The organism is Streptomyces sp. E11-3 (assembly GCF_046540415.1).
GTDB lineage: Bacteria > Actinomycetota > Actinomycetes > Streptomycetales > Streptomycetaceae > Streptomyces.
Map to the genome: position 1 here is coordinate 991802 of NZ_JAZGRL010000002.1, position 96717 is coordinate 1088518.

Consider the following 96717-nt stretch of genomic DNA (forward strand, 5'->3'; position numbering starts at 1 on the left):
CCCCGAAGGCTCAGGCCCCCGCGGACGCACCGCACCGGGCCCCCGGCCCAGTGAGCGACGGGAACGGCGGGGCTGGGCGGAGTCTTCGGACGGCATCACGATCCAGAGGGCGGCGTACCAGGACAAGGCGGGCGTACGCGCAGATTACCGCCCCGCCCCACCGCCGTGGGGACCCGCGTCAGCGCCCCCGCAGCCGCCGTACGAGAATGCTGGCCTCGCCTCGCGACTCGAGGTCCGCGAGCACCACCGCGACCGCCTCGCGGACGATCCGCCCGCGGTCCACCGCGAGCCCGTGCTCGCCGCGCAGCACCAGGCGCGCGTGCTCGAGGTCCATCAGCTCCTCGGCGGAGACGTAGACCGTGATCTTCTCGTCGTGGCGCTCGCGCCCACTGGGGCGGCGCCCCTGCGCCCGCCCACGGCGCCGCGCGGGCCCGTCGGCGGTCCTGCCCGACGCCTGCCCCGCGGAGGCCGCCTCCTGCGCCTGACGGCGCTTGGTGCGCCCCTCGGCGTCCACGCCCTCGGCGCCCCGGCTGCGATGGTCGCCGGACTCCGCGTCCGCGGTGGCGTGCTCGGCGCTCTCGCCGCCGCCCGACGACGCGCCGTCGGCCTCAGCCGCGGCCGCGCCGTCGCTCTCGCCCGCCGGAGCCGGAACGCGCGCCTCACCGTTGGCCGGTCGCCTGGGGGACGACGAGGTGAGCGCCATTCCCCCGGTGGTACGGAACAGTTCGTCGGCCCCCGGCAGACTCACTCGGCGTGACACCGGGCGAGCACCTCCCTGGCGAGCTGACGGTAGGCGGCGGCACCGACGGAGTTGGAGGCGTACGTGGTGATCGGCTCACCGGCGACCGTGGTCTCCGGGAAGCGGACCGTACGCCCGATCACCGTGTGGTAGACGTGGTCGTCGAAGGCCTCGACCACCCGGGCCAGCACCTCGCGGCTGTGCACCGTGCGCGAGTCGTACATCGTGGCCAGGATGCCGTCGAGCTCCAGCTCGGGGTTGAGCCGCTCCTGGACCTTCTCGATGGTCTCGGTGAGCAGCGCCACACCGCGCAGCGCGAAGAACTCGCACTCCAGCGGCACGATCACCTTGTGCGCGGCGGTCAGCGCGTTCACGGTCAGCAGACCGAGCGACGGCTGGCAGTCGATCACGATGTAGTCGTAGTCCGCCATCAGCGGCTTGAGCGCCCGCTGCAGCGTGGACTCGCGCGCGACCTCGCTCACCAACTGCACCTCGGCGGCCGAGAGGTCGATGTTGCTCGGCAGCAGGTCCATGTTGGGTACGGCCGTCTTCAGGAGCACCTCGTCCGCCGCCATGCCCCGCTCCATGAGCAGGTTGTAGACGGTGAGGTCGAGCTCCATCGGGTTGACCCCGAGGCCGACCGAGAGCGCGCCCTGGGGGTCGAAGTCGACCAGCAGCACGCGGCGCCCGTACTCGGCGAGCGCGGCACCCAGGTTGATGGTGGACGTCGTCTTGCCGACGCCGCCCTTCTGGTTGCACATCGCGATGATCTTCGCGGGGCCGTGGTCGGTCAGCGGCCCGGGGATCGGGAAGTACGGCAGCGGGCGCCCGGTCGGGCCGATCCGCTCCCGGCGCTGGCGGGCAGCGTCCGGGGCGAGGGTGGCCGCGTACTCGGGGTCGGGTTCGTACTCGGCGTCGGGGTCGTAGAAGTGCCCCTCGGGCAGTTCTTCGTAGTCAGCGAATTGGGTGGTGTTCTCGCCACTCCGGTCGCCGGCCATGGCGTTCACTTGATGGCCATCCATGCTCTGGTGGGCTGAAAGCGTCGGCTGCGCGCGCTGGGCGCGCTGCGTGTTCTGACGGTCGGCGAAGGTGCGGACAGCGACGGAGCCGACAGCCTCGAGCCCCTCGGGGCCCGATCCCTGCGCAGGCATTCCTGGTTGACCACCCCCGGGAGTAAATGTCGACTCATTCACAAGTCGTCTTACCTCCTTGGTGACCAGGAAACTTCTAGATAGGTCAGCGTGGCACCATGCCGACGGTTGGCGACTCTATGGCGTGTCACCGGTCCGCAGCAACACAATCCGCCGGACCGGGCCCGATGTGTCGGCAACCGAACACCCCTCTGTCAAGGGTGCGCAGCCACCTCTCACCAGGTTTCACCGGGGCGCGAATCGGTTAAAGGGTTACGTTCGGCGCGAGTTGATCGAGTCTCACAAAGTGACCTGATACACACCCGGCCGGACCTTGACGGGCAAGGTCCGGCCGGGTGCGCGAGATTGACGCTCGGGGTTGACGCGAGCCGCGAAATCAGCCGAGCAGCGTGCTCAGTTCGACGTTCCGCAGGCCGTGCGCCTCGGCGACGGGGCCGTAAACGACCTGGCTGTCATGGGTGTTGAGACCCAGCGCCAGCGCCGGGTCACGGCGCAGCGCCTCGACCCAGCCGCGGTTGGCCAGCTCGACGATGTACGGCAGCGTCGCGTTGGTCAGCGCGTAGGTCGAGGTGTTGGGCACCGCGCCGGGCATGTTGGCGACGCAGTAGAACACCGAGTCGTGGACCTTGAAGGTCGGCTCCGCGTGGGTGGTCGGACGCGAGTCCTCGAAGCAGCCGCCCTGGTCGATCGCGATGTCGACAAGGACACTTCCGGGCTTCATCTTGGCGACGAGCTCGTTGGTGACCAGCTTCGGCGCCTTGGCACCCGGGATCAGCACGGCGCCGATGACGAGGTCGGCCTCGACGACGGCCTTCTCCAGCTCGTAGGCGTTGGAGACGATCGTCTGCACCTGGGTGCCGAAGATCTTGTCCGCCTCGCGCAGCTTGTTGATGTCCCGGTCGAGCAGCGTGACGTGGAAGCCCATGCCGACGGCGATCTGGGTGGCGCTCCAGCCGGAGACGCCGCCGCCGATGACCACGGCCTTGCCGGCCGCCGTGCCGGGCACACCGCCGGGCAGCACGCCGCGGCCGCCGTTGAAGCGCATCAGGTGGTACGCGCCGACCTGCGGGGCGAGCCGGCCGGCCACCTCGGACATCGGGGCGAGCAGCGGCAGCGCGCGGTTCGCGGTCTCGACGGTCTCGTACGCGATGGCGGTGGTGCCGGACTCCAGGAGCGCGTCCGTGCACTCGCGGGACGCGGCCAGGTGCAGGTAGGTGAAGAGCGTCTGGTCCTTGCGGAGGCGGTGGTACTCCTCGGCGATCGGCTCCTTGACCTTCAGCAGCAGGTCGGCGGTGGCCCAGACCTCGTCGGCGGTGGGCAGGATCTGCGCGCCCGCGGCCACGAACTCCTCATCCGTGATCGAGGAGCCGACGCCTGCGTTCTGCTCGATGACGACCTGGTGGCCGTGGCGGACGAGCTCATGCACTCCGGCGGGGGTGATCGCCACCCGGAACTCGTTGTTCTTGACCTCGCGGGGGATGCCGACCTTCATCGTCGATCACGGTCCTTGACTCAGGGATGTTACGGGGCAACAGCAGACTTTCCCGGATGCATGGGGGCGCAACGGGAGGCACCACGGAAGTACGCGGCGGAGCCAGTCTAATGAAGGATTTTGAGCTGTCTAGCCTTTCAAAGCATCAATCTCTTGAAGGTGCGCCACGGATTTCGCAGGTGGAGGGTCCGGCTTCATCCCCGGGAAGCTCTCTTCCCAGCATGCGCTCGGCGGTACCGCGGTGCAGCCCGGCGGCCGCCGGGTCGCCGAGCCGGTCCAGGGTGTCGGCCAGTCTGAGCTGCAGCGCGGCCAGCAGCCGTACGTCGCGGGCCTGACGGGCCCACTCCACCGCCTCCCGGCAGGTGTGCAGCGACTCCTCGGGGCGGCCCGCGTACTCCTGGACCCGGGCCAGCTCGCTCAACGCCCGTGCGTGGGACGGGACATCGCCCGCCTTGCGGTATCCGGCGACGGCGGAGCGCCAGTTGCGCAGCGCCTCGCCGTAGCGGCCCGCATAGGTGTGCGCGGCCGCGATCCGTCCGTACAGCCGGGCCGCGTCCAGACGCTCGCCGCGCGCCAGCCGCGCACCGAGCGCCCGCCCGAACCAGTCGGCGGCCCGCTGCCAGTCCCCCAGCTCCTGGTAGGCACCGCCGACGGATTCCATCGCCCGGCCCGTCGCGTACGGGTCGTTCGCCGTGCGGGCCACGTCCAGCGCCTCCCGGTAGCGGGCCAGCGCCTGCTGGGTACGCCCGGTGGCGGCGTCCAGGTCGGCGAGGTTCAGCAGCGCGGCGGCCTGTTCGCGCCGCAGGTCGCGCCGGGTCGCCACATCCAGGACCAGCTGGTGGATGCCGTACAGCTCGGGGGCCGCGGCCTCGGTGCCGCGGTGCGCGACCAGGGCCCTGGTCAGCGCGGCCATCAGCCGCCTGGCCAGGGTGTCCAGCTCGCCCTCGGCCACCGCGAGCCGGGCCGACGCGAGCAGCGCGGGCTGGCGGCCGCTGAGCCACTGCGCGGCCGCCGTGGTGTTCGCGAAGCGCAGCGAGCGGGGCAGCCCGGCGAGCCGCTTGCGGGCCGCTGAACCCTCCGGCTCGGTGACGGCCCGGCAGGACTGCAGCAGCCGCACCGTCCGCTCCAGCATCCGGGCCCGCGCCAGCTGCAGTTCGGCCGGCCGGTCCGCCGCCTCGGTCAGCGTGCGCAGCATCGGCAGCAGGCAGCCGGGCACCTCGTACTGCGGCAGCTCCGGGTCCGCGCCGCCGTGTCGCCCAGGGCGGGGCGCGTCGAGGGAGTGCAGCAGTCCGAGCGCGGCGAAGTCGTCCAGGGTGCCTCGGGCGGCGGACACCGAGCACCCGGCCAGCGCGGACGCGGTGTGCGGATCGGCGATCCCGGCGGGTGCCAGCGCGAGCAGTCGCAGTATGCGCGCGGCGGGCCGCGGCAGGCTCTCGTATACGAAGCGGAAGATCCGCTCCAGGGAGCCCCTGGCGCCGGCCGTGTCGTCCGGCAGGTCGTGCAGCTGCTTGGCCAGCTCGGCGACCGACGCCTTCGGCCGGGCCGCCAGCCAGCCCCCGGCCAGGACCAGCGCGGCGGGCCGGTGTGCGCACTGTTCGGCCAGGTCTTCGGCGGCCCGGGGGTCGCAGGTGATGCGCACCGAGCCCGCGAAGCCGCTGAGCAGTGCGCGGGCCGACGCGGCGTCCAGGCCGCCGAGTGTGCACGGCCGTACGTCGGGGATGCCGGTCAGCGGACCCTCGGCGGTGGCCACCACCAGGCAGTCCGAGGCATCCGGCAGCAGCGGGTCGACCTGCTCGGCGTCGACGGCGCCGTCGAGCAGCAGCAGGACCCGGCGTACGGACAGGGTGCCGCGCAGCTCGTCGGTGAGGTCCTCGTCGGTGGCGCCCGGGGTGACGGGAATGTCCAGCGCGTCCAGGAGTTCCCTGGCGGTGCGCTCGGTGGGGACCCGCGCGCCACCAGGGTCGGTGAGCCGGGCGCGCAACACCCCGTCCGGATAGCCGCCTTCGACCTGGCGCGCGAGTTCCTCGGCCAGCGCGGTGCGTCCCGAGCCCGGCCGTCCGGCGATGAGCAGGACCCGCGCGCGTGGCTGCTTACGGCCGGTGAGGGTGTCGAGGCCGGTGCGCGCGATATCGGCGCGCAGCTCCTTCAACTCCCGCTCCCGCCCGAAGAATCCGGAGCTCCCGGGGCGGGGCTCAGCTCCCGGTACGGGACCCTCCGGTACGGGCGAAGCCGTGTGGGTGTCCAACGCCTGATCCGTCACGGGCCACGCTCCCGTCCACCTGCGCACCGAGCCCGCCGCGGGTGCGGTCGGGGGGATTCCGAGCGTAGTTCACTCTCTGCGACGGACCGGGTGGAGCGCGGCGGACACATCCCCCGATCGGATCAAGGGATGGTCATACCGGGAGCTGTCCGAACAACCCGTCAGGCCTCGAAAGGCCGGGCAGGCCAGGGCGCGTCAGCCGGGCGCAGCGCGTCCAGACCGTCGCCCTGCTCCGCCGCGACCAGCGACAGCGCGCCCACGACCAGGCAGTTGTTGTGGAGTTCACCGGCCAGCACCCCGCGCACCAGCTCCTTCAGCGGCACCCGCGCGAGCTCCATGTCGGACTCCTCCTCGCTGACGTCGAAGCGCTCACCGTCGGCCTCCGACAGGTCGCGGGCGAGGAAGACGCGTACCGCCTCGTCACAGCCGCCGGGCGTGGTGAAGACATCGGTGAGCACCCGCCAGTCCTCGGCCTTGACGTGCGCCTCCTCGTACAGCTCGCGCTGGGCCGCGTGCAGCGGGTTCTCGCCGGGCACGTCGAGCAGCCCGGCCGGGATCTCCCACAGCTTGTGCCGCACCGGGTGCCGGTACTGCTTGAGTACCAGGACCCGGCCGAGGTCGTCGAGGGCCAGGACGGCCACCGATCCGGGGTGGACCTGGTAGTCACGGCGGGCGACCGTGCCGTCGGGCATGACCACGTCGTCGGTGCGGACGCTGGTCTTGTTCCCGACGAAGGGCGTGTCACTGGCCGTGACCTGCCACTGTTCGGCGGTGTCCCTGAGCGTCATGAAGAACGTCCTCCCACGTGCGCGTGCGTATGCCACAGACAGCAGAAACCGGGGTACGAGGCCACAAATGGCCCGTACCCCGGCAACCGTATCTCGCTTGTCAGACTAGCTCTCGGCTAGCTCTTGGCGCCCTGCTGGCGCTCCACCGCGGCCTTCACCAGGCCGGCGAAGAGCGGGTGCGGGCGGGTCGGCCGGGAGCGCAGCTCCGGGTGCGCCTGGGTGGCGACCAGGTAGGGGTGCACCTCGCGCGGGTACTCGACGTACTCGACGAGCTTGTTGTCCGGGGAGGTGCCGGAGAAGACCAGGCCCGCCTTCTTCTCGAGCTCCGCGCGGTAGGTGTTGTTGACCTCGTAGCGGTGGCGGTGGCGCTCCTCGACGTACTCCTTGCCGTCGTAGACCTCACGGACGATGGAGCCCTCGGCGAGCTTCGCCGGGTACATGCCCAGCCGCATGGTGCCGCCCATGTCGCCCTCGCCGGCGACGATGTCGAGCTGCTCGGCCATGGTGGAGATCACCGGGTGCGCGGTGGCCGCGTCGAACTCGGTGGAGTTGGCGTCCGGGATGTCCGCGAGGTTACGGGCCGCCTCGACGACGATGCACTGCAGGCCCAGGCAGAGCCCGAGCAGCGGGATCTTGTTCTCGCGGGCGTAGGTGATCGCGCCGACCTTGCCGTTCACCCCGCGGTCGCCGAAGCCGCCGGGGATGCAGACGGCGTCCACGTCACCGAGCTGTCGGGCGGCGCCCGCCGGGGTCTTGCAGTCGTCCGATGTCACCCACTTGACCTTGACCCGCGCCTTGTTGGCGAAGCCGCCCGCGCGCAGCGCCTCGGTGACCGAGAGGTAGGCGTCGGGCAGGTCGATGTACTTGCCGACCAGGGCGATGGTGACCTCGTGGTTCGGGTTGTGCACCCGGTCCAGGAGGTCGTCCCACTGGGACCAGTTCACATCGCGGAACGGCAGGTCCAGCTTGCGGACGACGTACGCGTCCAGGCCCTCGGTGTGCAGCACCTTGGGGATGTCGTAGATCGACTTGGCGTCGATCGCGGCGACCACCGCGGCCTCGTCGACGTCGCACATCAGCGAGATCTTGCGCTTGATGGAGGTCGGCACCTCGCGGTCGGCGCGCAGCACGATGGCGTCCGGCTGGATACCGATGTTCCGCAGCGCGGCCACGCTGTGCTGGGTGGGCTTGGTCTTCAGCTCACCGGAGGGGCCGATGTAGGGGAGCAGCGAGATGTGCACCACGAAGACGTTGTCGCGGCCGACCTCGTGGCGGACCTGGCGGACGGTCTCCAGGAACGGCAGCGACTCGATGTCGCCGACGGTGCCGCCGACCTCGGTGATGACGACGTCCACGTCGTCGGTGGCCATGCGCCGGATGCGGTGCTTGATCTCGTTGGTGATGTGCGGGATGACCTGCACGGTGTCACCGAGGTACTCGCCGCGCCGCTCCTTGGCGATGACCTGCGAGTAGACCTGGCCGGTGGTGACGTTGGCCGAGCCGTCCAGGTCGACGTCGAGGAAGCGCTCGTAGTGGCCGATGTCCAGGTCGGTCTCGGCGCCGTCGTTGGTGACGAACACCTCACCGTGCTGGAACGGGTTCATGGTGCCGGGGTCGACGTTCAGGTACGGGTCGAGCTTCTGCATCGTGACCCGCAGGCCCCGCGCCTTGAGCAGCGCACCCAGACTGGAGGCGGTCAGGCCCTTGCCGAGGGAGGAGGCGACACCCCCGGTGACGAAGATGTGCTTGGTCGTCGTGGCTTTGGGCGGCATGGCCAAGAGGGGGCTCCCGTGGTCGCGAGGTGGTGGTGCGTACCGGCGTCCGGCCCGGAATTCGGGGGGTTGCCGTCGCTGCGGTTCGGGGGTCTTCACCCACCGGTCCACGGGCTACCAGGGTATCAGCGACCGGAGGGGCCCGCTCCCAGCCACCACCGCACGCGTCCGCGCGGCACCATCCCCCACTTCGGATACGGCGCGTGCGCGGCCGATTACCCATGGCGCATGACTCACCGGGCGCCCACCCGTTCGGCGGATATGTATTGTCGCGACCCTCGCGCAGATCATTAGGGTGCGTCGTATCCTGCTCGGACACTCGCTGCCGAGCCAGGCCGGCCCACGGCATCATCCCCGCCCAAACCGGATCACCCAAGCTCGTCAACGACCCTTGACTGCAACGCAAGCGCCCCGCGGGGCGGACGTGGCCGTTCGACTGGAGATGCACGTGGCCGGGCGCATCGAGGACTACGCACTCATCGGCGATATGCAGACCGCCGCCTTGGTCTGCAGGGACGGCACGGTCGACTGGCTGTGCCTGCCCCGCTTCGACTCACACGCCGTGTTCGCCGGACTGCTCGGCACCGAGGAACACGGCTTCTGGCGGCTGGGCCCCGCCCACTCCGCGGAGGCCGGACCTCCGCCCGCCGACCGCCGCACCTATCGCGGCGACTCCCTTGTACTGGAATCGGAATGGGACACTCCGCGTGGCACGGTCCGGGTGACCGACTTCATGCCGCCGCGCGACGGCGCTCCCCAGCTGATCCGGATCGTGGAGGGCGTCAGCGGACGGGTGCCGATGCGCTCCGCGCTCCGTATGCGCTTCAGTTACGGGCGGATCGTCCCCTGGGTGCACAAGGTCGACGGACGTACGGTCGCCGTCGCCGGCCCGGACTCGGTGTGGCTTGACACCCCTGCCGAGACCTACGGCAAGGACCTCACGACGTACTCCGACTTCACCGTCGCACCCGGCGACCGGTTCGCGTTCACCATCAGCTGGCAGCCCTCGCACCGCGAACCGCCCGCGCTGCCCGAACCCGAGGCGTCACTGGAGGCGACCGAGGACTTCTGGCGCGAGTGGGTCGAGCAGTGCACGTACCACGGCCCGTACCGGGAAGCAGTGGTCCGCTCCCTGATCACCCTCAAGGCGCTCACCTACGCGCCGACCGGCGGGATCGTGGCCGCGCCGACCACCTCGCTGCCGGAGGAGATCGGCGGCGTACGCAACTGGGACTACCGCTTCACCTGGCTCAGGGACGCGGCGATCACCCTCTCCTCACTGCTGCGCACCGGCTACCGCGAAGAGGCCCGCGCCTGGCGCGAGTGGCTGCTGCGAGCGGTCGCGGGCGACCCGGAGAACCTGCAGATCATGTACGGCATCGCGGGTGAACGGGAGTTGGGCGAGACCGATCTGGACTGGCTGCCCGGATACGAGGGCTCGACGCCGGTCCGCGCGGGCAACGGCGCCGCGCACCAACTCCAGCTCGACGTGTACGGCGAGGTCACCGAGGCGCTGCACCTGGCCCATATGACCGGCCTGTCGCGCAACGACTACGCCTCGCTGCTCCAGCTCAAGCTGATCCGCTATCTCGAAACCCACTGGGACCAGCCGGACGAGGGCATCTGGGAGGTGCGCGGACCGCGTCGGCACTTCGTGCACTCCAAGGTGATGGCCTGGGTCGCCGTCGACCGCACGATCAGGCTGATCGAGTCGGGCGACGCCGACGGGCCGATCGAGAAGTGGCGTGAACTGCGCGACGACATCCACCGCGATGTGTGCGAGAAGGGCTACGACCCGGAGCGCAACACCTTCACCCAGTCCTACGGCTCCCGGGAGCTGGACGCGTCCCTGCTGGTCATCCCGCAGGTGGGCTTTCTGCCGCCGGACGACAAGCGGGTGGTCGGCACGATCGAGGCGATCCAGCGGGAGCTGTCCACGTCCGACGGGTTCGTCCTGCGCTACCCGACGTCCGGCGATGACGCGGGCGTCGACGGTCTCGAAGGCGACGAGGGCGCGTTCCTGGCCTGCTCCTTCTGGCTCGCGGACGACCTGGCGATGATCGGGCGCGTCGACGAGGCGCGCGAGCTCTTCGAGCGGCTGCTCTCGCTCCGCAACGACCTCGGGCTGCTCGCCGAGGAGTGGGACTCGCGGCTCCAGCGCCAGGTGGGGAACTTCCCGCAGGCGTTCAGCCACGTCCCGCTGATCGACACGGCGCTGCGGCTGACGGCTTCGGGGGCGTACGGGGGCTGAGCGCGCTCGGGCATGCTCGGGGAGCCCGGGGATACTCCGGGAGCCCGGGGATACTCCGGGAGCTCGGGGATGCTCCGGGAACGGGTGTACGGGTACCGTCCCGCCCATGGACATGCAGGGCGGTATCACCGTGCAGCGGGCGCTGGAGCTGCCGGGGCTGCGCAGCGGCCTTCCGGAGGTCGTCGCGGGGGCCGACCGGTTGCAGCGCACCGTGCGCTGGGTGCACGCGGGCGAGGCACCGAACATCGCGTCCCTCCTCAAGGGCGGCGAACTGCTGCTCAGCACCGGTATCGGCCTCGGCACCCGGCCCGCCGAGCAGCGTGCCTTCGTGACGAAGCTGGCCGAGCGCCGGATCGCCGCGCTGGTCGTCGAGCTGGGCACGCGGTTCTCGCAGCTGCCCGCCGCGATCGTGGAGACCGCGCGCAGCACGGGGCTGCCGCTGGTGCAGCTGCACCGCGAGGTGCCCTTCGTAACGGTCACCGAAGAGGTGCACACCGAGATCGTCAACGGCCACTACGCCCTGCTGCAGCAGGCCGAGGAGGTGCACCGGCGGTGCACCCAGGTGCTGCTCGGCGGAGGCGGCGTGCCGCAGGTGCTCGGCACGCTCGCGGACTTCGGCGGCAACCCGGTGTTCCTGGAGACCGCCGACGGACAGCTCCTCTACGCGGCCGGGCCGACCGGTTCGCCGGCCGCCGCCGAAGCCTCCGCGGGCGCGGCCACGGGTGAGGTCGACCCGCTTCAGGTCTGGGAGGGGCTGCGCGGCAAGCGGCCGGAGCGCGGCGACGGACCACCGGCGGGGGCGGTCGTGGTCGATGTGCCCGGTGGCGGTCCGGGGACCGGGTCCGTGCGTGCCCGCCTGGTCCAGCTCCCGGTGGCGGCGCCGCTGCACGCGGTGCACCGCATCGCGGCCGAGCGGGCCGCGGGCATCCTGGCGGTCGTGCTGATGCAGGCCCGCCAGGAGGAGGAGCTGGCGGCGCGCGGCCGCGGGGACTTCCTGACCGATCTCGCAGAAGGCCGCTGCACCGCGGACGACGCCCCGGCGCAGGCCAGGGTGCTGGGCTTCAAGCCGGGTGAGGGGCCGCTGCTGCCCGTGGTGATGCGGCTCCCGGACGGCAGGGACGGCCTGGCGCCCGGTGGCGGCTGGGCGGTACTGGCCCGCGCGGTCACCGAGGAACTGGCGTCGGTGGGGGTGCCCGTGCTGGTGGGGGTGCGTCCGGTGGAGGGACGGGTGCCGCTGCTGCTCGGTCTGCGCTCGGAGTCCGAGCGCACCGCGGTCGCCGACCGGGTCGCTGCGGCGCTGCGGGCCGGTGTCGAGCGCGCGGGCATGCAACGGCCCGGGGCGCGGGCGCCGGTCGTGGTGGCCGGGGGTGTCGCGGGCGGCTGGGCGGCGGCGGCCGCGGGGCTGCGGCACGCGGCCGAGACGGCGGCCGCGGCGCAGGGGCTCCCGGACCGGCCCTGGTACGACGCGCGGCGCCTGGACACCGATCTGCTGCTCTGGCGGCTACGTGAGCACCCGGATCTGGCGGCGTTCGTGGAGCGGGCGATCGGTCCTCTGCGCGCCCACGACCGCAGGTCGAAGACTCCACTGCTGCCCACGCTCGAGACCTATCTCGCCCATGCGGGCCGCAAGGCGGAGACGGCCCGCGAACTCCATCTGAACCGGCAGACGCTGTACAACCGGCTGGCACGGATCGCGGAACTACTCGGCACGGACCTGGACGATCCACAGACGGTACTCGCGCTGAGCCTGGCGCTTCGGGCTCGTCGGCATACGCCCTGAGGGGGCTTGGTCCGGTGTGCGTGGGGTTGCGTTTGCTGGTCGGTGCGCTGTGATGGGGGCACGCTCGGTGTGGGTGCGGCCGCGCTAGCTGGTCGGCGCGCCCTGATCGGGGCACGCTCAGTGCGCGTACGGCTGTGCCAGCTCGTCGTACACGCTCAGGATCTGGGCTACCGTCTCGTCCTCGGTCGGCCAACTCGCCGCCTGGGCCAGGCCCTTGGTCTTGAGTCGTTCCCTGCGCTCCGGGTCCGCGAGCAGCTCGGCCACCGTGGTGGCGAGCGCCGCCGCGTCTCCGTACGGGACCAGTTCGGCGGCGTCCCCCACCAGTTCGGGCACCCCGCCGACCGCGGTCGCGACCAGCGGGACACCCGCGTGCAACGCCTCGTGGGCGAGCACCGAGCGGGATTCCCAGCGGCTGGGGAGCAGCGCGATATCGGCCGCGGCGAGCAGTTCCGGGATGTCGTCGCGGCGGCCGAGCAGCCGCACCGGCAGGTCTTCGGCGTCGATACGGCGCTGCAGCGCGGCCCGTTCGGGCCCCTCGCCCGCGACGACCAGCAGCGGCACCGGGTCCAGTCGCCGCCACGCGTGCGTGGCGTCCAGCAGCGTGCCGTAGCCGCGGTGCCGGTCGAGCGAGCCGACGGCCATGAGCAGCGGGCGGTCGACGGCGCCCAGTTCGGCCCTGGCCTTGTGGCACAGCCGGTCGGGGTCGTCGGACCCTGGGGTGAGCGTGTGGGAGGGCGGGGGGAAGGCGATCGGCGCGAGCCGTGCGTCGCGGGCGCCGCGGCTGCGGGCCCGGTCGACGAGCTCCGACGACGTGCCGAGAACGACGGCCGCGGCGCGGGCTACCCGCCGTTCGAGCAGCCTCAGGACCGGGGCCCTGGCGCCCTCCGCGTGGCCGCGCGAGTGCCAGGTGACGACCAGCGGGGTGCGTCGGCCCGCGGGCCGGGTGCCGCGGCCGGCGAGGGCCAGCGAGGCGCGGACCGCGGCGTGCAGTCCGTGCGCGTGGACCAGGTCCGCGTCAGCGCAGGCGGCGCGCAGCGCGGCGACGGACATGGGGTCGCCGCGGCGCGGTACGGGCACGAACACCGCGCCTGCGCCGGTGAAATCGTAGAGCGGGTCGAGGTCCGCGGGCGCGCAGACGGTGGCCCGTACGCCGCGTGCGACGAGGCCCGCGGCGAGCGAGCGGACGTGGGCGGTGCTGCCCGCGCTGCCACCGCCCAGCACCTGCACGGTGCACAGCTGCGACTGCGGCTGGCCTTGCGGTGAGTGGCTGCTCACGTGGCCGGGGCTCCTGAGTCTACGGTTCTCGGGCGGTTGTCGGGCGGTTGTCGGGGCGGTTGTCGGGGCGGTCCGGGCGGGTACCCGAGGCGCACCGCCAAGGATGCCAGCCCGCACGGACGTTCCGGCACCGCTGATGGGTCGATCTGGTGAGGGAACGCCTCTGACGCCCTTCCGGATCACCCACACGGGTGATCGCACAACAGTCCACCCACCAGCCAACCACGGTGGGGTGTCACCCCGTGGCGGTGCTGCGCCCTACCCGTTGTGGGCAATGCCCTACCCGTTGTGGGCAATCGTTCCGCAGGGAGGAACGGGTGGGCACAACCCCTCGCCACGGGTGCACCGTTTCACCAAGCCCGAAGGGCAACACCCTCCCCCCGCCACGGGGCACCGTTGAACCAAGCCCGAGGGCAACACCCTCACCCCCGACACCCCGCACCGTAAACGCAAGACCCGAGACGCACCCTCACCCCGACACGGGGAACCGGGGCGGCGCCCCGACCCGGCCAGCCGGGTCGCCGTACGCCGCGGCGGCCACCACACCCGCGGCGTGAACGGCAAGCCCCACCCGCCCATTACCCGCGGCGATCGCCACCCCCAGGCCCGCCCCAAGCGCATGCGCCCCGGCGTCGCCCAGCATCGTGCGCTCGCCGAGGTCGTCCGTGAGCACCGCCGCGGCCGCGCCCATGGATGCCGCCGCGAGCGCCCCGCNCCAGGTCGTCGGCGAGCTCGCCGAGCAGTCCGACCGGCACCGACCGGCCGCCGAGGTGCGCACGGGAGCGCCCTTCGGCGGAGACCGTGCGGCTGATCAGCAGCGCCCCGTCGTCGAGTTCGGCGCCCGCCTCCTCGGCGCGCAGCACGGCCGAGGCGCCGGCGGGCACCGAGATCCGCCCCTCCACCACCGCCGACTTGGCGCCGATCCGCACCAGGGCGGGGTCCGCGCGCCCGCCGAGCAGCAGCCCGAGGCTGGTGACCACCATCGTCTTGCCCGCACCGGTCTCGCCGGTCACGGCGGTGAAACCCGGTGACAGCTCGACGACCGCGTCGTCGATGACTCCGAGCGACCGTATCCGCATCTCCTCCAACACGGACACGACCTTACGAGGTCGGCGCCCCGCATGGCGACGGGCCCCGCCCTGCTCGTGCGAAGACGCAGGTGATGAGGGGATATGGCGGACGAACTGTCACTCGCGGGAGTGGGGTTTTCCCCAGTAATGATCATGAAGGCCGCCCCATGGCGGTGTTCCGTGGCGCCGGAGCACCCTGATGATCATGGGAACCAGGCTTACCAAGGTGGCGCTTCGCGCCCATCGACCGGCGTTCGTCGGCACGGCGGTCGCCGCGCTCTTCTCCGCAACGGTGGTGAGCGCCTCGACCATGATTCTGGTATCCACCGGTACGGGTGGGGTGTCCGCGGCGGCTCGCAGGCAGCTCACCGAGAATGGCGTGGGCGGCATGGCGGTCGTGTTGCTGATCGGGTCCATCTATATGTCGATTTTCGTGGTCGCGTCGACGATGGGCACGGCCGTGGCCCAGCAACATCGCGAACTCGCCCTGGTGCGCGCGATCGGGGCGCGGCCCCGGCAGCTGCGCCGCGCCGTGGCGATCCAGGCGCTGGCCGCCGCCGTCCCGGCCGCGCTGGTCGGCTTCGGCCTCGGCGCGCTGCTCGCGCGGTTCTGGTTCGACGGGCTGGTGGAGCACGGCCTGGCCCCGGCGGAGGTCTCCTTCCGCTTCAGCTGGCTGGCGCTGCCGGTGTGCCTCGCGGTGGCCGTCGTGACCTCGACGCTGGCCGCCGTGCTGTCCGCCCTGCGCTTCTCGCTGCTGCGTCCCGCGCATGCCCTGCACGAGGCCGCCGCCGGACGGGGCGGGCTCGGCCCGGTACGGGCGCCGCTGGGGCTGATCGTGGTGGCCGGGGCCTGCGCGCTGTCGGTTCTGCTGTCCCGGCAGGACGCGGAGGAGGCGGGCCAGGGCGCGTTCCTCGTGCTCATCCTGTTCTGTGTGGGTACGGGGCTGCTCGGGCCGCGGATCATCGGGCCCGCCGCCTGGCTTCTGTCGTCCCTGGTGGGGCGGTTCGGCAGCAGCGCGCGGCTCGCGATGCTCAATGTGCGGTCCCAGCCGAGGCGTTTCGCGGCCGCGGTCGTACCGCTTGTCCTGGTCGTCGGCTTCGGCCTCACGAAGATCGCCCTGCGCACCACGGCCGAGCGTCATACGGGCTCCGCGGGCGCGACGGGCGAGGTCTGGCTGGACTACGCGGGCACCGCGCTCTACGCGGGGTTCGCCGCGATCGCCGCGGCGAACACCCTCGCCATGATCTCCCTCGAACGCGGCCGCGATGTCGCACTGCTCCGCATCGTCGGCACACACCGCCGCCAGGTACGGGCCATGGCCGCCTGGGAAGCGACGCTCGTCGCCCTCACCGCGCTGCTCCTGGGCGGGGCGATCGCACTCGGCACCCTGGCACCGATCCTCGACTCGGCGTTCGGCTCCCCGGTTCCGTACATCCCGTGGACCCTGCTCGCCGGGATCGGCAGCGGCACACTGCTGCTGGCGCTGCTGGCCACCGGCCTGCCGGTGCTGGCCGTACTGCGCCGCCGCGCGATCCGCGTCCTGCAGGCCGCCTAACGAGTCCGCAAGCCTGTCGGCCGGACAGGCCTAGTGTGGCGCACCCCGCCACCCCGACACCGGCAGTGCGAACTTGGCCACCAGCCGGTCGGTGAACGACGCGTGGTGCAGTCGGGCCAGCCGGACCGGGACCTCGCCTCGGCGCACCTCCACCCGCGCCCCAGCGGGCAGTTCGACCGTCCGCCTGCCGTCGCACCACAGCACACCGTGCGGCGTGTGCGGCTGCACCTCGACGGCGAGCACCGAGGTCGGCGAGGTCACCAGCGGCTTGGCGAACAGTGCGTGCGCGCTGATCGGCACCATGAGCAGCGCCTCCACCTCCGGCCAGACCACCGGACCGCCCGCCGAGAAGGCGTACGCCGTCGAGCCGGTCGGCGTCGCACACACGATGCCGTCGCAGCCGAAGCCGGAGACCGGCCTGCCGTCGATCTCCAGGACCACCTCCAGCATCCGCTCCGGGGACACCTTCTGCACGGCGGCCTCGTTCAGCGCCCAGTTCGTGTGCACCACGCTGCCGTTGTCGCGTACGAGCACGTCGAGCGTCATCCGCTCCTCGACCTCGTACGCGCGCGTGACGACCCGGTCCACGACCTTGTCGAGGTCGTCGCGTTCGGCCTCGGCGAGGAAGCCCACCCGGCCGAGGTTGACGCCCAGCATCGGCACCCCGGATGCGCGCGCGAACTCCGCGCCGCGCAGCAGCGTGCCGTCCCCGCCGAGCACCACGATCAGCTCGCAGCCGTCGAGCACCTCGGGCGTCGCGTCCGGCACCTGCTCGACCGTGGGCGGCAGCGGCAGATCACAGGCCTCCGCCTCGAGTACCCGTACCCCCAGGCCGCTGTGCAGCAGCCCCTGGACGACGAGTTCGGCGCTGCGGATGGCGGCCGGCCGGCCGGTGTGCGCGAGCAGAAAAACCGTACGCGCCTGGTCTCGGTCGGTCGTCAAGTCGGTCGTCAACTCGGTCCCTCCGCCACTGCGCGGTCAGCGTCAGCCGGGTCGAGTGCGGGTGCCCCGGCCCTGAGCCACAGAAAGTACTCGACGTTGCCGGACGGCCCCGGCAGCGGGCTGGCGGTGACGGCCTGCGTCCCGAAGCCCAGGTCCCAGGCCTGGCGCGCCACCGTCCGTACGGCATCGGCGCGCAGCGCGGCGCTGCGCACCACACCGCCGCTGCCGAGCCGCTCCCTGCCGACCTCGAACTGCGGCTTGACCATCAGCACCAGGTCGGCGCCGGGTGCCGCACAGCGCACCAGGGCGGGCAGCACCAGGCCCAACGGAATGAACGACAGGTCACCCACCACCAGATCCACCGGTTGGTCGTCGATTGCTTCGAGCGTCAACTCTCGTACGTTGGTACGGTCCTTGACGGTGACCCGTTCATCGCTCTGCAGCGACCAGGCGAGTTGCCCGTAGCCGACGTCCACGGCCACCACATGGGCCGCCCCGGCGCGCAGCAGCACATCGGTGAAGCCCCCGGTCGAGGCGCCCGCGTCCAACGCGCGCCGCCCCTCGACCTTCAGCCCCTGCGGGACGAACGCGGCGAACGCACCGGCGAGTTTGTGCCCGCCGCGTGAGACGTAGTCGGGGTCGTCCGCGTCCTTGGCGACCACGATGGCGGCGCCGGTCTCCACCTGGGTGGCGGACTTGGTCGCGGCGAGGCCGCCGACGGTCACCCGCCCTGCGGCGATCAGCTGTCCGGCATGCTCGCGCGACCGCGCCAGCTTGCGGCGGACCAGCTCGGCGTCGAGGCGGCGGCGTGCCACTCCTGCCACGTTCGGTTCAGCTCCTGTTGTCGTACGGGCGTGTAGGGGCGGGTGTGGGAGGACCCTGGCGTGCGTCCAGCGCGGTCAGCGCGTCGCGCAGCCCCCGGTGTACATCCTCGTACACCTCGATGTGCCCGTCCGTGGCGAGGTGGTCGGTATCCCCGAGTCGCGCTATCCGCGCGTCGACCTCGGCGTGGCCGGTCGCGGTGCGTGGTACGCCGAGGGGCCGGGGCTCGGCCGGATCGTACGTCTGTGCGGCCGGCGGCTCCCCCTCGAGCTCCGGCGTCGTGTCGCTCATGCCCCGACGCTACCGCGAAGAGCTGGGGTACCGTCGATCGCGATGGCGACGATGGAGGAGTGCCGCACCGCACTCGACACACTTTCGGACAACATGAAGCGGGCGAACGACGACGTGCGCGGCGCCGTCGCGCAGGACCGCTCGCTCAGCTGCCGTATCACCGACCTCGACACCACCTTCGAAGGCCGCCTCAAGGATGGCCGGATCGAGGTGACCGACACCCACCGCGGCCCGCCGCGTGGCAGGGCGCAGATCCGGCTCGCCATGACCAGCGACGACCTGGTCTCGATGGTCGGCGGCGAGCTGCACTTCGCGAAGGCCTGGGCGTCGGGCCGGGTCCACCTTGAGGCCGGGTTCCGCGATCTGCTGCGGCTCAGGACACTGCTGTAGGACCGCCGGGGCGCGGCTTACGGCATCGCGTCGGCCGGCTGCGCCGCCCGCGCCTTCCTGGCCGCCGGCACCACCAGCGGCGTCCCGGTCTCCGGGTCGTCGATGATCTGACACGGCAGCCCGAAGACCCGTTCCACCAGCTCCGCCGTGACGATCTCGGACGGCGGGCCCTGGGCGATCACCTCGCCGTCGCGCAGTGCGATGAGATGGGTCGCGTAGCGCGCCGCGTGGTTGAGGTCGTGCAGTACGGCGACGAGCGTGCGGCCCTGCTCCTCGTGCAGCTCGGCGCAGAGGTCGAGGACGTCGATCTGGTGCTGGATGTCCAGGAACGTGGTCGGCTCGTCGAGGAGCAGCAGCGGCGTCTGCTGCGCCAGGGCCATCGCGATCCAGACGCGCTGCCGCTGGCCGCCGGAGAGTTCGTCGACATAGCGATCAGCGAGGTCGGCGACTCCGGTCGCGGCCATCGACTCGTCGACGATCCGCTCGTCGTCGCTGGACCACTGCCGCAGCAGTCCCTGGTGCGGATAGCGTCCGCGGGCCACCAGGTCGCCGACGGTGATCCCGTCCGGGGCGATGGACGACTGGGGCAGCAGTCCCAGCGTTCTGGCCACCTTCTTGGCGGGAATCGCGTGGATGGTCTGCCCGTCGAGCAGGACTCGGCCCTGGGTGGGCTTGAGCATCCGCGAAAGGGCCCTCAGCAGCGTCGACTTGCCGCAGGCGTTGGGGCCGACGATCACCGTGAAGGAGTTGTCGGGGATCTCGACCGAGAGCTGCTCGGCGATGATCCTCTGGTCGTAGCCGAGGGTGACGTCGTCGGCGACCAGCCGGTTCTGCCCCTGCTGCCCGTTCATCGAGTTCGGCCCGTTCACGCCCGTACGCTCCTGCTTCTGAGGGGTCTTCATACCCGGGGTCTTCATATCCGTCCCGCCTTGCGTTCGGTGACCAGCAGCCACAGCAGATACACGCCACCGAGCAGGCCGGTCAGCACGCCGACGGGCAGCGTGTCCGCGCCGAACAGCCGCTGCGCGGCCAGGTCGGCGGTGACCAGCAACGTTCCGCCCAGGAGCGCCGCGGGGAGCAGGTTGGGGCCTGGCGAGCGGGTGAGCCGCCGGGCGAGCTGCGGCGCGGTGAGCGCCACGAAGGAGACGGGCCCCGCGGCGGCCGTCGCGGCGGCGGTGAGCAGCACGGCGGCCGCCATGAGGAGGAGACGGGTGCGCTCGACCGGTACGCCCAGCGCGTACGCGACGTCGTCGCCCATCTCCAGCATCCGCAGCGCACGCGCGCGGGAGAGCACCAGCGGTACGAGTACGGCGCACAACCAGAGCAGCGGCCACACCTGCTCCCAGTCCCGGCCGTTCAGCGAGCCGGTCAGCCAGACCACGGCACGGGCCGCGTCGACGATGTGGGCCTTGGTGAGCAGATAGCCGTTGAGCGCGGTGAGGACGGCGGCCGCGCCGATACCGACGAGCACCAGCCGATAGCCGTGCACCCCCTGCCGCCAGGCGAGCGCGTAGATCACCGCACCGGTCAGCAGGCCCCCGGCGATCGAGCCCAGCGCGACGTCCCTGGCACTGCCCTGGAAGAGGACGATCACGGTGAGCGCGCCGACCGCCGAGCCCTGCCCGAAGCCGATGATGTCGGGACTGCCCAGCGGATTGCGGGAGATGGACTGGAAGATCGCGCCGGACAGCCCGAGCGCGGCGCCCACCAGCAGTCCCACCAGGACCCGCGGTAGCCGCAGGTCGTTGATGATGAACTGGTGCGCGGGCTCGCCGTTGCCGAGGAGGGTGCGGATGACGTCGGCGGCGGGGATCTCGAAGTCACCGGTGCCGATCAGCACGACGCTCGCGGCGAGCACGGCGGCGCAGAGCAGCCCCCCGACGACGAGCGCCCGCGGGTCGAACCGGACGGACAGGCCCGCCCGGGTGCGTAGGGGCTTCACAGCTGAGCCAGCCTCCGGCGTCGTACGAGGTAGATGAAGAGCGGCCCGCCGATCAGCGCCGTGACGATGCCGACCTGGAGTTCGGACGGCCGGGCGACCACCCGCGCGATGACGTCGGCGCCGAGCAGCAGCACCGGGGACAGCACGGCCGCGTACGGCAGAATCCAGCGCTGGTCGGGCCCGGTGAAGGAGCGGACGACATGCGGCACCATCAGCCCGACGAAGGCGATCGGGCCGCAGGCCGCGGTGGCCGCACCGCACAGCAGCGTCGCCGCGGCCATGGACAGCGCGCGCGTACGGTTCAGCCCGGCGCCCAGCGCCCGTGCGGTGTCGTCGCCCAGCGCCATCGCGTTGAGCGGCCGGGCCAGGCTGAGGGCGAGGAGGGTGCCAAAGGTGAGGAACGGCAGCACCTGCCAGATGGTGTCCATGGAGGCGGAGGCCAGTGAACCGACCGTCCAGAAGCGCATCTTGTCCAGCGCCGCGTTGTCCAGCAGCTGAACGGCGTTGATGTAGCCGATCAGCGCGGCGGTGGCGGCCGTACCCGCCAGCGCGAGCCGCACCGGTGTGGCGCTGCGGACGCCGCCGAGCACGTACACCAGGACGGAGACGGCCGCGGCGCCCGCGAAGGCGAACCACACATAGCCGGTCACCGAGGTGACCCCGAAGAAGCTGATGCCGGAGACCACTGCGGCCGCGGCACCCGCGTTGATGCCGAGCAGCCCCGGGTCGGCGAGGGGGTTGCGGGTGAGCGCCTGGAGCACGGCACCGGACAGTCCGAGCGCGGAGCCGACGAGCAGCCCCAGCAGGGTGCGTGGGACCCGGAGGTCGCGGATGACGACGTCGTTGTCCGTCCCGGTGTGCTGGAACAGCGCGTGCCAGACGTCGCCCAGCGGTATCTGCTTGGCGCCGACCGCGATGCTTGCCACGACCACCACAAGCAGCACCCCGACGGACGCGAGGAGCCCGGCGGCGCAGAGCGTGGAGGGTCGCCAGGACGGCGAGGGGGACGAGGGGGGCGCTGCTGTGCGCTCTTGGGGAGGACTCTCGACCAACACGCGATTAGGTTAGCCTACCCATACTTGAACGCTTGACCGCAGTTGTCCCGAAGCGCCCTGACGTCTACAGCCCCAGCCTGGCCAGCGCCTTCCCCGGGTCCAGCGTGCAGACCCCGGCCCCGGCCCAGGTCCACGCCGCCGCGCACAGCGCTCGCAGCCCGTCCATGACCGCGCCATCCCCGTCGAGCGCGAGCGCGTCCTCACGTACGGACGCGGTCCACCCACCGCAGTCGAACCCGTCCCCCGCCGCCGACACCGACACCGGGGGCTGCCCGGTCAGCATCCCGCGCAGATCCGCGTCGACATAGGTCGGCCGGTGCTCGGGCCGCGCGGCCAGCAGCTGCGCCGCGTCCGTCACCCCGGTCAGCACGAGCAGCGAGTCGACACCTCCGTTGAAGGCCCCTTCGATGTCCGTGTCCAGCCGGTCCCCGACCACCAGCGGACGCTCGGCCCCGGTCCGCAGAATCGTCTCCCGGTGCATCGGCGGCAACGGCTTGCCCGCCACCTGCGGCTCAGCGCCGGTCGCGATCCGCACGACCTCGACCGCCGCGCCGTTGCCCGGCGCGATACCCCGCGCACTGGGGATCGTCAGATCGGTGTTGGACGCGAACCACGGCACCCCGCGCGCGATCGCGAAACAGGCCTCGGCGAACCGGCCCCACGCCAGATCGGGCCCGCCATACCCCTGCACCACCGCGACCAGGTCGTCCTCCGCGGACTCCACCGGCACCAGACCGCGCTCGCGCAGCGCGACCCGCAGCCCCTCGCCGCCGATCACCAGCACCCGCGAACCAGCCGGCACCTGCTCGGAGATCAACCGGGCCACGGCCTGCGCGGAGTTGATGACCTCCGCCGCCTCGGTCGGCACGCCCAGCTCGGTGATGTGCGCTGCCACGACCTCGGGCGGCCGCAGCGCGTTGTTCGTGACATACGCGAGATGCATGCCGCCCGCACGCGCCACCAGCAGCGAGTCCACGGCGTGCGCGATCGCCTCACCGCCCGCGTACACCACCCCGTCCAGGTCGAGCAGCGCGGTGTCATAGACCTCGCTCAGCGACCGCTCACTGGCTGCCGGAGTGGTCCTGACGATTTGGCTCATTATGTACAGCTCCTCGCTCGACGCGTTCCCCCCCGATCATCTCGTACTCCTGTGCCCACATACGATGCAGCTATGAACTCCACAGGTCCGGCAGTCGAAGGTCTGCACCTGATCCCGTTCCGCGGACTGCGCTACGTCCCCGAACGGGTCAGCAGCCTGGCCGCCGTGACCTCACCGCCGTACGACGTCGTGGTGCGCCCGGACGGGCTGCACCACCTCGAGTCGGCGGACCCGTACAACATCGTCCGGCTGATCCTCCCGCAGGCGGACACCGCGGCGGCCCGCCACCAGCAGGCCTCGAACACGCTGCACCGCTGGCTGTCCGAGGGCGTACTCGCCCCCGACCAGGAGCCCGCGCTCTACGTCTACGAGCAGCGCAAGGGCGACCTGCTCCAGCGCGGGGTCATCGGAGCGCTCAAGCTCTCCGGCACCGAGGAAGGCGTCGTCCTCCCGCACGAGGGCGTAATGCCGCACATCGTCGAGGACCGCGCGAACCTGATGCGCGCCACCGCCGCCAACCTGGAACCCCTGCTGCTGTCCTACCGCGGCAACGGCAACTCCATGGGCAGCACCGCCGTCGTCGAACGCACCGTGCTGCGGACACCCCTGCTCTCCACCACCACCGAGGACGGCTACGGCCACCGCCTCTGGTCGGTCACGGACCCCGCCGAGCTGGCCGAAGTCCAAGCCGACCTCTCCCGGCAGCAGGCCCTGATCGCGGACGGCCACCACCGCTGGGCCACCTATCTGCGCCTGCGCGCCGAGCACACGCCGCCGACGCCGTGGGACTTCGGCCTGGTGCTCCTGGTGGACACCGCGCGCTACCCGCTCCAGGTCCGTGGCATCCACCGCCTGCTGCACCGCCTCCCGGTCGCCGAGGCACTTTCGGCCGTTTCGGACTCCTTCCGGGTACGCCGCGTCGAGGGCACGCTCCCCCAGGCCCTGGACGCACTCGGCGAGGCCGCGGCCGAGTCCAACGCCTTCCTCCTGGCCGGCGACGGCGCGTTCCACCTCATCGACCGCCCGTCCCCCGCCCTGCTCGCCCGTACGGTCCCGGACGACCGGCCCGAGGCCTGGCGCACCCTGGACGCGACGGTCCTGCACGCGACGCTCCTGGACCACCTCTGGAAGATCCCGGACAGCCCCGAGCACATCGGCTACATCCACGACGCCGCGGCCACCGTCGCCAAGGCTGAGAGCGACGGCGGCACGGCGGTCCTGATGCACCCGGTGCCCGAGGACGTCGTACGCGACCTGGCCCGCCAAGGGGTCACGATGCCGCGCAAGTCCACGTCCTTCGGCCCGAAGCCGGCCTCGGGCCTGGTACTGCGCAGCCTGACCCACTGACGCTAACCACTAACCACTGACCCACGGGATCAGACACAAGTAGGGGCGGGACCGCATCGGTCCCGCCCCTACTCATGCTCATGCACTACTCATCGGAGCCGTCAGGCTTTGTCGACGTCCTGACCGTCATCATCCAGGTCGCCCCGATCAGCCTCATCGGCCTGATCGACCTCCGGAGCGGTGGACTCATCGTCCGCCGTCTCCGCCTCCGCTTCCTCGTCGAAGGCGTCGACGAACTCCACCCCATCCAGCTCCGCCAGACGGTCGGAGGCGTCCGTGCTGCCGTCCTTGTCGGCCTCGACGGCCTTGGCGAACCACTCGCGCGCCTCGTCCTCACGCTCAGCGGCCAACAGCGCGTCGGCGTAGGCGTAGCGCAGCCGCGCGGTCCACGGCTGTACGGAGTTGGACGCGAGCTCGGGGCTCTGCAGCGTCACGATCGCGGCGTCCAGCTGCCCCATGTCCCGCCGGGCGCCGGCCGCGACGAGCCGCATCTCGACCTGCCCCGCCTTGTCCAGCTTCTGCACCTCGGGCGCACCGGCCATGTCGAGGGTCTTCTCGGGCCGACCGAGCCCGCGCTCGCAGTCCGCCATCACGGGCCACAGCTCGACGGACCCGGTCATCCGGCGCGCGGCACGGAACTCGGCGAGCGCCTCGGAGTACTTCTGCGTGGCGTACGCGGCGAAGCCCGCGGCCTCGCGTACGGCGGCAACCCGCGAGGCGAGCCGCAGCGCGACCTTCGCGTAGCCGTAAGCCAGCTCGGGGTCCTCGTCGATGGACTTGGCGACCATCACCAGGTTCTTCGCGACATCCTCGGCAAGGCCCTTGGGCAGGCTCTGCAGCTCCTGCCGTACGTCCTTGTCGATCTCCTCGCCCGTGACGTCCTCCGGGATCGGCAGCCGCTTGATGGGCTCACGCTCCCGCTCGTCCCGACGCGGTCCGCGGTCGCGGTCATCACGCCCACGGAAGCCACCACCGGGGCGACCCCGGCTGTCATCCCTACGCGGCCCACGGCCCCGGTCGTCGCGGCGGAACCCGCCCCCACGCCGATCGTCGTCCCGTCCACGGAAGCCACCACGGTCGTCACGCGGCCCATCACGCCGGTCATCACGGCGATCGTCGCGCCGGTCATCGCGCCGGTCGTCGCGGCGGAAGCCACCGCGGTCGTCCCGGCGGTCGTCGCGCCGGAAGCCACCGCCACGCTCACCGTCACGACGGTCATCACGCCCACGGAACCCACCACGATCGTCACGCGGCGCATCACGGCGGTCATCCCGACGGAACCCACCACGGTCATCACGCGGCGCGTCACGCCGGTCATCGCGGNGGGTGGGGGTGCCAGTGAGCACAGTAAGAGGGGTGTCGGGGCCGGCGCAGAGGTCGGTGCCGTCGAGGGTGCGGCCCACGTCCAGGGCGGTGGCCAGGCGGGCCGGCCCTTTGGCCAGTTCTTTGTCGTTACGGGCTGATTGTCGACGTTCCCAGGCCAGCTCGGCGCCGACGGGGATCTCCCCCGCGTTAGCCCGGCACCATCGGCAAGGCGACGACAAGCAGGAGACAGGCCGTGCGAGCGATCATCTACGCCAGGTTCAGCCCCACCCCGAGGGGCGAGGAGTCCAAGGGCGGGAACCTGGCACAGCAGGTCGAGTTGAGTCAGGCGCTGTGCGACCGGAACGGCTGGTCAGTCGTAGCCGTGATCGTCGAGAAGGACACGTCAGCTTCGACCAAGCGGGGAGCCAAGCGAAGCGACGAGTGGGAGCGCGTCAAGGCTCTGGTGGAGGACGGCAAGGCAGACGCCATCGTGTCTCGCCACTACGACCGCACGTACCGCACCCCCTGGGATCTTGAGGACCTGGTGGACCTGGCCGAGGCGACCGGCGTCACGCTGGCCGCCGCACAGGCTCAGGGAGTGCTCGACCTGTCCACCCCGTCCGGCTGGCTCGCTGCTCGCATCGGTGCTGTGGTGGCTCGCCAAGGACTGGAACGCCCGTGAACTGCTCTCACCGCACGGCAAGGAGTGGCGCAGTTCGAACCTTCGGGTGTCCTCTCGAAGCTGCGGAACGCGGGAACCCAGACGTTGCTCGCAGTGGGTCGAGAAGCCGGACGGGCAGCGCGTGCGGCTGACCGAGGAGACCGGCGCGGGCACCTGGGCGGCGATCGTCTCCGAGGGCATGTTCCGGGCCCTGGTCCACTACCTGAGCGACCCCAAGCGCAACACGGGCGGCGGCGGTAAGCACAAGGCCCTGTTTCGCTGTAGGGGACATCGACGCGTCGACGTCGAGTGCATGAGCCACACCGGCCTGAGCGACCATCGCGGCTTCCGGCGGATCTGTACGTCGTTCGCCATGGTGGTGCGGGCCAAACCGGACAGGCCCCCGGCGCACTGAGGGACGGCGAGCAACACAGACCAGATGTGTGCTGGAAGGGGCGTCGTTGTCCCGTGCCATGGAACCTTGACTGTGCGTCATCGACGTTCGAGTGGCGCGAATCACCGACGATCACGGACGTCGCGCCAGGAAGACGAACTCCCTTCCTGGGCGGTCGGGCGCGTCGCGAACGTCATCCACCACGTATCCCTGCGCGGCCAGATCCCGCTCGACTTCCTCCCGCTCACGGAAACGCAGGGTCGAATCCGACGTCAGCACCTGTCCATCCGCTGCGAACCCGTAGGTCCAGCGGAACGTCACCAGGGGCCAGCTCACCTCGATCAGCTGGACCCAACTCTCGACGGAGCCGACACCGGGGATCTCCGTCACACGGTAGGAGTTCTCGCGGGTCCACTCCTCCCAGGCGCGTCTGGCCGGATCGCGCGTCTCGAAGACCAGATGCCCGCCAGGCCGCAGCGCCTCGTAGGCTCCCAGTAGCGTCATCTGCCACGTCTGCGGATCAGCGATGGCCTGGGCAACGTTCGCTGTCATCGTCGCGAGGTCAACCCGCAGCGGCGGGAGGTCTGTCGCGTCACCGCAGATCCAGCGCACTCGCTCACTGCTCGGTTTGGCCCGGGCGACATCGATGGACGCCAGCCCGGGATCCACACCGACGACCTCGATCCCGCGGTCAGCCAGGAGAAGTGCGAACACCCCTGTGCCGCAGCCGATGTCCAGCACTCGGCGTGCCTCGAACTCTTCTCCGATCCGGAGGTAGGCATCGAGATCGCTGCGGTCAGGGTCGAGCGGATCGTAGATCGCGGCGAGCCGTGGATGCGCGAAGCAGTCGTCAGCCATGCGGTCGAACGTAAGCAGCGGTGGGTCCGAACAGCTACCGAGTTTCGCCGACGGTTCTCCCACGGCACCAGCGCCCGGTAGAGAGCGGCGGCGAAGGGGTGGGGTATGCCCCCTGACCGGTGCTTGCCGACCGCCGGGTCATAGCAGCCAAGATCCCGCCACGGTTTCAGGGTCCGTCTGTCCTGCCCGCAGACCGCCACGGCGAGAGCGTATGCGACTCACACCGGCGAGCCGTGAGCAGGGCGCACAGCGGCTCAGGCCCCGGCGGACGGCTTGGCTCTCGGGCTGAGTCGGTACGCGGAGACCGTTGGATCGCCGGCGAGGTAGAACCGGTGTTGCCAGTCGTGGGCTTTACTCACGCCCACCCGAGGGCCAACCCGGATGAGCGCAGCGGGTACCGGCTCGCCCTCGGACAGCACGACCGAGGCGCCCGTCAGCAGGTCTGTGCCGTTGTGCTCGGCCGTGATGCCGAGCGCCTGGCAGAAGTTGCCCGGACCCCGAGCGAGGCGTGGGCTCTCGACCCTCTCCCCTCGCCGCTTGCGTGCCAGGTCTTCCCCCTCGATGACCCTGCCTGCCCGGATGAGGACAGCCGAGGCGATGCCGGCCACCCCGGTGACGACGTTGGCGCACCAGTGGAGACCGTGGGACCGGTAGACGTACAGGTGTCCTGCGGGTCCGAACATGACGGCGTTACGGGGTGTCCGGCCTCGGTAGGCATGGGAGGCTGGGTCAGCCGTACCGGAGTACGCCTCGGTCTCCGTGATGGTGATGCTCACGGTTCCCTCGGGTGTCTTGCAGGTGAGGACGCTCCCGAGCAGCCTGGGGGCGACCGTTTCAGCGGGATGGGCGAGGAGGTCAACGTTCACGCCGACCGCCTTGACATGCCGTGGGTGAAGTAGACGTACGCGTGCCCCGGTGGACCGAACATGACACCGTTGTGGGCGGTTCTGCCGCGATACGCGTGCCATCCAGGGTCGGATGGACCAGCCCGGGTGAGGGCGTACGGTCGGGGGCCGCGATCATGGGATACGAGCCTAGTTCAACTGACGGGCGTGGCATGGGAGGAGTGACAGATACATGGCGTTCAAGAAGCTGCTTGCGAGCCTGGGAGCCGGGGGTGCCTCGGTCGAGACGGTGCTGACCGAGGTCAACGTCGTACCGGGTGGGGTCGTTCAGGGTGAGGTACGGGTTCAGGGCGGATCCGTCGATCAGGAGATCCAGTCGCTGTCGGTCGGACTGCAGGCGCGGGTCGAGGTCGAGCGCGACGGGGAGGAGTTCAAGCAGGACGTCGAGTTCACCAAGCTCCAGCTGGGCGGGGCCTTCGCGCTGCAGGCGAACGCGGTGCACTCCGTGCCGTTCGGTCTGGAGATCCCCTGGGAGACGCCGATCACGAACTTCTCCAACGTGCACCTGCCGGGGATGAACATCGGTGTGACCACCGAGCTGGCGATCGCCCGGGCCATCGACTCGGGGGACCTGGACCCGGTCAACGTCCACCCGCTGCCCGCGCAGCAGGCGATCCTGGAGGCCTTCGCGCAGCTGGGCTTCCGCTTCAAGAGCGCGGACATGGAGCGGGGGCACATCCGGGGGACGCGGCAGCAGCTGCCGTTCTACCAGGAGATCGAGTTCATCGCGCCGTCGCAGTACCGCGGTCTGAACCAGGTGGAGTTGACGTTCGTCGCGGACAGCAACGCGATGGACGTCGTGCTGGAGATGGACAAGAAGCCGGGGCTGTTCACCGAGGGCAGCGACTCGTTCCGGACCTTCCAGGTCGGGCTGCACGACTTCCAGGGGACCGACTGGGCGGCGTATCTGAACCAGTGGCTCTCGGAGGTCGGCGGCAAGCGGAACTGGTTCTAGGGTCGGTGCCGTCGGCATGACCGCCGCGCCTGACCGCCGTACCTGACCGTCGTACACGACCGCCGTAATGGAGGATCTGACGTGACTGACAAGAGGCCGCCGCTGCCCCATGACTTCCTACCCCCGGTGCCGTCGTTCACGGTGCTGAGTGAGGATGTCGCGCCGGGTGACGTGCTGGGTGACGCGCAGGTGCTGTCCGGTGGGAATGTCTCGCCGCAGCTGCGCTGGGAGGGGTTCCCCGCGGAGACCAAGAGCTTCGCGGTGACCTGCTTCGACCCGGACGCTCCTACCGGGAGCGGATTCTGGCACTGGGTGCTGTTCGACCTTCCGGCTTCGGTCACCGAGCTCCCGGCGGGGGCTGGTAGCGGGAAGTTCGAGGGGCTGCCGCCGGGTGCGGTGCACGCGCGTAACGACTACGGGACCAACGAGTTCGGGGGTGCGGCGCCGCCTCCCGGTGACGGCCCGCATCGCTATGTCTTCACCGTGTACGCGGTGGACCAGGCCAAGCTCGGTCCCGACGCGGACACCTCGCCCGCCGCCGTGGGGTTCAATCTGCGGTTCCACACGCTGGCGCGCGCGCAGCTGGTCGGTGAGTACACGGCTCCTGCCGGTAGCTGACCGTTCAGCCGCTGTTTGCCCGCCCCTGGTCATGGAAGTGATCAGGGGCGGGCATTTTTATTGCGTTGTCCACGACGGCGCACCCGGCCAGAGTTGATCCCAGTCCGCCGTGGGGTGGGCAGGTGCGCACGGGAGGGTGGGCGAAAATGCGGGACACGCTGGTGCTCAACGCGAGCTTCGAGCCGTTGTCGACGGTGACGCTGCGGCGTGCCGTGGTCCTGGTGATGCAGGACAAGGCCGTCGTCGAGCAGGCCCACCCCGAGCTGCGGATGCGGGCGGCCGCGGTGGAGCTTCCGGTGCCGCGGGTGATCAGGTTGTGCCGGTTCGTGCGGGTGCCGTTTCGAAGACAGGCGCCGTGGACGCGGCGCGGTGTGCTCGTACGGGACGGGCACCGGTGCGCGTACTGCGGTCGGCGGGCCACGACCGTGGACCACGTGGTGCCGCGTTCGCAGGGCGGTGCGGACTCGTGGTTGAACACGGTGGCCTCGTGTGCGGTGGACAATCACCGCAAAGCGGACCGGACGCCGGAGCAGGCGGGGATGCCGCTGCTCTTCCAGCCGTTCGTCCCGACGCCGGGTGACGCGATGCTGCTTCAGCTCGCGGCGGGTGACCGGTCGGCGTTGCCGGACTGGCTGCCGCAGCCTGCCGCCGCGTAGCCCCGGGTCCGTATGACGCCTTGAAGCCCGCCTTCTCGGAGAGGGCGGGCTTCGTCGTGTGTGGGGTCGGTGGCGTACGGCTCAGTCGAGCGGCGGTTGCTCGCGGCGCTCGACGGCGCTCTTGGCCGAGCCGCCCGAACCACCTGAATTGCCGCCCATCGGGCCGAAGTTGCCGAGCGCGCCGCCGAGGCCCTTGAGGGCGTCGCCGATCTCGCTGGGCACGATCCAGAGCTTGTTGGCGTCGCCTTCGGCGATCTTCGGGAGCATCTGGAGGTACTGGTAGGAGAGGAGCTTCTGGTCCGGGTCGCCGGCGTGGATGGACTCGAAGACCGTACGGATGGCCTGGGCTTCGCCCTCGGCGCGGAGGGCGGCGGCCTTGGCCTCACCTTCGGCGCGCAGGATCGCGGACTGCTTCTCACCTTCGGCGCGCAGGATCTCCGACTGGCGGACACCCTCGGCCTGGAGGATCGCGGCGCGCTTGTCACGGTCGGCGCGCATCTGCTTCTCCATCGAGTCCTGGATGGAGGTCGGCGGCTCGATCGCCTTGAGCTCAACGCGGTTGACGCGGATGCCCCACTTGCCGGTGGCCTCGTCCAGGACTCCGCGCAGGGCGGCGTTGATCTCCTCGCGCGATGTCAGGGTTCGCTCGAGGTCCATGCCACCGATGATGTTGCGCAGGGTGGTGACGGTGAGCTGCTCGATGGCCTGGATGTAGCTGGCGACCTCGTAGGTCGCGGCGCGGGCCTCGGTGACCTGGTAGTAGATGACGGTGTCGATGTTGACCACCAGGTTGTCCTGGGTGATCACCGGCTGCGGCGGGAAGGGGACGACCTGTTCCCGGAGGTCGACGCGGTTGCGGACCGTGTCGATGAACGGGACGACGATGTTCAGGCCGGCGTTGAGGGTGCGTGTGTAGCGGCCGAAGCGCTCGACGATGGCGGCGCTGGCCTGGGGGATCACCTGGACCGTCTTGATCAGGGCGATGAAGACCAACACCACCAGGATGATGAGGACGATGATGATCGGTTGCATCGCGCTCCCCGTGCCCTTCGAGCTCTAGAAGATCTTGATGGTCGAGTCTGTCAGACCGCTGCGTGGTGCGTGGGGGAATCAGTTCACTTTGTCGATCACATGACGACCGCGGTGGCACCGTCGATGTCGATGACGTCCACGCGCTGGCCCACTTCGAAGCTCTGGCCGCTGTCGAGCGGGCGCGCCGACCAGACTTCACCGGCGAGCTTGACCAGCCCGCCGTCGCCGTCGATGCGCTCCAGGACGACTGCCTGTTTCCCCTTCAGCGCGTCTACTCCGGTGGGGAGTTGGGGGCTGTGGGTGCGGTGCCGGGCGGCGATCGGACGGACGACGGCGATCAACGCGACTGAGACGGCGGCGAAGACGACGACCTGGAGGACGATTCCGCCGCCGAGACCGGCGGTCACCGCGGCGGCGACAGCGCCGACGGCGAGCATGCCGAACTCCGGCATCGCCGTCAGGACAAGCGGAATTCCCAGTCCGACGGCCACGACCAGCCACCACACCCATGTGTCGATGTCCACGCACTCATGGTAGGGGCGCACGCTGCCCCGGGACAGTGGCGCGATCAGGGCAGTGTCCCGAACTGATCGCTGTCCCGGGTGGCTGCCTGTCAGCCGATCGGCAGCCCCTGGGCGGTCCAGCGCTCGCCGTTCTGCTCGACGACCAGCGGGAGGCCGAAGCAGCGGGAGAGGTTGCGGGCGGTGAGCTCCAGCTCGATCGGTCCCGCGGCGAGGATCTTGCCCTGACGGATCATCAGGACGTGGGTGAAGCCGGGGGCGATCTCCTCGACGTGGTGGGTGACCATCACCATCGAGGGGGCGATCGGGTCGCGGGCGAGGCGGCCCAGGCGGCGTACGAGGTCCTCGCGGCCGCCGAGGTCGAGGCCCGCCGCGGGCTCGTCGAGGAGGAGCAGCTCGGGGTCGGTCATCAGCGCGCGGGCGATCATGGTGCGCTTGCGCTCGCCCTCGGAGAGGGTGCCGAACTTGCGGTCCAGGTAGTCGGACATGCCGAGGCGGTCCAGGAAGGCGCGGGCGCGTTCCTCGTCGACGGCCTCGTAGTCCTCGTGCCAGGTGGCGGTCATGCCGTACGCGGCGGTGAGGACCGTCTCCAGGACGGTCTGGCGCTTGGGTAGCTTGTCGGCCAGGGCGATACCGGCCATGCCGATTCGCGGGCGCAGTTCGAAGACGTCGACCTTGCCGAGGGTCTCGCCGAGGATGGTGGCGGTTCCCTTGCTCGGGAAGAGGTAGCTGGAGGCGACGTTGAGCAGCGTCGTCTTGCCCGCGCCGTTCGGGCCGAGGATGACCCAGCGTTCCCCCTCCTTGACCGACCAGGAGACCTGGTCCACCAGAGCCCGGCCCTCGCGGACCACGGATACGTCCACCAGCTCCAGAACATCGCTCATGAGCGCGTTGTCTCCCATTGCAGTCTCGGATCTCGCGTGCGTCTGTGGACGCCGCCCCCAAGGAAAACCTACGCCACTGGCCGGGCGGTCCCACCGGCAGTCCTGTCCTTAGGCTGGTGTCCATGCTCACGGAACCACGATCGGGCCGATTGGCCTCTTGGGGAAATGCCCTTATTGCGGGACTTGTGTCGCCGGATGACGCGGTGTTGGCCATCGTCGGCGATGACGCGGTCCACCGGGTGGACGGCCTGCCGGGCGAGTCGGGCCTGGTCGGCCTGTCGCTGGCGCTGGGGCGGCTGCGCGCCCTGGGGGCGAGAGGACTGCGGGTCGCGCTGCCCGCGCCGGGCCATCCGCTGGGGCTGAGCGGCCCGCCGGAGTTCAACGCGCGGGCGCTGGACGCCGAGGAGGCGGTGGTCTGCCACGGGGCCGCGCTCGGGCTCGTACCCGAGGTGTACGAGGCCGGTCCCGAGGGTGATGTGCATGTGGAGGTGGTCTGGCACTGCCTGCCGGTACGGGAGGCGCCACCGGCCGACGTGCCGTCGCTGGGTGAGGCCGAGCGGGAGCTCGCGGAGGCGATGCGGGAAGCGACCGAGGTGCTCGCGCGGCTGGATGTGGCGGGCTCGGGGCCGGTCACCGATGCGGCGGTCGACGCGTACCGGGCGCGTGCCGAGGCGGGGCGCGAGGTGCTGGCTCCCGGGTATCCGCCGCGTGCGGTACGGGTGTTGGAGCTGGCGCAGCGGATGGGGCTGCTGATCTCGGTGGCGTACGAGAACGGGCACGGCGGTGCGGTGAGCGCCTCGGAGATGGCGGCGCGGGCGCAGGCGCTGCGTCCGGTGGAGCGGACCGCGCGCCGGGCGCAGGTGGCGGCGTACAACGCGTATGTGGAGGAGCGGGAGCGCGGGGTGCGCTGAGAGCCTGTCTTTGAACCCCGTCGTCCGCGCGGGGCGCGGGCGCAGCGGCGTTCGGTGCGTGCTGCCGGCGTGCGGCGAGAGTGCGTGCCGGGCGTCGGAGCGCAGGCGGGGGTTCAAAGACAGGCTCTGAGCCCGTTGATGGCTCGCGGGGGCGTCGGTGCGCGGGGCTTGGGCCCTTGGGTGCGTACGCGGCCGGCCCCCCGGAGTGTGTCCGAGGGGCCGGTCGTCACTGATCGAGGGGAAGGCGATCAGACGTTCTGGCAGTAGTTCCCGAAAGCGGGGTTCAGCAGGCCGACGACGTTGACCGTGTTGCCGCAGGCGTTCACCGGCACGTGGACCGGGACCTGCACCAGGTTGCCGGACGCGACACCCGGGGACTTCACGGCCTTGCCGTGCGCCTGCGCTCCGTCGGTGGCGGAGGCCACACCGGCGCCAGCGGCGAGCAGGCCGCCCGCGACCATCGTGATGGCAGTGGCCTTCTTCAGGTTCTTCACTTCTGGACCCTCCTTGCGATCGCCGCGGCCAGCCGCCGCAGCATGCATGGAGAACGCCGGGGAGCCGTTCACGTTGCGCCATCCGGGGGACATCTACACGACAGTATGAATCTCTGCCCGGAAGGTGACGCTCCGCTCCATCCGGTGAGGGTGTGCGCCGGAGCGCGGATCAGCCGGTCACACCGTGTCGTACGGCCCAGAGCGCGGCCTGGGTGCGGTCGGCGAGGTCCAGTTTCATCAGGATGTTGGAGACGTGCGTCTTGACGGTCTTCTCGGAGAGCACCAGGGCGCGGGCGATCTCCCGGTTGGACCGGCCGTCGGCGATCAGGCCGAGCACCTCGCGCTCCCGCTCGGTCAGCGAGCCGCCCCGGCCCTGGGGGTTGTGGTTCTCCTCCTGGGAGAGCAGCGCGCCCGCCACCTCGGGCTGCAGCAGGATGTGCCCGGCGTGTACGGAGCGGATGGCGCCGGCCAGCGCGTCCGGGTCGACGTCCTTGTAGACGTATCCGGCGGCGCCGGCCCGTAGCGCGGGGACGACGGTGCGCTGCTCGGTGAAGCTGGTGACGATCAGGATCTTGGCGGGGTTGGCCAGCTCACGCAGTTTGCGCAGCGCCTCGACGCCGTCCATGCCGGGCATCTTGACGTCCATCAGGACGACGTCGGGGTGCAGCTCCTCGGCGCGGGCGACGCCCTCGGCGCCGTCCGACGCCTCCCCCACGACCTCGATGTCGTCCTGGATCTCCAGGAACGTGCGCAGGCCGCGGCGGACCACCTGGTGGTCGTCGACCAGCAGGACCCGGATACCGGACTTCGCGGCGGACACGGTCTCAGCCACCGGGGACCTCCATCTCGATTGCGGTGCCCTTGCCGGGCTCCGATTGCACGGTCAGCCGGCCGCCGACGCCGCTCGTACGGTCCCGCATCGAGACCAGGCCGAGGTGGCGGCCCGCGCGGCGGACCGTCTGGGGTTCGAAGCCGCTGCCGTCGTCGGTGACGCGCAGTACGGCGCCCGGGCCGCGCCGTTCCAGTACGACGCAGACCCGCTCGGCGCCGGAGTGGCGCAGCGCGTTGTGCAGCGCTTCCTGGGCGACGCGCAGCATGGCCTCCTCCTGGGCAGCGGGCAGGGCGCGCAGGCCGGCGCAGTCGAAGGTGACCGCGGCGGCGTGCGCGCGGTCGAGCACCTGGACGTGCGTACGCAAGGTGGCCACCAGGCCGTCCTCGTCCAGGGCGGCGGGGCGCAGCTCGACGACGGCGGCGCGCAGCTCGTCGGCGGCCTCCGCGGCGAGTGCGGCCACCTGCTGGAGTTCGCCCTTGGCCCGGCCGGGGTCGCGGTCGACCAGGGCGGCCGCGGCCTGGGCGGTCAGCCGGAGCGAGAAGAGCTTCTGGCTGACGGCGTCGTGCAGCTCGTGGGCCAGGCGTGAGCGTTCCTCGGCGATGGTCAGCTCGCGGCTGCGCTCGTAGAGGCGGGCGTTGGTGAGGGCGATCGCCGCGTGCTGGGCGAGGATGCCCAGCAGGTCCTCGTCCTGTTCGGTGAAGCCGCAGCCGCCCTCCGGCCTGGGGCACTTCTTGTTGGCGAGGAAGAGCGCGCCGATGGTCTCGTCGCCGTCGCGGATCGGCAGCCCGAGGAAGTCGGACATATCGGGGTGCGCGGAGGGCCAGCCCTCGAAGCGCGGGTCGTCGCGTACGTCGGCCAGGCGCTCCGGGGCGTCCTTGTGCAGCATCGCCGCGAGGATGCCGTGCTGGCGGGGCAGCGGGCCGATGGCCTTCCACTGCTCGTCGCTGACACCGTCGACCACGAACTGGGCGAAACCCCCGTGGTCGTCGGGCACGCCGAGCGCCGCGTACTCGGCGTCGAGGAGCTCCCGGGCCGAGACGACGATCGTCTTGAGTACGTCGCGGACTTCCAGGTGCCTGCTCATGGCCAGCAGGGCGGAGCTCACGGCGGTGAGGCCGGTCGGGGGGCCGTCGGTCATGGCCTCACCGTACCGGCGCGTGTGGCGGGGCCGTATCGGACCTTCGGCGGCCGGGGTCTAGGCCTCGGGGCGTAGGTCTGAAGTTCCCTCACTGTATGAATTGCGCCGGCAACTGATGGTGAGACTGTTACGTGTTCGATGTGAGCCCGCGCATAGGACACACATCACGTACGAACGTCCCTAGTTGATCCCTTAGGGGGTCTTGAGCAGGGTGGAGGGGGGTTTGGGTGGTTCTTTATGTCCCCCTGATCCACTAAGCGGGATCGTACGTCACACCTTTGCCACGGATTTTTGCGGCCGCTAAGAATGGCCACCGTCGCTCGGCGCCGCGGTTCACCACCGCGGCGTTTTTCTGGCCCCTGTCTGCCCGGACGAGAGCGTCTCCGCTATTCGAAGAGGTCTGTTTCGTCATGTCCAAGCGCAGCATCCCTGGTCATAAGTCGCTGACCAAGAGCCAGAAGTTCTCGGTCGCCGGTGTCGCCGCGCTCGGTGCCGCCGCCCTCGCGTTCTCCTTCACGCCGGGCAGCGCCGAGGCGGAGCAGGTCGCCACCTCCGAGGTCGCCGGCGCGCCCGTGGCGTGGACCGCTGCCGAGAAGGCTCAGGCCGCCGTGACCAAGCAGCAGGCTGCCGCCGACAAGCTGGCCACGGTCGCCGTGGACGCCGCGAAGCAGAAGGCCGAGCAGGAAGCCAAGGCCAAGGCCGAGCAGGCGGCCAAGGAGAAGGCTGCCAAGGAGAAGGCCGAGCGCGAGGCCAAGGCGAAGGCCGAGGCCGAGGCGAAGGCCAAGGCGGAGCGCGAGAAGAAGGAGGCGGCCAGCCGTGCCGCCGAGCGCAAGCCGGTCTACGCCAACAACCTCGACGGCTGGATTCGCCAGTCGCTGGCCATCATGAAGTCCAAGGGCATCCCCGGTAGCTACGACGGCATCCACCGCAACGTGATCCGCGAGTCGGGCGGCAACCCGAGGGCCATCAACGACTGGGACATCAACGCCCAGAACGGTACGCCGTCCATCGGCCTGCTCCAGGTGATCCAGCCGACGTTCAACGCGTACCACGTCGCGGGAACCCCGCACGACCTGTACAACCCGGTCTCCAACATCGTCGCCGCCTGCAACTACGCGGCCGACCGGTACGGCTCGATCGACAACGTCAACGGCGCGTACTGACCGTTCGCTCACCTCACGCCGAAGGGCGGCACCCCGTGCGGAGTGCCGCCCTTCGGCGTTGCCGCGACCGACTCGCGGAACCGGGACCGCGACTGACTCGCGGAACCGGGATTACTTGCGCATGACCTCGGGCTCGTGGCGGCGCAGCAGCCGGGCCACGACGAAGGCCAGGATGACGCCCATGCCGAGGAGCACTCCGACGTTGGTGAACCACTGCGCGGCCGTGGCGTCCCACAGCGGGTCGACGTTGGTCGGGTTCTTCGGGTCCCACGGCGGCATCACCGTCTGCAGCTGCAGGGTGCCCGCGGCCGCCGCGATGGCCCAGCGGGACGGCATCAGCCAGGCGACCTGCTCGACGCCGATGGAGTCGTAGATCTGGAAGAGCACGCCGGTGAACACGACCTGGACGATCGCGAACATCACCAGCAGCGGCATGGTCTTCTCGGCGGTCTTCACCAGCGAGGAGATGATCAGGCCGAACATCATCGAGGTGAAGCCCAGGCTGCTGATCACCATGCAGAGCTCGACCGCCGGGAGGCTGGTGAGCACGATGCCCTCTTCGGGCATGTCCCGGCCGGCGAAGCCGATGACGGAGATGATGGCGCCCTGCAGCGCGGTGATCACGCCGAGGACGATGACCTTGGACATCAGGTACGCGGAACGGGACAGGCCGGTGGCGCGTTCCCGCTCGTAGATGACCCGTTCCTTGATCAGCTCACGGACCGAGTTGGCCGCGCCCGCGAAGCACATGCCGACGGCGAGGATCAGCATGATCGTGCCGGCGTTGCTGTTGAACTGGCCGGGCGGTGGCGGCTTGAGGTCGAAGTCGGTCGGAATGACGACACTGACCGCGCCGAGTACGGCGGGCAGGATCACCATCAGGGCCAGGAAGCCCCGGTCCGACGCGATCACCGAGGAGTAGCGCCTGATCAGCGTGAACAGCTGGGAGCCCCAGCCCTGTGGCTTGGGCGGGTTCATCTGCTGCTGCGGCATCTGCACCGGCTGCGCGGCGACGGCGTCGATGTCGGCGGCGTACATCTGGTAGTGCTGCGAGCCCTTCCAGCGGCCCGCCCAGTCGTAGTCGCGGTAGTTCTCGAAGGCCGAGAAGACATCGGCCCAGGTGGTGTAGCCGAAGAAGTTCAGGGCCTCCTCGGGCGGGCCGAAGTAGGCGACCGCGCCACCGGGTGCCATGACCAGGAGCTTGTCGCAGAGCGCCAGCTCGGCCACGGAGTGGGTGACCACCAGGACGGTGCGACCGTCGTCGGCGAGGCCGCGCAGCAGCTGCATGACGTCGCGGTCCATGCCCGGGTCGAGTCCCGAGGTCGGCTCGTCCAGGAAGATCAGCGAGGGCTTGGTCAGCAGCTCCAGTGCGACGGAGACGCGCTTGCGCTGGCCACCGGAGAGGGAGGTGACCTTCTTCTCCTTGTGGATGTCCAGCTTGAGCTCGCGCAGCACCTCGTCGATCCGGGCGTCGCGCTCGGCGTCGGCGGTGTCACCGGGGAAGCGGAGCTTGGCCGCGTACTTGAGGGCCTTCTTGACGGTCAGTTCCTTGTGCAGGATGTCGTCCTGCGGGACCAGACCGATGCGCTGACGCAGCTCGGCGAACTGCTTGTAGAGGCTGCGGTTGTCGTAGAGGACGTCGCCCTGGTCGGCGGGCCGGTAGCCGGTGAGCGCCTTGAGCAGGGTCGACTTTCCGGAGCCCGAGGGGCCGATGACGCCGATCAGCGACTTCTCCGGGACGCCGAAGGAGACGTCCTTGAGGATCTGCTTGCCGCCGTCGACGGTGACCGTGAGGTGGCGGGCCGAGAACGAGACCTCGCCGGTGTCGACGAACTCCTCGAGCTGGTTGTCGACCAGGCGGAAGGTCGAGTGGCCGACGCCGACGATGTCGTTCGGACCGATGAGGACCGTACTGGACTTGGCGATCGGCACACCGTTGACGTACGTGCCGTTGTGCGAGCCGAGGTCGTGGATCTGGAACTGACCGTCGGGCGTGGCGTGGAACTCGGCGTGGTGACGCGAGACCTGGAGGTCGGAGACGACCAGGTCGTTCTCCAGCGCACGACCGATCCGCATGACGCGGCCGAGTGCCAGCTGGTGGAACGTCGTGGGGCTGCGGTCGCCGTAGACCGGCGGGGCCCCCGCGGCGCCGCCGGCACCCGGCGTCTGCTGCGGCACCTGCTGCTGGGCGGGCTGCTGCCAGCCCTGCTGCTGCGGAACCTGCTGCGGCGCCTGCTGGTGTCCCTGCTGCTGCGCCCAGTCGGCGTGGCCCTGCTGCGGCTGCTGCTGGTGCGGCTGCTGCTGGTGCGGCGCCTGCTGCCCGTACTGCTGAGCCTGGTGCGGCTGCTGGGCCTGGTGCGCGGCCATTCCGGCGGCGGCGTCGGTGAGGTTCACCCGCGGGCCGTCGGTGGCGTTGCCCAGGTGCACGGCCGAGCCGGGGCCGATCTCCATGTGGTGGATCCGCTGGCTCTGCACGAAGGTGCCGTTGGTGCTGCCGTGGTCCTCGATGACCCAGCTTCGGCCGCCCCAGCTGATGGTGGCGTGCCGCCAGGAGACCCGTGCGTCATCGATCACCACATCACCCCCTGGGTCACGCCCGAGGGTGTACGACCTGGACGGGTCGAGCGTCCAGGTCCTGCCATTCAATTCCAGTACGAGTTCCGGCACTCCATGCCCCACTACGCGTTGTCCCCCGAGGTTGCCCCATCACGGGGAGTCTAGGGATGTCGAACATCGTGGGGAACTATTTCAGGGAGAGCCCTCTGTCCGAAAGTCGGGCCTTGCGAAAGGTGCGTGCAGGCCCTGTGCCCCGTGCCGTTGACTGCTGCGAAAACGGCCCGGAGAGTAGTAAGCGCCCATGACTGCATACGGATCATGCGCCAATGGGACATTGCAGCATCTATCGGGGGGTCCTGATGGAGTTGGGCGCGGGCGGCACCACGGCTGGCAGGCGGATGCGGTGGGGGGACCTCGTGCTCTCCACAATCGCCGCGGTGAGCTGGGCACTTATCGGTATGGCGGGGGTCGCGGCGCTCGGTCTGCACCTGCTCGACGCCGATGCGGCGGCGGCTCTGGGGCCGATGACGGCGGCCGTGGTGGTGCTCGGAGCGGGCGGTTCGGTCACCCCGTCCGGGGATGTCTCGGCCTTTGGACTCAAGGGCGCCGAGGCCACGACGGCGATCGAAGTGATGCCGCTGGGCGTGAGCCTCGCGGGAGCGCTGTTGCTGGCCTGGTTCTTCCTACGGTCCTTGCGGGGAGCGGGATTGGTGGTGTCCGGGGCCGAACTCGCCGCGCGTGTGGGGGCGGTGGTGGCCCTCTTCCTGGGGGTGATCGCCGGGCTGGCGTGGGCCGGTCACGACATCATCACGATTGACGCCGGAACGCTCATGGGTGACAAGGTGCCCGGCTCCGGGGCCCTTCCGGACGGCATCGCCGACCGGCTGCCGGACGGCCTGGGCGACATCGGCGGACTGCTGCCCGACCGGATCTCCGACCTGATCGAGGCCGAGGCCGCGGTCGGGTTCACCGTCGACACCCGGGCCTCGCTGCTCGGCGGCGGCCTCTGGGTGCTCGGGGTGCTGCTGATCGCGCTGCTCGCCTCGCGCCGCACTCCGCTGCCGCGTGCCTGGGAGGCCGTGCACCGGGTGCTGCGGCCCGCCGTCTCGGCGCTGGTCGCGGTGCTGCTGGTGGCGGTGGTCGCCGGGCTCGCCGCCGCGGCGTACGCCATGATCGGTGACGACCATCCGCGCAGGGTCGCCGGCGCGGCGCTGCTCGGGGCGCCGAACGGCGTCTGGCTGGCGGTTCCGCTCGGCCTCTTCGTGCCGTGGGACGGCCAGGCCACGGGTGCGCTGGTGAACGTGCTGCCGAGTCCGCTCGACGAGTTGCTGCGCGCCTCGTCCGACGACCCCGTCACGCTGGGGCGGCTGGCCGAGCTGGACGGCCGGGTCTGGCTGCTCGCGGCCGCGGCCGCGCTGATGATGCTGTTCGCCGGGGTGCTCACGGCGGTGCGTACGCCGCTGGGCGGGCAGGGTGCGCCGGGGTTCGCGGGTCGGTGCGCGGTGCGGCTCGGCGGGGTGACGGCGGTGGCGCTGCCACTGCTGGTGTGGCTGACGCGGGTGTCGGCGGACGCCTCGCTGTCGGTGTTCGGGATCGACGCCTTCGACGCGGGTATCGAGCTACGCGGCCAGCTCATGATGGCGCTGCTGCTGGGGGCCGTGTGGGGGGTGGGCGCCGGNCAGCGGCGTTCGGTGCGTGCGATCGGCGTGCGGCGTCGCAGGTCATGAATGGGGTCTCCCCTGCTCGAGCGAAGCCGAGAGCTTGGGGAAGGAGCCACCTGTCCTGTGGCGCCGTGCGGCGAGGGTGCGTGCCGGACGTCGGGGCGCAGACGGGGGTTCAAAGACAGGCTCCCAGCGTCCAGCCGACGGATGCGCCACCGTGGGTGAAAGAACGGTCGGGCGACGGTCCGGCAGGTGGGACGGGTCGTCGCCTCCGGCGCGGGGCCCGATACGGTGGGATCACCATGAGCGCACCGCAGCCCCCAGAAACCGCTGATGTCCCCACCCTTCTCGTCAAGATCTTCGGCAAGGACCGGCCAGGCATCACCGCCGGGCTCTTCGACACCCTCGCCGCCTTCTCCGTCGACGTCGTCGACCTCGAGCAGGTGGTCACCCGCGGCCGGATAGTGCTGTGCGCACTGGTCACCGAGCCAGCCGTCGGCACCGAGGGAGAGCTGCGGTCCACCGTCCACAGCTGGGCCGAGTCACTCCGGATGCAGGCCGAGATCATCTCCGGGATCGGCGACAACCGGCCGCGTGGCATGGGACGTTCGCATGTCACCGTGCTCGGGCATCCGCTGACCGCCGAGTCGACGGCCTCGATCGCCGCGTGCATCACGGCGACCGGGGGCAACATCGACCGGATCTTCCGGCTCGCCAAGTATCCCGTCACGGCCGTCGAGTTCGCCGTCTCCGGCACCGAGACGGAGCCGCTGCGTACCGCGCTCGCCACCGAGGCGGCGGCGCTCGGTGTGGATGTCGCGGTGGTCTCGGCCGGGCTGCACCGGCGTGCGCAGCGCCTGATCGTCATGGATGTCGACTCGACGCTGATCCAGGACGAGGTGATCGAGCTCTTCGCCGCGCACGCCGGGTGCGAGGACGAGGTCGCCGCGGTGACGACGGCCGCGATGCGCGGGGAGCTGGACTTCGAGCAGTCGCTGCACGCGCGCGTGGCGCTGCTCGAGGGGCTGGACGCGTCGGTGGTGGACAAGGTGCGCAGCGAGGTGCGGCTCACGCCCGGCGCCCGCACCTTGATCCGTACGCTGAAACGTCTCGGCTACCAAGTGGGCGTGGTCTCCGGTGGGTTCACCCAGGTGACGGACGACCTCAAGGACCGGCTCGGGCTCGACTTCGCGCACGCCAACACGCTGGAGATCGTCGACGGGAAGCTGACCGGTCGGGTCACCGGGGAGATCGTGGACCGCGCGGGCAAGGCCAGGCTGCTGCGCCGGTTCGCGGCGGAGGCCGGGGTTCCGCTGGCGCAGACCGTGGCGATCGGGGACGGCGCCAACGACCTCGACATGCTCAACGCCGCCGGGCTCGGGATCGCCTTCAACGCCAAGCCCCTGGTGCGCGAGGCCGCGCACACCGCGGTGAACGTCCCCTTCCTGGACACCGTGCTCTATCTGCTGGGCGTCACCCGCGAAGAGGTCGAAGAGGTCGAGGCGGCAGCCGAGCGCTGAGTGCCGGTTCGCGGCCGAGGGCTGGGTGCCGGTTCGCGGCCGAGGGCTGAGTCCCGAACGCTGAGTGCCGTACGCGGCTCAGGGCGGAGTGACGTAGGTGGCTGAGCGCTGAGTGCCGTACGCGGCCGAGGACCCGGTGCCGGGTTCACTCGGCCGCGTACCGGCTGATCCGTCAGGCCTCGCGCGGGGCCCAGTAGTCGAAGAGGGTCGTGACGCCGGGCTCCAGGGCCTTCCAGGAGCCGGTGAACGAGAGCATCGCCAGGGCCGACGTCGGGAAGCCGCGCCGGTTCATCCGGGCCAGCGCGTCACCCTCCGAGTCCCCGACCAGCACCTCGGCCAGGCCCTGCATACCCGGGTTGTGGCCGATGACCAGGATGTCCTCGGTGTCCTCCGGGAGTTCGTTGAGCACCGCGATCAGCTCGCCGGGCGAGGCGTTGTAGAGCCGCTCCTCGTAGACGGTCTTCGGGCGGTGCGGGAGCTCCTGGACGGCCAGCTTCCAGGTCTCGCGGGTCCTGGCCGCGGTCGAGCAGAGGGTCAGATCGAAGTCAATGCCAGTCTCGGCCAGTCTGCGGCCGACGGCGGGGGCGTCCTTGCGGCCGCGCTCGGCGAGCGGCCGCTCGTGGTCGGGGACCTCGGGCCAGTCGGCCTTCGCATGCCGGAGAAGGACGATCCTGCGGGATACGGAGAGTCCGGGGGCTGTCCCCCCGGAAGACGCTGCGACGCTCATGTGCCCCAGCTTCGCATGAAACGGACCAGGGGGCGCAGGGAGTTGACGCGGTCCGCCTGCATGGGTGACGGGTGGCTCACGGCGCCGTGCTCAGCGCCGTCTGGACGCGCTCCAGGAGCTGGCCGAGTACGGGCTCGGCACTCGCGGCGTGGGCGTCGACCGGGTGGAGGACCAGCGTCAGCAGCGCGACGAAGGCGATGGTCGGCAGCACGATGGCCCACCACGGCAGCCTGGCCTCGCCACGGGTCTGTGGGATCGACCGGGGGTGCGTCGGGGCCGACATGTCGCCTCCGCGAGTCTTCGAGTGTGTCGTGTGCCGCGTCTTCGCGGCACATCTCGAACCTACGGAATACGGAGTCGACAACCCATCCGGTGTCCCACCCACTTGACCCTGACCCTGGCCCCCTAGGGGATGGTGGGGCCAGCCCCACCATCGGCGGTGCGGCGCGCGGGATGACGTCGGGTCAGGGTGCGGCGATCGACGCGATCACGCCGATGACGATGGTGATGGCCAGCATCGCGCCGAGCACGATGAGCAGCTTCTTCTGGCCGTTCTGGGGGTTCGGGTCAAGCACAGGCATACGGTCAGTCTCGCACCCTTGGCCCGGCCGGAGCCCTCGGGGTCACGTTGCCCAGCCGGAGCCCTCGGGGTCACCCCTGGCACTCGTCCTCGACCACGCGATTGCGGCCCGCGAAGAACCCGAGCACGATCTGCGTCACCATCAGCCCCGCCATGAACAGCAGCGGCACCTCCCAGCCGCCGTCGTGCTGGTAGAGCACGCCCACGAGCAGCGGCCCCGGGATCGAGATCAGATAGCCGGTGCTCTGCACGAAGGCGGACAGCCGCACCACTCCGGCGCCGGTCCGCGCGCGCATCCCGATCAGGGTGAGGACCAGCGGGAACGTGCACATGGACACGCCGAGCAGGATCGTCCAGACCCAGGCTCCGGCCGCCGGGGCGAGGTAGAGCCCCGCGAAGGAGACCAGGCCGCACAGACCGAGTCCCACGGCCAACGGCGCCTGGTTCGTCAGCCGTGCGGCGACGTTCGGCAGGATGAAGGACAGCGGGATCCCGAGGCCCATCGTGACGGCGAGCAGCACTCCGGCCGTGCTCGCGGGCACACCGGCGTCGCGGTAGATCTGCGGCAGCCAGCCCATCACGATGTACGCGGAGGTCGCCTGGAGGCCGAAGAACACCGCGAGCGCCCAGGCGGTCCTGCTGCGGGTGATGCGGATGGCGCCGGCCGGGTCCTGGGCCGCGGCGGCCGCCTTGGCGCGGGCCGCGCTCCGGTCCCGTACCAGCGGGATCCAGGCCAGGGCGGCGATCACGGCGAGCACCGCCCAGAGCGCGAGGCCCGGCCGCCAGGAGCCGCCCAGCGCCCGGGTCACGGGGACCGTGGCGGCGGCCGCGCCGGCGGTGCCGACCGCGAGGGCCATCGAGTACAGACCGGTCATCGGGCCGATCCGGTCGGGGAACCAGCGCTTGATGACCACGGGCAGCAGGACGTTGCTGACGGCGATGCCCATCAGGGCCACCGCGCTGGCGGCGAGGAACCCGGCCGCGGCGCCCAGGAACGGGCGGACCAGCAGGCCGGTGGCGATGGCGACCATTCCGGCGCAGATCACGGCGGCCGGACCCCAGCGGCGGGCCAGCCGCGGCGCCGTCACGCCGAAGATCGCGAAGCACAGCGGCGGTACGGAGGTGAGCAGCCCCGCGGTGCTGCCGCTCATGCCGAGGCCGGTCCTGACGTCGGCGAGGAGTGCGCCGAGGCTGGTGATGGCGGGACGCAGGTTGAGGGCGGCGAGCACGATGCCGACCATGACCAGCCGGATCAGCCACGGCGACGGGGCGGGCGCCGCGAGTGACATCCCGCCGGGCGGCTCGCTGCCCGCATCTCCGCCCGTCTCGCTACCCGTCTCACCGCTGCCGGGCGGCCGCGGGGTGATCGTCGACTGGGTTTCCTCGCGTATCGCCATGAGGGTCATCATAGAATCATGGGATGATTGGTTGTCCACCTGGTTCTACCGAAGGAACCCCATGCCGCTGACGTCTCCCCGACGCTCCGCCCTCGCCGACCAGGTCATCGCGGAGCTGCGGAACCAGATCGCCTCGGGCGAGTGGCCCGTCGGCTCGCGCATCCCGACCGAACCCGAGCTCGTCGAGCAGCTCGGGGTGGCTCGCAACACCGTCCGTGAGGCCGTGCGCGCCCTCGCGCACAACGGCCTGCTCGACATCCGGCAGGGCTCCGGCACCTTCGTGGTGGCGACCAGTGAGCTGGCCGGGGTGATGCACCGCCGGTTCGCCGACGCCGACCCGGCCCATATCGCCGAGCTGCGCTCGACGCTGGAGTCCACCGCGGCGAAGCTGGCCGCCGAGCGCCGCACCGAGCGCGATCTGAAGCAGCTCGACACGCTGCTTGAGCGTCGCGAGGCGGCCTGGTCAGCGGGCGACCGGGAGGTATTCGTCGACGCCGACTCGACCTTCCACCTCGCCGTGGTGGCCGCGAGCCACAACGACGTACTGACCGCGCTCTACGCCGACCTGGGCGATGTGCTGCGCGCCTGGCTGCGCGACGACGTGGGCGATGAGCTGCGCCCCGAGAACCACATGGACCACGCGCGCCTGGTGGCCGCGATCCGCGCGGGGGACGCCGACGCGGCTGCCACGGAGGCGGCCGGGTACCCGTTCCTGTGCCGCCCCGAGCTCTTCGACGGCGGCCGGGACTGACCTCGCACGCCCTCGCGTCCGTCAGCGGGCGTGGCTGACCCAGACCGCGTCGATCTCCTTCCAGCAGCGCCCGGTGAGACGTACGGTCATCGTCGGTTCCACCGCGACCGGCGGCCCGTCGGTGTCGATGTCCCACCAGCGCGCGCACTCGATGTGCAGCCGGACCCGGTCGGTCTCCGGGTAGGGGTTGTGGCAGTACGCGACCGCGTCGGAGCCCTCGATCTCGGTCCTGCAGGTCGCACCGAACGGCTGGGGCGTCACGCGCGCGTGGCGCTCGGCGGCTTCGCTGGGCGGCTGGGACACGGCGTCGGACGGCAGGACGAGCAGCAGGGCGAGACCGCAGAATGCCGCGGACCAGGCGCGTACCGGGGAGATGGAGCGTGTTCTGCGCACAAGCGGTACCTCCTCGGCCGTACTGCGGCAAGGCGGTGAACGCCGCCGCGGCGCAGGCGGGGGTTCAGAAACAGGCTCTCGGGGGGAGCTCCGCTTTCAGCATGGGCGGTACGCGGCCGGGCCGCCCAGCCAAGGGGCCAAACGGGTGATGCCCCGCTCCCCGCGCACTGCGGGAAACGGGGCATCGACGCCGTACGTCTACAAGGCCTCAGGCACCGATCGCGTGCAGACCGCCGTCGACGTGGATGATCTCGCCGGTGGTCTTCGGGAACCAGTCCGAGAGCAGGGCGACCACACCGCGGCCGGCCGGCTCGGGGTCGGCCAGGTTCCACTCGAGCGGCGCGCGCTCGTCCCAGACCGCGGCCAGCTCCGAGAAGCCCGGGATGGACTTGGCGGCCATCGAGCCGAGCGGACCGGCCGAGATCAGGTTGCAGCGGACGTTCTGCTTGCCCAGGTCACGGGCCAGGTACCGGGAGGTGGCCTCCAGGGCGGCCTTGGTCGGGCCCATCCAGTCGTACTGCGGCCACGCGAACTGCGCGTCGAAGGTCAGACCGACCACCGAGCCGCCCTCGTCGGACATCAGGGGCAGGCAGGCCATCGTCAGCGACTTCAGCGAGAACGCCGAGACGTGCATCGCCGTGGCGACCGACTCGAAGGGCGTGTTCAGGAAGTTGCCGCCGAGCGCGTCCTGCGGGGCGAAACCGATGGAGTGGACGACACCGTCCAGGCCGCCGAGCTCCTCGCGCACCACGCCCTCAAGCCTGGCCAGGTGCTCGTCGTTGCTGACGTCCAGCTCGACGACCTTGGTGGGCTTGGGGAGCTTCTTGGCGATGCGCTCGGTCAGCGTGGGCCGCGGGAAGGCGGTCAGGATGATCTCCGCGCCCTGCTCCTGCGCCAGCTTGGCGGTGTGGAAGGCGATGGACGACTCCATCAGCACACCCGTGATGAGGATGCGCTTGCCGTCGAGGATTCCGCTCATGAGATCAGTGACCCATGCCCAATCCGCCGTCAACCGGGATGACGGCTCCAGTGATGTACGAGGCGTCGTCGGACGCGAGGAAGCGCACCGTGGCGGCGATCTCCTCGGGCCGCGCGTAGCGGCCCAGGGGCACCTGGGCGACGATGCCCGCACGCTGCTCGTCGGTGAGCACCTGCGTCATGTCGGTGTCCACGAAGCCGGGCGCGACGACGTTGAAGGTGAGGTTGCGCGAGCCGAGCTCCCGGGCCAGCGAACGCGCGAAGCCGACCAGACCGGCCTTGGACGCGGCGTAGTTCGCCTGACCGGCCGAGCCGAGCAGACCCACCACCGACGAGATCAGGACGACGCGGCCCTTGCGGGCGCGCAGCATGCCGCGGTTGGCGCGCTTGACCACCCGGAAGGTGCCGGTGAGGTTGGTGTCGAGGACGGAGGTGAAGTCGTCCTCGGTCATCCGCATCAGGAGCTGGTCCTTGGTGACGCCGGCGTTGGCCACCAGCACCTCGACCGGGCCGTGCTTCTCCTCGATCTCCTTGTAGGCCTGCTCCACCTGCTCGGCGTCGGTGATGTCGCACCTGACACCGAGGAAGCCCGCCGGCGGTTCGCCTGAGCGGTATGTGATCGCGACCTTGTCACCTGCGTCGGCGAAGGCCTGGGCGATGGCTAGGCCGATGCCCCGGTTGCCTCCGGTGACGAGAACCGAGCGGCTCAACGGATCACCCTTTCGATAGCGGTCTGGTGCGCTTCAAACTATCGGTACCGTCCGGGATACGGAGAATCGCCCACCGACAGTGGCTCAGGACAGTCCCTGTCGGATCCCTACAGAAAGGGAGGCATCCGTGCCTCATTCCATCGACGAAGCGTTTCTGGCGCTGCCGCTACGGGCGCTGGCCGACGCGGCGCTCGCCAGGGCCCGTGCCCTGGGCGCCGACCACGCGGACTTCCGCTTCGAGCGGGTACGCAGCGCGGCCTGGCGGCTGCGTGACGCCAGGCCGGCGGGGTCGTCGGACACCACCGATCTGGGCTATGCCGTGCGGGTGGTGCACGGCGGTAGTTGGGGGTTCGCTTCTGGCGTGGATCTGACGATGGACGCGGCCGCGCGCGTGGCGAGCCAGGCGGTCGAGATGGCGAAGCTGTCGGCTCGGGTCATCGCGGCGGCCGGTTCCGACGAGCGGGTGGAACTGGTCGGCGAGCCGGTGCACGCGGACCGTACGTGGATCTCCTCGTACGAGATCGACCCCTTCGGCGTACCGGACGAGGACAAGACCGGACTGCTGGCCGAGTGGAGTGCGCGGCTGCTGGCCGCCGAGGGCGTCGCGCATGCCGACGCCACCCTGCTGACCGTCCACGAGAACAAGTTCTATGCGGATACGGCGGGTACGGTCACCACCCAGCAGCGGGTCCGGCTGCATCCGCAGCTGACCGCGGTCGCCGTGGACGGCGAGAGCGGCGAGTTCGACTCGATGCGCACCATCGCGCCGCCGGTCGGGCGGGGCTGGGAGTATCTGACCGGGTCCGTCTGGGACTGGGACGCGGAGCTGGCGCAGCTGCCGGAGCTGCTCGCCGAGAAGATGCGCGCGCCGAGCGTCGAGCCGGGCGCGTACGACCTGGTCGTCGACCCCTCGAACCTCTGGCTGACCATCCACGAGTCGATCGGGCACGCCACCGAGCTGGACCGCGCGCTGGGCTACGAGGCGGCGTACGCGGGGACGTCCTTCGCTACCTTCGACCAGCTCGGGAAGCTCAAGTACGGCTCCGAAATCATGAACGTGACCGGCGACCGCACCGCCGAGCACGGCCTGGCGACCATCGGGTACGACGACGAGGGCGTCGCGGCCCAGTCCTGGGACCTGGTCACCGACGGCACCCTGACCGGCTACCAGCTGGACCGGCGTATCGCGAAGCTCACCGGCTTCGAGCGCTCCAACGGCTGCGCGTACGCCGACTCCCCCGGGCATGTGCCGGTGCAGCGGATGGCGAACGTGTCGCTGCGGCCCGCACCCGACGGGCCGTCCACGGACGAGCTGATCTCCGGGGTCGAGCGCGGCATCTATGTGGTCGGGGACCGCTCCTGGTCGATCGACATGCAGCGTTATAACTTCCAGTTCACCGGGCAACGCTTCTTCAAGATCGAGAACGGGCGGCTCGCCGGCCAGCTGCGCGATGCCGCCTACCAGGCGACGACCACCGACTTCTGGGGTTCGATGGCCGCGATCGGCGGTCCCCAGACGTATGTCCTGGGCGGCGCCTTCAACTGCGGCAAGGCCCAGCCGGGGCAGGTCGCGGCGGTCTCGCACGGCTGCCCGTCGGCGCTCTTCCAGTCGGTCAACATCCTTAACACCTCGCAGGAGGCTGGGCGATGACGTCTCGTAACTCTGGTGCGCGGCATGCGAACAAGCCGCACGACATCGTCGAGCGCGCCCTTGACCTGTCCAAGGCCGACGGCTGTGTCGTCATCGCCGACGAGGAGTCGACGGCCAATCTGCGCTGGGCGGGCAACGCGCTGACCACCAATGGAGTCACTCGCGGGCGCACCCTGACCGTGATCGCCACGGTCGAGGGGAAGCAGGGCACCGCCTCGGGTGTCGTCTCACGCTCGGCGGTCACCGCGGACGAACTGGAGGGCGTGGTCCGCGCCGCGGAGGCCGCCGCCCGTGCCTCGGGACCGGCCGAGGACGCGCAGCCGCTGGTGGAGGGGGTGCCGCAGTCCCCGGGTTTCACGGAGCCGCCCGCCGAGACCTCGTCGGCGGTCTTCGGGGAGTTCGCCCCGGCGCTGGGCGAGGCCTTCGCCCGGGCGCGCGCGGGTGGGCGTGAGTTGTACGGATTCGCCCATCACTCGCTGGTGTCCAGCTATCTCGGTACGTCCACGGGCCTGCGGCTGCGCCATGACCAGCCGACCGGGACGCTGGAGCTGAACGCCAAGTCCCCCGACCGCACCCGCTCGGCGTGGGCGGGCCGCTCCACACGTGACTTCACGGATGTGGACCCGGCCGCGCTCGACGCGGAGCTGGCGACCCGGCTCGGCTGGGCCGAGCGGCGGATCGAGCTGCCCGCGGGGCGGTACGAGACGCTGCTGCCGCCGACCGCGGTGGCCGATCTGCTGATCTACCAGCTGTGGTCGTCGGCGGCCAGGGACGCGGCCGAGGGGCGGACCGTGTTCAGCAAGGCGGGGGGCGGCACCCGCGTGGGCGAGAAGCTGTCCGAGCTGCCGCTCACGCTGCGCAGCGACCCGAACGAGCCCGGCCTCGAGTCGGCGCCGTTCGTCCTCGCGCACGCCTCGGGCGACGACGCGTCGGTCTTCGACAACGGGCTGCCGCTGACCGCGACCGAGTGGATGAGCGAGGGCGCGCTGGCCCATCTGCTGACCACCCGGCACAGCGCCGGCCTGACCGGCCTGCCCGTCGCGCCCGCGATCGACAACCTCATCCTGGACGGCGGCGACGGCCGCTCGCTGGACGAGATGGTGGCCGCGACCGAGCGCGGGCTGCTGCTGACCTGCCTCTGGTACATCCGCGAAGTCGACCCGGCGACGCTGCTGCTGACCGGGCTGACCAGGGACGGGGTCTATCTGGTGGAGAACGGCGAGGTGGTGGGTGAGGTCAACAACTTCCGCTTCAACGAGTCGCCGGTCGACCTGCTGGGGCGGGCGGTAGCGGCCGGGCGGACGGAAAAGACATTGCCCCGTGAATGGAGCGATTGGTTCACTCGGGCGGCGATGCCCGCGCTGCGGGTGCCGGACTTCAATATGAGCTCGGTCAGCCAGGGCGTATGACACCCATAGACTGATCGGGAGCATCTCGCTTCGTCCCATCGCTCAAGAATTCAAAAGTTCAAGCGTTCAAGAGGAGACCTGGAACCGTGACGGACATCGTCGACGAACTGCAGTGGCGTGGGCTGATCGCCCTCTCCACTGACGAGGACGCATTGCGCAAGGCGTTCGCGGACGGTCCCGTCACGTTCTATTGCGGCTTCGACCCGACCGCGCCCAGCCTGCACCTCGGCAACCTGGTCCAGATCCTGACCATGCGCCGGATTCAGCTGGCGGGGAACCGCCCGCTGGGCCTGGTCGGGGGAGCCACCGGCCTGATCGGTGACCCCAAGCCGAACTCGGAGCGGACGCTGAACGCGCCCGAGGTCGTCGCGGGCTGGGTGGAGCGGCTGCGCGGGCAGATCGAGCGGTTCCTCGACTTCGAAGGACCGTACGCCGCGACCATGGTCAACAACCTGGACTGGACGTCGGGCCTGTCAGCCATCGACTTCCTGCGGGACGTCGGCAAGCACTTCCGGGTCAACAAGATGATCGCCAAGGAGGCCGTCGCGCGGCGGCTCAACTCCGACGCGGGCATCAGCTACACCGAGTTCAGCTACCAGATCCTGCAGGGCATGGACTACCTGGAGCTGTTCCGACGGTACGGCTGCGCCCTGCAGACCGGCGGCAGCGACCAGTGGGGCAACCTCACCGCGGGCACCGACCTGATCCACCGGGTCGAGCCCCATGCCGCGGTGCACGCCCTCGCCACGCCGCTGATCACCAAGGCGGACGGCACCAAGTTCGGCAAGACGGAGTCGGGCACGGTCTGGCTCGACGCCGAGCGGACCACTCCGTACGCCTTCTACCAGTTCTGGCTGAACGCCGACGACCGGGATGTCTCGAAGTTCCTGCGGATCTTCAGCTTCAAGTCCCGCGCGGAGATCGAGGAGCTGGAGAAGCTGACCGAGGAGCGGCCGCAGGCGCGGGCCGCGCAGCGGGCGCTCGCCGAGGAGCTGACCACGCTGGTGCACGGCGCCGACGAGTGCGCGGCGGTCATCGCCGCGTCCAAGGCGCTGTTCGGGCAGGGTGACCTGGCCGAGCTGGACGAGGCGACGCTGAGCGCGGCGCTCTCCGAGGTGCCGCACGCCCGGGTCGGCGAGCTCGGCCTGGTCGTCGACCTGCTGGCGGAGGTCGGCCTGGTGGCCAGCAAGTCCGCGGCCCGCCGCACGGTCAAGGAGGGCGGGGCCTACGTGAACAACGTCAAGGTCAGCGGCGAGGACGCGGTGCCGTCCGCCGCGGACCTGCTGCACGGGCGCTGGCTGGTGCTGCGCCGGGGCAAGAAGAACCTCGCGGCGATCGAGGTCGTCGCGGACTGACCGCATCGGCACCAGCGAAGGTGAAGGGGCCGGAGGTGAAGGGGCTGTCCGTCACGGACGGCCCCTTCACCTGCGTCTGCCTCAGGTCGTCTGTGTCCCCTTGACCATCTTGTAGAGGTAGTCCCCGGCGAAGACAAGGACCACGGCGACCACAAGCTGTAGCGCGTGCCGACCCCAGTCGACCCCTCTCGTCTCGTCGATGCCGAAGCCCGCGGCCATCGAGTTGCCGACGATTGCGCCGATCATGCCGAGCACTGTGGTCATCCACAGCGGCAGGTGCTGCTTGCCGGGGAGGATCGCCTTGGCGATCAGTCCCAGCACAAGTCCCACGATGATGGCCCACAACCAGCCCACGGCTGCCTCCTCGTACCGCTCGGGTGAGCACTTAGGGCCAGTCTCGGTCCACCGGACGTACGGCGCATGTCGGGCGGTGCGCTACGCGGTACGGCCCACCGGGCGCGCCCGGCCGAACCGCGACCCGCTCTCGAATGCGGCGCAGCCGCGGCGTACGGTGGACAGCGTCCGGATCGGGGAGCGTCCGGCAGTCGGCAGGGCGGTGGAACGTGATGCGGAAGCGGCGTGGCGATGAGGTCTTCCGGATCACGGGAGCACGGCAGGGCCTCGCGGACGATATACGGGGCAGGCAGCGCCGCTATGTGATCTCGATGTCGATCCGTACGGCCTCGGTGATCCTCGCGGGCGTCCTGTGGAACGTCGAACGCCATGTGGCCATTGTCGCCCTGGTGCTCGGCGTGCTTCTCCCCTATATCGCCGTGGTGGTCGCCAACGCGGGCCGGGAGAACGCCCCTTCGCTGCCGTCCACCTTCGTCCCGGCGCCGGGACGCCCGATGCTGGCGGCGCCGGTCTCCGAGCACCGTGCGGAATCCCCAGCGGAATCCGCCGCCGGGACCCCGAACGATCAGTCAAGGGACCAGAGCTGACCTGCGCCGGTCTGCAAAGCTCAAGAAAAGCTCAGATCAATCATGTAGTTCCGGTGCACCGCACGGGGTCGCGCGTGACATACTTCGTACGCGCTCCGCATCCCCCGTCGGAGCGACAGACCGACGCCGGGCAGCTCCCCCCGTGGCTGCTCGGCGTCGCCTTTTCTCCGCCTTTCCTCCGCCGTTTCTGCGGCGTCTAGGCTGAGGGCGTGAACCTTCCCGGCATGTCTCCTGAGCCCCCCGCCACCCCGCAGTGCTCCGCCAAGGGCTGTCGAGCCGATGCTCAGTGGGTGCTCGCCTGGAACAACCCGAAGCTGCACACGCCTGAGCGCCGCAAGACCTGGCTCGCCTGCGATGAGCACCGCGAGCACCTCTCCAAGTTCCTGGGGGTGCGCGGCTTCCTCAAGGATGTGGTGCGACTGGCGGACTGGGAGGCGTCAGCCGCCGATCGCTGACATCGGGCGCGACGGCTGCAGGAAGGTCGGGTCGTCCAGACCAGAACCGGCCTTCTTGCCCCACATCGCCAGCTTCCATATCCGGGCGATCTCGTCGTCCGACGAAGCGTCTGGCGCGTCCGAGCGCAGGGCGGCGCGCAGGTCGGTCTCCTCGGTGGCGAACAGACAGGTGCGGACCTGGCCGTCGGCGGTGAGGCGGGTGCGGTCGCAGGCCGAGCAGAACGGGCGGGTGACCGAGGCGATGACCCCGACGCGGTGCGGGCCGCCGTCGACGACCCAGCGCTCGGCGGGCGCCGAGCCGCGCTCCTGCTCCCCCTCCTCGGTGAGGGTGAAGCGGGTACGCAGCGACGACAGGATGTCACCGGCGGTGATCATGCCGTCGCGCTTCCAGCCGTGCTGGGCGTCCAGCGGCATCTGCTCGATGAACCGCAGCTCGTAGTCGTTCTCCACCGCCCAGGCGAGCAGGTCGGGGGCTTCGTCGTCGTTGAGACCCGGCATCAGTACGGCATTCACCTTGACCGGGGTCAGTCCGGCCTCGCGGGCCGCCGCCATGCCGTCCAGCACGTCCTGGTGGCGGTCGCGGCGGGTGAGGGTCTTGAAGACGTCGGGGCGCAGGGTGTCCAGGGAGACGTTGACCCGGTCGAGACCGGCGGCCTTGAGGGCCTTGGCGGTGCGCTTGAGACCGATGCCGTTGCTGGTCAGGGACATCTTGGGGCGGGGTTCGAGGGCCGCGCACCGCTCGACGATGCCGACCAGGCCGGGGCGCAGCAACGGCTCACCGCCGGTGAAGCGGACCTCCTCGATCCCCAGCTGGGTCACGGCTATGCGGATCAGCCGAACGATCTCGTCGTCGGTGAGGAGGTCGGGCTTGGCCAGCCACTGCAGGCCCTCTTCCGGCATGCAGTACGTACAGCGCAGATTGCAGCGGTCGGTCAGCGAGACCCGCAGATCGGTGGCCACGCGGCCGTATGTGTCGATCAGCATGTCGGCCCCCTCCCTGTGTCCGGTTGCTTACACATCGGAATCGGAATCGGTACGTCTTGAGATCAGTACACGACGAGACTACGTGACGCGACTGACATCGACGGAGGCCCGATCCCACGAGGAGCGGCGCGGCCGCGTCGTAGGTCCCTACGACGCGGCCGTGACCTGCGCGGAGTCGTGTGCTCCACCGCGTGGGGGTTCGAAGACAGGCTCTCAGTGCGCTCCGGTTCCGGTGAGCGAGCGGACCTCCAGCTCCGCGTACTTGCCGGTGTCCGGCTCCTCCTTGGACAGGACCGTACCGAGCCAGCCGAGCAGGAAGCCCAGCGGGATCGAGATCAGACCGGGGTTGTTCAGCGGGAACCAGTGGAAGTCGATGTCCGGGAACATCGAGCTCGGCTTCCCGGACACCACCGGCGAGAAGAGCACCAGGATCACGGACGAGGACAGGCCGCCGTAGATGGACCACAGTGCGCCCTGAGTGGTGAAGCGCTTCCAGAACAGGCTGTAGAGGATGGTCGGCAGGTTGGCGGAGGCCGCGACCGCGAAGGCGAGGGCCACCAGACCCGCGACGTTCAGGTCGCGGGCCATCGCGCCGAGTGCGATGGATACGACGCCGATGAGGACGGTCGCCCAGCGGGCCGCGCGGACCTCCTCCTTCTCGGTGGCCTGTCCCTTGCGGATGACGTTGGCGTAGATGTCGTGCGCGAAGGACGACGAGGAGGCCAGGGTCAGCCCGGCGACCACCGCGAGGATCGTGGCGAAAGCGACCGCGGAGATCACCGCGAGCAGGATCGCGCCGCCCGCCGAGTCGACCCCGCCGATATGCAGGGCAAGCAGCGGGGCCGCCGTGTTGCCCGCCTTGTTGGATTCCGTGATCGTCTCCGGGCCGACGATAGCCGCGGCGCCGAAGCCCAGGGCGATGGTCATCAGATAGAAGCCGCCGATGATCCCGATGGCCCAGTTGACCGACTTACGGGCGGCCTTGGCGGTCGGCACGGTGTAGAACCGGATCAGGATGTGCGGCAGCCCCGCCGTACCCAGGACGAGCGCGATCGCCAGCGAGATGAAGTCCAGCTGGGTGGTCGGGGTCAGTCCGTACTTCAGTCCGGGTTCCAGGAAGGCCGCGCCGTGGCCGCTGTTCTCCGCCGCCTTGCCGAGCAGGTCGGAGACGTTGAAGTTGAACTTCAGCATGACCAGGAAGGTGATCAGCAGGGTGCCGCTGATCAGCAGCACGGCCTTGACCATCTGCACCCAGGTGGTGCCCTTCATGCCGCCGATGGTGACGTACACGATCATCAGCACGCCGACCAGGGCCACCACGCCGATCTTGCCCGCCTCGCTGGTGATGCCGAGGAGCAGCGAGACCAGGACGCCCGCGCCCGCCATCTGCGCGAGCAGATAGAAGATGGACACCACGATGGTGGAGGTGCCAGCGGCGGTACGCACCGGCCGCTGCCGCATCCGGTAGGCGAGTACGTCGCCCATGGTGAAGCGTCCGGAGTTGCGCAACGGTTCGGCGACCAGCAGCAGCGCCACCAGCCAGGCGACCAGGAAGCCGATCGAGTACAGGAAGCCGTCGTATCCGAACAGCGCGATGGCGCCCGCGATACCGAGGAAGGACGCGGCCGACATGTAGTCGCCGGAGATGGCGAGGCCGTTCTGGAAGCCGGTGAACTGCCGGCCGCCCGCGTAGAAGTCGGCGGCATCCTTGGTCTGCCGCCCGGCCCATACGGTGATGCCCAGGGTCGCCAGGACGAAGGCCGCGAACAGGGCGATGATCAGCGGCCGGTGCTCGCTCGCCTCCGAGGCGGCGAGCAGGACGTGCTGGTTCATGCGTCGGCCTCCATACGGGACTTGATGGCCTCGCCCTTCGGGTCAAGGACGGCGGCGGCGTGCCGCGAGTAGTACCAGGCGATGAGGAACGTGGTGACGAACTGGGCGATACCGAGCACGAGGGCGACGTTGATGTTGCCGACGAGCTTGGTGCCCATGAAGCCGCCCGCGTAGATCGAGAGCAGCACGTACAGCAGGTACCAGACGATGAAGGCGACGGTCAGCGGGAAGGCGAAGGAGCGGTAGGACCGGCGCAGTTCGCCGAACTCCGCACTCGCCTGTACCTCCCGGTACGCCTCCGTGGTGGGCACGGCGGTGTCCACGGCGGAGTCTCCCCCCGACGGTGGTGGTGCTTCGGTAGCCACGGAATCTCCTTGCGACGCGGGTGCGGTGGTGTGGGGCATGGGGCCTCGCAGTTTCGGGGGATCACGCGGTCTTCCGGTGAGGCTGATCCACCGTGCGTGATCCGGCAGGGGGCTGATGCTGGTCGGTCCCCTTGCCCACCGCACGGCGACGCGCGCGGTCCGGTTCAACGGCGCGCAATCTTCGCTTTATTGAGGAACTCGTTATGCGGGAACTCGTTGCCCAACGAGCCTGATCGACGGTAGTTTCGCCGGGACTACTGATCATGTACCTGCCCGAGCACGGCGTGTGTTCGGGCTGCTTGGTCTACGGATGATGTGGAGACCCCATGGCTCATCTGCGTTCCAGACGACGGCGCCTCATCGCGGTGCCGCTCGGGCTGGCGCTGACCGCGTCGCTCGGCTTCCTCCCGGCCGGCGCGAGTGCCGCACCGCAGACGGCGCCCGCCGCCGAGGAGGCGGAGGGCCCGCTGCTGTCGTACGTGGTCAACTCCAAGGCCGACCCGTACACACTCAAGCGGGTGCGGAAGGCGATAGCAGGCGCGGACGGCAGCGTCGTCACCACCCACAAGAAGATCGGTGTGACGGTCGCCCACTCGACCAACCCGGACTTCGGCGCGGAACTGCGCTCGGTGCGCGGCGTGCAGTCGGCCGGTGCCACCCGCACCGCGCCGCTGACTCCGCTCGCCACCACCGACGTGGGCGAGACGGAGACGCTGACCGCGGCCGAGGCCGCCAAGGCCGCTGCCGAGGCCAAGGACGGCCAGGAGCCGCTGGAGCCCAACCTGTGGGGTCTGCGGTCCATCAAGGCCGACCAGGCTCACAAGATCAACCCCGGTAGCAGCAAGGTGACCGTCGGCGTCATCGACACCGGCGTGGACGACACCCACCCGGACCTCGCGCCGAACTTCGCCGCCGACAAGTCGGCGAACTGCGTCACCGGTGTCCCGGACACCACCGAGGGCGCCTGGCGTCCGTACGCGGACGGCAGCGACCACGGAACGCATGTCGCCGGCACGATCGCCGCGCCCCGCAACGGCATCGGTGTCGCCGGTGTCGCGCCCGGCGTCAAGGTCTCCGGCATCAAGGTGAGCACGCCCAAGGACGGCTTCTTCTACGCCGAGGCCGTGGTCTGCGCCTTCATGTTCGCTGCCGACAAGGGCATCGACATCACCAACAACAGCTACTACGTCGACCCGTGGCTGTTCAACTGCGTCACGCACCCGGACCAGAAGGCGATCGTGGACGCGCTCACCCGCGCGACCCGCTTCGCCGAGCGCAAGGGCACGGTCAACATCGGGTCGGCCGGCAACTCGAACGTCGACCTCGCGGCCGACGAGCTCCCGGACTCCAGCAGCCCGAACGACAGCACCCCGGTCGACCGGGTCATCGACCCGTCCGAGTGCCCGGATGTGCCGACCCAGCTGCCGGCCGTCATGTCGGTGTCCGCTACCGGTGTTGAGGACGGGAAGTCCTGGTACTCGACCTACGGCCTCGGTGAGGTCGACGTCGCGGCCCCCGGCGGCGACTCGCGCTACCAGATCCCGGACACCCCGGACGCCGACGGCCGCATCCTGTCCACCGTGCTGAACGGTGAGTACGGCTACAAGCAGGGCACCTCGATGGCCAGCCCGCACGCGGCCGGTGTCCTGGCGCTGCTGAAGTCGGCCCACCCGGAGGCGTCCGCCCAGCAGCTCAAGTGGCTGCTCAAGCTCCAGGCCAACCCCGCCGCCTGCCCGACGGAGTACGACCCCGACGGTGACGGCGAGACCAACGCCACCTGCGAGGGCGGCAAGTACTACAACGGCTTCTACGGCCACGGCATCGTGGACGCGCTGAAGGCGGTCCGCTGGTAACACGGCGTCACCTGATCGCAGGACACGGGCCGCCCCTCGGGGCGGCCCGTGTCCGGTTTCGTACCCCTAGCGGCGCGTTTGCAGCCAATATGTTGCATTTTCGTACCAGCTGGGCGCGCGAGGCTTGCTGGACCAGACCACTCCGGTCAAGATCGTTCAATGAGCATGTCCCGGCCCCCCGTTACGGCGTCACCATCACAGCCGCAGCACCGCGACGGTTCCCCGAGTACGGGGCCCGCGGTCTCGCGCCGGGCCGCGTACGGGCGGGCCGCGGCCGTACTGGTGCTCCTCCTGGCGGCCGTACTGGTGCCCCTGCTCGGCCCGTCCGTCGCCCTGGACGGCACCGGCGAACGGGAGGCGCCCGGCACCGGCGTCATCACCCTGCTCCGTACGGTCCTGTACGCCGCGCTGTGTGTGCAGGTCGGCGAGGTGGCCACCGCCCGACTCGCCCGGCGGGTCCCTGACGCGCCGTCACTCGTGCCGCGCAGCTGGGCCGCAGCGGCCGCGACGGTGGGAGCGATCGCCGCACTCGGCCTGGCCGTCATCGTCGCCAACGGCAATCTGCTGCCCCAGAGCCTGGCCGACGTCAGCCTGGACCGGCTGTACCAGAGCCGGGACGGAGTGCTGGCCCTGATCGAGGTCAACGGCTTTGTCGCGGCCGCGTTCTGCGCCCAGTCGCGCCGCCCCACCACCGCCGTGCTCCCGCTCGGCGCGCTGATCGTGGCGGAGGCGCTGCGCGCGCACCCCTGGCCGGAGAGCACACCCATGGTGGGCAGCGCGCTCACGCTGGTGCATCTGACCAGCGCCGCGGTGTGGGCGGGCGGTCTGCTCCAGGTCCTGCGGACGATGCGGCTGTGGCACGGCTCCCGACCGGAGGCGGCCGTCGCCCTGTTGGGGCGCTACGCGCGCGTGGCGGCCGTGCTGTTCGCCGCGATCACGGTGACGGGCATCTGCTCCACGCTGCGCAGGCTGCCACTGGACTCCGTGTTCGACACGGCGTACGGACGCACGATGGTCGCCAAGCTCCTCCTCGTAGCCGTGATCGCGGTCCTGGCGCTGCTGGCCCGCCGTCGGCTGCGGCACGCGTCCGACCCATGCTCCGCGGCGGTGCCCGCGCAGGCCGAGGTGGTCGTCCTGGGGCTGGCCGTCGTGGTGTCGGCCCTGCTCACCGCGGTGCCGACACCGATCTGGTGGTGACGTCCGCCGTCTTCGGTCCGGCTCCCGCGCGGGCCGCGGCCGCCAACACCCCCTTGGCCAGCAGCGCCTGCGCCGCCAGATAGGTGAGCATGATCCAGAAGTCCGGCGTCGGCAGCTGCGGCCACTCGGCGACGCCGGTGGCGATCAGGGTGTCGGAGAGCAGGAAGAGCGCTCCGCCCAGGCCGGCGGCGAGCCCCAGGCGGGTCGAGCGGAACGCCATCGCGGTCAGCAGCAGGCTGTATCCGGCGACGGGGACCCGCAGTTCGGACGGCAGGTCGGACCAGAGCAGCGCCACCGTGCCGATGAGTGCCAGGCCGTATGCGGCGCCCAGAAGGCCGCTACGCGCGCGTGACGTGCCATGCCGGGCGAACAGCACCAGATAGCAGACGTGTCCCACGGCGAACGAGGCCATCCCGGCGAGGAAGGCCACATCGGCGTCGAGGAGCAGCAGTACGTCCCCACCCCAGCCGAACAGCAGCGCGGCGACCAGCAGCCGGGGTCCGCCGCGTACGACCGTGTACCCGGCCAGCAGCGGCATCAGCAGCGGCTTGCAGACGGTGTGGCCGACGTCGGCTCCGGCCAGCAGCGAGGCGAGGTCTGCGGCCGCCGCCAGGGCGAAGGCGGCGAACAGCAGGCGGGCGAGCCTGTCCCGGCTCACACGGCCCCCTTGGTGACGGCGTCCGCGGCGACGGGCTGCGCGTCCTGGGCCTGTTCCTGGATCTGTTCCTGGGCTTGTTCCTGGATCTGTTCCTGGGCTTGTTCCTGGGCCTGTTCCTGGGTCCGCTGCGGCGACCACCCCGGCCCTCTAAAGACCCGCCCGGCCCGCTCACGCCAGCTCTCCGCCGCCTTGAGGTCCCTGGCGATGGCGGCGTACTCATGGGTGGCCACCCGCAGCGGGTTGTAGGTGTCGATGTTCTTGGTGAGCCCGAACACCGGCCGGTCCGTCTCCGGCACGAAGGAACGGAACATCCGGTCCCAGACGATCAGGATCCCGCCGAAGTTACGGTCCAGATAGCCGCCCTGCGAGGCGTGGTGCACCCGGTGGTGCGAGGGCGTGTTGAAGACGAACTCGAAGGCGCGCGGCAGCTTGTCGATGCGCTCGGTGTGGATCCAGAACTGGTAGACGAGGTTCGCCGACGAACAGAACGCGAGCGCGGCCGGATGCACACCGAAGGCGATCAGCGGCAGGTAGAACGGCCAGACCGTGAGGCTGGTCCAGGGCTGGCGCAACGCGGTGGTGAGGTTGAACTTCCGGCTGGAGTGGTGCACCACATGGCAGGCCCACAGAATCCGGATCACATGGTGACCGCGGTGCGACCAGTAGTAGAAGAAGTCCTGCGCGAGCAGCATCAGCAGGACCGTCCACCACAGCACCGGCACCCGCAGGGGCGTCAGTTCGTACACCATGGTGTAGATCGCGACGATCGGAATCTTCCACAGCAGGTCGAAGACGAGGCTGCCGAGCCCCATGGTGATGCTGGTCGCGGCGTCCTTGGTCTCGTATCCGGCGGCGTCGTCATCCGGATGCAGCCGCACACTCACCATCTCGACCACGGCGAGCAGCACAAAGGCGGGGATGGACCACAGCACGACATCGGGGAGGTTCGGCATGGGTGCACCGTAAGCGCCCTGGTCGGCCGCCGCTAGGGGTTGTTACCGACAAGTATTACCGTCGGTACGGTCCTCGTTCTTGGCAGTCTCCGCCAATGGACAGCGGACTTCTGCCTACGATGCTGCGTCGTCCACCCAGGGCGGACAGGGAGGGGGAGCCTGTGCAGGGCGGAGAGGTCGTGCTGGCCAGAGTCGCGGGCGCGGTGGCGTCGGCGGTCGCGAAGTCGCTGCTGAGCCCGGCCGCCGGGGCGGCCCTGGTACGCGACCCGGTGCGGCGGCGCACGCCGCGTCCGCGCAAGGCCACGGAGGCGAAGGGGGAGGCGGAGACGGACCGGCTGACGCGGGTCCTGTCGCGCCGCCTGGACGAGTCCTATCCGCGGCTCCCCGAGCACGAGCGCACAGCCGTGGCGGAGGACGTACGCGCCGCCTTCGCGGCCGCGGGCCCGATCGACCTGGACCGGGTCTTCGCCACCGGTCTCGACCCGGCCCGGCTGCGCGCCGAACTGCCCGGGCCGGACGCGGGGCTGAGCGAGCAGGGGCGGGCGCTGTACGAGGAACTGCTTGGCCTGTGCTGCGCGCACGCGGTGGAGCAGCTGACGGCGCACCCGTCGTTCCCGGCACGCGCGGCGGTGGAGCAGACCCGGCGTACGCGCGAGCTGGTGGAGGCCTTACGGGAGCCGGAGTCCGACGGCGGCGCGCTCGCCTTCGAGCAGCGGTACGCGGACTTCATGGCGGCGACCCATGGGCGCCTTGAGCTGTTCGGGCTGACGCTGGGGCAGTCGGCGCGCGAGTGGCCGCTGGAGACGGCGTACATCAGTCTCAGCGTGAGCGGGGACAGCGCCCGGCAGGGTGACTTCGGCTTCCCCGGCGCGGGGCAGACGACGGTCAGGGTCGAGCAGGTCCTGGCCGGGGCGGACCGTCTGGTGCTGCGCGGGCCCGCGGGCTCCGGCAAGAGCACGCTGGTCCAGTGGCTGGCGCTGAACGCGGCGCGGCGCACCTTCGGCGGGGAGCTGGGCGACTGGAACCGGTGTGTGCCCTTCGTGCTGCGACTGCGGGCCTTCACCTCGGCCGAGGCGCTGCCCACGCCCGACGCGTTCCTGCGGGCCGCCGGGGTGCCGCTGCACGGGGCGGCGCCCGCGGGCTGGGTGGAGGGGCTGCTGGCCGACGGCCGGGCCCTGGTTCTGGTCGACGGCGTGGACGAGGTGCCGATGCGGCTGCGGCGGCGTACCGAGACCTGGCTCAGGTCCCTCATCACCGCCTACCCCGACGCGCGTTACGTCGTGACGACCCGCCCGTCCGCGATGCCCGAGGACTGGCTGGTGCACCAGGGCTTCACCGCCCACTCGCTGCTGCCGATGGAGCGGGAAGACATCCGGGCGTTCGTCGGGCACTGGCACGACGCCGCGCGCCAGGAGTGCCCCGAAGGCCGCGAGCACGACCTTCTCGACACCTACGAGGCCTCGCTGCGGCGGGCCGTCAGCACCCGCCGGGACCTGGGGCGGCTCGCCACCAACCCGCTGATGTGCGCGCTGCTGTGCGCCCTGAACCGGGACCGGCGGATGCAGCTCCCACGGGCCCGCAAGGAGCTGTACGACGCGGCACTCGACATGCTGCTCGTACGCCGGGACACCGAGCGCGAGGTCTCGTGCGTCGAGGGCGTCGAACTGACCCGCGAGGAGCAGACGACCCTCCTGCAGAAGCTCGCCTACTGGCTGATCCGCAACGGCCAGGCGGAGGCCGAGCACGCCGAGGCCGAGGAGATGCTGGCCCAGTGGCTGACCGCCATGCCGCAGGTCCAGGGCAGCGCGGAGCAGGTCTTCACACATCTGCTGATCCGGAGCGGGCTGCTGCGTGAACCCGCCCCGGGCGCCGTGGGGTTCGTGCACCGCACCTTCCAGGACTATCTGGGGGCGAAGGCGGCCGTGGAGGAACGGGACTTCGGCGCGCTGGTGCGGAACGCGCACGACGACCAGTGGGACGACGTCGTACAGATGGCCGTGGGCCACGCGCGCGTGGACGAACGGGCGCGGCTGCTGAAGAAGCTGCTGCACCGCGCCGACCGGGCGCCGCGCCTGAGCCACCGGCTGGTGCTGCTGGCGGCGGCCTGCCTGGAGCACACGCCGGAGCTCGACCCCGCAGTGCGGGAGGCGGTCGAGGAGCGGGCCAAGGAGCTGCTGCCGCCCCGCAGCCAGGACGATGCCGAAGAGCTGGCGAAGGTCGGGGAGCTGGCGCTGGAGCTGCTGGCGGGGTTGCCGGAGCCGGGCGAGCTGGGTGAGTACGAGGCCGCGGCGGTGGTGCGGACGGCGGCGATCGTGGCGGGGGACGCGGGGTTCGAGGTGGTGTCCCGGTTCCGGGAGGACAGCCGGGCTCCGGTCGCCTTGCAGGTCGTGCAGGCGTGGGGGGCGTTCGACACCGAGACGTACGCCCGCGAGGTGCTGGCCGCGAGTGTCTGGGACGGTCCGTATCTGCAGGCGGAAACGCGGGAACAGCTCCGCTGCATGCGGTACGTCCCCCAGGCGCGCCACCTGTATGTGGCGGGCGATCACGCCGATCTCACTCCCCTGCGCGAGGTGGAGACCGCTAAGTGGCTCTTCGTCTACGAGAACAGGGCCCTTACCGACCTCTCCCCCATCGTGTCTCTTCCTCAGCTCACGGACGTCGGCCTGAGCCGGTGTACGGCGCTGCGCGACCTGACGCCCCTGGCGGAGCTGTCGCTGCGACACCTCTCACTGTTCGATGTCCACCCCGAGGTGTCTCTGGAACCGCTGCGCGACATGCGCCACCTCACCTCGTTGGCGCTGTCCCACCCGGTACTCGCGGAAAGTGTGGCGGAGTTGCCGGTCGGCGATCAGCTGACCCGGCTCGCGCTCAGCCGGGAGAGCCGTTACCTGAGCCTGGAAGGCATCGATCGGTGGCCCCGGCTCGAGAGCCTCACCGTCGGCGGGCGGACGCAGTTCGCGCAGGCGTCGCGTATGCCGCTCCTGGCCCGGCGACTGACCTCTCTGTACGTCCATGGGACGGAATCGGTCGACCTGGCCCTGCTCAGCGATTTCACCGCACTGGAGTCCCTCTTTCTGTGGCAGTGTGAACTCCCCCAAGGGCTGGGGGCATTACGGGACCTGCCCGCCCTCAAATGGCTCGGAGTGAGACGGTCGTTCCAGGGCGGAGGACGGCTCGACCTCAGCCCCCTGGCAGCACTGGACCGACTCGCCATCAAGGTCTGGGACGACACACCGGTGCTCGGCGCCGACCTCATCCCGCCCGAGCGCATCACCTGGCAGCGCACCAAACCCTGACCCTCACACCCCCGCCGCCCCCAGCAACGACCCCGCCGCGTAGGTAACCACCATGGCCAACGCACCCCCGCCCACATTCCGCAGCACCGACGGCCGCACCGGCGCCGCCCCCAGCCGCGCGCTCCCCCACCCCGTGAACACCAGCGCCGCCAGCACCGATGCCACGGTGAGCGGGAGCCGCAGCCCCGCCGCAGGGAGGACCATCGCCAGCAGCGGCAGCAGCGCGCCCACCGTGAAGGCCAGGAAGGACGCTCCCGCCGCGTGCCAGGGGTTGGTGAGGGCATCGGGGTCGATGCCTAGCTCCACGCGCGCGTGGGCGCGTAGGGCGTCCTTCTTGGTGAGTTGCCTGGCCGCCTCGCGGGCCACCTCCTCGCTGAGGCCGTGGCCCTGGAGCAACCCCGTCAGCTCGGCGAGTTCCGCCTGCGGCTGCTCGCGTAGCTCGCGTCGCTCCACGGCCAGGGCCGCGTTCTCGGAAGCGCGTTGGGACGACACCGAGACGTACTCGCCCGCGGCCATGGACATGGACCCGGCGAGCAGTCCGGCGAGGCCCGCCGTCAGCAGGGTGCTGCGCTCGCTGGTGGCACCCGCGACGCCGACGACGAGACCCGCCGTGGACACGATGCCGTCGTTGGCGCCGAGTACCGCGGCGCGCAGCCAGTTGAGGCGCACCCCCATGCCGGTGGGGTGGTGGGGCTCGCCGTGCGGGGGCGTCTGCTCGGTCATTTGGGGAGGGTCTCACGGGCTCCCGTCACCACACGCGAACCGACCCGCCCGGTGCGAAGACCGGCGATGTGGCGTCCGCCGGCGGCTCCTTCAGCGGCTCCGCCAGTTCCGCCACGGTGGGGCCGACCTTGGCCGCGATCGGGTCGAGGCGGGTCAGGTCGAAGCCGTAGACGCGGGCGGCGTTGCCGCCGACCATGGCGGCGATCTCCTTCCTGGGCAGGCCCGCGTAGGCGATGCGGAGGCCCTCGCGGCTGTAGGGGTAGGTGCCTTCGTCGTGCGGGTAGTCGCTGCCCCACATGATCTTGTCGAGGCCGATACGGTCGCGCAGCGGCACCTCGTGGGGGCGCATGAAGCTGGCGCCGACGAAGCAGTTGTCGCTCCAGACCCCGCTCGGCCCCTTGCCCATCGCCTCGGCCAGACCGGCGCCGAACTTGGACTCCGCCGTGTCGGCTTTCGTCGCCGCGGCGACCAGGCGGCCGTGGTAGTAGTCCAGCATGTCGAGCACGCCCGGGATCCAGCCGGAGCCCTGCTCGGTGAGGACCAGTCGCAGCTCCGGGTGGCGGCGGAACGCGCCGCCGAAGATCAGGTGCCACAGGGCGCGGTGTGAGAACCATGTCGTCTCCACCATGAACACGGCGCGCGCGGCCGGTTCGTCGCCCAGCGGCGGGGACGCCGAGCCCGCGTGGTGGTTGACCGGGACGCCGAGCTCCGCGCAGACCGCCCAGAGGGGGTCGTACACCTGCGAGTACAGCTCGGGCAGGCCCGAGCCCGGTGGCGTACCCGGCAGCAGCAGCCCGCCGGTGAGGCCCGCGGCATGGGCCCGGCGGACCTCCCTGACCGCCTCGTCCACGTCGTTGAGGAGGACCTGGAAGACACCCGCGCGGCGGCCGGGTGCGGCCGCGCAGAAGTCCGCCAGCCAGCGGTTGTGGGCGCGCAGCCCGGCCCAGCGCTGGTCGAACTCCTCGCGGGTCGGGGCCGGGGCCATCAGTGCCGCGGAGGGGAAGAAGGGCGGGATGGTGTTGGGGAAGACGACCTCGGCGACGATGCCGTCCGCCTCCAGTTCGGCGATGCGGCGGCCGGAGTTCCAGTTCTTGTCGGCGGTGTCGGCGAGCAGGTCCTCGTACGGGTTGACGTAGGTGGCCGCCCAGGCGTCGAAGGCCTCGTGGTGCCGGGACTCCAGGTACGGCCGGTAGTCGAGGAGGTCGGCGCCCGCGTGGCAGTCGGCCGAGATGACGGTGTAGCGGTCGGCGGGGTGTCGGTCGTCGGAGTGTCGGTCGTCGGTCATCACGACACCCCCAGAGCCGGGAAGTCGTGGTCGGTCAGCCAGTGGCGGCCGACCTCGCGGGACCGCGCCCAGGATGACTCCACCGCCGCCTGGTCGGCGCTCTGGCCGAGATCGGCGGGCGTGGGGCCGATCCGGCGCGCGATCGGGGCGAGGGCTTCCGTGTCGAAACCGAAGACCTCGGCCGCGGCCAGGCCGAGCATGCGGCGGGTCTCGGTGACCGGGATGTCATGGAAGGTGTTCTTCAGCCACGCGCGCGTGTCGGGCCAGGTGCCCTCGGGGTGCGGGAAGTCGGAGCCCCACAGGATGTTGTCGACGCCGATCTCGTAGCGCTGGGCGAGCTCGCGCCGTTTGGTGTTGGTGGCGCAGATGAACAGCTGCCGGTCGAGGTACTCGTGCGGGGGCCGTTTCAGTTCGGCGAACGGCGAGAGCTTCTTGCCGCCGTGGGCACCCAGGTAGAGCCGGTCCATGAACCACAGGAGGTTCGGCAGCCACCAGCAACCCGACTCGGCGACCCCGAACTTCAGCCCCGGATGACGCTCGAAGACACCGGACCAGAGCAGAAACCAGAGCGGACGGGCGGGCCACCAGGTGACCTCGGAGACGTAGATGCCCAGGTGGTCGCCGTACTCGTGACGCGGGGCCGCCCCGGAGTGGGTGACCAGTGGCATGCCGGTCTCGGCGGCCGCCGCCCAGACGGGTTCGTAACGCCGGTCGTGGTACGGCTCCTTGTCGACCCACATGGACGGGATCATCAGCGCGCCGAGCCCGGACTCCTTGGCCCGGTGGATCTCCGCGACGACCCGGTCGACCTCGGCGGTGACGGGCAGCAGGGCGACGCCGCAGTGCCGCTTCGGGTTCTCTCCCACGAACTCGGCCAGCCAGCGGTTGTGCGCCTGGGCGCCCGCCATGCCCAGCTCCGGGTCCTGGTCGCCGGAGAGCCCGAGGCCCACCCCGAAGGGCGCGGCGGTCTGGCTGTCCACGGCGTCGGCGTCCGGGAAGACGACCTCGGCGGCCACGCCGTCGCCGTCCAGCTCCTTGAGGCGCTGCGCGGTGTCCCAGCCGCCGCGCAGGCCCTCCTCGTTGTCGTGGAACCACTTGGCGGCGAAGGCCTCGTTGCGTACGCCGAGCCGGGTCATCTCCTCGCGGCGGGCGCCCTGCCGCCCGAGGAACTCGTCGAAGGCGCGGTGGAAACGGCGGTCCAGATAGGGCCGGTACTCCTCGGTGGGGAGCCCGGCGTGGCAGTCGGAGGAGATGATCAGATAGGGGTCTGCGGGGGCTGTGTGTTCTGTGGGGGCTGCGGGGTCTGTCATCACATGTCCCTGGGTCGTGTCAGTCGAGAATGAAGCTTTCGAGGTACGCCGGGTTCGCGCGGTCGAGCATCGACTGCGACCTGGCCCTGATCTGCCGGTCGCTGTGCTCGCTCTCCGGCAGCAGCCAGAAGCGGTCGGCCCTGATCCCCTCGGCGACGAAGTCGGCGACCTCCTCGACCGGCGTGAACCGCACCTCCTGCCCGGCCTCGCGCATCGCCGCCTCCCACTGGGCGAGGCTGCGGTAAGGGGCCTTGCGGGGGCGCTCCTTGGCGTAGCGCTCGGGCCGGTTGCGGTGCGACTCCCAGAGCCCGGTGCGCAGCATGTGCGGTCCCGGGAAGAGCACCGACGCGCCGACGGCGGCGCCCTCGGCCTTGAGATGGGCGTACAGCGACTCGGTCATCGTCACCACGGCCGCCTTGGTGACCGCGTACACCGACGCGGTGGGCAGCGGAGCGATCCCGCCGTCCCCGGACGAGGTGTTGACGACATGGCCGGGCTCGCCCGCCGCGAGCATCCTGGGCAGGAAGGCCTGGATGCCGTGGAAGACGCCCCATACGTTGACCGCGAAGGCCCACTTCCAGTCGTTCGGCTCGTGTTCCCACATCCGACCCTCTGCGCCGGAGCCGACGCCCGCGTTGTTGCACAGCACATGCACCGCGCCATACGTCTCGTACGCCGCGTCCGCGAGGGCCGCCACGGACGCGCGGTCCGCAACGTCCACTACGCGCGCGTGCACCTCGGCGCCGTCCGCGCGCAGGGACGCGGCGGCCTTCTCCAGGGCGTCCTCCTCGACGTCCGCGAGTACGACCTTCAGCCCGTCGGCGGCGAACCGGCGCGCCAGGGCGAGGCCGATCCCGCTGGCCGCTCCGGTGACGACGGCGACCTGGCCTTCCCCGAGCCGCATCAGACGCTGCCTTCGGGCGGTCCGTCGAGAATCTGCCGCGGATCGTCGTAGCGCTGGTGGATGTACGGGAGCAGGGCCTGCGCGCTGACCCGTTCGGCGACCCGGCCCTGCTGGTCGGTGGTCTTCTCGCCGATGGTGATCTCCACCAGGCGCCGTACCGGAAGGTCGGCGACGGGGTCGTACATCGACTCGCGCAGCACCACGTCGCCGGTGATCCGCTCCAGTTTGCGCACCTTCTCGTTGCGTACGCAGTGCACCAGGACCGGGTCCGCGTCGAAGCCCGAACCGTCCACCGCGGGCAGGAACTTGAAGTAGAAGTCGGTCTTCTGGACCGGCTCGGGCAGCGGCAGGTCGCCGCTGACCGCGCCGCGCACCTCGACGAAGGCGATCTGGTGCCGGGCGAGCGCGGCGCGTACCACCAGGCCGTCGCGTTCGACGGTGACCTCGCCGAGCTTCTTGGGCTCACCGAAGACCTCGCGGCCGCCGATCAGGGCGCGCTCGTGGGTCATCGGCATGACCAGGGGGTACCAGCCCTCGACGCCGTCGTGCTCGGCGGCGACCGCGACCGAGCCGGCGCCCAGCGGATAGCCGGGCAGGTCGACCTTGCTGATGTGCGCCCGCACCAGGGGCTGTCCGGTGGGCTTCAGGGGCGGCGGGAGCACCGCGGCCACCGTGTCCGGGTCGGTCTCCCAGACGGCGACGACGCCGGTGGACCAGATGTCGGGGAGCTTGGAGTTCTCGGTGCGCGACGCGGCGATCTCGGCCTCGGTGCGCGCGCCGTACCGTACGCGTGCCATGTCGTACCACCCTTCGTAGGTCGTGCGGTGACGTGCCTTACCAGGGGAGCGTGTAACACTGTTACAGGCTCCTGCCCGACGGGTAAAGAGCCGTGCGGGAAGCGGAATGAGGGGGACCGATGACCGGACCGTCGAGGCCGTCGAGACCGGCGCGCGCGTCACTGACCCGCGATGAGGTACTCGACGCCGCCGCGAACCTGGTGAAGCAGCACGGGCCGCGCGCCCTGACCATGCGTAAGCTCGCCGCCGAGCTGGGCACCGCGGTCACCTCGATCTACTGGCACGTCGGCAACCGCGAGTCGCTCCTGGACGCCCTCGTCGCCCGCACGGTCCAGGACCTCGGCGAGATCCGGCCGAGCGGCCGCACCCCCGCCCAGCGCATCGTGTCGGTGGCCCGCGCGCTGCGCCGCCGGCTGCGCGACCACCCGCACCTGGTGGCGATGGTCCACGAACGCGGGCTGACCGAGCGGATGTTCCAGCCCGCCGCTCAGGCGCTGGTGCACGAGGTGCACGCGGCGGGCCTGCGCGGCGCCCGGGCCGCCGAGGTGGTGCGCGCGGTGCAGTTCCAGGTCGTCGGATTCGTCCTGGTGGAGCGCAACCGCGAACGCGCGCCGGTGCAGCGCCCCGGCGACGAGGAGTTGTGGAGCGCCGCGAGTGCCGAGCAGGACCCCCGCGAGTGCCGAGCAGGACCCGGCACTCGCGCGCTCCCTGGCCGGACCGCCCGATCCCGAACGGCTCTTCACCGTCTCCGTACGCGCCCTGGTCGACGGTCTACTCGGCCCTTAGGGAGGGTCCAGCGAAGCGGCCTTACCATCCAGCACTGACGTCCTCTCCCATCCAGCCCTAACATCCCCTCCCGTCAACCCGACTCGCCGGTCCCGGTCCGCGCTGTCAGTGACGGGTCGTATCCTCAGTGACCATGCTCGAAGACCACACGACCGCAGCCCCGTGGCCGGCCGCGTACCCGACGGGGTACGCGGTCGTCGACGTGGAGACCACCGGCCTCGCCCGCGACGACCGGATAGTGTCCGCTGCCGTGTACCGGCTGGACGCCCGCGGCGATGTCGAGGACCACTGGTACACGCTGGTCAACCCGCAGCGCGATCCGGGACCCGTGTGGATTCACGGCCTGACGAGCGACGTCCTCAAGGACGCACCGCTGTTCAGCGAGATCGCCCAGGAGTTCTCCGCCCGGCTCGCCGACCGCGTGCTGGTCGCGCACAACGCGGTCTTCGACTGGTCGATGATCGCCCGTGAGTACGCGCGCGCCGAGCGCACCGCGCCCGTACGCCAGCGGCTGTGCACCATCGCGCTGTCGAAGGAGCTGGGGCTGCCGCTGCCCAACCACAAGCTGGCCTCGCTCGCCGCGCACTTCGGCGTCGAGCAGCAGCACGCGCACCACGCGCTGGACGACGCGCGCGTGCTCGCCGAGGCGTTCAGGCCCAGCCTGCACGCGGCGGCCAGCGGCGGAGTGCGACTGCCGCTCCTGGAGTGCCGGCCGCTCACCGAGTGGAGCCAGAGCCCCGCGACGCCGCGCATCGGCCACCAGGCCCAGCACGCGTCGTACGGCCAGGGCAGCTGGCGTCCTTCGCGCAAGCGGCCGCCGTGCCCCTATCCGAACCCCGGGCGGTACGAGGACGGCAAGCCGCTCAAGCAGGGGATGCGGGTGGCGTTCTCCGGGGACACCTCGGTGGACCGCGAGCTGCTCGAGGACCGCGCGGTCGAGGCCGGGCTGCACATCGCGACGAGCGTCTCGCGGCTCACCAGCCTGCTGGTGACCAACGACCCGGACGCCGGGACCTCCAAGGTCGTCAAGGCCAAGGCGTTCGGCACACCCGTCGTCGACGAGGCCGCGTTCGGGCAACTGCTACGGGACGTGGCCCCGGCCCAGGTGGTATCAGACGGGTGATTTGCCGGGTCCGCCCCGCATGCCGCCCGCGCTGAGGCGCGCCCGCGTCCCACCCTGTGGCGCATGGCACGTTGTGAAGTATGCGGAAACGACTACGGCATGTCCTTCGAGGTGCACGCGCAGGGCGCGGTGCACGTCTTCGACTGCTTCGCCTGCGCCATCCACCGCATGGCGCCCCTGTGCGAGCACTGCCGCGTGCAGGTGATCGGGCAGGGCGTCGAGGTCGAGGGCCACTGGTACTGCGGGGCGCACTGCGCACGCGCGGAGGGGCGGGTGGGGATCGTCGACAAGGTGTGAGCGGGCGGAGGCAGACGCTCCGCCCGTCAGAAGAGTGTTCAGGAGGGTGCTGACGACGATCAGCACCCTCCTGGTCGTCATGTCAGAGGCGAGTTGTACCGTCATGGGGTGTACCGCTTCCTGTTGTCCCGGCAGTGGGTGCTTCTCGCCCTCCTCGCCCTCGTGCTCATCCCCGTGATGGTCGAACTGGGCTTCTGGCAGCTGCACCGCCATCAGCACCGTGTCGCGCAGAACGGTCTGATCGCCGAGAACCTCGAGGCGGCGCCGGTCCACGTCACGGAGCTCACCTCGCCGGGGCACACCGTCCCCCGCTCCGACTACTGGCGCCGGGTGACCGCGACCGGGACGTACGACACCGAGCAGGAGGTCGTCGTCCGCCGCAGGACCAACTCCGACGACCGGGTCGGCTTCCATGTGCTGACCCCGCTGGTGCTCGACGACGGACGCGTGCTGCTCGTCAACCGCGGCTGGGTGCCGACGGCCGCCGACCAGCAGGCGTTCCCGGACGTACCGGCCCCCGAGAAGGGCGAGGTCACCGTCACCGGCCGCCTGATGGCCGACCAGACGACGGACGCGAGCGGCATCCGGGACCTCAAGGGGCTGCCACCCCGCCAGACCATGCTGATCAGCAGCGAGCAGCAGGCCAAGACCCTCGGCAAAGAGGTACTCGGCGGCTATGTCGAGCTCGTCGAACCCCGTCCGAAGGACGGGGGCCCCGAGCTGATCGGCGCCCCCGACAAGGGTTCCATCGGCCCGCACATGGCGTATGCCGTCCAGTGGTGGCTGTTCGCCGCCGCCGTCCCGGTCGGCTGGGTGATCCTCGTACGCCGCGAGCTGAAGGACCGCAGGCAGCGGGCCGCCGCGGAGTCGGAGCCGACTCCGGCCGCCGCGTAGCGGGAGCCCGCAGCTCTCTCGCCTCGGGCCGGAGTGGCACGGCAGGATAGGGCCATGGATCTTGGACTGAAGGATCGTGTCTACGTCGTCACCGGCGCCACCCGTGGTCTCGGTCACGCGGCCGCCCGCGAGCTGGTCGCGGACGGAGCGCGAGTCGTGATCAGCGGGCGGGACGAGAAGACGGTCGACGAGGCCGCCGCCGCACTCGGCCCGAACGCCCTGGGCATCGCCGCGGACAACGCCGCCCCGGACACCGCCGAACGCCTCATCAGGGCCGCGCGTCAGGAGTACGGCCGCCTCGACGGCGTACTGATCAGCGTCGGCGGCCCGGCCCCCGGCTTCGCCGCCGACAACACCGACGAACAGTGGCAGGCGGCCTTCGACTCGGTGTTCCTCGGCGCCGTACGCCTGGCCCGCGCGGCCGCGGCCGAGCTCGGCGAGGGCGGCGTGATCGGTTTCGTCCTCTCCGGCTCGGTGCACGAGCCGATCGCGGGCCTGACCATTTCGAACGGCCTGCGCCCCGGACTCGCGGGCTTCGCCAAGTCCCTCTCGGTCGAGCTCGGCCCGCGCGGCATCCGCGTGGTGGGCCTGCTCCCCGGCCGGATCAGCACCGACCGCATGCGTCAGCTCGACGGGCTGTCCCCCGACCCGGAGGCCACCCGCGCGGCCAACGAGGCACGCGTCCCACTGCGGCGCTACGGCACACCGGAGGAGTTCGGCCGTGCGGCGGCGTTCGTGCTGTCGCCCGCGGCCTCGTATATGACGGGTGTGATGCTGCCGGTGGACGGCGGCGCCCGGCACGGGTTCTAGGGGGACACCGCCTGGGGCGAGCCCCAGGGAGACACCGCCTAGGGCTCGCCCTCCGGCTCAACTCACGCGTTGCGCCCGATGCCTGGCCGCCCGCATCCGGACCTCGGCCGGGAGCCGGGCCAGGCCCGCCGAGTCGCGGGCCCGTGCCACCGAGTCGGTGGCCAGCCGGTCCAGCGCCTGAGCGGGTTCCGCGTGCGCCTCCAGGAGGAGGTCTACGCGGGCCTCGGGCGTGCTGCGTCTGCCGGTGAGCGTGACATGCGCCCGCTGTACGCCTTCCAGGACTTCGGCCTCGTCCACCATCACCCGTTCCAGCGCCCGCCCCCGCAGCAGCGCACCCTGCCCGTCGCCGCTGTCGACCAGGACCTCGAACAGCCGGCCGCGGCGGGCCTGGACCAGCAGCCACCACAGCATGAGCAGCATCACGACGGCGAGTACCAGGAAGACCACAGGCCACCACCAGCCGGCGTCCCGCCAGCGCACGCGGTCCGCGTCGCTCAGCAGAACGTCGCCGCGCCCGTCGTACATCCACCAGGACGGCATCGGCGCCCCGAGTCCGGTGGCCAGCACCGAGCCGCCCAGCACGAGCAGCGCCAGGCCGACCAGACCGAGCAGTACGCGGTTGACGGTCCTCAGCATCGTTCAGCCCTTCTTCCGGGGCCGGGCGACCCGCACCGACAGAGCAGGGCCGTGCACCAGGCCGAGCCCCCGGATGCCCTCGCTCAGCGCGGCGTCCAGGTCGGCGCGTACGTCGTCGAGTGCCCGGAAGTGGGACACGGCGCGCGCCTCGACTCTGGAGCGCGTCACCCGCACCCGCACCGACCGCACCCCGGACACCTCCATGGCCCGGTCCCGCAGCACCAGCGCGGCGGCGTCCCGGTCCAGCCAGGCCCGCAGGTCGGGGGCGGGGCCGCGCATCGCCAGCAGGGAGCGCCGCCCCGGTGTGGCCGCCAGTACGAGCAGCCACACCCCGACGGCGCCCGCGGCGCCCGCCCCGACCAGCACCCAGACGTCGTCGAGTGGCCGCTCGGCGAGTTCCGTGGCGAGGCCGCGCCGCCACCCCATGGCCGGGCGGTCGGCGCGTACCGCCGCGAGGTCGTACAGCAGCAGCCCGGTCGCGCCGAGTACCACCAGCGCCACCAGGGCCGCGGGGATACGGCGCGCGGACCACAGGCGGCCGCCGCGCGCGTCCTCGCCGTCGCCGTCGTCGAGTACCGGGGTGTACGACGCCGCGGATGCGGACTGGTCGAGCTTCTGTGTGGGCTGCTCGACGACCGGCAGCCGCTCGGTGCCGCCGGTCCCTCCGTTGTCGCCTGCGCTCATCGCGTCCTCCCCAGTGCCGCCGCGCGGGTCGCCGCCGAGTGCAGCCGCTCGACCTGGACCACGACCTCGGGCACGTCCATACCGGCCAGGGTCTTCACCCGCTCGGTGACCTGGCGGCGTACGGCGCCGCACTGGCCGCCGATGTCGCACGGGAAGTCGAGCTCCAGGCTGATCCGCACGCGTGCGGAGCCGTGCTGGACGACGACCGTGGCCTGCGGCAGGTCGGCGTCTTCGGGCACGCCGCGGCGCAGCGCCTCGCGGGCCGCACGTGCGGCGATCTTCGCGACGACCCGGTCGGCGATGCGGGTCGCCCCGCGCTCGCCCGGCGCGACGCGCGTCGCCGCCACTACCGCCGCCGGTCGCCGCGGGTGTCACCGCGGCCGCGGAACAGGTCGCCTGGTTCCAGGTCGCCGTCGACGTACCGGCCGACCAGGAAGCCGAGCGCGCCGAGCGCGGCCACCAGCAGGAACGCCCCGAACCCGCCGAAGTACGCGGCGAAGCCGAGCCCCATGCCGGCCAGCAGGCCGACCACCGCCATACTCATCCCGAGCTCCTCACGTCAGTGGCTCCGCTGGTGCTCACTGGAGCCGTGGTTCCGGCTCGTCTTCTTCCTCGTCGGGCAGCTTGACGTCGCCGACCGCGATGTTGACCTCGACGACCTCTAGTCCCGTCATGCGCTCGACGGCCGCGATGACGTTCTCCCGTACGGCGTGCGCCACATCGGCGATCGATACCCCGTAGTCGACGACGATCTCCAGGTCGAGTGCCGTCTGGACCTCGCCGACCTCGGCCTTCACGCCGCGCGACACGGACTTGGTGCCGCCGGGGACGCGGTCGCGTACGGCGCCGAAGGTGCGGGAGATGCCGCTGCCCATCGCGTGCACACCGACCACGTCGCGTGCCGCGAGCCCGGCGATCTTCTCCACGACGCCGTCGGCGATGGTGGTACGCCCTCGGGTCGCGGGATCGCCGCCGCCGCGCTTGACCGGTCCGGTGCGCTCGGTGCCCAGGCCTGCCGGTTCTTTCTCCCTGGCCTCGGACTTGCTGCGTTCTACGGTGTCGCCCATAGCGTTCATCCCCATCAGTCCGGGTACGTTCCGCTCCTTGCGCCCACACTAAGTGTGCTTGCCCCATTACGCGCCGGGGATGCGGCAGGCTGGGTAAATGACGGCTGACCGATGGACCCAGGCGGTACGTGACCAACTCGGCCTTGGGCGGCTGCTGCCGCTCGGGGGCGCCACGGACGGCGCCTGGATCACGGAGCGCGCGGCCGCGGACGTGCTGCGCGACGAGGCGGCGGAGGTGCCCGGGGTTCGGGTGGGGGTGCTGCGTCTTGCCCTCGCCGATCCGGCCGCCACCACGCCGGAGCCCGCCGTTCCGCCTCCGCCGAGTGCGCTGCCGCCGGGGCCGCTGCGGATCGAGGCCGACGTCGCGGCGACGGCGGCGGAGCCGCTCCCGGTGGCGGCGGACCGGCTGCGTACGGTCCTGGCGGAGGCGGCGGACGCGCGGCTCGGGCTGGTGGTCGCGGCGGTTGACCTGCGGGTTACGGGGTTGCTTGAGGCCGACCCGGCCCGGCCGCCGCAGGGCGATACGGACTCGACGGCGGCGACCGCGGCCCTGGTCGGCGAGGGTGATGAGGCGCGGGCGGCGACGGCGGCCGATTCGGTGCCGGGGGTGTCACGGCTGACGGGGGCGCTGGGTGGGCTTGGGCGGGCGGTGCACTTCTCTGACCGTGCGCCCCGGGGCGCCGCCGTGTCCGCGCCCGGGCGCCATCTCCGGGTCGAGCTGGCCGTCCGCGCGGATCACCGGGCGCTGGAGGTGGCTGTCGCGGTGCGTCGGGCGGTGGCGAGCTCCCTCGCCGACCGCCCGACGGTCACCGTCCTGGTCACGGCGGTCGACCGTGCCGCCCGCTGATCGGTGCGGCGTGGCTCCGTGCCGCCGTGAGGGTGTTGCCCTCGGGCTTGGTGGAACGGGTGCCCCGTGGCGAGGGTTGTGCCCACCCGTTCCGCCCTGCGGAACGATTGCCCACAGGGAATTAGTCGCCGAGGCCCGCCAGGTCGCGTAGGCGGCGGGCCTGGGCGGCTCGTTCGGCGGTGCGCTGGTCCTCGTAGGAGCGCGCGGCCGCGCCCTGGAGGAGGGCCTTGGTCTCGACTACCGCGTCGCGCGGCGCGGCAAGGAGTGCGGCCGTCAGGTCGCTTACCGAGGCGTCCAGGTCGGCGCCGGGCACGACGAGGTTGGCCAGGCCGATGCGCCCCGCCTCGTCGGCGTGGACGAAGCGGCCCGTGGCGCAGATCTCCAGGGCCCTGGCGTACCCCACCAGGCTCACCAGGGGGTGGGTTCCGGTGAGGTCGGGGACCAGGCCCAGGCTGGTCTCGCGCATCGCGAACTGCACGTCGTCGGCGACCACGCGCAGGTCACAGGCGAGCGCGAGCTGGAAGCCCGCGCCGATCGCATGCCCCTGGACCGCGGCGACGGAGACGAGGTCGCTGCGCCGCCACCAGGTGAAAGCCTCCTGGTACTCGGCGATGGCCGCGTCCAGGTCGGCGTCGCTACCGCGTGCCAGGTCGATGAACGACGGCTCGCCGTCGAAGCCTTCGGGCGTGAACGCCTGCCGGTCGAGCCCCGCGGAGAAGGACTTGCCCTCACCGCGCAGCACCACGACGCGGACGCTGCCCGGCAGTGACCTTCCCGCCTCCGTCAACGCCCGCCAGAGTGCAGGACTTTGGGCGTTGCGCTTGGTCGGGTTGGTCAGGGTCACCGTGGCGATCGCGTCGTCGACGGTGAGCCGTACGCCGTCCTTGTCGAGTACAGCTACGAGGTCGGGGTCGAGCGAAGCCATGGGGCGCCTCCGATGGGACTGCAGCGACAGTTAAGTGACTGCACAGTAACCACCCGGCCGATCACCCGACCGACCGGGTGGCCACCACCGGAGACGGTGCGCTTGCCGTCAGGCCGAGGCGGCCTTCTTGCCCCGCGTCGCCCCGCCGCGTCCTCGCAGCACGACTCCGGACTCGCTGAGCATCCGGTGCACGAATCCATAGGAGCGGCCGGTTTCCTCGGCCAGCGCCCGGATGCTCGCACCGGAGTCGTACTTCTTCTTCAGGTCTGCCGCGAGCTTGTCGCGCGCGGCGCCGGTTACCCGGCTGCCCTTCTTCAGAGTCTCGGCCACCCGTGCCTCCTCATGGGAAGTGCGCTCTGGACTTCTCATGATCACCCCTCTCGGGCTTCCTGGCCACCCATTCGGCAAGGTCCGTCCCACAAGGTTTGCCGCCGGTCGGCACTCCCTCACGAGCGGAATGACCTCTTCCGGTCTTGTCGGAGGCCGCCGCCGACCCGGCTCGCGAGCGAACCGCCTGGTCAGCGGCGGGGCGGATGAGATCGGAGCCGCGCGCGGTGTACAGCGGCGAATTCTCTGTACGACACACCGCGGTACGAGGCACGCTCACTCAGATGAAGGATCACCTGTAAGCCGAATGATCCATACCGAGTGGATCACGGCGGAGTGGATCACGCGTGGATCACACGTGTGATCACGCGAGCGCGACGAGATCCGCGTAGTCGGCGCCCCACAGGTCCTCGACGCCGTCCGGCAGCAGAATGATCCGCTCCGGCTGCAGCGCCTCGACCGCGCCCTCGTCGTGCGTGACCAGGACGACCGCGCCCTTGTACGTGCGCAGCGCCCCGAGGATCTCCTCACGGCTGGCCGGGTCGAGGTTATTGGTGGGCTCGTCGAGCAGCAGCACGTTGGCCGACGAGACGACCAGCGTCGCCAGCGCGAGACGGGTCTTCTCGCCGCCGGAGAGCACCCCCGCGGGCTTGTCGACGTCGTCACCGGAGAACAGGAAGGAGCCGAGCGTCTTGCGCACCTCGACGAGGTCGAGGTCGGGAGCGGCCGAGCGCATGTTCTCCAGGACCGTACGGTCCGGGTCGAGCGTCTCGTGCTCCTGCGCGTAGTAGCCGAGCTTGAGGCCGTGGCCGGGGGTGACCTCACCGGTGTCCGGCGTCTCGACCCCGCCGAGGAGGCGCAGCAGCGTGGTCTTGCCCGCGCCGTTCAGGCCGAGGATGACCACCCGCGAGCCCTTGTCGATGGCGAGGTCGACATCCGTGAAGATCTCCAGCGAGCCGTACGACTTGGACAGGCCCTCGGCGGTGAGCGGGGTCTTGCCACAGGGCGCCGGCTCGGGGAAGCGGAGCTTGGCGACCTTGTCGGCCTGGCGGACGTCCTCCAGGCCCGCGAGCAGCCGCTCGGCACGGCGGGCCATGTTCTGCGCGGCCACCGTCTTGGTGGCCTTGGCGCGCATCTTGTCCGCCTGCGAGTTCAGCGCCGACGCCTTCTTCTCGGCGTTCTGCCGCTCGCGCTTGCGGCGCTTCTCGTCCGCCTCGCGCTGCTGCTGGTAGAGCTTCCAGCCCATGTTGTAGACGTCGATCACCGAGCGGTTGGCGTCCAGGTAGAAGACCTTGTTGACGACCGTCTCGACCAGCTCGACATCGTGGGAGATCACGATGAAGCCACCATGGAACGTCTTCAGGTAGTCCCGCAGCCAGACGATCGAGTCGGCGTCGAGGTGGTTCGTCGGCTCGTCGAGCAGCATGATGTCCGCGTCCGAGAACAGGATGCGGGCCAGCTCGACACGGCGGCGCTGACCGCCGGACAGGGTGTGCAGCGGCTGGCCGAGCACCCGGTCGGGCAGCTTCAGGGCGGCCGCGATCGTGGCGGCCTCGGCCTCGGCCGCGTACCCGCCCTTGGTGAGGAACTCGGTCTCCAGGCGCTCGTAGCGCTTCATCGCCTTCTCGCGCGTGGCGCCCTTGCCGTTCGCCATACGCTCTTCGTTCTCACGCATCTTGCGCAGCAGGTCGTCGAGGCCGCGGGCGGACAGGACGCGGTCGCGGGCGAGTACGTCGAGGTCGCCGGTGCGCGGGTCCTGCGGCAGATAGCCGACGTCACCGGCGCGGCTGATGGAGCCGCCGGCGGGGGTGCCCTCGCCGGCGAGGCACTTGGTGAGGGTGGTCTTGCCGGCGCCGTTACGGCCGACGAGGCCGATGCGGTCGCCCTTGGCGACGCGGAAAGAGGCGTTGTCGATAAGAATGCGGGCGCCGGCGCGCAGCTCGATGCCGGTGGCGGTGATCACGGACAGACTCCAGGGCGGGATGTAAGGACGGCGGACAGCGACGGGCGGGTGGTCAGCGCCGTCTAATGCGCGAGGAGAATGGCCATACGGCCGATTCTACCGGGCAGTCGCAACCCCTTTTTCCGGGTGGGCCCCGTCCCCCGTTCGGCCCTGTGCCCACGCCCGTCGCCAAGGGGCGTACCAGGATGAAGTGGCCGACAGTCGGCGCAGGGCGGCGGGGCCGTCGCCTGGAGGCGAAGCAGAGGGTGGTACGCCCGTGCGGTTCGACGACGACGCCGGTCTGGACACGTCCGCGGTCAAGGATGTGCGCGGCGGCCGGGTTCCCGGTGGCAGGGCGACCGTCGGGGGCGGGCTCGTCGGTGTGATCGTGCTGCTGTTGGGGCTGTTCCTCGGTGTCGGGCCGGAGAACCTGGGGCTGAGCTCGGGCGGCGACGAGTCGATGGCGTCGTCGTCGGATCAGGCACAGGTGGCCGAGACCTGCCGGACCGGGCGGGACGCGAACACCAGGGATGACTGCCGGATGGTCGCGGTGGTCAACAGCGTGCAGGACTTCTGGCGGCAGGAGTTCCCGCGCCGCAGCGCCCGCTACTCGGACGCACAGACGGTGTTCTTCACGCAGCGGGTGGGCACGGCCTGTGGGTCTGCCACGTCCGCGGTCGGGCCCTTCTACTGCCCTGGCGACCACAAGGTCTATCTGGACCTGGGGTTCTTCCAGGAATTGCGGACCACGTTCGGCTCCAGTGGCGGCCCGTTCGCGCAGGCCTACGTGGTGGCGCACGAGTACGGCCACCACGTACAGAACCTGATGGGCACCCTGAAGCGCTCCCAGGACGGCCGCATGGGCGCGGACAGCAACGCGGTGAAGGTGGAGCTGCAGGCGGACTGCTACGCGGGGGTGTGGGCGCGGCAGGCGACGTCGACCCCGGACCGGTCGACCGGCAGGCCGCTGATCACCGAGCTCACCGACGCCGACGTCCGGGACGGGCTCGACGCGGCGGCCGCGGTCGGCGACGACCGGATTCAGGAGCGGTTTCAGGGGCGGGTCACACCGGAGTCCTGGACGCACGGCTCGGCACGGCAGCGTCAGGGGTGGTTCTCCGAGGGGTTCCGTACGGGTGACATGGCTCGGTGCAACACCTTTCGGTGAGGTGCGGGGCGAGCGTTGGGCGGGCGTTGTCAGACCCCGGTGCCAGACTGTGGAGCAGGTCACATTCCGCGCCGAATCCGGCGCTGAGTCCGAGGAGGAGTGATCGTCATGTCACAGTCGCCGACCATCAGCCCGACGGTGCTGTACACGGACGCCAAGGCCGCGATCCGTCTGCTCACCGAGGCCTTCGGCTTCACCGAGACCGCCGTGTACGAGAGCGAGGGCGGCTATGTCGAGCACGCCGAACTCTCCTACGGGAACGGCGTGGTGATGCTGGGTTCGAAGGGGCGCGAAGGCGTGTTCGCCAAGGCGATGGCGGACTCGGGGCCGACCGGCGTGTTCGTCCATGTGGACGATGTGGACGCGCACTACAAGCAGGCCGTGGAGCACGGCGTGGAGATCCTGATGCCCCCGAAGGACCAGGACTACGGGTCGCGGGACTATATGGCCCGGGACTCCGAGGGCAATGTGTGGAGCTTTGGGACGTATACGCCGCTGTCGGGGTCCTAGGGCCCGGTCCGTCGGACGGCGCCTGGGTTCCCTGGGTTGTCAGGCGCGGCTGAGGTCCTGGGCTCCCTCGGTTGTCAGGCGCCGCCTGTGTGCACCTGGAAGGCGGCTCGGCGTACGGCCTTGGCCAGGGCCGGGTCGGGGTGCGCGGCGGCCAGGGCTACCAGGACCTGCACGGTGCGTGGGTGGCCGACGGCCCGTACCTCCTGCAGCAGCGCGGGCACGGTGGGCTGGACCGCGGATTCCAGGTGGCGTACGAGCAGTGCCGACTCGCCGTGGTCGGCCACGGCCGCGGCGGTGTCGATCCAGAGCCAGGTGGCCTCGTCGCGGGTGAGGACCGCGTGGACTTCCTCGGGGTCGGCGCCCTCGTGCTCGGCGAGCCACATCAGGGCGTAGGGGCGCAGGGAGGCGTCCTGTGCCGCGGTCCGCACCTCGGGCTCGGCGGGGGCTCCGACGACGCGGAGCGCCTCGAAGGCCAGGCCGCGCAGCAGGGCGTCGTCGCCGCGCGCGGTGTCCAGGAGTTCGGTGACGGCGGTGCTGGCGGGGCGGGCGGCGAGCCAGGCGCGGTATTCGGCGCGGGCCGCGTTGGGGCGCAGGCGGGCGCAGCCGCGGAGCATGGCGTCGGCGGACTGCTCGATGTTCCCGGCGGGGCTCTGTGCGGCGACGATGATCTGCTCGAGCTTGACCCAGACCGCCCAGCTGCCGAGCGGGGTGAGGGTCGCCTGGCCCGGGCTCAGGGTCAGCGCCCCGACGGCGGCGAGGGCGCCCAGGGCCCAGTCGAGCAGCGGGGGCAGCTCGGTCTGGGCGCGGGGTTCAGGGGTGTGTGGTGCGGGGGTGTGTGGTGCGGAGGTGTGTGGTGCGGAGGTGTGTGGTGCGGAGGCGGGCTGCGGGGCGGGGATTTCGCAGCGTTCCTCGCGGAGTTCGGTGACTCGCTGCTCAAGGAGGTCCAGGAGCTGGGGTACCGGCACCGGGCCCGCGGAGAGCTGCAGGAAGGAGAGCAACTGCGGTACGGCTTCGATGACTTCGGCGACGGCGGCGGGGGCGAGGCCGCTGGGTGCCGGGTGGACCAGCGACCAGGCGTCGAACAGCGCGACCCAGCCGCGTAGTACGGCGGAGTCGTCGCGGTCCCAGGCGCGCAGCCGCCAGCCGGGGCGGGCGGTGCTGCCGTGTACCTCGATCAGGCCGGCCAGGCGTGCGGTGTCCCAGTCGGTGCGTACCTGTTCGGGGGTCAGGTCCAGGTCGGTGGCGGCCCGTTCGGTGGCCTCCTCGGACAGGGCGCCGCCGGCGAGTGGGTGCACCGAGGTGCCGTGATGGCGTGTCGCGTCGGCCCAGCGGGCGATCGCGGCCGCCGGGGCGAGGCCGGTGCGGGNGCTTACGCCCCCCGTTGCGTCTCCTCGCGTTGGCGTCGCCCCCCGTTGTGGGCAGCAGTCCCCCCCCCGTTGTGGGCATTCGTTCCGCTGGGGCGAGGGGGGCGCCTCCCGCTCGAGCGAAGTCGAGAGTGGGGGAGGGTGGGCACAACCGCTCGCCACGGGTGCACCGTTTCACCAAGCCCGGAGGGCAGCACCCTCGCTCCGACACGGGGTCAGGGCAGCGGGGTCAGGTCAGGGGGGTGAGGAAGCGGCGTAGGGCTTCCTCGTAGGGGGCTGGGGTCGCGTTCCAGCACGCGCCGTGGGGTGCGTCGTGGACTGTGTGGAGGGTGATCAGGTCCGGGCGGCGGGCGGCCAGGGCTTGCGAGAGGTGGTAGGGCGCGAGGGCGTCGTCCGGTCCGTGGAAGAGGAGAACCGGAATCTTGAGCGCGGCGGGGTTGGCGGCTCGGGTGAGGCGGTCGCCACGTAGGCCGGTGCGACCCTGGGCCGCACGGACGGCGAGGGGCAGGAGCGCGGCCGGAATGCCGCGGGCGCGGGCGATCGCGCTCAGGGTGGCCTCCCAGTCGAGTACCGGGGAGTCCAGGACGAGGCCGCAGATCCGGTCGCGCAGCGCCGACTCCGTGGCGGCGTGCAGGGCCATCGCGGCGCCGGTGGACCAGCCGTGCAGCACGATGCGCTCGGCGCCGTAGCGCACGGCGTAGCGGATGGCCGCGTCCAGGTCGCGCCACTCGGTCTCGCCGAGGTGCCCGAGACCGTCCGGGGAGCGCGGGGCGCCGAGGTCGCCGCGGTAGGCGAGGTCGAGTACCGGGAACTGCAGGCGGTGCAGGCAGTCCATGACGACCATCGGGTGCTCGCGCGTGGTGCCGAGTCCGTGGACCGTGATGACCCAGGTGTCCCGGGCCGCGGGCACGAACCAGGCGGGCAGCCCGCCGAGTTCGCCCGGGATGTCGATGTCGGCGTGGTCCAGACCGAGCGCGGTGCTCGGGTTGCCGAGGTACGTCTGCGGGGTGAGCCAGACCGTTGCCCCGGTCTCCAGGGTGCCGTGGGTGACCCGTTCCAGGCGGCGTACCACGGTGTCGGCGGGGTGCGGCGCACCGTCGAGGACGGGGCCGACCACCGCGTGGCAGCCGTCGCCGCTCAGTCCGTAGGTGCCGGGGCGCATCGAGGCCAGGGTGCGGGTGAGCTCGACCCGGTCGGTGTCCGTGGCGTGCACGGTGAGCGCTGGCTCGGTGGGCAGTGGGCGCCCCGAGGGCGCCTTGAGGGCGATGTCGCTGGCGTACCGGCCGGCCGCGACCAGGGCCGCGCCGACGCCTAGCACGGTGGAGACGGCCGCGGCCGTGGCTTTAGCAGGGCGCACGGCTCCAGTGTCGGGGCCCGGGCGCGTACCGGCCAGCGGGCGGCAGCGTTCAGGGGGATCCGACCCGGCCGGTCACCCCCGGCGCTGCTGCCCGTAGTCCCGCAGTTGATTCTCGACGGCCTGGAGCTGGTCGGGGCTGAGGGTCTTCGGGGTGTGGCCCGGAATGGCGGTCGCGGTGAGCCAGAGGTGGCAGAGCCACTCAAGGTGGGCTGTGCGGTCATAGGCCTGGTCAAGGGTGGTTCCGTATGTGACCGTTCCGTGGTTCTGGAGCAGACATCCGGTGCGGTCCCGTAGTGCGAGCAGCATGTTCTCGGCCAATTCGGGGGTCCCGTAGAGGGCGTACTCGGCGACACGGACGGGGCCGCCGAGTGCCATGGTCATGTAGTGGATCGGCGGCAGCTCCGAGACCAGCGTCGAGACGGCCGTGGCGTGCACCGCGTGGGTGTGCACCACGGCGCCCGCGGAGGTGGCGCGGTAGACCGCGAGGTGCAGCGGCAGCTCGCTGGTCGGGGTGAGTGAGCCGAGGACTCTCTTCCCTTCCAGGTCGACGCCCAGCGTGTCGTGTGGCGCGAGCCGGTCGTACGGCACGCCGCTCGGGGTGACCAGGACGATGTCCCCGACCCGTACCGACACATTGCCCGAGGTGCCGACGACCAGGCCGTCCGTCGCCGTCCTGCGGGCCGTCGCCACGAGCTCCGCCCAGGCCCGTTCGAGCGCGCCGTCCGACGGCACCCGGGTCCGTTCCCCTGTTCGACCATCCATGGGGCGATCCTGCCAGGTGAGCGGCGCGCCCGTGGTGCGGAGCCTCGGAATCCTTAGTCCTCCATATGGGCATACATGGGCGTGTGCCAACGATTGGCCGGAGATCGACGGGCATAGTGGGGATCTCGGTTAGCCTCAGGGTGATTTGTCATGCACGTCGCCATCGGGGGGAAATATGGCTCGTGATCACCATCCGTCCCGGCGCCCCAGCCGCGCCGCCCGCGCTCGCGCCCGCGCCATCGGAGCGTCGGCCGTGACCCTCGCCCTCGCGGGCACCGCCATCGCCGCGGCCCCCGCGGGCGCCGCGCCCAAGCCGCGGGGGCACGACGTCTCCTCGCACCAGAAGAAGGTCAACTGGCGCAAGGCGAAGAGCAAGGGCGCCCGGTTCGTGTACGTGAAGGCGACCGAGTCGCATACGTACAAGAACCCGTACTTTCGTCAGCAGTACGACGGCTCGCGCGAGCAGGGACTGATCCGCGGCGCGTACCACTTCGCCGTGCCGCACAAGTCGTCCGGCAAGAAGCAGGCCGCGTACTTCGTCCGGAACGGCGGCCTGTGGCGCGGCGACGGCTGGACGCTGCCGCCCGCGCTCGACATCGAGTACAACCCGTACAGCAAGAAGAAGAAGTGCTACGGGCTGAGCAAGAAGAAGATGGTCGGCTGGATCAGCGCCTTCAGCGCCGAGGTGAGGCGGCAGACCGGCCGCCATCCGGTGATCTACACGACGGCGCACTGGTGGAAGAAATGCACCGGTAACAGCCGCGCCTTCGGCACCCACCACGCCCTGTGGCTGGCCAGCTACAACTCGTCGCCCGGGCGGCTGCCCGCGGGGTGGTCGTATCCGACCTTCTGGCAGTACAGCAACAAGGGGAAGCTGCCGGGTGATCAGAATCTCTTCAACGGCTCCCAGGCGCAGTTGAAGAGGTTCGCCCGCAGCTAGCGGGCCCGCAATCCCGGCAATCCCGGCGCGGGCGCCGCCGTCGCGGCCTAAGCGGAACGGCCGCACGCCGCTCAGGTAAACCGTGGCGCCCACCCCAGTTCACCTTCCGTTCACTCAGGTTGCCTACGTTCCACAAGCCAATGACATCAAGCGATTGCCTGGGTAAATGGAACACATCACGCTGCTGCTAGCGATCGTGATCGTGACAGCTCTCGTGTTCGATTTCACGAACGGTTTCCACGACACCGCCAACGCGATGGCGACGACCATCTCGACCGGCGCGATGAAGCCCAAAGCCGCGGTGGCCATGTCCGCCGTGCTGAACCTGGTCGGAGCCTTCCTGTCCGTGGAGGTCGCCAAGACGATCTCCAAGGGGCTGGTGCAGGAGGACGGCATCCAACCTGAGGTGATCCTCGCGGCACTCGTCGGTGCCATCCTCTGGAACCTGGTGACCTGGCTGGTCGGCCTGCCCTCCAGCTCCTCGCACGCCCTCATGGGCGGTCTGATCGGCGCCACCATCGCGTCCATCGGCATCAGCGGTGTCAACGGCGGGGTCGTCGTCACCAAGGTGCTGATCCCGGCCGTCGCCGCCCCGCTGGTCGCCGGTATCGCCGCGATGATCGGCGCCCGGCTGACGTACAAGCTCGGCAAGAACGTCAGCGCGAAGACCTCGGCGAAGGGCTACCGCGGCGGCCAGATCGCCTCCGCCGGCCTGGTCTCGCTGGCGCACGGCACCAACGACGCCCAGAAGACGATGGGCATCATCACCCTGGCGCTGGTCGCTGGCGGCGCTCTCGCGCCCGGCTCCAACCCGCCGGTCTGGGTGATCGTCTCCGCCGGTATGGCGATCGCGCTCGGTACCTACCTGGGCGGCTGGCGCATCATCCGCACCATGGGCAAGGGCCTCACCGACCTCCAGCCGCAGCAGGGCTTCGCCGCCCAGACCAGTGCGGCCGTGGTCATCCTGTCCTCGTCGAACCTCGGCTTCTCGCTGTCGACCACACACTCCTGCTCCGGCGCCGTGATGGGCGCGGGCCTCGGCCGCAAGGGCGGTGTGGTCCGCTGGTCGACCGCGACCCGGATGTTCGTGGCCTGGGGTCTGACCCTGCCGGCCGCCGGTCTGGTCGCCGCGCTGGCGGAGTTCGTCGCCCGGCAGGGTGACTGGGGCGTCGCCGTCGTCGTCGCCTTCCTGATCGGTTCCTGTGCCGCGATCTGGTTTATCTCGCGCCGCCAGGTCATCGACCACACCAACGTCAACGAGGTCGACGAGAACGCCCCCGCCGCCTCCGCTTCCGCCTCGGGCGAGGCCGAGCCCGCGGGTGTCGTGACCAACGCGATCGCGGCGGTCGTCCCGCCGCCGACCGCCGCGGCCGAAGCCGCGGAGGCGGCCGCAGAGACGGCCGACGAGGCCCTGACCACCATCCCGGCCCAGGCCGCGGCGGCGTCGGACGCCGACACGCGACCCGCCCGGGTCTGATGAGCACGGCTTCGAGCCCGAGTTAAGGAAACAGCAGCATGGACATCGACTGGGAAGCCCTCGGCTCCGTCTTCGGCGTCAGCCTCGTGGCGACCGTCGGCCTGGTGGCCCTCTTCACCCTGGGCATGATCGGCCTCTCCAAGCAGGAGGAGGCCGCCGAGCAGGGCGGCTCCGCGACCCTGGCACGTACAGGCGCGTACGCCTGCTTCGCCGCCTGCACCGCGGCGGTGGCGTACGGCATCTTCATGATCGTTTCCTGACGGGAACCATGATCGCCTCCTGACGGGGGCAGCGCACTCCGCGAGCGGCGCCTCGCGACCTTCACCACGGTCGCCGGGCGCCGCTTCCGTGCGCTCCCTCAATGCTTCGGCGCGACCCCGCGAGGCCACCTCGAAGTGGTCCTCGTAACACAGTCCCTGTGCAGGTCAACGACGAGTTGACGGGCGTTCGGGGACCGTGGTGGACTGCCGGAGCCATATACGGCGGCAGGAGAGGAAGCCGGTGCGAATCCGGCGCGGTCCCGCCACTGTCACCGGGGAGCTCTCCCCCAACACCGGAAGTCACGGTCCGCGGCTGCGGATTGGAAGGCCGGGGGAGCTGCGCGTATCCGGGAGCCAGGAGACTCACGTCGCCGTTTTCCGTCGAACCAGGGCGCGGACCCTGAGTGAGGACAAAGCGCGATGCCGGGCTGCCCGTCACACATCTTGTTGAGTACCAGTCTGTTGAGTACCAGCCTGTTGAGTACCCGTGCGTGGGGTACTCACCGCACTCCAGAGGTCCTTCGAGGCGTATCGGCCGGCTGACCCCGTGCGTGCCGATCGTGTTCTCGCGTACGGCGCCACCGCGGGCCTGCTCGGCGATCTGCTGCTCGGCGATCCGCGCCGCGGCCATCCGGTCGCCGCGTTCGGCCGTGCGGCGGGCTCCGTCGAGCGCCTGCTGTGGCGTGACCACCGCGGCTGGGGTGCCCTGCACACCACGGTGTGCGCTGGTGGTGCCCTGGGCGCCGCCGCGCTGGCTTCGCGCGCCCTGCGCCACTCCCCCGCCGCTTCTGTCGCGCTGACCGCCGCCACGACGTGGGCCGTCCTGGGCGGTACGTCCTTGGGGCGTGAGGCGCGGGCCGTCGGCTCCGCGCTGGAGGCCGGGGACCTCGACGTCGCCCGGGAGCGGCTGCCGCACCTGTGCGGGCGCGATCCGCAGGCGCTGGACGGTCCCGGTATCGCGCGGGCCGTCGTCGAGTCGGTCGCCGAGAACACCTCGGACGCCGTGGTCGGCGCGCTGGTGTGGGGTGCCGTCGGCGGCGTGCCTGGCCTGGTCGGATTCCGGGCCGTGAACACCCTGGACGCGATGGTGGGCCACAAGTCGGCGAAGTACCGGCGCTACGGGTGGGCTTCGGCCCGCCTCGACGACGTGGCCGGATGGCCGGGTGCCCGCCTGACCGCCGCCCTCGGAGTCGTCGCGGGCGGCGACCCGCGCGGCGCGCTGCGCGCCTGGCGGGCCGACGCGAGCAAGCACCCGAGCCCCAACGCGGGCCCGGTGGAGGCCTCGTTCGCCGGGGCGCTGGGCGTGCGGCTCGGCGGAACACTGTCCTACGGCGGACGGGTCGAGCACCGACCGGTACTCAACACCGAGGGCCGGACGATCGAGGTCGGGGACATCGAGCGGGCCGTACGGCTGTCGCGGCGGGTCGGCGCGCTGGCGCTGGGCGCGTCCGTAGCCGGGCGGCTCGGGGCGGCGGCGCTGCGCCGCCGTACGCGACGACGGGGAGGGGCATCGTGACGCCGACACCGCGGACAGGTCGTGGGGGCGGGCTGCTGGTCGCCGGGACCACGTCGGACGCCGGGAAGAGCGTGGTCACCGCGGGCATCTGCCGCTGGCTGGCGCGCAAGGGCGTGTCCGTCGCGCCCTTCAAGGCGCAGAACATGTCGCTGAACTCGTTCGTCACACGCGAGGGCGCCGAGATCGGCCGCGCCCAGGCGATGCAGGCACAGGCCGCCCGTGTCGAGCCCACCGCGCTGATGAACCCGGTGCTGCTCAAGCCCGGCAGCGACCGCTCCAGCCAGGTCGTCCTGATGGGCAAGCCGGTGGGCGAGATGAGCGCGCGCGGGTTCTTCGGGGGGTCTGGGGGGTCGTCCCCCGGGTGAGGGCTGCACGGGGGCCGTCAGGAAGCCCTGCTCGGCACGGTGGTGGAGTGCCTGGAGGAGCTGCGGAGCTCGTACGACGCGGTGATCTGTGAGGGCGCGGGCAGTCCCGCCGAGATCAATCTGCGGCGTACCGACATCGTGAACATGGGGATCGCGCGGGCGGCCCGGTTCCCGGTGGTGGTGGTCGGGGACATCGACCGCGGTGGCGTCTTCGCGTCCTTCTTCGGTACGACGGCGCTGCTCAGCGGCACCGACCAGGAGCTGGTCGCCGGGTATCTGGTCAACAAGTTCCGCGGCGATGTGTCCCTGCTCGAACCGGGCCTGGAGATGCTGCGCCAGCTCACCGGGCGGCGGACGTACGGTGTGCTGCCGTTCGCGCACGGGCTCGGCATCGACGAGGAGGACGGGCTGCGGGTCTCGCTGCGCGGCGCCGTGCGCGAGTCGGTGGTCGCTCCGCCGGTCGGCGACGAGGTGCTGCGGGTCGCCGTGTGCGCCGTACCGCTGATGTCGAACTTCACCGATGTGGACGCGCTGGCCGCCGAACCCGGCGTGGTGGTGCGGTTCGTGGACCGGCCCGACGAGCTGCATGACGCCGATCTGGTCGTGGTGCCGGGCACGCGGGGCACGGTGCGCGCCCTGGAGTGGCTCAGGGAGCGCGGTCTCGCGGACGCGCTGGCGCGCAGGGCTGCCGACGGCCGCCCGGTGCTGGGAATCTGCGGCGGCTTCCAGGTGCTCGGCGAGCACATCGAGGACGAGGTCGAGTCCCGCGCGGGCGCTGTCGAGGGGCTCGGACTGCTGCCGGTCCGGGTCACGTTCGCGCGTGAGAAGACCCTCGCCAGGCCGGTCGGCCAGGCGCTGGGCGAGCGGGTCGAGGGCTACGAGATCCATCACGGTGCCGCTCGGGTGGAGGGCGGCGAGTCCTTCCTGGACGGCTGCCGGGTCGGCTCCGTGTGGGGGACGCACTGGCACGGGTCGCTGGAGAGCGACGGGTTCCGGCGCGCCTTCCTGCGCGTGGTCGCGGCCGCCGCAGGGCGCCGTTTCGTGCCCGCGCCCGACACCTCGTTCGCCGCGCTGCGCGAGGAGCAGCTCGACCGGCTCGGCGACCTCATCGAAGAACACGCGGACACCAGTGCGCTGCTCAGCCTGATCGAGACCGGCGCTCCGTCCGGTCTCCCGTTCATCGCCCCGGGGGCACCTTCATGACCGTCCTGCTTCTGTCCACCGCCGATACGGATCTGCTGGCGGCCCGCGCGTCGGGCGCGCCGTACCGGATCGGCAACCCGACCCGGATCGACGTCGCGACCGAACTGCCCGCGCTGCTCGACGGGGCCGAGATCGCCGTCGTACGCCTCCTTGGTGGCAAGCGCGCCTGGGAGGACGGGCTCGCCGCGCTCAAGGCGTCCGGTGTCCCGACCGTGCTGCTCGGTGGCGAGTCGGTGCCCGACGCGGAGCTGATGGCCGAGTCGTCGGTGCCCGCGGGTGTGGTCGCCGAGGCGCTGCGCTATCTCGTCGAGGGCGGAGCGGGGAACTTCGTCGAGCTGGCCCGGTTCCTGTCCGACACGGTGCTGCTGACCGGTCAGGGCTTCGCCGAGCCGCAGAAGATGCCGGAGTTCGGGGTGCACGGCGCCTACGCGCGCGTGGCGGGCCGTCCCACCGTGGGTGTGCTGTTCTACCGGGCGCACGAGCTGTCCGGGAACACCGCCTTCGTGGACACCCTCTGCGAGGCGATCGAGGCGCGCGGCGCCAACGCTCTGCCGGTGTACTGCGGTTCGCTGCGCGGCGCCGATGCCGGGCTGTACGAGATCCTCGGGCAGACGGACGCGCTCGTCGCCACGGTGCTCGCGGCGGGCGGCACGCACGCGTCGGACGCGTCGGCGGGCGGCGACGACGAGGCCTGGGACATCGGGGCGCTCGCCGAGCTGAACACCCCTGTGCTGCAGGGCCTGTGTCTGACCTCGTCCAGGGCGGCCTGGGAGGCCTCCGACGCCGCCCTGTCCCCCATGGACGCGGCGATGCAGGTCGCCATCCCCGAGTTCGACGGGCGGCTGATCACGGTCCCGTTCTCCTTCAAGGAGCAGGGCCCGGACGACGTCCCGGTGTACGCGGCCGACCCTGAGCGGGCCGCGCGGGTCGCCGGAATCGCCGTACGGCACGCCCAGTTGAAGCACAAGCCGAACGCGGAGAAGAAGCTCGCGCTGGTCTTCACCGCCTACCCGACCAAGCACTCCCGCGTCGGCAACGCGGTCGGCCTGGACACGCCCGCGTCGGCCGTACGGGTCCTGGACGCGCTGCGCGACGCGGGGTACGGCGTCGACGGCCACCCCGACAACGGCGACGAGCTGATCCACCGCCTCATCAACGCCGGTGGCCACGACGTGGAGTGGCTCACCGAGGAGCAACTGGCAGCCGCCCCCGCGCGCGTGCCGCTCGCCGACTACCAGGCGTGGTTCAGCACGTTGGACCCCGAGCTGCGTGACGGAATGCTGGAGGCGTGGGGTGAGCCGCCCGGCTCGCTGTACGTGGACGGCGACGACATCGTGCTCGCCTCCCTGCAGTTCGGGAACGTCGTGGTGATGATCCAGCCGCCGCGCGGCTTCGGCGAGAACCCCATCGCGATCTACCACGACCCAGACATGCCGCCGTCGCACCACTACATGGCCGCCTACCGCTGGCTGGAGCTGTCCTTCGGCGCGGACGCGATCGTGCACATGGGCAAGCACGGCACCATGGAGTGGCTGCCCGGCAAGGGCCTCGGCCTGAGCGGCGGTTGCGCACCGGACGCGGTGCTCGGGGACCTGCCGCTGATCTACCCGTTCATCGTCAACGACCCGGGCGAGGGCACCCAGGCCAAGCGCCGCGGCCACGCCACGGTGGTGGACCACCTGGTGCCGCCGATGGCGCGCGCCGACACGTACGGCGACCTGGCCAAGCTGGAGCAACTCCTCGATGAGTACGCCCTGGTCAGCGATCTCGACCCGACCAAGGCCCCGGCCGTACGGGCGCAGATCTGGACGCTGGTGAAGGCGGCCGAACTGCACCACGACCTGCACGTCGCCGATCAGCCGGACGACGACGACTTTGACGAGTTCGTCATGCACATCGACGGCTATCTGTGCGAGATCAAGGACGTGCAGATCCGGGACGGGCTGCATGTGCTGGGTGGCGGTCCGGTCGGTGAGGCGCGGGTGAACCTCGTACTGGCGGTGCTGCGCGCCTCGCAGGTGTGGGGTGGCGCCGCCAATGCGCTGCCGGGGCTGCGGGCCTGTCTGGCCGAGCACTTCGGGCTCGATGAGAAGGCGCTGCTGGCGGAGCCGGGCGCGGCGGTCAAGGTCGCGGACGGGCTGACGGCTCTCGTCGACGGGCCGGCGCGGACCGGCTCGGACGCCATCGACCTGCTGGAGCAGCTGTGCCGACGGCTCGCCGAAGGCATGGAGGAGCGCGGCTGGGACCTCACCGCGGTGCGTGGGCTGGTGCGTGAGGTGGTCGGCGTCGACCTGCCGGACGCGGTGGCCGTGCTCGGCTTCGCGTGCGAGGAGGTCGTGCCGCGGCTTGCCCGTACGACGGACGAGATCGGGCACATTCTGCGGGCCCTGGACGGTGGTTACGTCCCGGCGGGGCCGTCAGGATCGCCGACCCGTGGCCTGGTCAACGTGCTTCCGACGGGGCGGAACTTCTACTCCGTCGACCCGAAGGCGATTCCGTCCCGGCTGTCGTGGGAGGTCGGGCAGGCGCTCGCCGACTCACTGGTGGCGCGCTACCTCCAGGACACCGGCGACTACCCGAAGTCGGTCGGGCTGACCGTGTGGGGTACGTCGGCGATGCGCACCCAGGGCGACGACATCGCGGAGATCCTGGCGCTGCTCGGATGCCGCCCGGTGTGGGATGACGCGTCGCGGCGGGTGACCGGCTTCGAGGTGGTGCCGGTCGAGGAGTTGGGGCGGCCGCGTATCGACGTGACCGTGCGGATCTCCGGGTTCTTCCGGGACGCGTTCCCGCATGTCGTCGGGCTGATCGATGACGCGGTACGGGCGGTGGCCGAGCTGGACGAGGACCCCGCGCGGAACTTCGTGAAGGCGCACGCCGACGAGGACACCGCGGAGCACGGTGACCGGCGGCGGGCCACTGCTCGTATCTTCGGCTCCAAGCCTGGGGCTTACGGGGCCGGGCTGCTGCCGTTGATCGACGCGCGGAACTGGCGTAGCGACGCGGATCTCGCCGAGGTGTACGCGGTGTGGGGCGGCTACGCGTACGGGCGTGGGCTTGAGGGGCGGGCCGCGCGTGGGGATATGGAGACGGCGTTTCGGCGGATTGCCGTGGCGGCGAAGAACGTCGACACGCGTGAGCATGATCTGGTCGATGCGGACGACTACTTCCAGTACCACGGGGGCATGGTCGCGATGGTGCGCCATCTGACCGGGGCCTCACCTGAGGCATATGTGGGTGACTCGGCCGTTCCCGAGCAGGTGAAGACACGGACGCTCGGTGAGGAGACGCACCGGGTGTTCCGGGCCCGGGTGGTCAATCCGCGCTGGATGGCGGCGATGCGGCGGCACGGGTACAAGGGGGCTTTCGAAATGGCCGCGACCGTGGACTACCTGTTCGGGTACGACGCGACGGCGGGCGTGGTTGACGACTGGATGTACGAGAAGCTCTCGGCGGAGTACGTGTTCGACCCGGAGAACCGGGAGTTCATGGGGAAGTCCAATCCCTGGGCGCTGCGGGGGATTACCGAGCGGCTGCTGGAAGCGGCTGAGCGGGGGCTGTGGGCTGAGCCGGACGCTTCGACGTTGGAGCGGCTGCGGGCCACGTACCTGGAACTTGAGGGTGACTTGGAGGGGGACGAGTGAGGGGGGCTGAGGTTACAGCGGTCTTCTTCCCCAATCCCGCCCCTTCCCGTAACTGGGGCTCCACCCCAGACCCCGTTTGTCCTCAAACGCCGGACGGGCTGGGTTGGCCGGACGGGCTGAATGCGCTGACAGTGGAGGCTTTCTCGTGAGTACGCCCTATCCCTTTACCGCCATCGTCGGGCAGGACGATCTGCGGCTTGGGCTGTTGCTCAATGCCGTGTCGCCTGCCGTGGGCGGGGTGCTCGTACGTGGGGAGAAGGGCACCGCCAAGTCCACCGCCGTGCGGGCGCTTTCCGCGCTCATGCCCGAAGTCGCCGTGGTTCCCGGGTGCCGGTTCTCCTGCGATCCGGCCGCCCCGGACCCCGCGTGCCCGGACGGGCCGCACGAAGCCGCCGGGCAGGATGCCAGGCCCGCGCGCATGGTGGAACTGCCCGTCGGAGCGTCCGAGGACCGGCTGGTCGGGGCGCTCGACATCGAGCGGGCGCTCGCCGAGGGTGTGAAGGCCTTCGAGCCGGGGCTGCTCGCGGACGCGCACCGCGGTGTGCTGTACGTGGACGAGGTCAACCTGCTGCACGACCACCTGGTCGACCTGCTGCTCGACGCCGCCGCCATGGGCGCCTCGTACGTGGAGCGCGAGGGTGTGTCCGTACGGCATGCCTCGCGGTTTCTGCTCGTCGGCACGATGAACCCCGAAGAGGGTGAGTTGCGGCCGCAGTTGCTCGACCGGTTCGGGCTGACCGTCGAGGTCGCCGCGTCGCGGGAGCCCGACCAGCGGGTCGAGGTGGTGCGGCGGCGGCTGGCCTACGACGACGACCCGGCCGCGTTCGCCGCCCGCTGGGCGGACGAGGAGGGCGCGCTGCGGGCGCGCATCGTGGCGGCGCGTGCGCTGCTGCCCTCGGTGCGGCTCGGGGACGCCGCGCTGCGGCAGATCGCGGCGACCTGTGCCGCCTTCGAGGTGGACGGGATGCGCGCGGACATCGTGATGGCGCGTACGGCTACCGCGCTGGCCGCCTGGGCAGGGCGCGGTGACGTGCTGGCCGAGGACGTACGGCAGGCGGCGCTGCTCGCGCTGCCGCACCGGCGGCGGCGCAATCCGTTCGACGCTCCGGGGCTCGACGAGGACAAGCTCGACGAGACGTTGGAGGAGTTCGCCGGTCAGCAGGAGGACGGCGACAGCGACGGCGATGGCGGGGATGACGATCCGGACGGCGGGGGTCCCGGGG

Annotated in this window: 91 protein-coding genes, 5 pseudogenes and 1 riboswitch; of the genes and pseudogenes, 38 read left to right on the top strand and 58 right to left on the bottom strand. The window is 71.0% G+C overall.

Annotation, left to right across the window (positions count from 1 at the left end; genetic code table 11):
• Window positions 1-178: 178 nt before the first annotated feature.
• The 6 genes from U9R90_RS23365 to U9R90_RS23390 form a co-directional block, all read right to left on the bottom strand.
• Window positions 179-760, bottom strand: a complete 582-nt coding sequence (locus U9R90_RS23365) for a hypothetical protein (RefSeq protein ID WP_411058609.1) — start codon at window positions 758-760, stop codon at window positions 179-181.
• Window positions 745-1890 (bottom strand): ParA family protein, encoded by a 1146-nt coding sequence (locus U9R90_RS23370; RefSeq protein ID WP_156721713.1) that lies wholly within the window; start codon window positions 1888-1890, stop codon window positions 745-747. Before U9R90_RS23370 ends, U9R90_RS23365 begins: the two co-directional genes overlap by 16 nt.
• A gap of 376 nt (window positions 1891-2266) precedes the next feature.
• Entirely contained in the window at window positions 2267-3382 is a 1116-nt protein-coding gene (gene ald / locus U9R90_RS23375; protein ID WP_411058610.1) for an alanine dehydrogenase, read from the bottom strand.
• Window positions 3383-3527: 145 nt separating this feature from the next.
• Complete coding sequence (locus U9R90_RS23380; RefSeq protein WP_411058611.1) at window positions 3528-5642, bottom strand: tetratricopeptide repeat protein; 2115 nt, start codon at window positions 5640-5642, stop codon at window positions 3528-3530.
• A 161-nt stretch (window positions 5643-5803) separates the two neighbouring features.
• Window positions 5804-6430: an NUDIX domain-containing protein gene (locus tag U9R90_RS23385; RefSeq protein ID WP_411058612.1), complete on the bottom strand. Its 627-nt coding sequence runs from the start codon at window positions 6428-6430 to the stop codon at window positions 5804-5806.
• A gap of 116 nt (window positions 6431-6546) precedes the next feature.
• Window positions 6547-8202, bottom strand: coding sequence for a CTP synthase (locus U9R90_RS23390; RefSeq protein ID WP_411058613.1), 1656 nt, complete (start codon window positions 8200-8202; stop codon window positions 6547-6549).
• Window positions 8203-8626: 424 nt separating this feature from the next.
• Here U9R90_RS23390 and U9R90_RS23395 point away from each other — a divergent pair, with 424 nt between their 5' ends.
• Together U9R90_RS23395 and U9R90_RS23400 are read left to right on the top strand one after the other, a co-directional pair.
• The gene (locus tag U9R90_RS23395; protein WP_411058614.1) at window positions 8627-10453 is read left to right on the top strand and encodes a glycoside hydrolase family 15 protein; all 1827 of its coding nucleotides are present in this window, start codon (window positions 8627-8629) and stop codon (window positions 10451-10453) included.
• A 106-nt stretch (window positions 10454-10559) separates the two neighbouring features.
• The gene (locus U9R90_RS23400) at window positions 10560-12233 is read left to right on the top strand and encodes a PucR family transcriptional regulator (protein ID WP_411058615.1); all 1674 of its coding nucleotides are present in this window, start codon (window positions 10560-10562) and stop codon (window positions 12231-12233) included.
• A 117-nt stretch (window positions 12234-12350) separates the two neighbouring features.
• Here the strand turns inward: U9R90_RS23400 and U9R90_RS23405 are convergent, their stop codons facing one another.
• The 3 genes and pseudogenes from U9R90_RS23405 to U9R90_RS23415 all read right to left on the bottom strand — a co-directional run.
• Window positions 12351-13508, bottom strand: coding sequence for a glycosyltransferase family 4 protein (locus U9R90_RS23405; protein ID WP_411058616.1), 1158 nt, complete (start codon window positions 13506-13508; stop codon window positions 12351-12353).
• A gap of 469 nt (window positions 13509-13977) precedes the next feature.
• Window positions 13978-14220: pseudogene (locus U9R90_RS23410) on the bottom strand (hypothetical protein); the annotation flags it as partial.
• Window position 14221: 1 nt separating this feature from the next.
• A pseudogene (locus U9R90_RS23415) lies at window positions 14222-14587 on the bottom strand (AAA family ATPase); the annotation flags it as partial.
• 196 nt (window positions 14588-14783) lie between these two features.
• Here U9R90_RS23415 and U9R90_RS23420 point away from each other — a divergent pair.
• The gene (locus U9R90_RS23420; protein ID WP_411058617.1) at window positions 14784-16133 is read left to right on the top strand and encodes an FtsX-like permease family protein; all 1350 of its coding nucleotides are present in this window, start codon (window positions 14784-14786) and stop codon (window positions 16131-16133) included.
• 30 nt (window positions 16134-16163) lie between these two features.
• On the opposite strand, the gene U9R90_RS23425 is transcribed toward U9R90_RS23420, so the two are convergent.
• Genes U9R90_RS23425 through U9R90_RS23435 form a run of 3 tightly spaced genes read right to left on the bottom strand, consistent with a single transcriptional unit; the run spans window position 16164 to window position 18188 of the window.
• The gene (locus tag U9R90_RS23425; RefSeq protein WP_411058618.1) at window positions 16164-17087 is read right to left on the bottom strand and encodes an NAD kinase; all 924 of its coding nucleotides are present in this window, start codon (window positions 17085-17087) and stop codon (window positions 16164-16166) included.
• Window positions 17084-17899 carry a TlyA family RNA methyltransferase gene (locus U9R90_RS23430; RefSeq protein WP_411058619.1) on the bottom strand — a complete coding sequence of 272 codons (816 nt, stop codon included), beginning with the start codon at window positions 17897-17899 and terminating at the stop codon, window positions 17084-17086. The genes U9R90_RS23425 and U9R90_RS23430 overlap by 4 nt, the downstream gene beginning before the upstream one ends.
• A gap of 7 nt (window positions 17900-17906) precedes the next feature.
• Window positions 17907-18188, bottom strand: coding sequence for a hypothetical protein (locus U9R90_RS23435; protein WP_411058620.1), 282 nt, complete (start codon window positions 18186-18188; stop codon window positions 17907-17909).
• A gap of 42 nt (window positions 18189-18230) precedes the next feature.
• Here U9R90_RS23435 and U9R90_RS23440 point away from each other — a divergent pair, with 42 nt between their 5' ends.
• The gene (locus U9R90_RS23440) at window positions 18231-18578 is read left to right on the top strand and encodes an SCP2 sterol-binding domain-containing protein (protein ID WP_411058621.1); all 348 of its coding nucleotides are present in this window, start codon (window positions 18231-18233) and stop codon (window positions 18576-18578) included.
• A gap of 17 nt (window positions 18579-18595) precedes the next feature.
• Here the strand turns inward: U9R90_RS23440 and U9R90_RS23445 are convergent, their stop codons facing one another.
• The 4 genes from U9R90_RS23445 to U9R90_RS23460 all read right to left on the bottom strand — a co-directional run bounded on the left by U9R90_RS23445 (window position 18596) and on the right by U9R90_RS23460 (window position 22674).
• On the bottom strand, window positions 18596-19429 hold the full coding sequence (locus U9R90_RS23445; RefSeq protein WP_411059783.1) for an ABC transporter ATP-binding protein: 834 nt from the start codon (window positions 19427-19429) through the stop codon (window positions 18596-18598).
• Between the two features lie 62 nt (window positions 19430-19491).
• Entirely contained in the window at window positions 19492-20520 is a 1029-nt protein-coding gene (locus U9R90_RS23450; RefSeq protein WP_411058622.1) for a FecCD family ABC transporter permease, read from the bottom strand.
• On the bottom strand, window positions 20517-21575 hold the full coding sequence (locus tag U9R90_RS23455) for a FecCD family ABC transporter permease (RefSeq protein ID WP_411058623.1): 1059 nt from the start codon (window positions 21573-21575) through the stop codon (window positions 20517-20519). The genes U9R90_RS23450 and U9R90_RS23455 overlap by 4 nt, the downstream gene beginning before the upstream one ends.
• Before the next feature lie 64 nt (window positions 21576-21639).
• Window positions 21640-22674 (bottom strand): HAD hydrolase-like protein, encoded by a 1035-nt coding sequence (locus U9R90_RS23460; protein WP_411058624.1) that lies wholly within the window; start codon window positions 22672-22674, stop codon window positions 21640-21642.
• Window positions 22675-22746: 72 nt separating this feature from the next.
• Here U9R90_RS23460 and U9R90_RS23465 point away from each other — a divergent pair, with 72 nt between their 5' ends.
• Window positions 22747-24021 carry a DUF1015 domain-containing protein gene (locus U9R90_RS23465; protein WP_411058625.1) on the top strand — a complete coding sequence of 425 codons (1275 nt, stop codon included), beginning with the start codon at window positions 22747-22749 and terminating at the stop codon, window positions 24019-24021.
• Window positions 24022-24122: 101 nt separating this feature from the next.
• On the opposite strand, the gene U9R90_RS23470 is transcribed toward U9R90_RS23465, so the two are convergent.
• From U9R90_RS23470 to U9R90_RS23480, 3 genes and pseudogenes are all read right to left on the bottom strand, one after another.
• Window positions 24123-24917: a hypothetical protein gene (locus U9R90_RS23470; protein WP_411059784.1), complete on the bottom strand. Its 795-nt coding sequence runs from the start codon at window positions 24915-24917 to the stop codon at window positions 24123-24125.
• Window positions 24809-25339, bottom strand: a complete 531-nt coding sequence (locus tag U9R90_RS23475) for a hypothetical protein (RefSeq protein WP_411059845.1) — start codon at window positions 25337-25339, stop codon at window positions 24809-24811. Before U9R90_RS23475 ends, U9R90_RS23470 begins: the two co-directional genes overlap by 109 nt.
• Window positions 25302-25532 (bottom strand): annotated as a pseudogene (locus tag U9R90_RS23480) (DNA-3-methyladenine glycosylase); the annotation flags it as partial. The pseudogene U9R90_RS23480 and the gene U9R90_RS23475, both read right to left, overlap by 38 nt.
• Window positions 25533-25579: 47 nt before the next feature.
• Here U9R90_RS23480 and U9R90_RS23485 point away from each other — a divergent pair.
• Both U9R90_RS23485 and U9R90_RS23490 read left to right on the top strand, forming a co-directional pair.
• Entirely contained in the window at window positions 25580-26008 is a 429-nt protein-coding gene (locus tag U9R90_RS23485; protein ID WP_411058626.1) for a recombinase family protein, read from the top strand.
• Window positions 25971-26402 (top strand): hypothetical protein, encoded by a 432-nt coding sequence (locus tag U9R90_RS23490; protein WP_411058627.1) that lies wholly within the window; start codon window positions 25971-25973, stop codon window positions 26400-26402. Before U9R90_RS23485 ends, U9R90_RS23490 begins: the two co-directional genes overlap by 38 nt.
• Before the next feature lie 111 nt (window positions 26403-26513).
• Here U9R90_RS23490 and U9R90_RS23495 read toward each other — a convergent pair whose 3' ends face one another.
• From U9R90_RS23495 to U9R90_RS23505, 3 genes and pseudogenes are all read right to left on the bottom strand, one after another.
• A complete protein-coding gene (locus tag U9R90_RS23495) occupies window positions 26514-27239 on the bottom strand; it encodes a class I SAM-dependent methyltransferase (protein WP_411058628.1) in 726 nt (241 codons plus the stop codon).
• 254 nt (window positions 27240-27493) lie between these two features.
• Window positions 27494-28105 (bottom strand): DNA-3-methyladenine glycosylase, encoded by a 612-nt coding sequence (locus U9R90_RS23500; protein ID WP_411058629.1) that lies wholly within the window; start codon window positions 28103-28105, stop codon window positions 27494-27496.
• A gap of 14 nt (window positions 28106-28119) precedes the next feature.
• Window positions 28120-28224, bottom strand: a pseudogene (locus U9R90_RS23505) (DNA-3-methyladenine glycosylase); the annotation flags it as partial.
• A gap of 92 nt (window positions 28225-28316) precedes the next feature.
• On the opposite strand from U9R90_RS23505, the gene U9R90_RS23510 reads away from it, so the two are divergent.
• From U9R90_RS23510 to U9R90_RS23520, 3 genes are all read left to right on the top strand, one after another.
• A complete protein-coding gene (locus tag U9R90_RS23510) occupies window positions 28317-29099 on the top strand; it encodes a sporulation protein (protein WP_411058630.1) in 783 nt (260 codons plus the stop codon).
• Between the two features lie 81 nt (window positions 29100-29180).
• Window positions 29181-29717: a YbhB/YbcL family Raf kinase inhibitor-like protein gene (locus U9R90_RS23515; protein WP_411058631.1), complete on the top strand. Its 537-nt coding sequence runs from the start codon at window positions 29181-29183 to the stop codon at window positions 29715-29717.
• 146 nt (window positions 29718-29863) lie between these two features.
• Window positions 29864-30373, top strand: coding sequence for an HNH endonuclease (locus U9R90_RS23520; RefSeq protein ID WP_411058632.1), 510 nt, complete (start codon window positions 29864-29866; stop codon window positions 30371-30373).
• Between the two features lie 81 nt (window positions 30374-30454).
• Here U9R90_RS23520 and U9R90_RS23525 read toward each other — a convergent pair whose 3' ends face one another.
• From U9R90_RS23525 to U9R90_RS23535, 3 genes are all read right to left on the bottom strand, one after another.
• Window positions 30455-31405 carry an SPFH domain-containing protein gene (locus U9R90_RS23525; RefSeq protein WP_411058633.1) on the bottom strand — a complete coding sequence of 317 codons (951 nt, stop codon included), beginning with the start codon at window positions 31403-31405 and terminating at the stop codon, window positions 30455-30457.
• 95 nt (window positions 31406-31500) lie between these two features.
• Window positions 31501-31929 (bottom strand): NfeD family protein, encoded by a 429-nt coding sequence (locus U9R90_RS23530; protein WP_411058634.1) that lies wholly within the window; start codon window positions 31927-31929, stop codon window positions 31501-31503.
• A gap of 89 nt (window positions 31930-32018) precedes the next feature.
• Window positions 32019-32810, bottom strand: coding sequence for an ABC transporter ATP-binding protein (locus U9R90_RS23535; RefSeq protein ID WP_411058635.1), 792 nt, complete (start codon window positions 32808-32810; stop codon window positions 32019-32021).
• 122 nt (window positions 32811-32932) lie between these two features.
• Between U9R90_RS23535 and U9R90_RS23540 the strand changes: the two genes are divergently transcribed.
• Entirely contained in the window at window positions 32933-33721 is a 789-nt protein-coding gene (locus U9R90_RS23540; RefSeq protein WP_411058636.1) for a hypothetical protein, read from the top strand.
• A gap of 248 nt (window positions 33722-33969) precedes the next feature.
• On the opposite strand, the gene U9R90_RS23545 is transcribed toward U9R90_RS23540, so the two are convergent.
• From U9R90_RS23545 to U9R90_RS23555, 3 genes are all read right to left on the bottom strand, one after another.
• On the bottom strand, window positions 33970-34215 hold the full coding sequence (locus tag U9R90_RS23545) for a chaplin (RefSeq protein ID WP_411058637.1): 246 nt from the start codon (window positions 34213-34215) through the stop codon (window positions 33970-33972).
• 169 nt (window positions 34216-34384) lie between these two features.
• Window positions 34385-35047, bottom strand: a complete 663-nt coding sequence (locus tag U9R90_RS23550) for a response regulator (protein ID WP_411058638.1) — start codon at window positions 35045-35047, stop codon at window positions 34385-34387.
• On the bottom strand, window positions 35040-36185 hold the full coding sequence (locus U9R90_RS23555; RefSeq protein ID WP_411058639.1) for a GAF domain-containing sensor histidine kinase: 1146 nt from the start codon (window positions 36183-36185) through the stop codon (window positions 35040-35042). The genes U9R90_RS23550 and U9R90_RS23555 overlap by 8 nt, the downstream gene beginning before the upstream one ends.
• Window positions 36186-36595: 410 nt before the next feature.
• On the opposite strand from U9R90_RS23555, the gene U9R90_RS23560 reads away from it, so the two are divergent.
• Window positions 36596-37348, top strand: a complete 753-nt coding sequence (locus U9R90_RS23560) for a transglycosylase SLT domain-containing protein (protein WP_411058640.1) — start codon at window positions 36596-36598, stop codon at window positions 37346-37348.
• A 111-nt stretch (window positions 37349-37459) separates the two neighbouring features.
• Here the strand turns inward: U9R90_RS23560 and U9R90_RS23565 are convergent, their stop codons facing one another.
• The gene (locus U9R90_RS23565; RefSeq protein ID WP_411058641.1) at window positions 37460-40027 is read right to left on the bottom strand and encodes an FHA domain-containing protein; all 2568 of its coding nucleotides are present in this window, start codon (window positions 40025-40027) and stop codon (window positions 37460-37462) included.
• Between the two features lie 314 nt (window positions 40028-40341).
• On the opposite strand from U9R90_RS23565, the gene U9R90_RS23570 reads away from it, so the two are divergent.
• Window positions 40342-41631: a streptophobe family protein gene (locus tag U9R90_RS23570; RefSeq protein ID WP_411058642.1), complete on the top strand. Its 1290-nt coding sequence runs from the start codon at window positions 40342-40344 to the stop codon at window positions 41629-41631.
• A 236-nt stretch (window positions 41632-41867) separates the two neighbouring features.
• The gene (gene serB, locus U9R90_RS23575; protein WP_411058643.1) at window positions 41868-43085 is read left to right on the top strand and encodes a phosphoserine phosphatase SerB; all 1218 of its coding nucleotides are present in this window, start codon (window positions 41868-41870) and stop codon (window positions 43083-43085) included.
• Window positions 43086-43257: 172 nt separating this feature from the next.
• On the opposite strand, the gene U9R90_RS23580 is transcribed toward serB, so the two are convergent.
• The 4 genes from U9R90_RS23580 to U9R90_RS23595 all read right to left on the bottom strand — a co-directional run bounded on the left by U9R90_RS23580 (window position 43258) and on the right by U9R90_RS23595 (window position 45681).
• Window positions 43258-43812, bottom strand: coding sequence for a SixA phosphatase family protein (locus U9R90_RS23580; RefSeq protein WP_411058644.1), 555 nt, complete (start codon window positions 43810-43812; stop codon window positions 43258-43260).
• Between the two features lie 76 nt (window positions 43813-43888).
• Window positions 43889-44095, bottom strand: a complete 207-nt coding sequence (locus U9R90_RS23585) for a hypothetical protein (RefSeq protein WP_411058645.1) — start codon at window positions 44093-44095, stop codon at window positions 43889-43891.
• 181 nt (window positions 44096-44276) lie between these two features.
• Window positions 44277-44393: an SGM_5486 family transporter-associated protein gene (locus tag U9R90_RS23590; RefSeq protein WP_411058646.1), complete on the bottom strand. Its 117-nt coding sequence runs from the start codon at window positions 44391-44393 to the stop codon at window positions 44277-44279.
• Between the two features lie 70 nt (window positions 44394-44463).
• Entirely contained in the window at window positions 44464-45681 is a 1218-nt protein-coding gene (locus tag U9R90_RS23595) for a CynX/NimT family MFS transporter (protein WP_411059785.1), read from the bottom strand.
• Between the two features lie 169 nt (window positions 45682-45850).
• Between U9R90_RS23595 and U9R90_RS23600 the strand changes: the two genes are divergently transcribed.
• Complete coding sequence (locus tag U9R90_RS23600) at window positions 45851-46540, top strand: FadR/GntR family transcriptional regulator (RefSeq protein WP_411058647.1); 690 nt, start codon at window positions 45851-45853, stop codon at window positions 46538-46540.
• Between the two features lie 21 nt (window positions 46541-46561).
• Here the strand turns inward: U9R90_RS23600 and U9R90_RS23605 are convergent, their stop codons facing one another.
• The 3 genes from U9R90_RS23605 to fabG form a co-directional block, all read right to left on the bottom strand.
• Window positions 46562-46933, bottom strand: a complete 372-nt coding sequence (locus U9R90_RS23605) for a hypothetical protein (RefSeq protein ID WP_411058648.1) — start codon at window positions 46931-46933, stop codon at window positions 46562-46564.
• Window positions 46934-47141: 208 nt separating this feature from the next.
• Window positions 47142-47912 carry an enoyl-ACP reductase FabI gene (gene fabI / locus U9R90_RS23610; RefSeq protein WP_411058649.1) on the bottom strand — a complete coding sequence of 257 codons (771 nt, stop codon included), beginning with the start codon at window positions 47910-47912 and terminating at the stop codon, window positions 47142-47144.
• A 4-nt stretch (window positions 47913-47916) separates the two neighbouring features.
• On the bottom strand, window positions 47917-48621 hold the full coding sequence (gene fabG / locus U9R90_RS23615) for a 3-oxoacyl-[acyl-carrier-protein] reductase (protein ID WP_411058650.1): 705 nt from the start codon (window positions 48619-48621) through the stop codon (window positions 47917-47919).
• Between the two features lie 127 nt (window positions 48622-48748).
• Here fabG and U9R90_RS23620 point away from each other — a divergent pair, with 127 nt between their 5' ends.
• The 3 genes from U9R90_RS23620 to tyrS all read left to right on the top strand — a co-directional run bounded on the left by U9R90_RS23620 (window position 48749) and on the right by tyrS (window position 53036).
• On the top strand, window positions 48749-50272 hold the full coding sequence (locus tag U9R90_RS23620) for a TldD/PmbA family protein (RefSeq protein WP_411058651.1): 1524 nt from the start codon (window positions 48749-48751) through the stop codon (window positions 50270-50272).
• Window positions 50269-51681, top strand: a complete 1413-nt coding sequence (locus U9R90_RS23625; protein ID WP_411058652.1) for a metallopeptidase TldD-related protein — start codon at window positions 50269-50271, stop codon at window positions 51679-51681. Before U9R90_RS23620 ends, U9R90_RS23625 begins: the two co-directional genes overlap by 4 nt.
• 86 nt (window positions 51682-51767) lie before the next feature.
• Window positions 51768-53036 (top strand): tyrosine--tRNA ligase, encoded by a 1269-nt coding sequence (gene tyrS, locus U9R90_RS23630; RefSeq protein ID WP_411058653.1) that lies wholly within the window; start codon window positions 51768-51770, stop codon window positions 53034-53036.
• Between the two features lie 81 nt (window positions 53037-53117).
• Here the strand turns inward: tyrS and U9R90_RS23635 are convergent, their stop codons facing one another.
• Entirely contained in the window at window positions 53118-53390 is a 273-nt protein-coding gene (locus U9R90_RS23635; protein ID WP_411058654.1) for a GlsB/YeaQ/YmgE family stress response membrane protein, read from the bottom strand.
• Window positions 53391-53602: 212 nt separating this feature from the next.
• Here U9R90_RS23635 and U9R90_RS23640 point away from each other — a divergent pair, with 212 nt between their 5' ends.
• Window positions 53603-53977: a DUF3099 domain-containing protein gene (locus U9R90_RS23640; protein ID WP_411058655.1), complete on the top strand. Its 375-nt coding sequence runs from the start codon at window positions 53603-53605 to the stop codon at window positions 53975-53977.
• Window positions 53978-54201: 224 nt separating this feature from the next.
• Window positions 54202-54432 (top strand): hypothetical protein, encoded by a 231-nt coding sequence (locus tag U9R90_RS23645; RefSeq protein ID WP_411058656.1) that lies wholly within the window; start codon window positions 54202-54204, stop codon window positions 54430-54432.
• On the opposite strand, the gene moaA is transcribed toward U9R90_RS23645, so the two are convergent.
• The 3 genes from moaA to U9R90_RS23660 form a co-directional block, all read right to left on the bottom strand.
• Complete coding sequence (moaA, locus tag U9R90_RS23650; protein ID WP_411058657.1) at window positions 54415-55416, bottom strand: GTP 3',8-cyclase MoaA; 1002 nt, start codon at window positions 55414-55416, stop codon at window positions 54415-54417. The two genes, U9R90_RS23645 and moaA, sit on opposite strands and share 18 nt — an antisense overlap.
• A gap of 213 nt (window positions 55417-55629) precedes the next feature.
• The gene (locus U9R90_RS23655; RefSeq protein ID WP_411058658.1) at window positions 55630-57249 is read right to left on the bottom strand and encodes a cation acetate symporter; all 1620 of its coding nucleotides are present in this window, start codon (window positions 57247-57249) and stop codon (window positions 55630-55632) included.
• A complete protein-coding gene (locus U9R90_RS23660) occupies window positions 57246-57614 on the bottom strand; it encodes a DUF485 domain-containing protein (protein WP_411058659.1) in 369 nt (122 codons plus the stop codon). The genes U9R90_RS23655 and U9R90_RS23660 overlap by 4 nt, the downstream gene beginning before the upstream one ends.
• Before the next feature lie 326 nt (window positions 57615-57940).
• On the opposite strand from U9R90_RS23660, the gene U9R90_RS23665 reads away from it, so the two are divergent.
• On the top strand, window positions 57941-59467 hold the full coding sequence (locus tag U9R90_RS23665) for a S8 family serine peptidase (protein WP_411058660.1): 1527 nt from the start codon (window positions 57941-57943) through the stop codon (window positions 59465-59467).
• Window positions 59468-59626: 159 nt separating this feature from the next.
• Window positions 59627-60664, top strand: coding sequence for a CopD family protein (locus U9R90_RS23670; RefSeq protein ID WP_411058661.1), 1038 nt, complete (start codon window positions 59627-59629; stop codon window positions 60662-60664).
• Here the strand turns inward: U9R90_RS23670 and U9R90_RS23675 are convergent.
• Together U9R90_RS23675 and U9R90_RS23680 are read right to left on the bottom strand one after the other, a co-directional pair.
• A complete protein-coding gene (locus U9R90_RS23675; protein ID WP_411058662.1) occupies window positions 60633-61322 on the bottom strand; it encodes a lysoplasmalogenase in 690 nt (229 codons plus the stop codon). The two genes, U9R90_RS23670 and U9R90_RS23675, sit on opposite strands and share 32 nt — an antisense overlap.
• Window positions 61319-62275 carry a sterol desaturase family protein gene (locus U9R90_RS23680; RefSeq protein ID WP_411058663.1) on the bottom strand — a complete coding sequence of 319 codons (957 nt, stop codon included), beginning with the start codon at window positions 62273-62275 and terminating at the stop codon, window positions 61319-61321. Before U9R90_RS23680 ends, U9R90_RS23675 begins: the two co-directional genes overlap by 4 nt.
• Window positions 62276-62436: 161 nt before the next feature.
• Here U9R90_RS23680 and U9R90_RS23685 point away from each other — a divergent pair, with 161 nt between their 5' ends.
• Entirely contained in the window at window positions 62437-65571 is a 3135-nt protein-coding gene (locus U9R90_RS23685; RefSeq protein ID WP_411058664.1) for an NACHT domain-containing protein, read from the top strand.
• A gap of 3 nt (window positions 65572-65574) precedes the next feature.
• Here the strand turns inward: U9R90_RS23685 and U9R90_RS23690 are convergent, their stop codons facing one another.
• Genes U9R90_RS23690 through U9R90_RS23710 form a run of 5 tightly spaced genes read right to left on the bottom strand, consistent with a single transcriptional unit; the run spans window position 65575 to window position 70590 of the window.
• A complete protein-coding gene (locus U9R90_RS23690; RefSeq protein ID WP_411058665.1) occupies window positions 65575-66294 on the bottom strand; it encodes a VIT family protein in 720 nt (239 codons plus the stop codon).
• A 25-nt stretch (window positions 66295-66319) separates the two neighbouring features.
• Window positions 66320-67579, bottom strand: coding sequence for an amidohydrolase family protein (locus tag U9R90_RS23695; protein ID WP_411058666.1), 1260 nt, complete (start codon window positions 67577-67579; stop codon window positions 66320-66322).
• Window positions 67579-68889: an amidohydrolase family protein gene (locus tag U9R90_RS23700; RefSeq protein ID WP_411058667.1), complete on the bottom strand. Its 1311-nt coding sequence runs from the start codon at window positions 68887-68889 to the stop codon at window positions 67579-67581. The genes U9R90_RS23695 and U9R90_RS23700 overlap by 1 nt, the downstream gene beginning before the upstream one ends.
• Window positions 68890-68908: 19 nt before the next feature.
• Window positions 68909-69793: an SDR family NAD(P)-dependent oxidoreductase gene (locus U9R90_RS23705; RefSeq protein ID WP_411058668.1), complete on the bottom strand. Its 885-nt coding sequence runs from the start codon at window positions 69791-69793 to the stop codon at window positions 68909-68911.
• Complete coding sequence (locus U9R90_RS23710) at window positions 69793-70590, bottom strand: acetoacetate decarboxylase family protein (protein ID WP_411058669.1); 798 nt, start codon at window positions 70588-70590, stop codon at window positions 69793-69795. Before U9R90_RS23710 ends, U9R90_RS23705 begins: the two co-directional genes overlap by 1 nt.
• Before the next feature lie 119 nt (window positions 70591-70709).
• Here U9R90_RS23710 and U9R90_RS23715 point away from each other — a divergent pair, with 119 nt between their 5' ends.
• From U9R90_RS23715 to U9R90_RS23735, 5 genes are all read left to right on the top strand, one after another.
• Window positions 70710-71414: a TetR/AcrR family transcriptional regulator gene (locus tag U9R90_RS23715; RefSeq protein ID WP_411058671.1), complete on the top strand. Its 705-nt coding sequence runs from the start codon at window positions 70710-70712 to the stop codon at window positions 71412-71414.
• 95 nt (window positions 71415-71509) lie between these two features.
• A complete protein-coding gene (locus tag U9R90_RS23720; RefSeq protein WP_411058673.1) occupies window positions 71510-72499 on the top strand; it encodes a DEDDh family exonuclease in 990 nt (329 codons plus the stop codon).
• Between the two features lie 63 nt (window positions 72500-72562).
• A complete protein-coding gene (locus U9R90_RS23725; protein WP_411058674.1) occupies window positions 72563-72796 on the top strand; it encodes a hypothetical protein in 234 nt (77 codons plus the stop codon).
• 108 nt (window positions 72797-72904) lie between these two features.
• Entirely contained in the window at window positions 72905-73690 is a 786-nt protein-coding gene (locus U9R90_RS23730; protein WP_411058675.1) for an SURF1 family protein, read from the top strand.
• A gap of 54 nt (window positions 73691-73744) precedes the next feature.
• A complete protein-coding gene (locus U9R90_RS23735; protein WP_411058676.1) occupies window positions 73745-74500 on the top strand; it encodes an SDR family oxidoreductase in 756 nt (251 codons plus the stop codon).
• A gap of 57 nt (window positions 74501-74557) precedes the next feature.
• On the opposite strand, the gene amaP is transcribed toward U9R90_RS23735, so the two are convergent.
• Genes amaP through U9R90_RS23760 form a run of 5 tightly spaced genes read right to left on the bottom strand, consistent with a single transcriptional unit; the run spans window position 74558 to window position 76887 of the window.
• The gene (amaP, locus tag U9R90_RS23740) at window positions 74558-75136 is read right to left on the bottom strand and encodes an alkaline shock response membrane anchor protein AmaP (RefSeq protein ID WP_411058677.1); all 579 of its coding nucleotides are present in this window, start codon (window positions 75134-75136) and stop codon (window positions 74558-74560) included.
• A 3-nt stretch (window positions 75137-75139) separates the two neighbouring features.
• Window positions 75140-75820: a DUF6286 domain-containing protein gene (locus U9R90_RS23745; RefSeq protein ID WP_411058678.1), complete on the bottom strand. Its 681-nt coding sequence runs from the start codon at window positions 75818-75820 to the stop codon at window positions 75140-75142.
• Window positions 75817-76167, bottom strand: coding sequence for a hypothetical protein (locus U9R90_RS23750; protein WP_411058679.1), 351 nt, complete (start codon window positions 76165-76167; stop codon window positions 75817-75819). Before U9R90_RS23750 ends, U9R90_RS23745 begins: the two co-directional genes overlap by 4 nt.
• On the bottom strand, window positions 76167-76364 hold the full coding sequence (locus U9R90_RS23755) for a hypothetical protein (protein WP_411058680.1): 198 nt from the start codon (window positions 76362-76364) through the stop codon (window positions 76167-76169). The genes U9R90_RS23750 and U9R90_RS23755 overlap by 1 nt, the downstream gene beginning before the upstream one ends.
• A 34-nt stretch (window positions 76365-76398) precedes the next feature.
• Window positions 76399-76887 (bottom strand): Asp23/Gls24 family envelope stress response protein, encoded by a 489-nt coding sequence (locus U9R90_RS23760; protein WP_411058681.1) that lies wholly within the window; start codon window positions 76885-76887, stop codon window positions 76399-76401.
• A gap of 97 nt (window positions 76888-76984) precedes the next feature.
• Between U9R90_RS23760 and U9R90_RS23765 the strand changes: the two genes are divergently transcribed.
• Window positions 76985-77734 (top strand): nucleopolyhedrovirus P10 family protein, encoded by a 750-nt coding sequence (locus tag U9R90_RS23765; protein WP_411058682.1) that lies wholly within the window; start codon window positions 76985-76987, stop codon window positions 77732-77734.
• Between the two features lie 121 nt (window positions 77735-77855).
• On the opposite strand, the gene U9R90_RS23770 is transcribed toward U9R90_RS23765, so the two are convergent.
• The 3 genes from U9R90_RS23770 to U9R90_RS23780 form a co-directional block, all read right to left on the bottom strand.
• Window positions 77856-78659: an enoyl-CoA hydratase/isomerase family protein gene (locus U9R90_RS23770; protein ID WP_411058683.1), complete on the bottom strand. Its 804-nt coding sequence runs from the start codon at window positions 78657-78659 to the stop codon at window positions 77856-77858.
• Between the two features lie 108 nt (window positions 78660-78767).
• The gene (locus U9R90_RS23775) at window positions 78768-78989 is read right to left on the bottom strand and encodes a helix-turn-helix domain-containing protein (RefSeq protein WP_005319113.1); all 222 of its coding nucleotides are present in this window, start codon (window positions 78987-78989) and stop codon (window positions 78768-78770) included.
• A gap of 361 nt (window positions 78990-79350) precedes the next feature.
• Window positions 79351-80949: an ABC-F family ATP-binding cassette domain-containing protein gene (locus U9R90_RS23780; RefSeq protein ID WP_411058684.1), complete on the bottom strand. Its 1599-nt coding sequence runs from the start codon at window positions 80947-80949 to the stop codon at window positions 79351-79353.
• Between the two features lie 256 nt (window positions 80950-81205).
• Here U9R90_RS23780 and U9R90_RS23785 point away from each other — a divergent pair, with 256 nt between their 5' ends.
• Together U9R90_RS23785 and U9R90_RS23790 are read left to right on the top strand one after the other, a co-directional pair.
• On the top strand, window positions 81206-82096 hold the full coding sequence (locus U9R90_RS23785; protein ID WP_411058685.1) for a neutral zinc metallopeptidase: 891 nt from the start codon (window positions 81206-81208) through the stop codon (window positions 82094-82096).
• 108 nt (window positions 82097-82204) lie between these two features.
• Entirely contained in the window at window positions 82205-82606 is a 402-nt protein-coding gene (locus U9R90_RS23790; protein WP_411058686.1) for a VOC family protein, read from the top strand.
• A gap of 74 nt (window positions 82607-82680) precedes the next feature.
• Here U9R90_RS23790 and U9R90_RS23795 read toward each other — a convergent pair whose 3' ends face one another.
• The 3 genes from U9R90_RS23795 to U9R90_RS23805 all read right to left on the bottom strand — a co-directional run bounded on the left by U9R90_RS23795 (window position 82681) and on the right by U9R90_RS23805 (window position 86089).
• Window positions 82681-83943 (bottom strand): hypothetical protein, encoded by a 1263-nt coding sequence (locus tag U9R90_RS23795; RefSeq protein ID WP_411059786.1) that lies wholly within the window; start codon window positions 83941-83943, stop codon window positions 82681-82683.
• 256 nt (window positions 83944-84199) lie between these two features.
• On the bottom strand, window positions 84200-85327 hold the full coding sequence (locus U9R90_RS23800) for an alpha/beta hydrolase (RefSeq protein ID WP_411058687.1): 1128 nt from the start codon (window positions 85325-85327) through the stop codon (window positions 84200-84202).
• 72 nt (window positions 85328-85399) lie between these two features.
• On the bottom strand, window positions 85400-86089 hold the full coding sequence (locus tag U9R90_RS23805; protein WP_411058688.1) for a class II aldolase/adducin family protein: 690 nt from the start codon (window positions 86087-86089) through the stop codon (window positions 85400-85402).
• Between the two features lie 175 nt (window positions 86090-86264).
• On the opposite strand from U9R90_RS23805, the gene U9R90_RS23810 reads away from it, so the two are divergent.
• The 7 genes and pseudogenes from U9R90_RS23810 to U9R90_RS23840 all read left to right on the top strand — a co-directional run.
• Complete coding sequence (locus tag U9R90_RS23810; protein WP_411058689.1) at window positions 86265-87029, top strand: lysozyme; 765 nt, start codon at window positions 86265-86267, stop codon at window positions 87027-87029.
• Window positions 87030-87195: 166 nt separating this feature from the next.
• Complete coding sequence (locus U9R90_RS23815; protein ID WP_411058690.1) at window positions 87196-88506, top strand: anion permease; 1311 nt, start codon at window positions 87196-87198, stop codon at window positions 88504-88506.
• Between the two features lie 38 nt (window positions 88507-88544).
• Window positions 88545-88766 carry a hypothetical protein gene (locus U9R90_RS23820; protein WP_411058691.1) on the top strand — a complete coding sequence of 74 codons (222 nt, stop codon included), beginning with the start codon at window positions 88545-88547 and terminating at the stop codon, window positions 88764-88766.
• 230 nt (window positions 88767-88996) lie between these two features.
• Window positions 88997-89131, top strand: a riboswitch (cobalamin riboswitch).
• Between the two features lie 182 nt (window positions 89132-89313).
• Complete coding sequence (locus U9R90_RS23825) at window positions 89314-90282, top strand: cobalamin biosynthesis protein (RefSeq protein ID WP_411058692.1); 969 nt, start codon at window positions 89314-89316, stop codon at window positions 90280-90282.
• Window positions 90279-91850, top strand: a pseudogene (locus tag U9R90_RS23830) (cobyric acid synthase). The gene U9R90_RS23825 and the pseudogene U9R90_RS23830 overlap by 4 nt, the downstream one beginning before the upstream one ends.
• Window positions 91847-95494, top strand: coding sequence for a cobaltochelatase subunit CobN (gene cobN, locus U9R90_RS23835; RefSeq protein WP_411058693.1), 3648 nt, complete (start codon window positions 91847-91849; stop codon window positions 95492-95494). The pseudogene U9R90_RS23830 and the gene cobN overlap by 4 nt, the downstream one beginning before the upstream one ends.
• Before the next feature lie 145 nt (window positions 95495-95639).
• Window positions 95640-96717, top strand: a 1078-nt coding sequence (locus U9R90_RS23840) for an ATP-binding protein (protein WP_411058694.1), incomplete at its 3' end; no start/stop codon positions are given.

What these genes read in the sequence shown, in the direction of transcription:
- U9R90_RS23725 (WP_411058674.1), top strand. Translation starts at nt 72,563, where the DNA reads ATGGCACGTTGTGAAGTATGCGGAAACGACTACGGCATGTCCTTCGAG.
- U9R90_RS23760 (WP_411058681.1), bottom strand. Translation starts at nt 76,887, where the DNA reads ATGGGCGACACCGTAGAACGCAGCAAGTCCGAGGCCAGGGAGAAAGAA.
- U9R90_RS23400 (WP_411058615.1), top strand. Translation starts at nt 10,560, where the DNA reads ATGGACATGCAGGGCGGTATCACCGTGCAGCGGGCGCTGGAGCTGCCG.
- U9R90_RS23670 (WP_411058661.1), top strand. Translation starts at nt 59,627, where the DNA reads ATGAGCATGTCCCGGCCCCCCGTTACGGCGTCACCATCACAGCCGCAG.
- U9R90_RS23695 (WP_411058666.1), bottom strand. Translation starts at nt 67,579, where the DNA reads ATGACCGACGACCGACACTCCGACGACCGACACCCCGCCGACCGCTAC.
- U9R90_RS23820 (WP_411058691.1), top strand. Translation starts at nt 88,545, where the DNA reads ATGGACATCGACTGGGAAGCCCTCGGCTCCGTCTTCGGCGTCAGCCTC.
- U9R90_RS23535 (WP_411058635.1), bottom strand. Translation starts at nt 32,810, where the DNA reads ATGAGCGATGTTCTGGAGCTGGTGGACGTATCCGTGGTCCGCGAGGGC.
- U9R90_RS23585 (WP_411058645.1), bottom strand. Translation starts at nt 44,095, where the DNA reads ATGTCGGCCCCGACGCACCCCCGGTCGATCCCACAGACCCGTGGCGAG.
- U9R90_RS23735 (WP_411058676.1), top strand. Translation starts at nt 73,745, where the DNA reads ATGGATCTTGGACTGAAGGATCGTGTCTACGTCGTCACCGGCGCCACC.
- U9R90_RS23710 (WP_411058669.1), bottom strand. Translation starts at nt 70,590, where the DNA reads ATGGCACGCGTACGGTACGGCGCGCGCACCGAGGCCGAGATCGCCGCG.
- U9R90_RS23720 (WP_411058673.1), top strand. Translation starts at nt 71,510, where the DNA reads ATGCTCGAAGACCACACGACCGCAGCCCCGTGGCCGGCCGCGTACCCG.
- U9R90_RS23390 (WP_411058613.1), bottom strand. Translation starts at nt 8,202, where the DNA reads ATGCCGCCCAAAGCCACGACGACCAAGCACATCTTCGTCACCGGGGGT.
- serB (WP_411058643.1), top strand. Translation starts at nt 41,868, where the DNA reads ATGAGCGCACCGCAGCCCCCAGAAACCGCTGATGTCCCCACCCTTCTC.
- U9R90_RS23555 (WP_411058639.1), bottom strand. Translation starts at nt 36,185, where the DNA reads ATGACCGACGGCCCCCCGACCGGCCTCACCGCCGTGAGCTCCGCCCTG.
- U9R90_RS23460 (WP_411058624.1), bottom strand. Translation starts at nt 22,674, where the DNA reads ATGAGCCAAATCGTCAGGACCACTCCGGCAGCCAGTGAGCGGTCGCTG.
- U9R90_RS23715 (WP_411058671.1), top strand. Translation starts at nt 70,710, where the DNA reads ATGACCGGACCGTCGAGGCCGTCGAGACCGGCGCGCGCGTCACTGACC.
- U9R90_RS23705 (WP_411058668.1), bottom strand. Translation starts at nt 69,793, where the DNA reads ATGCGGCTCGGGGAAGGCCAGGTCGCCGTCGTCACCGGAGCGGCCAGC.
- U9R90_RS23385 (WP_411058612.1), bottom strand. Translation starts at nt 6,430, where the DNA reads ATGACGCTCAGGGACACCGCCGAACAGTGGCAGGTCACGGCCAGTGAC.
- U9R90_RS23510 (WP_411058630.1), top strand. Translation starts at nt 28,317, where the DNA reads ATGGCGTTCAAGAAGCTGCTTGCGAGCCTGGGAGCCGGGGGTGCCTCG.
- U9R90_RS23640 (WP_411058655.1), top strand. Translation starts at nt 53,603, where the DNA reads ATGCGGAAGCGGCGTGGCGATGAGGTCTTCCGGATCACGGGAGCACGG.
- U9R90_RS23445 (WP_411059783.1), bottom strand. Translation starts at nt 19,429, where the DNA reads ATGAACGGGCAGCAGGGGCAGAACCGGCTGGTCGCCGACGACGTCACC.
- U9R90_RS23520 (WP_411058632.1), top strand. Translation starts at nt 29,864, where the DNA reads ATGCGGGACACGCTGGTGCTCAACGCGAGCTTCGAGCCGTTGTCGACG.
- U9R90_RS23465 (WP_411058625.1), top strand. Translation starts at nt 22,747, where the DNA reads ATGAACTCCACAGGTCCGGCAGTCGAAGGTCTGCACCTGATCCCGTTC.
- U9R90_RS23595 (WP_411059785.1), bottom strand. Translation starts at nt 45,681, where the DNA reads ATGTCACTCGCGGCGCCCGCCCCGTCGCCGTGGCTGATCCGGCTGGTC.
- U9R90_RS23700 (WP_411058667.1), bottom strand. Translation starts at nt 68,889, where the DNA reads ATGACAGACCCCGCAGCCCCCACAGAACACACAGCCCCCGCAGACCCC.
- U9R90_RS23690 (WP_411058665.1), bottom strand. Translation starts at nt 66,294, where the DNA reads ATGACCGAGCAGACGCCCCCGCACGGCGAGCCCCACCACCCCACCGGC.
- U9R90_RS23810 (WP_411058689.1), top strand. Translation starts at nt 86,265, where the DNA reads ATGGCTCGTGATCACCATCCGTCCCGGCGCCCCAGCCGCGCCGCCCGC.
- U9R90_RS23495 (WP_411058628.1), bottom strand. Translation starts at nt 27,239, where the DNA reads ATGGCTGACGACTGCTTCGCGCATCCACGGCTCGCCGCGATCTACGAT.
- U9R90_RS23590 (WP_411058646.1), bottom strand. Translation starts at nt 44,393, where the DNA reads ATGCCTGTGCTTGACCCGAACCCCCAGAACGGCCAGAAGAAGCTGCTC.
- U9R90_RS23475 (WP_411059845.1), bottom strand. Translation starts at nt 25,339, where the DNA reads ATGACCGGCGTGACGCGCCGCGTGATGACCGTGGTGGGTTCCGTCGGG.
- U9R90_RS23805 (WP_411058688.1), bottom strand. Translation starts at nt 86,089, where the DNA reads ATGGATGGTCGAACAGGGGAACGGACCCGGGTGCCGTCGGACGGCGCG.
- U9R90_RS23370 (WP_156721713.1), bottom strand. Translation starts at nt 1,890, where the DNA reads ATGCCTGCGCAGGGATCGGGCCCCGAGGGGCTCGAGGCTGTCGGCTCC.
- U9R90_RS23435 (WP_411058620.1), bottom strand. Translation starts at nt 18,188, where the DNA reads ATGAGCGACACGACGCCGGAGCTCGAGGGGGAGCCGCCGGCCGCACAG.
- U9R90_RS23580 (WP_411058644.1), bottom strand. Translation starts at nt 43,812, where the DNA reads ATGAGCGTCGCAGCGTCTTCCGGGGGGACAGCCCCCGGACTCTCCGTA.
- fabI (WP_411058649.1), bottom strand. Translation starts at nt 47,912, where the DNA reads ATGAGCGGAATCCTCGACGGCAAGCGCATCCTCATCACGGGTGTGCTG.
- U9R90_RS23755 (WP_411058680.1), bottom strand. Translation starts at nt 76,364, where the DNA reads ATGAGTATGGCGGTGGTCGGCCTGCTGGCCGGCATGGGGCTCGGCTTC.
- ald (WP_411058610.1), bottom strand. Translation starts at nt 3,382, where the DNA reads ATGAAGGTCGGCATCCCCCGCGAGGTCAAGAACAACGAGTTCCGGGTG.
- cobN (WP_411058693.1), top strand. Translation starts at nt 91,847, where the DNA reads ATGACCGTCCTGCTTCTGTCCACCGCCGATACGGATCTGCTGGCGGCC.
- U9R90_RS23665 (WP_411058660.1), top strand. Translation starts at nt 57,941, where the DNA reads ATGGCTCATCTGCGTTCCAGACGACGGCGCCTCATCGCGGTGCCGCTC.
- moaA (WP_411058657.1), bottom strand. Translation starts at nt 55,416, where the DNA reads ATGCTGATCGACACATACGGCCGCGTGGCCACCGATCTGCGGGTCTCG.
- U9R90_RS23790 (WP_411058686.1), top strand. Translation starts at nt 82,205, where the DNA reads ATGTCACAGTCGCCGACCATCAGCCCGACGGTGCTGTACACGGACGCC.
- U9R90_RS23770 (WP_411058683.1), bottom strand. Translation starts at nt 78,659, where the DNA reads ATGGCTTCGCTCGACCCCGACCTCGTAGCTGTACTCGACAAGGACGGC.
- amaP (WP_411058677.1), bottom strand. Translation starts at nt 75,136, where the DNA reads ATGCTGAGGACCGTCAACCGCGTACTGCTCGGTCTGGTCGGCCTGGCG.
- U9R90_RS23440 (WP_411058621.1), top strand. Translation starts at nt 18,231, where the DNA reads ATGGCGACGATGGAGGAGTGCCGCACCGCACTCGACACACTTTCGGAC.
- U9R90_RS23540 (WP_411058636.1), top strand. Translation starts at nt 32,933, where the DNA reads ATGCTCACGGAACCACGATCGGGCCGATTGGCCTCTTGGGGAAATGCC.
- U9R90_RS23765 (WP_411058682.1), top strand. Translation starts at nt 76,985, where the DNA reads ATGACGGCTGACCGATGGACCCAGGCGGTACGTGACCAACTCGGCCTT.
- U9R90_RS23680 (WP_411058663.1), bottom strand. Translation starts at nt 62,275, where the DNA reads ATGCCGAACCTCCCCGATGTCGTGCTGTGGTCCATCCCCGCCTTTGTG.
- U9R90_RS23815 (WP_411058690.1), top strand. Translation starts at nt 87,196, where the DNA reads ATGGAACACATCACGCTGCTGCTAGCGATCGTGATCGTGACAGCTCTC.
- U9R90_RS23655 (WP_411058658.1), bottom strand. Translation starts at nt 57,249, where the DNA reads ATGAACCAGCACGTCCTGCTCGCCGCCTCGGAGGCGAGCGAGCACCGG.
- U9R90_RS23525 (WP_411058633.1), bottom strand. Translation starts at nt 31,405, where the DNA reads ATGCAACCGATCATCATCGTCCTCATCATCCTGGTGGTGTTGGTCTTC.
- U9R90_RS23560 (WP_411058640.1), top strand. Translation starts at nt 36,596, where the DNA reads ATGTCCAAGCGCAGCATCCCTGGTCATAAGTCGCTGACCAAGAGCCAG.
- U9R90_RS23745 (WP_411058678.1), bottom strand. Translation starts at nt 75,820, where the DNA reads ATGAGCGCAGGCGACAACGGAGGGACCGGCGGCACCGAGCGGCTGCCG.
- U9R90_RS23420 (WP_411058617.1), top strand. Translation starts at nt 14,784, where the DNA reads ATGGGAACCAGGCTTACCAAGGTGGCGCTTCGCGCCCATCGACCGGCG.
- U9R90_RS23600 (WP_411058647.1), top strand. Translation starts at nt 45,851, where the DNA reads ATGCCGCTGACGTCTCCCCGACGCTCCGCCCTCGCCGACCAGGTCATC.
- U9R90_RS23625 (WP_411058652.1), top strand. Translation starts at nt 50,269, where the DNA reads ATGACGTCTCGTAACTCTGGTGCGCGGCATGCGAACAAGCCGCACGAC.
- U9R90_RS23645 (WP_411058656.1), top strand. Translation starts at nt 54,202, where the DNA reads ATGTCTCCTGAGCCCCCCGCCACCCCGCAGTGCTCCGCCAAGGGCTGT.